This is a genomic window from Ottowia beijingensis, from assembly GCF_042680925.1.
GTDB lineage: Bacteria > Pseudomonadota > Gammaproteobacteria > Burkholderiales > Burkholderiaceae_C > Ottowia > Ottowia beijingensis.
This window is the reverse complement of record NZ_JBHUEP010000007.1, coordinates 105,697-213,318: the sequence shown is the minus strand read 5'-3', so window position 1 is coordinate 213,318 and position 107,622 is coordinate 105,697. Positions and strand designations below refer to the sequence as shown.

The window sequence follows — 107,622 nt, the reverse complement described above, 5'->3', positions numbered from 1 at the left end:
GCCTGCAGGTCAGGCGCGCCACGGGCTGCATGCCGGCCGTCTCGGCCAGCAGGCCCAGCTCCTCCAGGTCATGGTCGAAGTTGGGCGCGCCAAGATCCACCCCCACGAGGACTGCGGCGGTACGTTCGGGGGCGGCGGGGTTGGGCAACGTGGGAATGAAGGTCGATCCAGCGGGCGTTGTTTGCTACACGATCAGTAGCTGCTCACGCCAGCTGGATGCCGACTACAGCTTATTTGGCTTCGGGTTCCGGCGCGTCGGAGCCGGTGGAGAAATTCACCGCGCGGCCAGGCACGATGGTGGAGATGGCATGTTTGTAGACCATCTGCGTGACCGTGTTGCGCAGCAGCACGACGTACTGGTCGAAGGATTCGATCTGGCCCTGGAGCTTGATGCCGTTGACCAGGTAGATGGACACCGGGATGTGCTCACGGCGCAGGGTGTTCAGGAACGGGTCTTGTAGGAGTTGCCCTTTGTTGCTCACGATATTCTCCGTGTTCGGTGAATGTTGGAAGGGGATGGAACTTAACACATGGGGGTGGCGCGCCCCATGTCAAGGTCACGAAAAGGGCCGATAAGGGCCGCTTTGGCGAATCCGGCCTATACACGAGGCCGGCGGGAAGGCCTTACGACTCCTTGTCGGCGTAAGGGTTCCGCGCCGTCTTCATTTCCACCCGCAGCGGCGTGCCGGTCAGCTCGAACGCCTTGCGGAAGCGCCCTTCCAGATAGCGCTTGTAGGCGTCGGTCACGCCCTCCAGCGAGTTGCCATGCACCACGATGACCGGCGGGTTCATGCCGCCCTGGTGCGCGTAGCGCAATTTGGGCCGGTACATGCCGGTGCGCTTGGGTGCCTGGAACTGCACCGCCTCCTGCAGCAGGCGGGTGAGCTGGGGCGTCGGCATCTTGCGCATGGCCGCCTGGTGCGCCTTGGCGATCGAGCCCCACAGCGGGCCCAGCCCTTGGCGCTTGATGGCCGAGATGAAGTGCAGCTCGGCAAACTTCAGGAAGGCCAGGCGCGATTCGATGGAACGCTGCACCAGCTCGCGCTGGTAGGCGTCCACCGCGTCCCACTTGTTCACCGCCAGCACCACGGCGCGGCCGGCGTCGAGGATGAAGCCGGCGATGTGCGCGTCCTGCTCGGTCACGCCCTGCGTGGCGTCCAGCAGCAGCAGCACGACGTTGGCCGATTCGATGGCCTGCAGCGTCTTGACGACGGAGAACTTCTCGATCGCCTCGAACACCTTGCCCTTGCGGCGCAGACCGGCGGTGTCGATCAACTCGAATTTCTTGCCGGCGCGCTCGAACGGCACGCTGATGGCGTCGCGCGTGGTGCCGGGCATGTCGAACGCGACCAGGCGCTCCTCGCCCAGCCAGGTGTTGATGAGGGTGGACTTGCCCACGTTGGGCCGCCCCGCCACGGCCAGGCGGATGGGCGCGTCAGGATCGGGCTCGGCGTCTTCCTCGGGCTCGGGCAGGTCCAGTGCGTCCAGCGCGGCCTCGAGCATGCTGCGCACGCCCTGGCCGTGCGCAGCCGACACCGGCAGCACCTCGCCCAGGCCCAGCTCGTAGAACTCGGCCAGCTGCGCGCCCTCGCGCATGCCCTCGGCCTTGTTGGCCACCAGCAGACAGGGCTTGCCCAGGCGCCGCAGGTAATCGGCGATGTCGTGGTCCTGCGCCGACAGGCCGGCACGCGCGTCGACCACGAAGATGACCACGTCCGCCTCGGCCACGGCCTGGCGGGTCTGCTTGGCCATCTCCTTGAAGATGCCGGACTCGGCCGTGGGCTCGAAGCCGCCGGTGTCGATGACGATGTATTCGCGCTTGCCCAGGTGGCCCTGGCCGTAGTGGCGGTCGCGCGTCAGCCCGGCAAAGTCGGCCACGATGGCATCGCGGCTCTTGGTCAGCCGGTTGAACAGCGTGGATTTGCCCACGTTGGGGCGGCCCACCAGGGCGATAACGGGTTTCATGGCGACGGTTCGCGAGGGGGAGGCAGGCGCCGCGCGGCGGTCGGGTCAGACCGGCCTGCGCCAATGGCGTTGAAGCTGCAATAGTACGGGCTCGGCGGCCATCACAGGTACGCCGGATTTGCTTCAACAAAATGATAGCTGCTTGCGCTTGTTACAAGCCGATTTCAGGCACTTTCATACCTGAAATCCTTGTATACCAAGCGCAAGCAGCTATTTTTATTGAATCAAAGTCACTCAGGCACGAAGCCGTACACGCCACCGCTGCGCGTGACCACCACCAGCGTGTTGCCCGCCACCACCGGCGTGGCGGCGATGCCCGAGCCATCGGTGGCCAGGCGGTTCAGCGGGCTGCCGTCCTCGCGCGACAGCATGTGCACCAGGCCGGTGCTGTCGCCCACGATGACGGAGCGGCCCAGCACCAGCGGGCCGGTGAGCTGGCGCCATTGCAGGGCATCGGTGGCCCAGGCGCGGTCGCCGGTTTCGGCGCGCCAGGCCAGCACGCGGCCGTCGGATTCGGTGCCGAACAGGCGCTGGCCGTCACCGGCCAGGCCAGTGGCACCACTGGCGGGCTTGGTCCACTTCAGGTTGCCGCTGGCGGTGTCGACGCAGCCCACGGCGGTCTGGAACGAGCGCGCACACAGCACGTCGCCGTCGCGGCTCACGCCGCCCACCAGATCGATCAGACGCTCCACGTCGTTGGTGCCGCGGGCCGAGGCCAGCGGGGCCTCCCAGCGCACTGTGCCGGTGTCGGGGTCGACGCCCACCAGCCGCCCCGCCATGCCCGCCACCAGCGTGTTGCCCACGGCCTGCAGCATGCCGGCCTGGCGCAGCACCAGCGGCTCGGCCGGGCGGTCCAGGTGCCACAGGCGCGCACCGTTGCGGCCATCGAAGGCGCTCAGCGAACGGTCGGCGCCCAGCACGAACACGCGGCCGCCGGCCACCAGCGGCGCGGTGTAGCTCTGCGTGGCCAGCTTGTGGCGCCATAGCTCGCGCCCGCCTTCCAGCGCCACCACGCGGTTGTCGCGCGTCACCACGGCGCTCACGCGGCCATCGCTGCCGACACCGGCCGACAGCGGCGCGCCGGCGCTGGCGCGCCCGGTTTCGCGGCCGCTGGCGGCATCCAGCGTGACGATGGTGCCGTCGGTGCCCGCCAGCGTGACCTGCTGGCCGAGCACGTTGACCTGCAGCGGAAAGCCCACGGCGGGCAGGCGCGCCGTCCAGGCCTGGCGCACGCCGACCAGCGCCGCATTGGGCGGCAGCTCGGCCGGCTTGGGCCGCGCGGAACCGCCGGCACAACCGGCCAGCACGGCGGCGGCACACAGGCTCAGGCCCCAGGCGGCCCAGCGGCGGCGGGCGGGTGCGGCCGTCATGACGCGGCTCCGGCCTTGGCGCCGGCATCGGGGTCGATGCCCAGCGCGTTCAGCTTCATGCCGACCAGGCGGCGGTAGTCGCCGCTTTCGGCCGTCAGGCCCTGGTAGGCCTTGCCGAACTCGGCGGCAGCCTGCTCGCGCTGGCCCTGCAGCAGCAGCACGTCGCCACGGCGGTCGGCCACCAGCGCGGTGTATGGCGCCGGAAAGCTGCCGGACAGCGTCTTCAGCGCGTCGTCGTAGGCTTTCTCGCCGATCTGCACCGAGGCCAGGCGCAGCCGTGCCACGGCGCGCAGGCCGTCGTTGGGTGCCTTGTCGGCCACCGCTGCCAGCGCGGCCTTGGCCTCGGCCGGCTTGCCTTTCTCGGCCAGCACCTTGGCGCTCAGCAGGCCGGCGTGCGCGGCGTAGGTGGTGCCGCCGTACTTGTCCTTCATGTCGGCCAGGGCGCGCTCCACGCGCGCCACGTCGCCCGCCTGCGCGGCGCGGTCGACCTCGTCGTACAGCACCGAGGCCAGGCCCGCCTGGCGGCGCTCCCAGTACTGCCAGCCGTTCCAGGCGGCGTAGGCGCCCAGCACGGCGATGAGCACCCAGGTGATCAGGTTGCCCCACTGGTTCCAGAAGTGTTTGAGCGCGTCGAGCTGTTCCTGCTCTTCAAGGTCGAGATGCGTGGCCATGCGTGGTGAATTCCGTAACTTCGTGCTTAATCGGTCGATTTTAGGATGTCAGACCAGAGCGCCGGCTCGGCCAGCGATTGGCGCGTCTGCGCCCCGGCGCCGTCGCGCAGCGCCTTCACCGTCACCTGCCCCTCGGCCAGTTCGTCGGCGCCGAAGATCAGGGCAAAGCGCGCCCCCGAGGCGTCGGCCTTCTTGAACTGGCTCTTCATGCTGCCCATGCCCTCGCCCCCTTGCCCGGATGCGGCGTGCATCTGCACCGCCACGCCCAGCGCGCGCAGCTGGTGCAGGCAGCGCATCACCTGCGGCAGCGCGGCGGCGTCGGGGATGACGGCGTAGGCATCGGGCACCGGGTCGAGCGTGTGCACGCCCTCCTCCTTCAGCAGTTCCAGCACGCGCTCCACGCCCAGCGCCCAGCCCACGGCCGGCGCCGGCTTGCCGCCGATCTGCTCGATCAGGTAGTCATACCGCCCACCGCCGCAGATGGTGCCCTGCGCACCCAGGCTGTCGGTGATGAACTCGAACACCGTGAGGTTGTAGTAGTCGAGGCCCCGCACCAGCCGCGGGTTGATGCGCCATTCGACGCCGTTGGCCGCCAGGATGGCCTGCACGGCGGCGAAGTGCGCGCGCGACTTTTCGCCCAGGTGGTCGATCAGCTTGGGCGCGCCTTCCACCAGCGCCTGCATGGCGGGGTTCTTGGTGTCCAGGATGCGCAGCGGGTTGCTGTGCAGGCGGCGCTTGGCGTCCTCGTCCAGCTGGTCTGCGTGCGCCTCGAAGTAGGCGATCAGCGCCGCGCGGTGCTCGCGCCGCTCGTCGGGCTGGCCGAGGCTGTTCAGCTCCAGCCGCCAGTTCTGGATGCCCAGCTCGCGCCACAGCGCCACGGCCAGCAGGATCAGCTCGGCATCCACCTCGGGCCCGCCGAAGCCCAGCGCCTCGGCGCCCACCTGGTGAAACTGGCGGTAGCGCCCGCGCTGCGGCCGCTCGCGCCGGAACATGGGACCCATGTAGTACAGGCGCTTGCCGCCGTCGTACAGCAGGTTGTGTTCAGCCACCGCACGCACCACGCCGGCGGTCGACTCGGGCCGCAGGCTCAGGTGCTCGGCATGGCCATGCTGGTCGGCGCGGTCCTGGAAGGAATACATCTCCTTTTCCACCACATCCGTCACCTCGCCCAGCCCGCGCGTGAACAGCTGCGTGTGCTCCATGATCGGCGTGCGGATGTTGCGGTAGGCGTGCGCGGCCATCACGCGGCGCACCACCTCTTCCAGCCATTCCCAGCGCGCCGATTCGGGCGGCAGGATGTCGTTCATGCCCTTGATGGCGTTGATTTGCTTGGACATTTTTGTTGAGATATCTGTTCTTTGATGATGGACAGGATTCAAACCGCCGGACGCAGAGGACGCAAAGGTTTCGCAGAAGTCGCGAAGGAAAACCAAAAAAACATCTTTTGGGTATTTTTTTTTGCGTCCTCTGCGTGGTTTCTGCGTCCTCTGCGTATGGATGTTCGGCAGTTCAGCCAATCACACCCCAAAGCGCTGTTCGATGTAGCGCTCGACGATGGCGTGGAACTCCTGCGCGATGTGCTCGCCGCGCAGCGTCATGGCCTTCTGCCCGTCGATGAACACGGGCGCAGCCGGCGCCTCGCCGGTGCCGGGCAGGCTGATGCCGATGTCGGCGTGCTTGCTCTCGCCCGGGCCGTTGACGATGCAGCCCATCACGGCCACCTTCAGGCCCTCGACGCCCGGGTACTTGCTGCGCCACACCGGCATCTGCGCGCGCAGGTGGTCGTCGATCTGCTTGGCCAGTTCCTGGAAGGTAGTGCTGGTGGTGCGCCCGCAGCCGGGGCAGGCGGTGACGCTGGGCACGAACACGCGCAGGCCGAGCGCCTGCAGGATTTCGGAGGCGACCACCACCTCCTGCGTGCGCGGCTCGCCGGGCTGCGGCGTGAGGCTGACGCGGATGGTGTCGCCGATGCCCTCCTGCAGCAGGATGGACAGCGCGGCAGCCGAGGCCACCGTGCCCTTGGTGCCCATGCCGGCCTCGGTCAGGCCCAGGTGCAGCGGATAGTCGCAGCGGCGCGCCAGTTCGCGGTACACCGCGATCAGGTCCTGCACGCCGCTGACCTTGCAGCTCAGGATCACCTGCTCCGGCGCCATGCCCAGTTCCACCGCCTGTTCGGCCGAGCCGATGGCGGACTGGATCAGCGCCTCGTACATCACCTGGCGCGCCTCCCACGGCTGGGCGCGCTGCGCGTTCTCGTCCATCAGGCCGGCCAGCAGGTCCTGGTCCAGGCTGCCCCAGTTGACGCCGATGCGCACCGGCTTGTCCCACTTCAGGGCGGCCTCGATCATCTGGCCGAACTGCACGTCCTTCTTGGCGCCCTTGCCCACGTTGCCGGGGTTGATGCGGTACTTCGACAGCGCCTGCGCGCAACCCGGAAATTCGGTCAGCAGCCGGTGGCCGTTGTAGTGGAAGTCTCCGATCAGCGGCACGTCGACGCCCATGCGGTCGAGCTGCTCGCGGATGTAGGGCACCTGCGCCGCCGCTTCGGGCGTGTTGACGGTGATGCGCACCATCTCCGAGCCGGCAATGGCGAGTTCCTTGCACTGGATGGCGGTGCCGATGGCATCCACCGTGTCGGTGTTGGTCATCGACTGCACGCGCACCGGCGCATCACCACCCACGGTGACCACGCGCGAGCCCCACACCACGCGACCCTGGCGCGAGCGGCGCGCGGCGGGCGCAGCGACAGCGATGGGCTCTTGAACTTCAGGCTTCATCGGTTTCTCCGAAACAGCACACCCGCACCCTGTTGACTCAGGGCTGCGCAGCAAGCCCTTTCAAACGGCCGCGGAGCAGGCCATGCGCGAACGCCGACGCCGGGGTCCCCCCGGCGTCCAGCGTTGTCCCCCCCAGGGGGAAGGCGCCGCAGGCGACTCAGGGGGAGCGTCATTTGATCTGGAAGCGGGAAACGGTGGTCTTGCTCAGGCTGCGGTGGTCGAACGGCTCGCCGCGCACGGTCACGTCCACTGCGTCCTTGCGTCCGATGGTGACGGACAGGGGCACCTCGCCGCTCAGGCCCAGGGCTTCGCCGGCGGCCAGCGCACGGTTGATGAGCTGCTTGCCCGCCGCATCGCGCACCGTCAGCCAGGTCTCGGCCTTGGCGGCGAAATGGATCAGGTCGTCACCCACGGCCGTGGCAGCGGCTGCTGCCGAAGCCGGCGCTGCCGGCGCGGGCTGCGGCACCACCTGCTCGGCCGATGCGGCGCCGGCCGGCATCTCGGCCGGGGCCAGCGGTTCGGCCGGCGGCGCGACCGCCGGCTCGACGCTCTCGCGCACCGTGCCGTCGCCCGCGGGCACCGTGGCCGGCGGCGCACCCAGCTGGATCGGCAGCGTGGGCAGAAAGTACAGCGCCGCCGCGCCCAGCAGCAAACCCACCACCGCGATGAGCAGGGGCTTGGAGAAGGTGCTGGCCAGCACGGGCGCCGGCCGGTCGCCGGTGCGGCGGAAGGGCTGGTTCAGGCTCTGCCCAGCGGGGCGCAGGCCGGGCGCGGACACGGGCATGCGCTCGAGCACCGGCGCCGGGTCGGTGCCGAAGGCTCGGCAGATGGCCGAGGCCAGGCCGCGGGCGAAGGTCACGTCGGGCAGCAGGTCGAGCCGGTCGTTCTCCAGCGCTTCAAGCTTCTGCGGCGACACCTTCATGGCGCTGGCCAGCAGCATCGGGTCGACACCCGCCGATTCGCGCAGCTGGCGCAGCATCTGGCCGGCCGATGCCGGCGGCACGGCACCGTCGGCAGGCGCCAGCGGTGCGGGCTGCGTGCCGGGCGCGGCCACCGTGCTGTCGTGAAACCCGGAGGTGCGCTCACTCATCGAAAGCCCCCCGTTCATAGGACAGCAGCTCGCGCGATTGCGGGAAGCGGCGGCGCAGCTGCGAGGCCAACTGCTCCATGGCCTGGCGGTTGTTCATGCGGCGCTCCACCTTGATGCCCAGCCACAGCGATTCGGCGTTGGCCAGGTCGGAGTTGTTCAGGCGGCGAATGTAGAACTGCGCGCGGTTGTAGTCGCCGCGGTTGTACAGCAGCTGCGACAGGTTGAACGCCGTCACGGGGTTGCCGGCGTCCAGCTCGTAGGAGTGCATCAGTGTCTTCTCGGCGCCGGCGGTGTCGCCGGCACGCGCCTGGCACACGCCCTGCGCCATCAGGGTCTTGGCGCGGTCCTGGTAGGTGGGCACGGCGACGGCGCGCTGGAAGGCCTGCGTGGCGTCGTCGTAGCGCCCGGCCTGGCAGTGCAGCCAGCCCAGGTTGTGCATGGCGTTACCGTCGCGCGGGTTGAGGGCGATGGCGCGCTGGAAGTTGGAGATGGCCAGCGCGTTGTCGCCCAGCGCCATGTAGATCAGCCCGCCCAGGTTGTAGGCGTCGGGGTAGTTCGGGTCGGCCTGCAGGGCGCGCTTCTGCTCGTCCAGCGCCACCATGTGCTGGCCGTTCTCGTAATAGCCCGCCGCCAGCGCCAGGCGCGTGCGGGCGCGCTTGCGGGCGTCGGATTCGTCGGAGGCGGTCTGCAACTCGGGCGGGATGTCGCCGCCGGGCTGCGTGGCGCAGCCGCCCGCCAGCGCCGCCAGGCCGGCCCAGGCCAGGGCCAGCAGCCAGCGACGGGACGGCATGGCCGGGCGGAATGGATGAATGTTCATGGAACAACCTTTCTCTGCGCCGCCGTGGCCGGCGGGGTCGGCACCTGGTGCAGCACGATGGTGCGCTGTCTGGCGATGCGGTCCTGCACGCGGGTGCGGTCCTGCACGTCGCCGGCCAGCTGGCCGCAGGCGGCGTCGATGTCGTCGCCGCGCGTCTTGCGCACGGTGGTGACGATGCCCGCATCGTTCAGCAGCTTGCCGAAGGCCAGCACGCGCGCCATCGGCGAGCGCGTGAGGCCCGATTGCGGGAACGGGTTGAAGGGAATCAGGTTGAACTTGGCGCGCAGGCCGTCGGCGCCGTGCCGGCGCATCAGGGCGATCAGCGCCTGGGCGTGCTCGGGCTGGTCGTTGACGCCGTCGAGCATGCAGTATTCAAAGGTGATGAAGTCGCGCGGCGCCGCGGCCAAGTAGGCGGTGCAGGTGCGCAGCAGTTCATCGATGGGGTATTTGCGGTTGAGCGGCACCAGGTGGCTGCGCAACTCGTCGGTGGGTGCGTGCAGCGACACCGCCAGCGCCACCGGACAGTCGCGCGCCAGGCGCTCGATCATCGGCACCACGCCCGAGGTGGACACCGTGACGCGGCGGCGCGACAGGCCGTAGCCATGGTCGTCCAGCATGGTGCGCAGCGCGGGCACCAGGCGATCATAATTTTGTAGCGGCTCGCCCATGCCCATCATCACCACGTTGGAGATGACACGCTCTTCGGTCTTCAGGTGCCGGCGCAGGAAGTGCTCGGCAAACCACAGCTGCGCCACGATCTCGGCCGTGGTCAGGTTGCGGCTGAAGCCCTGGTGGCCGGTGGAGCAGAAGCGGCAGCCCACCGCGCAGCCCGCTTGCGATGACACGCACAGCGTGCCGCGATCATCCTCTGGAATGAACACGCCTTCGATGGCGTTGCCACCACCGACGTCGAACAGCCACTTGATGGTGCCGTCGGCCGATTCGTGCTGGCTGATGACGGGCAGCGCGGTGACCTGCGCCTTGCCGGCCAGCTTCTCGCGCAGCGACTTGGCCAGATCGCTCATCTGGCTGAAATCGGCCACGCCGCGCTGGTGAATCCAGCGGAACAGCTGGGTGGCGCGAAAGCGCTTTTCACCCAGCGTTTCGCAATAGGCGGCCAGGCCTTCCAGGTCGAAGTCGAGCAGGTTGACGGGGGTCGTCATGCTGCGTCAGGCCGCCTTTCGATGGCCTTATCGGCTGTAGATGGCCAAGCCGGGGAAGAAGAACGCCACTTCGACAGCGGCCGTCTCGGGCGCGTCGGAGCCGTGCACGGCGTTGGCGTCGATGCTGTCGGCGAAGTCGGCGCGGATGGTGCCCTTGTCGGCCTTCTTGGGGTCGGTGGCGCCCATCAGCTCGCGGTTCTTGGCGATGGCGCCCTCGCCTTCCAGCACCTGGATCATCACCGGGCCGGAGACCATGAAGTCCACCAAGTCCTTGAAGAAGGGACGCTCCTTGTGCACGGCGTAGAACTGCTCGGCCTCGCGCTGCGACAGGTGCTGCATGCGGGCAGCGATGACCTTCAGGCCGGCGGCCTCGAAACGGGCGTAGATCTGGCCGATGACGTTCTTGGCGACGGCGTCGGGCTTGATGATGGAAAGGGTGCGTTCGGTAGCCATGTTGAGGATGTTTTCCTGTGGTTTCGGGAATCGGTGTTTGCCCGCCTGGGCAAAGCCCTTCATTCTAACCAGCGGGCCGTGACGACGCCGCGGCCGGGGCGGGTTGCACTGCACGGCGGCGGGGCCATGAACGGCGCCTGAGCCAGGGTTGGCCGCACCCCGCCATCATCAATAACCATAGCTGCTTGCGCTGGTTATAAAACGATTTCAGATAGAAAACTATCTGAAATCGTTTCAATACGTGCGCAAGCAGCTATCAAAACCATACTAACCGCGCCGCCCGCCACCGCCACGCCGGCCACCGCCACCACCGCCCGGCTTGCCCCGGCCCTGCGCGCGCTGGCGCTGAAAGCTGTCGGCACCGATGTAGCCCTGCGAGGTTTTCAGCGGATCGGGCTGGTTGCCACCACCGGCACCGCCGCCCTGCCCGCCGCCACCGCTGCGGCGGCGCGGGCCGCCGGCAAAGGGGCGCGGCGCATCGTCCTGCGGGCGGCCGCCGGCGACGTTGGGGCGCGGGCCGCTGCCCCGGCCGCGGTCGCTGCGGGCGCGGCGCGGCTGATCCTGCGGCTTTGGACGCGGCTCGGGCGCGCCGCGGATGACGCGCTCGGGCGTGCCCGAGGCCTCGCCCAGCGCGCGGATGTCGCGCTCGCCCAGTTCCATCCACATGCCGCGGCGCAGGCCGCGTGGCAGCATCATGGCGCCGTAGCGGATGCGGATCAGCCGGCTGACGGCGTGGCCCACCGATTCGATCATGCGGCGCACCTCGCGGTTGCGCCCTTCGCTGATGGTCACGCGGTACCACTGGTTGGCGCCTTCGCCGGTGCCCTCTTCCTTGATCGAGCCGAACTGCGCCATGCCGTCGTCCAGCGGCACGCCGTCCAGCAGGCGCTGCTTTTCTTCATCGCTCAAGGCGCCCAGCACGCGCACGGCGTATTCGCGCTCCAGGCCGAAGCGCGGGTGCATCAGCCGGTTGGCCAGCTCGCCCGAGTTGGTGAACAGCAGCAGGCCCTCGGTGTTCAGGTCGAGCCGGCCGACGTTCTGCCACTTGCCCTGCCCCGGCTGCAGGCGCGGCAGCTTGCGGAACACGGTGGGGCGGTTCTGCGGGTCGTCGTGCGTCACCACCTCGCCCACCGGCTTGTGGTAGGCCAGCACGCGCGCCGGCGGCGGGGCGATGCGCAGCTTGACCGGCCGGCCGTTGATCTTGACCGTGTCGCCGAACTGGATGCGCTGGCCGATGTGCGCCGGCTGGTTGTTGACGCTGATGCGGCCTTCCAGGATCAGCTGCTCCATCTCCAGCCGCGAGCCCAGGCCGGCCTGCGCCAGCACCTTGTGCAGCTTCGGCTGCTCGGGCTGCGGCAGCAGCACGCGCTTCGGAAGAGCGGCGGGTGCGTCGGCCTCGGCGTCGAAGCGGCCAGAGACGACGTCGTCGAACGCGACGGGTTGCTCGGGGGCTTCGGGGCGGGCGGGCTTCTCAGTCGGCTGGGCAGCGGCTTCAACGGGTGATGAGGCATCGGCAGCGCTGACGGCACTCTCGGGCGTTTCTGCAGGCGTTGCCTCCGACACAGGCGCGGCCTCGACGGGTGGCGCGGCTGTCACTTCTTCAGCCACCTCGGGCGACGACGCTGGAGCTTCGTTTTCAGTAGCGCCCGGCGCTTGATCCACGGGCGCTGGAGCCACTTTTTTCCTAGAACGCGTCGTCTTCGGATTGATCGCTTCCGGCTCAGCGGCAGGCGCTTCAGTTGCTTCGTTTTCAATAGTTTCCGGCGCTTGATCCACGGGCGCTGGAGCCATTTTTTTCTTCGCCCGTGCAGGACGGGGCGTGGGTGCTGCGTCAGGCGCCGGCGGGGTCAACTCGTTCGGCTCGTCGGGATTCATGGCTGCTCTTCGTCGGTGGAAGGAGGGGCGTCGTCGGACGGCGTTTCGGGGTGGTCGGCGGGAGTGGGCAGATCGTCAGGCGACGGCAGATCGGTGTCGACCTCGGGCATGGCATCGGCTGCGGTGTGGGCATCCGGTTCAGGTGCGGGCTCTGGCTCGCGCTCCAGCTCCGGCGGCGCGTCCAGGCCATCGGCCACGGGGGGCGCTTCGACAGCGGTCACTGCTTCGCCGTCGGGCAGCACCGGCCCGGCCGCGAACTCCGGTTCATCTGGCACGCCATCCGTGAACACCGTCTCGGCGGCGTGGGCGGCGTGGGCTGCGAGGGCAGCTTCGGCGACCACGGGTTCCGCTGTTTCGGCCGCTTCGGGCGCCTGCGCCATCTCAGCATCCGCATCGGCAGCAGGCGACTCGGCGCCCACGTCTGCGGCCGCCTCGCCCTCAACCCCCAGCGCGTCGAACATGCTGGCCGCCTGCTCGCTGGGCGATTCCAGCATCGGCAACTGGTCCAGCGATTCCAGCCCCAGATCGTCCAGGAACTGGCGCGTGGTGGCGTAAAGGCCGGGCCGGCCCACGGTCTCGCGGTGGCCGATCACCTCGACCCAGCCGCGGTCCTCCAGCTGCTTGATGAGCTGCGAGTTGACGGTGACGCCGCGGATGTCCTCGATGTCGCCGCGCGTCACCGGCTGGCGGTAGGCGATGATGGCCAGCGTCTCCAACGTGGCGCGGGTGTACTTGGGCGGTTTCTCGGGGTGCAGGCGGTCGAGGTATTCGCGCATCTCGGGCCGGCTCTGAAAGCGCCAGCCGCTGGCCACCTGCACCAGCTCGACGCCGCGCTGCGCCCAGTCGTCCTGCAGCTCCAGCAGCAGGTTCTTCAGGGTGTCGGGGCCGACCTGGTCGTCGAACAGCACGCGGAACTCGCGCAGCGGCATGGGCTGCTGCGCGCAGATCAGGGCGGTTTCAAGGATGCGCTTGGCGTCCACTGAATTCACGGTGACGGGCTCTGTGTGGGGGCACGCGGGTGTGTCGCGTGCGGGTTCAGGATGGCGTGGAAGGCGGGCCGCTCACGCGGCGTCGGCAGCGAAACGGCGCGGCGCCGAACGGTGCGATTCGTATCGCCGTGGCGCCAGTCACGTGGCTGTGTCGTCTGCGGGCATTGTAAGGCCGCAGGCCGCCAGCGCCGCCGCCAGGTCAGCCGGCAGCGGCGCGCTGAAATCAAGCGCCTGGCCGGTGATGGGGTGCGCGAACGCCAGCCGCCGCGCATGCAGCGCCTGCCGCGCCAGCCCCGCCGCGGGCGCGCCGCCGTACAGCGCATCGGCCACCAGCGGATGGCCCAGGTGGGCCAGGTGCACGCGGATCTGGTGCGTGCGGCCCGTGCGCAGCAGGCAGCGCAGCAGGCAGAACGGCTCCGCGTTCTGCAGCAGCGTGAACAGCGTCTGCGCCGGCTTGCCGGCGTTCCGCTCCAGGTCGACCACGGCCATGCGCAGGCGGTTGCGCGGGTCGCGGCCGATGGGCGCGTCGACTTCGCGCTGCGCCGGGCCACTCCACGGCCGGTGCGCCAGCGCCAGGTATTCGCGCCGCACCTCGCGCGCGGCGATGCGCGCCACCAGCGCGTCCATGGCCGGGCGCGAGCGGGCGACGACCATCAGCCCGCTGGTGTCCTTGTCCAGGCGGTGCACGATGCCGGCGCGCGGCAGCTGCCGGGCCTTGTCGTCGCGCGCCAACAGGCCGTTGAGCAGCGTGCCGCTCCAGTGGCCCGGTGCTGGGTGCACCACCAGGCCGGCGGGCTTGTCGATGACGGCCAGGTGCTCGTCCTCGTACACCACGGCCAGCGGCATGGCCTGCGGCACGAAAGCCTGGCTCATGGGCGTGGGGCGCAGTTCGATAACAACCTGATCGGCCGCGCGCACCTTGTGGGCCGGTTTGGTGATGGCGCGGCCGTTGACCTGCGCTGCGCCGCCTTCGACCAACTGGCTCAGGTAGTTGCGCGAGAACTCGGGCACCAGCGCTGCCAGCGTGCGGTCCAGCCGGTCGCCATGGTGCGTGGCGGGCACCGCCAGCGTGCGCGATTCGGAGGCCGAGGCCTCGTCGGCGAGTTCGTCGTCCACCTCGGCCGCCCCGGCGCCGGGCCCCTTCGCCAGAGGGGGCGTCGATATAATGGACCGAGCTTGATTCAAGAGGTTTGCCACTGATGCAACGTGCCCGATTATCGGCTGCCAGCGCCGCAGTTCTGACACTGGCCGCGCTGCTGTCAGCCTGCTCCACCAAGCCCGTCGACAAGACCGCCGGCTGGAGCCCCAACCGCATCCACGCCGAAGCCAAGGACGAACTCAATTCCGGCGCCTGGGACAAGGCCATCCCGCTGTACGAGACGCTGGAAGGCCGCGCCGCCGGCACGCCGCTGGCGCAGCAGGCGCAGCTGGACAAGGCCTACGCGCAGTTCAAGGACGGCCAGAAGGCCGAGGCCATCGCCACGCTCGACCGCTTCATGCGCCTGCACCCAGCCAGCCCGGCGATTGACTACGCGCTGTACATGAAGGGCGTGATCAACTTCAACGACGAGCTGGGGCTATTCGCCTTCCTGTCGCGGCAGGACTTGTCCGAGCGCGACCAGAAGGCCGCCAAGGAAGCCTTCGAGTCGTTCAACGAACTGGTCACGCGCTTCCCCGATTCGCGCTACACGCCCGATGCCCGCGCGCGCATGCGCTACACCGTGAATGCGCTGGCGCAGTACGAGGTGCACGTGGCGCGCTACTACTACCAGCGCGGTGCCTACGTGGCCGCCGTCAACCGCGCGCAGCAGGCCATTGCCGACTACCGCGACGCGCCGGCGCTGGAAGAAGCGCTCTACATCCTGACCCAGGCCTACGACAAGCTGGGCATGAACGATCTGCGCGACGACAGCAAGCGCGTGCTGGACCAGAACTACCCCAACAGCGTGTACCTGACGCGCGGCTTCCGCGGACCGGACAAGCCGTGGTGGCAGATCTGGTGACAACCCCCTGAGCGGCTGACGCCGCTTCCCCCTTCTCTCGCTGCGCTGCGCTTCGCGGGAAGGGGGACACAGCCGGTGCGCGGCACAGGTCCGCGCACGGCTGTCGCTGGCGTGGCCTGCTCCGCGGCCGTTCGATTCCTTGTCTTTCGATCCTCGGCTGACGATGGCCTTGGCCTGCTGTGGGAGCGGGCTTGCCCGCGATGGGCGTTTGTGCAGGGCGATGCGCTGCATCGCGGCCAAGGCCGCTCCTACAAAGATAGCTGCTTGCGCTGGTCGTTCGGCGATTTCAATATCAAAGCATATTGAAATACCCAATCATCCAGCGCAAGCAGCTCCTTTTTCTGAAGCACCCTGCTCCACCAACGCCCGCAGCGCGGCATCGAAATCGGGCGCCGTTGCCAGGCGCCGCATCGGCGGCAGCGCGGCCAGCAGGCGGCGGCCGTAGCCCATCTGGGTCAGGCGGGTGTCGCAGATGACCAGCAGGCCGGTGTCGGTCTCGCGCCGGATCAGGCGGCCAGCGCCCTGCTTGAGGGCCACGGCCGCCTCGGGCACCGAATAGTCGGCAAAGGCGCTGCGGCCTTCGCTTTCGATGCGGCGGCAGCGTGCCTCGACCAGCGGGTCGCCCGGCGGCGGGAAGGGCAGCTTGTCGATGACCACCAGTTGCAGCGCCTCGCCCGGCATGTCGATGCCCTCCCAGAACGAGGCCGAAGCCACCAGCACACAGCCGGGCCGCCCGCCCGCGTTGCCGGCGCGAAAGCGGTCCATCAGCACGCGCTTGGGCAATTGGCCCTGCACCAGCACCTCAATGCCCGAGCCGGCGGGAAAGCGCTCCGCCAGCGCCTCGCCAATGCTGCGCAGCGCGCGCAGCGCGGTGGTCAGCACCATGGTGCGGCCGCCCAGGCGTGCCGCCGCGTCGCCCGCCAGGCGCGCCACGTCAGCGCTGTGCGCCGGGTCGTTGGGGCGCACGATGTGCGACGGCACGTACAGCGCGGCCTGGCGCGCGTAGTCGAAAGGGCTGCCGATGCGCAGCACCTCGGCCTGCTGCAGGCCGCAGGGCTCGGTGAACCAGCGCAGGCGCTCGTCGTCGCCCAGCGTGGCCGAGACGAACACCCAGGCGCGCGGGCGGCCTTCGGCATCGGGCGCGGGCAGCAGGCGCGTGCGCACCGTCTCGGCAATGTCGAGCGGCGACTCGACCAGGCGCAGCGACTGGCTCACGTCGGCCCAGCGCACCAGCGCCACGTCGCACGGCGCCGCGAAACGCTGCACACGCGCAGCCAGCGCCAGCGCGCGCTCGTGCAGGCGCACGAAGTCGGGGGCCAGCTCGCTCACGGTGTCGAGCGCGGCGGCGGCGGCCTGCAGCGCCGTGTGCAGTCGCGCCAGGCTGGCCTGCCATTCGCCCGGCTCCACGCCATCAGGCGCCTCGCCCGTCCAGCGCAGGCGGCTGGCGCCGCGCACCTGTCCGGCGGCCATGCGCAGCTGGCGCGCGGCCATCTCCGCGCCGCTGGCCAGCTGTGTCCAGTCGCACAGGCCGCGCGCCTGCTGCAGGCCGGCGCCCAGCAGATCGCGGGCGAAGTCCAGCAGCTGCCCGGTGGCCAATTGCTGCCCGAGGAACTGGATGCCGGTCTCGTTGAGCGAATGCGCCTCGTCGAACACCACCACGCGCACCGTGGGCAGCAGCTCGGCCATGCCGGATTCGCGGATCGCCAGGTCAGCGAAGAACAGGTGGTGGTTGATGACCACCAGGTCGGCCGCCAGCGCCTCGCGCCGCGCCAGGTTGACGTGGCAGGCGCGGAACCTGGGGCACTCAGCGCCCAGGCAGTTCTCGCGCGTGCTGGTGACCAGCGGGATGACGGGCGAGCGCTCGTCCAACCCCGGCAATTCGGCCAGATCGCCCGTGCGCGTGGTCTTCGACCATCGCTCCACTTTCGATAGCGCGTGGCGCAGGTGCGGTGCCGAGCCGGCAACGCTTTCGCCCGCAAACTCCAGCCGGTGCAGGCACAGGTAGCTGGCGCGCCCCTTGAGCAGCGCGGTGCGCACCGGCACGCCCAGCGCGCGCGCCAGGCGCGGCAGGTCGCGCCCGAACAGCTGGTCCTGCAGCGTCTTGGTGGCGGTGGACAGCAGCACGCGCTCGCCCGACAGCAGGGCCGGCACCAGGTAGGCGAAGGTCTTGCCGACGCCGGTGGCGGCCTCGGCCACCAGCACGCCGCCCTGCTCAATGGTGCGCGCCACGGCCTCGGCCAGCCGCATCTGCCCATCGCGCGCCACGAAGCCCTCGGCCGCCTGTGCCAGCGGGCCGTGGTCGGCAAAAGTGGATTGCACCGCCTGCTGCAGGGGCGTGCTCATGCGGGCTCTTTGGGGTCGAGCGCCGCCTCGAGCCGCGCGATGACATCGCGCAGGGCCAGGCGGCGCTTCTTCAGGCGCTGCAGCATCAGCTGGTCGACGGGCGATTGCGCGCTCAGGCGGTCGATCGAGGCGTCGAGATCGGCGTGCTCGATGCGCAGTTCGATCAGCTGGCGTTCAGGGGAATGCAGGTTGGCCGTCACTGGAAAGCTACAAAAACGGAAGTCGCTCGGACTTCGTTCAATAATACGGCCTTGACGACCACGCATGGCCGCCAGGCCCCAAGAGAACATGGACAAAGGCTATCGACTCAGCGCCGCCACCGGCCTGCACAAGGGAGACCGCGAATACCAGCAGGACCAGGTGGGCCTGTTCGCCCACCCGCGCATCGCCGGCTGCGTGATGGGCGTGGTAGCCGACGGCATGGGCGGGCGCACCGGCGGGCGCAAGGCATCCGACCAGGTTCTGCTGACCTCGCGCCAGCTGTTCGAGCGCTTTGCGCCCGAGAACGAAGACCCGGCATCGCTGCTGCGCCAGGTGGGCGAAGAGGCGCACCTGGTGATCAAGCTCACCGCCATCGCCGCCGAGCAGGAACCGCACAGCACCATGGCGGCCTTCCTCATCAACCCCGGCGGCGAATGCCACTGGGTGCACACGGGCGATTCGCGCCTGTACCACTTCCGCGGGCCCACGCTGGTGCGCCGCACCAAGGACCAGTCGTACGTGCAGGCGCTGGTGGACCAGGGCGAGATGAGCGAGGAAGAGGCCTCGGTGCATCCCAAGTCGAACGTGCTGCTGAGCTGCCTGGGCACCGAGGACGAGCCGCGGCTGGACGCCCACTTCATCCCGCAGCTGCAGATCGGCGATGCGCTGCTGGCCTGCACCGACGGGCTGTGGCACTACTTCACCACCGAGGAGCTGGGCTCGGTGCTGAACTCGCTGCCGCCGCGCGAGGCCAGCGAGTTTCTGGTCGACAAGGCGCGCACGCGCGCCATGGGCGGGGGCGACAACCTGTCGCTGGCCATCGTGAAGGTGGAGCCGCTGACCGACAACAAGCCGGTGGTCGGCTCGGCCTTCGCGCCGCTGCGCTGAAGGCTGCGGGCGCGCCGAACGCCCGCACTGCCTCAAGAAAAAGCCGCCTCAAGGGGCGGCTTTTTGCTGCTTCTGCTCCAGCTGGCGCAGGCGCTCGGCGGTGCGGCGCTGGCGCTCCATCTCGTTGAGCAGCAACTCTTCCTGGCGCAGCTGGTCCATGGCGGTGCGGCGTTCGACACGCGCCTTGCGCACGCAGTCGTTGACGGCAAAGCGGCGCCAGCAGGCCAGTTCGGCATCGTGAAAGCGCTGCTGCGCCGCGCTGCGGGCGCTGGCGATGCGGCTGCGCTCGCCTTGCAGCCAGGGCGCGAAGTCCTTGTCGGCCAGGTGGGCGGGCATGGCCACGGTGACCGGCGCGGGTACGGCTGCCGACTCGGGCGCCGCATCGGTGGCGCCGCGCGAGGCGCAGCCGGCGACGCCCGCCACAACGAGCACGGCAAGCAGGTGAATGGCGCGGTTCATGTGATCTGAGTATCCACGGTGCGGTGCTCCAGCGCCAGGTACTCGGCCGACTGCATTTCGTTGAGGCGCGAGACGGTGCGCGGAAACTCGTGCGCCAGCGGACCTTCGGTGTACAGCAGCTCGGGCGCCACGGCGGCCGAGAGGATGAACTTGCATCGGCGGTCGTACAGCACGTCCACCAGCCAGGTGAAGCGCCGCGCCTCGCTGGCCATGCGCACCGGCATGTGCGGCACGCCCGACAGCAGCACGGTGTGGAACTGGCTGGCGATCTCCAGGTAGTCGTTCTGCGAGCGCGGGCCGCCGCACAGCTTGCGGAAGTCGAACCACACCACGCCGCCGGCACGGCGCCGCGCGGTGATCTGGCGCGCCTCGATGTGCAGCACCGGGTCGTCGTCGCGCGCGTTGGCGGCCAGACGGTTGAAGGCGTCGTCCATGGCCGCATCGGCGGCGGGGCCGAGCGGGGTGTGATAAAGCTCGACCTGCTCCAGCGTGCGGCGGCGGTAGTCGGTGCCGTTGTCGACATTGACCACCTCCATGCGCGCGTTCAGCAGCGCTATGGCGGGCAGGATGCGGTCGCGGTGCAGGCCGCCGGGGTACAGGTCGTCGGGCTGGAAGTTGCTGGTGGTGACGAAGCCCACGCCGTTGTCGAACAGCGCCACCAGCAGGCGGTGCAGGATCATGGCGTCGGTGATGTCGGCGACGTGGAACTCGTCGAAACAGATCAGCTTGAACTTGGCCGCCATGCGCCTGCCCAGCTCGTCCAGCGGGTTCACGGTGCCCTGCAGCGCGGCCAGCTCGCGGTGCACCTCGCGCATGAACTCGTGAAAGTGCAGCCGCGTCTTGCGCTTGATCGGCACGGCGTTGAAGAAGCAATCCATCAGAAAGCTCTTGCCGCGGCCGACGCCGCCGTACATGTACACGCCCTTCGGGATGTCGGGGTGGTTGAAGAGCTTCTTCAGGCGGTTGGAGCGCCTGTCCTTGTACGCCGCCCACTCGTCGGCGCAGCGCTGCAGCGCATCGACGGCGCGCAGCTGCGCCGGGTCGCTTTGAAAGCCCCGCGCCTTCAGCTCGGCCTCGTAGGCGTCACGCACAGTGTTCATGCTTTGTCGCTCGCTCCGCGGCTCCATCCGTCTTCAGCCCGCCCCGCCCTGCCGCCGCCGCGCCGCGGGCATGAAAGCGTTGGGGCAACGAAAAAAAGGGGGGGGTAACTTCTTGAATTTTTTCAGTATCAAAAAACGGCTTTCTCGCCCAAGCAGCGGGCGCAAGCAGCTCTTTTTTTCATACCTCAAAATGGCGCCAAATGGCTATCGCCTGTTCTGGCGCCACGCGGCCGCCGGCCGGTCAGAAGTTGAGGGTGCGCTTGTCCACCGCCAGCGCGGCTTCCTTCACCGACTCGCTCAAGCTGGGGTGCGCGTGGCAGATGCGCGCGATGTCCTCGCTGCTGGCGCGGAAGGCCATGGCCACGCAGGCTTCGGCAATCAACTCAGATGCCATCGGGCCGACGATGTGCACACCCAGAATCTCGTCCGTCGCCGCATCGGCCAGGAACTTGACCATGCCCGTGGTGTCGCCCAGCGCGCGTGCGCGGCCGTTGGCCATGAAGGGGAAGGTGCCGGCCTTGTACTTCACGCCCTCGGCTTTCAGCTGCTGCTCGGTCTTGCCGACCCAGGCGATCTCGGGGCTGGTGTAGATGACCCACGGCACCAGGTTGAAATCGACGTGCCCGTGCTGGCCGGCGATGCGCTCGGCCACGGCCACGCCCTCTTCCTCGGCCTTGTGCGCCAGCATGGGGCCACGCACCACGTCGCCCACCGCCCACACGCCGGGCAGGTTGGTCTTGCAGTCGTCGTCGACCACGATGGCGCCGCGCTCGTCCAGCTTCAAACCCACGGCCTCGGGGTTCAGGCCGTTGGTGTTGGGCACACGGCCGACGGAGACGATGAGCTTGTCGACTTCCAGCGTCTGCGCCTCGCCCTTGGCGTTGGTGTAGGCCACGCTGACGCCCTTCTTGCCGGTCTTGACCTCGCCCACCTTCACGCCCAGTTCGATCTTCAGGCCCTGCTTGTCGAGCGCCTTCTTGGCCTCCTTGGCGATCTGCTCATCGACCGCACCCAGGAAGGTCGGCAGGCCTTCGAGCACCGTCACGTCGGCGCCCACGCGGCGCCACACGCTGCCCATCTCCAGGCCGATCACGCCGGAGCCGATCACGCCCAGCTTCTTGGGCACGGCACCGATGCGCAGGGCGCCGTCGTTGCTGAGGATGGTCTCTTCGTCGAAGGCCACGCCCGGCAGCGGGCGCGCGTCGGAGCCGGTGGCGACGATGACCTGCTTGGCCGTCAGCGTCTCGGGCTTGTCGCCGGCGACAGCGATCTCGTAGCCGCCATCAACGGCTTTCACGAACGAGCCACGGCCGTGGAAGAACGTGACCTTGTTCTTCTTGAACAGGTACAGGATGCCGTCGTTGTTCTGCTTCACGACCGCGTCCTTGCGGCCAATCATCTTGGCCACGTCCATCTTCAGGTTACTCAAGCTGATGCCATGCTCGCCAAAGTGCTTGCCGGCGTGCTCGTAATGCTCCGAAGATTGCAGCAGCGCCTTGGACGGGATGCAGCCCACGTTGGTGCAGGTGCCGCCGGGCGCGGGCTTGCCATCGGCGGTTTTCCACTCGTCGATGCAGGCCACATTCATGCCCAGCTGGGCGGCGCGAATGGCGCCGATGTAGCCGCCGGGGCCAGCGCCGATGACGATGACGTCGAATTGTTTGTTGCTCATGATGAATCTTCTCGAACCGGGCGAAGCCGCCCACAAGAACACGGCCCGATCAAGGGCCGTGTCGTTTTCCGCTTAAATATCGAACAGCAGGCGCGCCGGATCTTCCAGCGCCTCCTTCATCGCCACCAGGCCCAGCACGGCCTCGCGGCCGTCGATGATGCGGTGGTCGTAGGACATGGCGAGGTAGTTCATCGGGCGCACCACGACCTGGCCGTTCTCGACCACGGCACGATCCTTGGTGGCGTGCACGCCCAGGATGGCCGACTGCGGCGGGTTGATGATGGGGGTGGACATCATCGAGCCGAACACGCCGCCGTTGCTGATGGAGAAGGTGCCGCCGGTCATCTCCTCGATACCCAGCTTGCCGTCGCGCGCCTTGGCGCCGAACTCGGCGATCTTTTTCTCGATGTCGGCAAAGCTCATCTGGTCGGCGTTGCGCAGGATCGGCACCACCAGGCCGCGGGGCGAGCCGACGGCGATGCCGATGTCGAAGTAGCCGTGGTAGACGATGTCGTTGCCGTCCACGCTGGCGTTCAGCACCGGGTACTTCTTGAGCGCATGCACGGCGGCCTTCACGAAGAAGCTCATGAAGCCGATCTTGACGCCGTGCTCCTTCTCGAACTTCTCCTGGAAGCGCTTGCGCATGTCCATCACCGGCTGCATGTTCACCTCGTTGAACGTGGTGAGGATGGCGTTGGTGGATTGCGATTGCAACAGGCGCTCGGCCACGCGGGCGCGCAGGCGCGTCATGGGCACGCGCTGCTCGGGGCGGTCGCCCAGGTCGGGCGTGGCCGGGCCGGCCACCTGGGGCAGCGCCTTGGACGGCACGCCGGTGGGGATGGCGGCGGGCGCCTTGGCCCCACCGCCAGCCACGGCGGCCAGCACGTCGCCCTTGGTCACGCGGCCGTCCTTGCCGGTGCCGGGCACGCTGCCGGCGGCCAGCTGGTTGTCGGCCATCAGCTTGGCGGCGGCGGGCATGGCGATGCCGGCCTTGCTGCCACCCGCGGCGGCGGGTGCAGCCGCGGGGGCCGCTGCGGGTGCGGCGGCAGCGGCTGGCGCTGCAGCCGGCGCGGGCGCGGCGGCGCCGGCCACGGCTTCGGTGTCGATGCGGGCCAGCAGCTGGTCGGCCACCACGGTGGCGCCGTCGGCCTCGACGATCTCGGTCAGCACGCCGGCGGCGGGCGCGGGCACTTCGAGCACGACCTTGTCGGTCTCGACCTCGATCAGGATTTCATCGACGGCGACGGCCTCGCCCGACTTCTTCTTCCACTGCAGCAGCGTGGCCTCGGCCACGGATTCGGACAGTTGGGGGACTTTGACTTCAACGATAGCCATTTGAATTCTTCCAGTGGTGTGTGATGCAGTTCAACGACAGGGTTTGAGAATTAAAAACGGCTGCAGCGCCCGTCCGTCGGGCGCTGGCAGCTCTTATTTTTGAAGCGCAAAGCCCTTGAGGCGGCCAAACGCGGCGTCGATCAGCGCCTTCTGCTGGTCCTGGTGCAGGTGCGCGTAGCCCACGGCGGGCGATGCCGAGGCGGCACGGCCGGCGTAGCCCAGCTTCTGGCCCGCGGCCATGTTCTCGTGGATGTAGTGCTGCACGAAGAACCAGGCGCCCTGGTTCTGCGGCTCGTCCTGGCACCACACGACTTCGGTGGCATTGGGGTACTTCTTGAGTTCGGCCGCGAACGCCTTGTGCGGGAACGGATAGAGCTGCTCGACGCGCAGGATGGCGACGTCGTCCATGCCCTTTTCCTCGCGCCGCTTGGCCAGGTCGTAATACACCTTGCCGGAACAGGCGATGACGCGCTTGACCTTGTCGGCCTTGAGGCTGCCCTGGTCGCCGATGACGGTCTGGAAGCCGCCCTTGGTGAACTCGGACAGGGGCGAGGTGGCGTCCTTGTTGCGCAGCAGGCTCTTGGGCGTCATGATGATCAGCGGCTTGCGCAGCGGGCGGATCATCTGGCGGCGCAGCACGTGGAAGATCTGGCTGGCCGTGGTGGGCTGCACCACCTGCATGTTGGTGTCGGCCGAGAGCTGCATGAAGCGCTCGAGCCGCGCGGAGGAGTGCTCCGGCCCCTGGCCTTCGTAGCCGTGCGGCAGCATCAGCGTGATGCCGTTGATGCGGCCCCACTTGACCTCGCCCGAGGCGATGAACTGGTCGATGAGCACCTGGGCGCCGTTGGCGAAGTCGCCGAACTGCGCTTCCCAGATCACCAGCGTGTTGGGGTCGTTGGAGGCGTAGCCATATTCGAAGCCCAGCACCGCCTCTTCCGACAGGATGGAGTCGATGACGGTGAACGGCGCCTGGTTGTCGGCCACGTGCTCCAGCGGCACGTAGGTGCCCACGTCCCACTTCTCGCGCTTCTGGTCGTGCAGCACGGCGTGGCGGTGCACGAAGGTGCCGCGGCCGCAGTCCTCGCCCGACAGGCGCACCGGGTAGCCGCTGGCGACCAACGAGGCAAAGGCCATGTGCTCGCCCATGCCCCAGTCGACGTTGATGTCGCCGCGGCCCATGGCGGCACGGTCTTCCAGCACCTTGCGCACCAGGGTGTGCACCGTGAAGCCCTCGGGCACGGTGGTGATGCGCTCGGCCAGGCGCTTCCATTCGGCCAGGGGGATGGCGGTTTCGGCCGCGTCGGTCCACTTCTGGTTGAGGAAGGGCGACCAGTCGACCGCGTACTTGCTCTTGAAGTTGGTCAGCACCGGATCCACGGTGTGCTTGCCGGCGTCCATGGCGGCGCGGTAGGTGGCCACCATCTCGTCCGGGCCTTCGGGCGTGAGCACGCCCTGGGTCACCAGCTTGTCGGCATACAGCTTGCGGGTGCCGGGGTGCTTGCCGATCTTGGCGTACATCAGCGGCTGCGTCAGCATCGGCGTGTCCTGCTCGTTGTGGCCGAGCTTGCGGAAGCACACGATGTCGACCACCACGTCCTGGTTGAAGTCCTGGCGGTACTGCAGCGCCAGTTGCGTGGCCAGCACCACCGCCTCGGGATCGTCGCCGTTCACGTGCAGTACCGGCGCCTCGATCATCTTGACGACGTCGGTGCAGTACAGCGTCGAGCGCGTGTCGCGCGGGTCGCTGGTGGTGAAACCGATCTGGTTGTTGATGACGATGTGCACCGTGCCGCCGGTGTAGTAGCCGCGCGTCTGCGCCAGCGCCAGCGTCTCCATCACCACGCCCTGGCCGGCAAAGGCGGCGTCACCGTGCACCAGCACCGGCAGCACGCTGTCGCCCTCGGCGTCGCCGCGGCGGTCCTGGCGGGCGCGCACGCTGCCCTCGACCACCGGGTTGACGATCTCGAGGTGCGAGGGGTTGAAGGCCAGCGACAGGTGCACCGGGCCACCGGGCGTGCTGACGTCGGAGCTGAAGCCCTGGTGGTACTTCACGTCACCGGCGGGCAGGTCTTCGGGCGCCGTGTGGTCGAACTCGGCGAACAGCATCGCCGGCATCTTGCCCAGCGTGTTGACCAGCACGTTCAGGCGCCCGCGGTGCGCCATGCCGATCACGATTTCCTGCACGCCCTGCTTGCCGGCCTGGTTGACCAGCTCGTCCATGGCGACGATGAAGCTTTCGCCGCCTTCCAGCGAGAAGCGCTTCTGGCCGACGTACTTGGTGTGCAGGAAGCGCTCCAGACCCTCGGCGGCGGTCAGGCGCTCCAGCACGTGGATCTTCTGCTCGGCGCCCAGCTGCGGGTTGGTGCGCGCGCTCTCCAGCTTCTGCTGCCACCAGCGCTTCTGGCCCTGGTCGGTGATGTACATGAACTCGGCGCCGATGGTGCCGCAGTAGGTTTCGCGCAGCGCGTTCAGCAGATCGCGCAGCGACATGGTGTCCTTGCCGAAGAAGGTGTTGCTGGTGTTGAACACCGTCTCCATGTCGGCATCGGTGAAGCCGTAGAAGGACGGCTCCAGCTCGGGGATGGGCGGGCGCTCGGCGCGCTTGAGCGGGTCCAGATCGGCCCAGCGGGCGCCGACGTTGCGGTAGGCGGCGATCAGCTGCTGGACGGCGGTGCGCTTGCGGCCAAGTTCGGAATCGGCGCCGGACGCCTGCACCACCTGCGTGCCGCCGGCCTTGGCGCGCTCGGCAAAGGCGTTGATGACGGGCAGGTGCGGCACGTCCTTGGCGTTGCTGCCATCGACGGCGGGCACGTGCTGCAGGGCATCGAAATACTCGCGCCACGAATCGGGCACGCTGCCGGGATTGGCGAGGTAGTTTTCGTACATCTCCTCGACATACGGCGCGTTGCCGCCGAAGAGATAGGTGTTGCCCTGGTAGGTTTGATAGACGGATTTCGTCTCGCTCATTGCTTCGCTGACCTTTCACCCCCCTTAAGGAGGCTCAAGCTGGTGGAAAAACCTTCCGCGTCACGGCTGAACCGGTTGGCGGACGCGACTGGCTGGGAAGGGCCGGGATACTTCGCAAAAATCGATTGTGCCACCGAAGCCTGACGCTGGCGTGACCGGGGCCGCCGCCGCGGCGCAAGACCACGCCCGCGTCAGGGTGAAGCGGTCAGGCCTTGCCGCCGACCATGTCCTTGATCTGCTGCAGCGCGGTCGGGTCTTCCATGGTGGTCAGGTCGCCGGGGTCGCGCCCCTCGCACACGGCCTGCACGGCGCGGCGCAGCAGTTTGCCGGATCGGGTCTTGGGCAAGGTGTGCACGAAGCGCACGCGCGCCGGTCGCGCCACGGCGCCCAGCGAGCCATCGACGAGCTTCATCACCTCGCCCTCCAGCTTGAGCAGCGCGGCCTCGTCGCCCAGGATGCTGGCATCCTTCAGCACGGCAAAGGCCATCGCCACCTGCCCCTTCAGCTGGTCGGCAACGCCCACCACCGCCACCTCGGCAATGTTGGGATGGCTGGCCACGGCCTCCTCGATCTCGCGCGTGCCCAGGCGGTGGCCGGCCACGTTGATCACGTCGTCGGTGCGGCCGAGGATGAAGTAGTAACCATCCTCGTCGCGGATGCCCCAGTCGAAGGTGCTGTAGACCAGCTTGTTGGGCACGCTGGACCAGTAGGTGTTGAGAAAGCGCGCGTCGTCGCGCCACACGGTCTGCATGCAGCCGGGCGGCAGCGGGCCTTCGATGGCGACCACACCCTTCTGGTTGGCGCCGGTCAGCTCGGCGCCGGTCTGGTCGTCGAGCAGCTTGACGTTGTAGCCGTACACCGCCTTGCCGGGCGAGCCGAACTTGGTCGGCGTGGGCTCGACGCCGTTGCACACCGTCAGGATCGGCCAGCCGGTCTCGGTCTGCCAGTAGTTGTCGATGATGGGCTTGTTCAGCGCGCCGCTGATCCACTGCGCGGTCGGCTCGTCCAGCGGCTCGCCGGCCAGGAACAGGGTGCGCAGGCTGGACAGGTCGTACTTGCTGAGCAGCGCCGGATCCTGCTTCTTGAGCACGCGCACCGCCGTCGGCGCGCTGAACATCACGGTGACCTTGTACTTCTCGACCAGCTGCCACCAGATGCCGCCATCGGGCCGCGTGGGCAGGCCCTCGTACATGATGGTGGCCATGCCGCCGATCAGCGGGCCGTAGATGATGTAGCTGTGGCCCACCACCCAGCCGATGTCGCTGGTGGAGAAATAGGTTTCGCCCGGCCGGCCGTCGTAGATGTGCTTCATCGACGCGGCCAGCGCCACGGCGTAGCCGCCGGTGTCGCGCTGCACGCCCTTGGGCTTGCCGGTGGTGCCGCTGGTGTACAGCGTGTAGCTGGGGTGCGTGGCGTCGACCCACTCGCAGGGCACCTGCGTATTCAGGTGCTTGTCGCGCTCGGCTGCCCACAGGCGGTCGCGCCCGGCTTCCAGGGTCATGGGCACCAAGCCGCGATCGACCAGCAGCACCGCACCCGGCTTGTGCTTCGACAGGCGGATGGCCTCGTCCAGCAGCGGCTTGTAGGGCACGGCCTTGCCGCCGCGCGAACCGGCGTCGGCGCTGACGATGACCTTGGGCTCGGCGTCCTCGATGCGGGTGGCGAGCGAGCCCGACGCGAAGCCGCCGAACACCACCGAATGCAGCGCCCCGATGCGCACGCAGGCCAGCATGGCAAAGGCGGCCTCGGCGATCATGGGCATGTAGATCAGCACCCGGTCGCCCTTGCCCACACCGAGGTCCTTCAGCACCGCCGCCATGCGCTGCACCTCGGCGTGCAGTTCGCGGAAGGTGTAGACCTTTTCCTGGTCGGTCTCGGTGGAGACGAAGATCAGCGCCGGTTGTTCGGCGCGGTCCTTCAGGTGCCGATCGACCGCGTTGTGGCACAGGTTGGTGGTGCCGCCCACGAACCATTTGGCGAACGGCGGCTTGCTGTAGTCGCAGATGGTCTGCGGCGGGGTCTGCCAGTCGATCAGCCGGGCCTGTTCGGCCCAGAAAGCGTCGCGGTCGTCGATGGAACGACGGTAAAAGTCGGCGTAGCTGCTCATGCTTGTCTCCTCGGTCCTTCTTGTCTGCAAGCCGACACGGAACGCCCGCTTGCCACCGATTTCTGAATTCTTAATTATCGGCGCACTGCACTTGCGGAAAGCTGACTTCGCCCTTGACCGCGCGCCTTGACAGGAAATGGGCCCCGGCACGCTGCGGCCGGGGGGCGCAACTGGTCAGCGCGCGCTGCGGTTCAGGCGGCGGGCATTGGCCACCGCACGGCGGCGCACCGGCGTGATGCCGCGGTGCGTCACGTCCAGCATCGAGGCCAGCACGCGCTGCTGCGCGCTGGTCGACAGGTGCTGGAGCGTGGGCGGGTTCATCCAGCCGCCCAGCGCCACCTTCCACCAGGTCTGCATCCACCACAGCGCGAACTGCTGCTGCGCGGCGAAGGTCTGCCGCGACATGGCCATCCACGACTCGTGAAAGGCAGCCACCTTCTCGGCCCCCATCAGGTAGAACTCCTGCTGGTCGCGGCCGTTGGGCACCACGCCCGCGGTCATCATGCGGCCCACGCGGTGCGCGACGACCTGCGGCACGGCCGCCACCATCTGCGCGGTATCACGACTCAGGCGCCGTTGCTTGGCTGTCACCATGGTTTGAACTCCAGTCAACCGACACCCACTGCGGCGACATCGCCCAGCCTTCACAGTGAAAGCTGCTTGCGCAGAAAACAAAGAGTCTGGAGGCGAAAAAGCGCTCCAGACTCTTTCATGGCGTCAGGCGCCTAGTGTATCCATCACCAGTAGCCCAGCACACGCCACCAGGTGGTGCCCACCACCAGCCAGATGACGATGAGCACCACGCTCATCACGGCACCGGTCTTCCACCATTCGCCCAGCGTGGCGTAGCCCGAGCCGAAGATGACCGGCGAGGTGCCCGTGGCGTAGTGCGTCAGCGTCATCATGATGTTCGAGGCCGCCGCCATCATGAGCGCGAACGGGAAGGCCGGCGCACCCAGCGCCAGGCCGGCGCCGTAGAACGCGGCGAACATGGCCGTGATGTGCGCCGTGGTGCTGGCGAAAGCGTAGTGCGCGTACAGGTAGGCCAGCATCAGCAGCGCACTCGCCTGCATCCAGCCCAGGCCCAGGCTGCCGATGCCGGTCTCGATGCTCTTGGCGAACCAGGTGATCAGGCCCAGCTTGTTGAGGAAGGTGGCCATCATCACCAGCGCGCCGAACCAGACGATGGTGTCCCAGGCGCTCTTTTCCTTGATCACGTCGTCCCAGGTCAGCACGCCGGTGATCAGGCACAGCGCCAGGCCGATGAAGGCGGTGGTGGTGGCGTCCACCGCCCAGCCGGCGCCCAGCAGCATGGCCGGGATGCCGGCCCACAGCACCAGCAGGATGGCGAACACGCCCAGCATGATCATCTCGCCGCGCGTGATGGGCCCCAGCTGCTGCAGCCGCTCGCGCGCGAACTGCGCGGCGTTGGGCGTGCTCTTGATCTCGGGCGGATACAGCATGTAGACGATCAGCGGCATCACCGCCAGCGCCACCAGCCCCGGCAGCAGCATGGCCAGCGCCCAGGTGCCCCAGCTGAGCTGGATCTGCGCGCCGGTCACGTCGGCGATCAGCTTCACCACCAGCGGGTTGGGCGCCGTGGCGGTGATGAACATGGCTGAGGTGATCGGGTTGGCGTGGTAGTTGGTCAGCGCCAGGTAGCGGCCGATGCGGCCCTGCGTGCCCTTCTCGGGGTCCGAGTCGTAGCTGCCCGCGATGGCGCGCATGATGGGGTGGATGATGCCGCCGCCGCGCGCCGTGTTGCTGGGCGTGACAGGCGCCAGGATCAACTCCGACAGCGCCAGCGAATAGGCGATGCCGATGGTCTTCTTGCCCCACACGGCGATGAACAGGTAGCCGATGCGCGCGCCCAGGCCCGTCTTGATGATGCCGCGCGAGATCATGATCGACACGCCGATCAGCCAGATGAGCGAGTTCGAGAAGCTGCTCAGTGCATCGGCAATGGCGCCCGACGGCTTGTCGTTGGTGACGCCGGTGACGGCCACCAGCGCCACGGCGATCATCGACAGCGCGCCAATGGGCATGGCCTTGCCGATGATGGCGGCGATGGTGCCCACGAACAGCGCCAGCAGGTGCCAGGCATTGGGCGTCACGCCCTCGGGCACGGGGATGACGAACCAGATCAGCAGCGCGATCGCAACGGCGATGGCGGCGGGTAGCGGCTTGAAGCCCATGCACTCTCCTTTCGTTGAACCTTCAGGCATGTGACGCGCACCGCATGACACTTGCATGACAGCGCGCACGGTTCATCGTGGCACGCCGCCACAGCGGCAGGATTGACGCGCATCAAGACTCGCATGGGCGCGCGGGCCGGCGCGGCCAGGCCGCAACAACCGCTGCATTGCAGCCGACGGGCGCTGGCATGGTGGGCACATGCCGCTGTGCAAAAGCGCTGGCAACTACATTATTGATAGCTTCCAGCGCTTGATACAAGGGCGCTGCAGGCCTTTTTTATCTGAAATCGGGGCATTACAGACTGTTGCAGCGCAGCGGGGAATAGCCGCTAGCCTGAACGCGTTGTCCTTGCAAGAAGTCGAACCTGTGGCGCTGGCCAAAGGTTCGGCCTCTGGACTGCGGCGCGGCATGGCGTGGCCTGCGGCGGTCCGGCATGTCGCCAAGGAATCCCCCAGACGAACACGCTTTCATGGAGAGATGAAGATGAAGATGAACCTGAAACCACTGCATCGCCAGCTCACACTGGCCGCCATCGCTGCCCTGGCCCTCGGCGCCGGCGTGGCCCACGCCGACGAGGTGGTGTGCAACGGCCGCATCGACGCCGTGTCGATCGACGGCGACGTGAAGGTGCCCAGCAACGTGGCCTGCACACTGGCCGGCACGCGGGTGGACGGCAACGTGAAGGTCGAGTCCGGCGCCTCGCTGGCCACGCAGAACGCGCGCATCGGCGGCAACGTGCAGGCCGAGAACCACCGCCAGGTCAACCTGGCCGGCGGCGCGGTGGGCGGCAGCGTGCAGCTCAAGCAGGGCGGCGGCGCCAACATCGCCAGCGTGTCCGTCAAGGGCGACATCCAGCTGTTCGAGAACCGCGGCGCGCAGACGGTGCGCAACAACCGGGTCGACGGCAACCTGCAGTGCAAGTCGAACAGCCCCGCGCCCACCGGCGGTGGCAACATCGTGCAGGGCAACAAGGAAGACCAGTGCGCGCGACTGTAATGCGCCACGCCAAGCTTTCAGTTTGATAGCTTCCGGCGCCCTCCCCATGGGCGCTGAAGGCCGATAACACCATCAAAACACGGACCGGGCGGGCAACGCCCTGGTCCGCGTGGCCGTTGTGGCGGCGGGGTCGGGCTGCAGATCAAAGCGCAGGAAAACTATGGTTTCGATAGCTGCTGGCGCACAATGGACGGGCGCTGCAGCCTTGTTTTTCCTGAAACGCCATGACCGACATCGACGCCTTCTTCGCCCGCTACGAACAGGGCGCCAACAGTTTCGACCCCGATCTGGTGGCCGCGCAGTTCACCGACCCCTTCATGGGCGGCGACCCGAACGGCGTGATGAGCGCGCGCAACGACGAAGCCTTCCGCCAGAGCATCCCGCAGCGCCAGGCCTTCATGCAGGGCATCGGCTTTCGCTTCGCCAGGGTGCTGCATGTCGCCGCCACGCCGCTGGACGCGCACTACACCATGGCCAAGGTGCACTGGCACCTGCGCTTCGAGAAAACGTCGGGTGCGCCGCAGGACTTCCGCTTCCACATCACCTACTTCCTGTTCGACCCCGACAGTGGCACCGGGCCGAAGGTGGCGTTCTACATCTCGCACGAGGACGAGCAGCAAGTGATGCGCGAGGCGGGGTTGTTGCCCGACGCGCCCACGGACGGCCACCCGGTCGCCGTAGCCTGAATGAAAAAATACTCCCAGTACATCTATCTGCTACCGCCCATCCAGTAGGCGCAAAACAAACATACTCCCCACCAAGGAAGCAACCCTGCTGGCGCATGCGCATGAAAAAAGCCACCTCGCGGTGGCTTTCTTCATGGTGCGGTGAACCCGATCAACCGAAGTTCTTGGCCGCGAAGTCCCAGTTGACCAGCTTGTCGAAGAAGGTCTCGACGAACTTCTGGCGCGCGTTGCGGTAGTCGATGTAATAGGCGTGCTCCCACACGTCCACCGTCAGCACCGGGGTGTCGCCGGTGGTCAGCGGGGTGCCGGCGGCGCCCATGTTGACGATGTCGACGCTGCCGTCGGCCTTCTTGACCAGCCAGGTCCAGCCGCTGCCGAAGTTGCCCACGGCGCTGGTGACGAAGGCTTTCTTGAAGTCGGCATGGCTGCCCCACTTCTTCTTGATCGCGTCGGCCAGCGCGCCGCTGGGCTCGCCGCCGCCCTGCGGCTTCATGCAGTTCCAGAAGAAGGTGTGGTTCCAGATCTGCGCGGCCTGGTTGTAGATGCCGCCGCTGGATTTCTTGACGACGTCTTCGAGTTCCATGGCCTCGAACTCGGTGCCCTTCTGCAGCTCGTTCAGCTTGTCGACGTAGGCCTTGTGGTGCTTGCCGTGGTGGTATTCCAGCGTTTCCTTGCTGTAGTCGGGGGCCAGCGCGTCAATGGCGTAAGGCAGGGGAGGCAGGGTGCGTTCCATGTCGGTTGTCCTTTTTGATCGTGGGGGTTGAACGTGACAGGCAGCCATGATAGGCCGCCCGGCGCCGAGGCATTGTAGGAACTCAGCCCGAACGCCGCCCGAGCACCCTCAGATCAACCTTGCCGTCGGCCAGGGTGGCGGCCAACGGCTGGCCGGGCGTGGTCTGCGCGGCGCGGGTGACGGGGTGGCCGGCCTCGTCCTGCAGCCAGGCGTAGCCGCGCTCCAGCACGCGCTGCGGGTCGAGCGCGGCCAGGCGCAGCGCGGCGCGCTCCAGGCGCTGCTGGGCGGCCTCCTGCTGGCGCGCCAGCGCGGCGGGCAGGCGCTCGGCCAGGCGCTGCAGGCGCACGCGCTCGGCCGCCAGCGCGGGCGGCACGGCGCGCGGCAGGCGGTCGGCCCAGCGGGCGAGCTGGGTGCGCTCGCGCTCCAGCCGCAGCGCCAGGGCGTGGCGCAGGCGCTGCTCGGCACGGCCCAGCCGCAGGTGCTCGGCCGCCACGGCCTGCGACGGCCGGCCCAGGCGGCTGGCCAGCCAGTCGATGCGCTGCGCCTCGGCATCGAGCCGGCGGCGCAGGGCGCGGTCGATGCGCTCCTGCAGCGTGTCGATGCTGCCCAACCACTGCTCGCGCGGCGCACTGGCCAGCTCGGCGGCGGCCGTGGGCGTGGGCGCGCGCAGGTCGGCCACGAAGTCGGCGATGGTGAAGTCGGTCTCGTGTCCCACCCCGCTGATGACCGGCACCGGGCTGGCGCCGATGGTGCGGGCGAGCTGCTCGTCGTTGAAGGCCCACAAATCCTCGATGGAGCCGCCGCCGCGCACCAGCAGGATGAGGTCGATGGGCGGCGGAGAGTTTTGCGCCAAATCGGCCTCCAGCGCCCGTCCGTCCTGCGCAAGCAGATACAAATTCTGTAGCGCCTGGCACAGCTCGGCCGGCGCCCCGGCCCCCTGCACCGCCGCCGGCGCCAGCAGCACCGGGATGTGCGGCACGCGCCGCGCCAGCGCATGCAGCACGTCGCGCAGCGCCGCCGCGCCCAGCGAGGTGACCATGCCGATGCCGCGCGGCATGGCCGGCAGCGGGCGCTTGGCCGCCGCATCGAACAGGCCTTCGGCCTCCAGCTTCGCCTTCAGCCGCAGGAACTGCTCGAACAGCGCGCCCTGCCCCGCGCGCTGCATGGATTCGACCACCAGCTGCAGGTCGCCGCGCGGCTCGTACACCGTCAGGCGGCCGCGCACTTCCACCTCGTCGCCCTCGCGCGGGCTGAAGGCCAGCAGGCCGGCCGCGCGGCGGAACATGGCGCAGCGCAACTGGCCGCTGTCGTCCTTCAGTGAAAAGTAGCAATGCCCGCTGGCCGCGCGCGTGAAGCCCGAAACCTCGCCGCGCACCGCGACGGGGTTGAATCGCGCCTCCAGCGCGTCCGCCAAGGCACGCGTCAGCGCCCCAACTGGCCAGATGCGCGGCGCCGTTGCTGGCTTGGGCAGGTCGAATCCAGTGTTCATGCGGGTTGCAAGGCCATTTGCGGCGTCTGGGGGCGGCCAGTACTCCACAGCAGGGCGCCAGCGGGGGCCGCGCGCGCCAGAACATCCGCAAACGCTGATGAATTGGTGCAAGTGCTTGTCATGCCTTGATTTTTTGCTGCCCGCTGCGTCATCAATCTGTCAAGAACCGCGCCAGTGCGTGCTTGCGGCGGGATGACGGGGGCATTCTTCACAAAGTTATCCACAGAATCTGTGCACCGGCGCGGGTCATGGTGCCATGGCGGCGATCCGTGCGCTTGTGCACGTTTGCCGGCGCGCGTGCAGCCCGGTGGCCGAGGCGGCGCGGGGGTACGCCATAATCGCGCGCATCCTTTTTGCGGGCGCCCGGCCCAGCCGGTGTGTGCCGCGCCGCACGAGAGAAAACCCTTGCTTTCCATCATACAAGCCGCCGGCTGGCCCATCTGGCCGCTCATCCTGTGCTCCATCCTGGCACTGGCCTTCATCATTGAGCGCTTCATCAAGCTCAAGACCAGCCGCGTGCTGGGCAGCAACCTGGTGGACGAGGCCATCGGCGTGTCGCGTGATTCGGTGCCGGCGCCCGACACCGTGAACCAGCTCGAACAGCACTCGGCCCTGGGCCAGGTGCTGGCCGCCGGCTGGCGCGCCATCAACAACAACCCGCGCTGCACCCCGACCGAGATGCGCGCCGCCATGGAGGCCGCGGGCCGCTCGGCCACGCACCGGCTGGAGCGCTACCTGCCGGCGCTGGCCACCATCGCCAGTGCCGCGCCGCTGCTGGGCCTGCTGGGCACGGTGATCGGCATGATCGAGATCTTCGGCTCGCAGGCGCCCGCCGCCGGCAGCGCCGTGGGCGGCGGCAACCCGGCGCAGCTGGCGCACGGCATTTCCATCGCGCTCTACAACACCGCCTTCGGCCTGATCGTGGCGATTCCGGCGCTGATCTTCTGGCGCTACTTCCGCGCCCGGGTCGACGGCTACATCCTCGAGCTGGAACTGGCCGCCGAGCGCTTCGCGCGCCACCTGGAGCCGCTGTGCCCCGGCCGCGCGCCGGCCGACGGAGCGCGCAAGTGAAATTCCGCCCCCACCCGCCCGAGGAGCCGGAGATCAACCTGATCCCGTTCATCGACGTGCTGCTGGTGATCCTGATCTTCCTGATGCTGACGACGACGTACAGCAAGTTCACCGAACTGCAGGTGACCCTGCCCGTGGCCCACGCCGACGCCTCGCGCGACCGGCCCAAGGAGATCGTGGTGGCCGTGGCCTCCGACGGCCGCTACGCCGTGAACAAGGAGCCGCTGGCCGGCAACAGCGTGGAGGCCGTGGCCAATGCCCTGCGCGCCGTGGCCGCCCAGGACAGCATCCTGATCATCAGCGCCGACGCCGCCGCGCCGGTGCAGGCCGCCGTCACCGTGATGGACGCCGCGCGCCGCGTGGGTTTGACGCAGATCACCTTCGCCGCCAGAACCGGGGCATCCCCCTGAGCGCCTGACGGCGCCTCCCCCCTTCTCTCGCTGCGCGGGAAATGGGGGGACGCACCCGGCGGGCGGGCCAGGCCCTTCCGCAGTGCCCTGACATGGTCTTGCTCCGCGGCCTTTTGATGTCACAAGGGTTGCGCCCTGCCCGGAAACCCCCTCTCCCTCTGGGAGAGGGCTGTGGTGAGGGCCAACCCAGCGAAAAAGATAGCTGCCCGCGCAAGCCCCACGGGCGCTAGAAGCCGATTTCACCCACAACCCACAAGCACCACAGCACGCCCAGGCCGGCTACCGCGCGCCGCGCCTGGCCGATGACACAATGGGCTGACCCGGCGCGGCGATGAAAGGCCGTCCGGCCATGCAAGCGCCTGCTGCTCGTCGTTCCGCCATTCCCGATGTCTCGCATCCCGCTCGAACACCGCCTGCGCGCCGCCTGGCAACGGCGCGGGCCGCTGGCCGTGGTGCTGTGGCCGCTGTCGCGGCTGTACGGCGCGCTGGCGGCACGCGAACGCGCGGCTTACAGCAGCGGCGCGCGGACGGTCACCCGCCTGCCGGTGCCCGTGGTGGTGGTCGGCAACGTGGTCGCCGGCGGCGCGGGCAAGACGCCGACCACGCTGGCCATCGTCGACCACCTGAAGGCGCGCGGCTGGCGGCCGGGCATCGTCTCGCGCGGGCACGGGCGCGCCGGCGACGACTGCCGCGAAGTCATGCCCGACAGCGACCCGCGCGCCGTGGGCGACGAGCCGCTGCTGCTGCGCCGCCGCGCTGGCGTGCCGGTGGCCGTGGCGCCGCGCCGCGCCGAGGCGGGCCAGGCCCTGCTGGCGGCGCACCCCGGCTGCGACATCCTGGTCTGCGACGACGGACTGCAGCACGGGGCGTTGGCGCGCGACGTGGAAGTGTGCGTGTTCGACGCGCGCGGCACGGGCAACGGCTGGCTGCTGCCCGCCGGCCCGCTGCGCGAACCTTGGCCGCGCGCGGTGGATCTGGTGCTGTTCACCGAAACGCCATCAGCACATGGGGGAGCGGGCCAGCCCGCTCCCACAAGCGCTGGTCAGCACCCGCCCACCTTCACCGCCACCCGCCGCCTGGCCGACGACGCATTGCGCGCCGACGGCAGCCGCGTGCCGCTGGCCGAATTGCAAGGCCAGCCGCTCAGCGCCGTGGCCGGCATCGCCCGGCCCGAGGCCTTCTTCGCCATGCTGCGCGCCGCAGGCCTGACACTGGCGCGCACGCAGGCCCTGCCCGATCACTACGATTTCAATAGCTGGCAGCGCCCGCCAGACAAGCGTGAAACCCTGATTTGCACCGAAAAAGATGCGCTGAAGCTGTGGCGCCACGACCCCGCCGCGCTGGCCGTGCCGCTGGTGCTGGACGTACCGGCCGCCTTCTTCACCGCGCTGGACGGCCGCCTGGCGGCGCAGGGCTATCATCCGCGGCACACCACCGCGCCCGCGCCGCGCACGCCATGATTTCGCACATCGACCACATCGTCCTCACGGTTGCCGACATCGAGCGCTCGGTCGCGTTCTACGTTCGCGTGCTGGGCATGCAGGCCGTCAGCTTCGGCAACGGTCGCCGCGCGCTGCAGTTCGGCCAGCAGAAGATCAACCTGCAGACCCTGGGCATGGAGCCGCGCAACCACGCCGCCGTGGGCGCGGGCGATGTGTGCCTGATCACCGACTGGCCCACCGCGCGCGTGCTGGCCCGCCTGGCGGCCGAGGGCGTGCCGGTGCTCGAGGGCCCGGTGACGAAATCCGGCGCCCAGGGCCCGATCGAATCGGTGTATTTCAACGACCCCGACGGCCACCTGATCGAGGTCAGCCGCTACCCTGATTGAAAAGAGTCAACCGCATGGACACCAAGCTGCTCGAACTGCTCGTCTGCCCCGTCACCAAGGGCCCGCTCGACCTCGACCGCGAGAAGCAGGAGCTGATCTCGCGCTCGGCCCGCCTGGCCTACCCCATCCGCGACGGCATCCCGATCATGCTGGAGGGCGAAGCGCGCGCCGTGCCGGCCGAGGAGATCGAGGCCATGCCGCCGCGCACCCCGGTGCTGGGGTAAACACGCGCCCCGCGGTGCTTGTAGCACTGCCTCCCGGCCATTAGCATCGCGCCCGGAGACAACCCACACAGGAGCACCGCGCGATGAAGCCGATCAACGCCACCCGCTGGCTGACCGCAGGCGCCATGGCCACCACCCTTGTTCTCAGCGCCTGCGGGGGCAGCAGCGATGCCCCCGAAACCCGCGACACCGCCTACGGCAAGGTCCAGGGTGTGGACGACGGCGCGAAGTCGGGCACGTACTACTGGAAGGGCATCCCGTTCGCCCAGGCGCCCGCCGGCGCGCTGCGCTGGAAGGCGCCCGTGGCGCCCACGGCCTGGAAGGACACGCTGCAGGCCACGCAGTTCGGTGCCTCGTGCATCCAGAACCCGCGCATGTACAGCCCGGGCAACGCCAACACCTTCGACGCCAGCGTGGGCGACAACATTCTCAGCGGCCACACGCCCGGCAGCGAGGACTGCCTGTCGCTCAACATCTGGCGCCCGGCCACCAACGAGAAGAACCTGCCGGTCATCGTGTTCATCTACGGCGGCAGCAACATCACCGGCTACAGTGGCGACCCGCTGTACGACGGCGCGGCGCTGGCGAAGAAGGCCAACGCCGTGGTGGTGTCGGCCAACTACCGGCTGGGGCAACTGGGCTTCTTCCGCCACCCGGCGCTGCGCGACACCGCCGTCGACCCGACGCTGACGCCCGAAGACCAGTCCGGCAACTTCGCCGTGCTCGACATCATCGCCGCGCTGAAGTTCGTGCAGGGCAACATCGAACACTTCGGCGGCAACAAGGCCAACGTCACGCTGTCGGGCCAGTCGGCCGGCGCCATCAACGTGCTGGCCGTGCTGACCACGCCGGGCAACCGCGCGGCCGGCCTGTTCCACCGGCTGGCGCCCCTGTCGGGCGGCATCTCGGTGGCCACCAGCCCGGGCTTTCCGCAGCCGGCCAACAACCTGCAGGGCAACAACGGCACCATCCCGGCGCTGAACCCCGTGGCCACCTACGAAGCGCTGTCGAACATGCTGCTGATGAAGCTGCTGATCGACGACGGCACCGCCGCCGACGTGGCCGGCGCCACCGCCTGGGTGCAGTCGCATTCCAACGCCGAGATCGCCGCCTACCTGCGTGGCAAGCCCGCCAGCACCATCCTGAAGGTGGGCCTGAAGACCGTGGGCGGCCTGCCCAACACCACGGCGTCCGGCCCCATCCCTGAAGGCACCGTGGTGCCCACCGACCCGATTGCCGCCATCCTGGCCGGCGATTACGTCAAGGTGCCCGTCATGTCGGGCATGACGAACCACGAAGGCAAGCTGCTGTCGTCCTTCCTGCCGCTGGTCGGCCACCCGGTGGGCATCAAGCTGCCGGATGCGCAGCTGTTCCCCATCCTGTTCGACGCGGGCAAGGCCAAGGCCGCCACCTTCCACGACATCGTGAACCCCGCCTATGCCGACGGCGCGGCCTATGACGTGGCCATTGCCGACCTGGACGCCAAGTTCTTCGTCGCCCTGCGCGACAACTTCATGGACGCGCTGGCCACGCAGACGCCCAACCAGCTGTGGAGCTACCGCTTCGACTGGAAGCAGGAGCCCGCGCCCTGGAATGACGTCTACGGCGCGGCCCACGCGTTCGACCTGGCCTTCCTGTTCGGCAATTTCGGCCCGTCGCTGTATTCGAACGTGATCGTCAGCGACGCCAACAAGGCCGGCCGACTGGCCCTGTCGGACGCCATGATGTCCACCCTGGCCGCCTTCGCGCGTAGCGGCAACCCCAACACCGGCGCATTGGGCGCGAACTGGCCCAACTGGCCGAATGTGCTGCTGTTCGACGCCACGCTGGCAGCCAAGCAGATCAGCGTGCAGTAAACCCCTTCATCGCCTGGCCCGGCCCGCGGGCCCACCAGCGATGCAAGACAATGGCCGCGTTCCGCGCTGGAGCGCGGCCATTTCTCTGCGCTCGCCATGCCCTTCACCGTCCTCATCCCCGCCCGCCTCGCCTCCACCCGTCTGCCCAATAAGCCGCTGGCCGACATCGGCGGCAAGCCGATGATCGTGCGCGTGGCCGAGCGGGCCGAATGCTCCGGCGCGGCGCAGGTGGTGGTGGCCGCCGACGCACCCGAGATCCTGAGCGCCTGCGCCGCCCACGGCGTGCGCGCCGTGCCGACCCGCGCCGACCACCCCAGTGGCAGCGACCGCCTGGCCGAGGCCTGCGCCCTGCTGGGCCTGCATGGCGACGACGTGGTGGTGAACGTGCAGGGCGACGAGCCGCTGATCGACCCGGCACTCATCGACGCCGTTGCGGGTTTGTTGAAGAAACAGCCGCTGGCGCAGATGGGCACTGCGGCGCACGCTATCGAAACCGTAGAAGACTTCACCAACCCCAACGTGGTGAAGGTGATCACCGACGCGCGGGGCCTGGCCCTCACCTTCAGCCGCGCGCCGCTGCCCTGGTGGCGCGACGGCTTCGCGCAGGGCATCACGCAGTTGCCGACGGCACCCGCGCCGCTGCGCCACATCGGCCTTTACAGCTACCGCGCCGCCTTCCTGCGCGCCTTCCCGTCGATGCCGCCCGCGCCGCTGGAGCAGTGCGAGGCGCTGGAGCAACTGCGCGCCCTGTGGCATGGCCACCGCATTGCCGTGCACTTCACGCCCCACGCGCCCGGCGCCGGCGTGGACACGCCCGAGGACCTGGCACGGGTGCGCGCGCTGTTCGACGCCACGCACGGTTGATGCGCCCGCGGCCGGCAGTCACTTCAATTTCAATAGCTGCTGGCGCCTGTCAAACCTTGATTTCAATGTCTTTTCTCTTGAATTCAAGCTACAGCCTGCGCAACCCACTATCAAAACAAAAGCAACCAACCCGCGCCGTGCGCTGTAAGCCAGTCTCAAGCGGCTGCGTGCTATTCTCGCCAGCGACCGCGCACCGGCCCTGCTGCCGATGCCGCCACCACGCATAAACGAGGAGCAAGATGAGACTCATTCTTCTGGGCGCCCCCGGCGCCGGCAAGGGCACGCAAGCGGCCTTCATCTGCCAGAAATACGGCATCCCGCAAATCTCCACCGGCGACATGCTGCGCGCCGCCGTCAAGGCCGGCACGCCGCTGGGCCTGCAGGCCAAGAGCGTGATGGAATCCGGCGGCCTGGTGAGCGACGACCTCATCATCAACCTGGTGAAGGAGCGCATTGCCCAACCCGATTGCGCCAACGGCTTCCTGTTCGACGGCTTTCCGCGCACCATCCCGCAGGCCGAGGCGATGAAGGACGCCGGCGTCAAGCTCGACTACGTGCTCGAGATCGACGTGCCCTTCGACGCCATCATCGAGCGCATGAGCGGCCGCCGCAGCCACCCGGCCAGCGGCCGCACCTACCACGTCAAGTTCAACCCGCCCAAGGTCGAAGGCAAGGACGACGTGACCGGCGAGCCGCTGGTGCAGCGCGACGACGACAAGGAAGACACGGTGCGCAAGCGCCTGGACGTGTACAGCCAGCAGACCCGCCCGCTGGTCGACTACTACGGCAACTGGGCCAAGGCCGACCCGGCCAACGCACCCAAGTACCGCGCCATCAGCGGCACCGGCACGGTCGAGGACATCACGGCGCGCGCACTGGCGGCACTGGCCAGCTGAGCCCGCGCTGCCTTCCCCCCGCCCAGGGCCTTCGTTCTCGAAGGCCCTTTTTCATGCGCCGGTGCCTGGCGACGATGGGGCTTGCATTGCGCGCCAAACTGGTTAAAAATACAGTTACTGGATATCAACACAGTCATTCCATCCTGCCGCGCAAGAGGTCGCCCATGTCCGACACACCCAAGCTCACCGCCCGCCAGCAGCAGATCCTGCAACTGGTGCAGCACGCCATCGCCCGCACCGGCGCACCGCCCACGCGGGCCGAGATCGCGGCGCAGCTCGGCTTCAAATCCGCCAACGCGGCCGAGGAGCACCTGCAGGCCCTGGCGCGCAAGGGCGTGATCGAGCTGGTCAGCGGCACCTCGCGCGGCATCCGCCTGAAGGGCGCCGGCCGCACCGGCGTGCGCGGCGACAGCTTCAGCCTGCCGCTGCCCGGCATGGCGCAGCTGGCGCTGCCGCTGGTGGGCCGCGTGGCCGCCGGCTCGCCCATCCTGGCGCAAGAGCACGTCGACCAGACCTACCACATCGAGCCCGGCCTGTTCCCCCAGCGGCCCGACTATCTGCTGCGCGTGCGCGGCATGTCGATGCGCGATGCCGGCATCATGGACGGCGACCTGCTGGCCGTGCAGGCCACGCGCGATGCGCGCAACGGCCAGATCGTGGTGGCCCGCTTGGGCGACGACGTCACCGTCAAGCGCTTTCACCGCCACAAGAACCAGATCGAACTGGACGCCGAGAACCCCGACTACCCCACCATCGTCGTGCAGCCCGGCGAGCCGTTCGAGATCGAGGGCCTGGCCGTAGGCCTGATCCGCAACAGCATGCTGATGTAGCGCCTTTGCCCGGTGCCGCCGCAGGTGGCGGGCGTGCAGACGAGGCAGCGGCGCTTTGGCCGCTTCCATCGTCCACACCCTGCGGCAGCGCCATCAGATGGGTGCCAGCGTGCCCCATCCGTCAATCCTGCCTGTGTCCAACCTCGCTTTCCCTGAAAGGTTTTACATGGGAACCAACGTCATCCACCTGGCCGACTGGGCCGTGCCCAGCTATCGCCGCCACCGCGGTGCTGCCACGCAAGGCAGCACGCCGCCCGACAGCGCCTGGAGCGCCATGGCGCGCCGCCGCGTGGCACAACGGCGCGCCGCCGAGCAGGCCGCCGGCCAGCGCACGTTGGCGCTGGTGCCTGCAGCCGAAACAGCCGGCGCCCCCGCCACCGGCACGCCGGCGGTGCGCGTCACCCACCTCGTGGATGCGCGGCAGCCGGCGGGCGACAGCGGGCGCCTGCGCATCTCGGGCCGGCTGATCGACGTCTGCGCCGAGCTGGAGCGTCTGGCCGCCGCCGAGGCGCAGGCCGCCCTGCCCCGCCGCGCCTGAGCCTGCCGCGCACCGCCGCCGGCGCCCGGCGCGGGCGGCATGGCCAGCCCACGCCAGCCGCCACACGGCCGCTGGCCCCGCACACCGCCCGCGACCGTGTACGCGTACGCCCATGCGCGCGTGTACCCGTGCGCCCATGCGCCCGGCCGCCGCCGCGGCCAAAGGCACAATGCGGGCATGAACATCGTGATCCTCGACGACTATCAGGACGCCGTGCGCAAGCTGGCCTGCGCGTCCAAGCTGGAACAGTACCCGGCCAAGGTGTACACCAACACCGTCAAGGGCCTGGGCCAGCTGTCGGTGCGCCTGCGCGATGCCGAGGTGATCGTGCTGATCCGCGAGCGCACGCAGCTCACGCGCCAGCTGATCGAGAAGCTGCCCAGGCTGAAGATGATCTCGCAGACCGGCCGCGTCGGCGCGCACGTCGACGTCGCCGCCTGCACCGAACGCGGCATTGTCGTGGCCGAAGGCGTCACCTCGCCGGTGGCGCCGGCTGAGTTGACCTGGGCGCTCATCATGGCGGCCACGCGCCGCCTGCCGCAGTACATCGGCAACCTCAAGCACGGGGCGTGGCAGCAGTCGGGGCTGAAGGCGGCGTCGATGCCGCCCAACTTCGGGCTCGGGCAGGTGCTGCGCGGGCGCGTGCTGGGCATCTGGGGTTATGGCCGCATCGGCCAGATCGTCGCCAGCTACGGCCGCGCCTTCGGCATGCAGGTGCTGGTGTGGGGCTCGGCCGATTCGATGGCCCGCGCGCGCACCGACGGCCACGCCACGGCGCACAGCCAGGCCGACTTCTTCGCCTATGCCGACGTGCTGTCGCTGCACCTGCGCCTGTCGGACACCACGCGCGGCATCGTGCGGCTGGAGGACCTGAGCCGCATGAAGCCCACCGCGCTGCTGGTCAACACTTCGCGCGCCGAGCTGATCGAGCCCGACGCGCTGGTCAGCGCGCTCAACCGCGGCCGCCCCGGCATGGGCGCGGTGGACGTGTTCGAGGCCGAGCCCATCCTGCAGGGCCAGGCCCTGCTGCGGCTGGAGAACTGCATCTGCACGCCGCACATCGGCTATGTGGAGCAGGATAACTACGAGATGCTCTTCGGCGCCGCGTTCGACAACGTCATCAACTTCCTGCGCGGCACGCCGACGAACATCGTCAACCCGGGGGCGTTGCAGGTGAGGAGATGAGGGCATCCCCCTGAGCGGCGAACGCCGCTTCCCCCTTCTCTCTTCGGGAAGGGGGACAGCGCCAGCGGCCGGCGCATGTCCGTCCGCGGCGTTCGCTGGCATGGCCTGCTCCGCGGCCTTCTGGCTGGCTTGCCCGCGATGCGGCATCTCGTCGCCACCCACGCCTGATCGCGGGCCAGCCCGCGCCCACACGGCGGATGCGATCCACGCGACATCCGGGACTTGCTGGCGATCAAGCATTCCTGAAAGCAAATCCGCATGAAAGCGCGCGCCTTCACGCAATCCAGGCGATAGCCATTTGGCGCCATGCTTCAGTTCGAATATGAGAGCTTCTTGCGCCTGATAAGCAAGCGCCAAAGCCATTTTTCATGGTGAAGAATATTTCCAAGGTCCCCCCTTTCTGCTGACGCGGCTTCAAAAGCGCCAGCCACCGCGCCCGCCGGCCGGTCCCGTGCGCGTCCTGGCCGGGCGCCCTGCTCCCCCATAATGCGGCGCATGAGCACCACCACACCTCGCTTTCAGACGATCGGCATCGTCGGCACCGGCGCCATGGGCCGGGGCATTGCCCAGATTGCCGCACAGGCCGGCAGCACCGTGCTGCTGTTCGACACCCAGCCCGATGCCGTGACCAAGGCGCGCGACGCCGTGAGCACGCAGTGGGACAAGCTGGTCGAGAAAGGCCGCATCGGCGCCGACGCCGCCAGCGCCCAGAAGGCCCGCCTGAAGCCCGCCGCCGCCCTGGCCGACCTGGCCGGCTGCGACCTGATCGTCGAGGCCATCGTCGAAAACCTCGACGTCAAGAAAAAGCTGTTCGCCGAGTTGGAAGGCATCGTGCAGCCCACGGCGGTGCTGGCCACCAACACCTCGTCGCTGTCGGTCACGGCGATCGCCGCGGCGCTGAAGCGGCCACAGCAGTTCGCGGGCTTTCACTTCTTCAACCCGGTGCCGCTGATGAAGGTGGTCGAGGTCATCGCCGGCCTCAAGACCGATCCCGCGGTGTGCCAGGCGCTGGCCGAGTACGCGCGCCAGATGGGCCACACCCCCGTGCAGGCCGAAGACACGCCCGGCTTCATCGTCAACCACGCCGGCCGCGGCTACGGCACCGAGGCGCTGCGCATCGTCAGCGAAGGCGTGGCCGATTTCGCCACCATCGACCGCATCCTGAAGGACCAGGTCGGCTTCAAGCTCGGCCCCTTCGAGCTGATGGATTTGACGGCGCTGGACGTGTCGCACCCGGTGATGGAATCCATCTACCGCCAGTACTACGACGAGCCGCGCTACCGCCCCAGCGTCATCACCGCGCAGCGCCTGGCCGGCGGCGTGGTGGGCAAGAAGGTGGGCGACGGCTTCTACAAATACGAAGGCGGCGCCGCGCAGATCGCGCCCGTGCCGCCCGTGCCGCAGGTCGATGACCTGCCGCCGGTGTGGGTCAGCACCCGCGCCGCGCGCCGTGCCGAGCTGTACCAGTTGCTGAAGGACCTGGGCGCCAAGATCGAGACCGGGCAGTCGCCCTCGCCGCAGGCGTTGACGCTGGTGGCGCCGCTGGGCTTCGACGTGACCACCGTCGCCGTGGTCGAGCGGCTGGACCCGGCCCGCACCGTCGGCATCGACATGCTGGTGGACGACGCCGCCACCAAGCGCCGCGTGCTGGCCACCAACCCCGCCACGCGCAGCGACATGCGCGATGCCGCGCACGCGCTGTTCGCGCGCGATGGCAAGGCCGTCAGCGTGATCCGCGACTCGGGCGGCTTCGTCACCCAGCGCGTGGTGGCCACCATCGTGAACATCGCCGCCGACATGTGCCAGCAGCGCGTGTGCACGCCGAAGGATCTAGAAACCGCCGTGACGCTGGGCCTGGGCTACCCGCTGGGCCCACTGGCCATGGGCGACAAGTTTGGCCCCGCCAACGTGCTGGAAGTGCTGTTCAACATGCAGACCGTGTACGGCGATCCGCGCTACCGCCCCAGCCCCTGGCTGCGGCGCCGCGGCGCCATCGGGCTGAGCCTGATGCATGAAGAATCGTGATGTCCACCCCCCTGTGTCGCCTGCGGCGCCTTCCCCCCTCTGCTGCGCGAGGGGGGACAACGCCAGTGGCCGGCACAGGTCCGTCCACGGCGTTCGCTGGCATGACCCGCGGGCCACGCAAAACGCTGCGGCCCCAAGGAGAATGCCGCTGAGTCGCTGCTGAACATAGGTTTTTAGCTATCTATAAAATAGCAAATGGAGACAACCATGACCACCACCCCAACACCCGACGCCAAGCCCCAAGGCGTCATTGCCAACCAGGAAGCCCTGCTGCAGACCGAGATCGACCGCGTGGTGCTGGAGCAATCCGGCCACAGCGCCGAAGAGCTGCAGAAACTGGCCGAGCTGGAACAACTGCCGCCGCTCAGCGACGACGAACTGGCGCGCCAGGCCGAGGCCGCCCCCGGCGCCGACGGCGACCCGTCCACCCCCGAATAGCCCTCTGCCGCACGACACCATGGCCGCCGAACTGCGCAGCACCGTCGAGGGTCGCACCATGGTGCTGACCATCAGCAACCCCGAGCACCGCAACGCGCTCGGCCCCGAGATGTACGCCGCCGGCGTCGAGGCGCTGAACATCGCCGAGACCAACCCCGACGTGCGCTGCGTGGTGCTGACCGGCGAGGGCGAGACCTTCTGCGCCGGCGGCAACCTGCAGCGCCTGCAGGCCAACCGCCAGAAACCGCCCGAAGTGCAGGCGCAAAGCATCGAGCAGCTGCACAGCTGGGTCGAGGCCATCCGCACCTTCCCCAAGCCCGTCATCGCCGCCGTTGAAGGCCCGGCGGCCGGCGCGGGCTTCTCGCTGGCGCTGGCCTGCGACCTGATCGTGGCCGCGCGCAACGCCGTGTTCGTCATGGCCTACAGCAGCGTCGCCCTGTCGCCCGACGGCGGCGGCAGCTGGAGCCTGGCGCAGGCGCTGCCGCGCCAGCTGGTGAACGAGTTGCTGATGAGCGGCGAGCGCATCGGTGCACAGCGCCTGCACGAGCTGGGCGTGGTGAACCGCCTGTGCGATGCCGGCCAGGCGCTGGGCACGGCGCTGGAATGGTCCGAAAAACTCGCGGCCCGCGCCCCCAACGTGATGACCAGCATCAAGGAGCTGGTGAGCGAAGCCGGCGCCCACGACCTGAGCACGCACCTGGCCGCCGAGCGCGACCACTTCGTGAAGAACCTGCACCACCCCAACGGCGGCATCGGCATTGCCGCTTTCCTGAACAAGCAGGTGCCGCGCTATGAATAGATGAGCCCGGCGCATCGCGCCTGGCGCTTCATCGCGCGGGTGCCTGCCCCAGCAGGCTGGTGGAAAGCTGCAAGCCATCTGCCCTGGCGGTTGCGGCGCTTGCCCCATGCGCAGCCACCCTCACCCCCGCCCTCTCCCGCCAGCGGGAGAGGGAGCAAGAAAGCCGCCGCGCGAAGCAGCGGCGCTGACCAACCGAAGGCCGAGCGCAGCGATGGCCCGAGTGGACTTCCCCTCCCCTCTGGCCGTGCCGAGAAGCGCAGGGCGTGGGGCGGGCGCGGCAGCGCAGCATGCCGCGCTTCGTGCTCTGACTCGCTGCGGTTGTTTGAGCGGCGTGAGCGCAGCGAACAAAGCGAGTTCCGCAGCGCCGCCCCGCGACCGAGCATCGCAGGTTGCCCGCAGCGAAGCGGAGGGACACGGCCAGTGGGGTCGCCTTTTCTTTGGTTACTTTCTTTTGGCGAGACAAAAGAAAGTGACTGCGCCGCCGGGCGCAATCCCGGCCAGCAGCGCATCCAACCCCATCGCCATCATCGCCCAGCGAAAAACGCAACGCAGCGCCCCACGCTGAAATCCCCCCGCCCCGCCACCACCCCCCGTCCCCCGGGCGACAATGCGAAGGTGTATCAGTCACCCATAAGACAGCCCATGGACGACCCCATTCTTACCATGGAGGAACGTACAGCGATCAACCAAGGCCGCTGGTTCTCCTCCCTCTCACCCTCGCTTCGTCACGACATCCTTCGATGCGCCCACGTCAAACGCTACCAGGACGGCGACCTCATCTGCAGCCGGGGCGACCCGGCCGAGCAATGGATCGCCTGTGCCAGGGGCTCGGTGCGGGTGTGCTCCACCACGCTGACGGGCAAGCAGATCACGCTGACCTACGTGGAGCCGGGCATCTGGTTCGGCGACGTGGCCATGTTCGACGGCGACCGGCGCACGCACGATGCCTATGCGCATGGCGCCACCACCACGGTGGGCGTGTCGCGCGCGGACTTCCAGAAAATCCTGGCCCTGCACCCCGAGCTGTACGAGGCCCTGCTGAAGCTGCACGCGCGCCGCATCCGCCTGCTGTTCGGCCAGGTGGAAGACCTGAACACGCTGCCGCTGCGCGCGCGCCTGGCCAAGCAGCTGGGCCATCTGCTGCGCAGCTACGGCACGCCGGTGCCGGGCACCGAGCACGAAATGCGCATCACCCTGCAGCTGGCGCAGGAAGAACTGGCGCAGCTGCTGGGCGCCTCGCGCCAGCGCGTGAACCAGGAGCTGAAGACGATGGAGCGCGAGGACATCATCCGCATCGAGCCCGGCGGCCTGGTGGTGCGCAACGGCGCCGCGCTGCGCCGCATCAGCGAGGCTGAAGACTAGACATCGACACAACCCATGAGCAACGCAGAACAATTCACCGGCACCCGCGCCGTCTCCGAAGCGCACGCCTTCGACACCGCCGCGCTGTCGGCCTGGCTGGCCCAGCACCTGCCGGGCTTCGAAGGCCCGTTGAGCGTGGAGATGTTCAAGGGCGGCCAGTCGAACCCCACCTACAAGCTCGTCACGCCCGGGCAAAGCTACGTGATGCGCGCCAAGCCTGGCCCGGTCGCCAAGCTGCTGCCCTCGGCCCACGCCATCGAGCGCGAGTTCGCCGTGATGCGCGGCCTGCACTCTACCTCCGTGCCGGTGGCGAAGATGTACGCGCTGTGCGAGGACGAATCCGTCATCGGCCGTGCCTTCTACGTGATGGAGTTCGTGGCCGGCCGCGTGCTGTGGGACCAGTCGCTGCCCGGCATGACCAACGCGCAGCGCGCCGACATCTACGACGAGATGAACCGCGTCATCGCGGCGCTGCACAAGGTGGATTACAAGGCGCGCGGGCTGGAGGGCTACGGCAAGCCCGGCAACTATTTCGAGCGCCAGATCGGCCGCTGGAGCAAGCAGTACCTGGCCAGCGTCACCCAGCCCATCCCCGAGATGGACAGGCTGATCGAATGGCTGCCCGCCCACATGCCGGCCAGCGCACGCGATGAGAGCCTGACCAGCATCGTGCACGGTGATTACCGCATGGACAACCTGATGTTCCACCCCACCGAGCCGCGCGTGCTGGCCGTGCTGGACTGGGAACTGTCCACCCTGGGCCACCCGCTGGCCGACTTCAGCTACCACTGCATGTCGTGGCACATCCCGCAGGGCGCGTTCCGCGGCATCGGCGGCGTCGACATTGCCAGCCTCGGCATCCCGAGCGAGCAGGACTACATCCGCCGCTATTGCGAGCGCACCGGCTTCACCACGCCCGAGCAACTGGCGCCCGACTGGAACTTCTACCTCGCCTACAACATGTTCCGCATCGCCGCCATCCTGCAAGGCATTGCCAAGCGCGTGGAGGCCGGCACCGCCAGCAGCGCGCAGGCCAGGGCCAGCGGCGCCGGCGCGCGCCCCATGGCCGAGCTGGCCTGGGGATTCGCTCAAAAATCATAGCGCCTTGCGCTTGTATGACGCCGGCCGCAGCCGTTTTTAATCTCAAACCACAAGGACCAGAGACATGGATTTCGAATACAGCCCCAAGGTCAAGGAGATGCAGGCCAAGCTGCTGGCCTTCATGGACGAGCACGTCTACCCGAACGAGAACACCTACTACGACGAGGTGGCCACCAACCGCGCCAAGGGCAACGCCTGGGTGCCCACCAAGATCATCGAGGAACTGAAGCCCAAGGCCCGCGCCGCCGGCCTGTGGAACCTGTTCCTGCCCAAATCGCCGCGCGCGCCCGAGGGCCTGAGCAACCTCGAATACGCGCCGCTGTGCGAGATCATGGGCCGCGTGCCCTGGGCGCCCGAGGTGTTCAACTGCTCGGCGCCCGACACCGGCAACATGGAGACCATCGAGCGCTACGGTACCGAGGCCAACAAGGACGAATGGCTGGAGCCGCTGCTCAAGGGCGAGATCCGCTCGGCCTTCCTGATGACCGAGCCGGCCGTGGCCTCGTCCGACGCTACCAACATCGAATGCTCGATGCGCCGCGAGGGCGATGAATACGTCATCAACGGCCGCAAGTGGTGGTCGTCGGGCGCGGGCGACCCACGCTGCGCCGTCTACATCGTGATGGGCAAGACCGACCCCGAGGCGCCGCGCCATTCGCAGCAGTCGATGATCCTGGTGCCGTCCAACGCAAAGGGCGTCAAGGTGCACCGCCCGCTCACCGTGTTCGGCTGGGACGACGCGCCGCACGGCCACATGGAAGTGGAGCTGAAAGACGTGCGCGTGCCCGTCGGCAACCTGCTGATGGGCGAGGGCAAGGGCTTCGCCATTGCCCAGGGCCGTTTGGGCCCGGGCCGCATCCACCACTGCATGCGCAGCATCGGCGCCGCCGAGCGCGCGCTGGAGCTGATGTGCCAGCGCCTGAACGACCGCACCGCGTTCGGCCGCCGCATCTCCGAGCAGGGCGTGTGGCGCGAGCGCATTGCCGAGTCGCGCTGCATGATCGAGCAGGCCCGCCTGCTGACGCTGAAGGCCGCCTACATGATGGACACCGTGGGCAACAAGGTGGCGCAGGCCGAGATCGCCATGATCAAGATCGTGGCGCCCAACGTCTCCACCCGCGTCATCGACTGGGCAATCCAGGCCCACGGCGGCGGCGGCGTCAGCCAGGACTTCCCGCTGGCCTACAGCTACGCCCACCAGCGCACCCTGCGCCTGGCCGACGGCCCCGACGAAGTGCACCGCAACGCGCTGGCCAAGCTGGAACTGGCCAAGCACATGGCCGGCGCCAAGGAAGTGGAAATGCCCATCACGCGCGGCAGCTGATGCCCCGCGGGCCCGCCCCGCACCAAGCAGCGCGCCCGCCCGCGCCACACAGGCGGCCATCGCCCCGATGGCCGCCTTTTTTTTGGCTCGGCACGCTGGTCGGAGGCGGCCAAAACAAGCGATAGCCAATTGGCGCCACTTTGAAGTATCAATTCAAGAGCTGCTTGCGCCCGATATACAGGCGCTGATGGCTTTTTTATGGTCAAGAATATTTGACAAGTCCCCCCCTGTTTTGATGCACCCCGCATGGCCCTGCCCGCGGCATCCCCGGCCCGCCGACCGCACAATGCACGCTTGCAACCCAGAAAACCACGGAGCCCGCCTGTGATCGACCTCTATTCCTGGCCCACGCCCAACGGCCACAAGGTGCACATCATGCTGGAGGAATGCGCCCTGCCCTACCGCGTGCACCCCATCAACATTGGCAAGGGCGACCAGTTCACGCCCGACTTCCTGGCCATCAGCCCCAACAACAAGATCCCCGCCCTCGTCGACAGCGAAGGCCCCGACGGCCAGCCGATGTCGGTCTTCGAATCGGGCGCCATCCTGCTCTACCTGGCCGAGAAGACCGGCCGCTTCATGCCCGCCGACACGCGCGGCCGCTACGAGGTGCTGCAATGGCTCATGTTCCAGATGGGCGGCGTCGGCCCCATGCTGGGCCAGGCGCACCACTTCCGCATCTACGCGCCCGAGAAGATCGACTACGGCATCAACCGCTACACCAACGAGGCCCGGCGCCTGTACGGCGTGATGGACAAGCGCATCCAGCACACGGGCGCCTACATTGCCGGCGCCGACTACACCCTCGCCGACATCGCCATCTTCCCCTGGCTGCGCAGCTGGGAGAGCCAGGGCATCGACTGGGCCGACTACCCCGCGCTCAAGGCCTGGTTCGACCGCATCGGCGAGCGCCCCGCCGTGCAGCGCGGCGTGCAGGTGCTGGCCGAGCTGCGCCAGCCCGTGCGCACCGACGCGGAAAAGGAAGTGCTGTTTGGCCAGACGCAGTACCAGCGCCGCTGAAAACCCGCGCCGCCCGATGTAGAATCCGCGTTTCGTCGGAGCGTAGCGCAGCCTGGTAGCGCATCTGCTTTGGGAGCAGAGGGTCGCGAGTTCGAATCCCGCCGCTCCGACCATTTCGTACACAATGAAGGCCCGCATCGTCGGGCCTTCATTCTTTCTGCCCGTAGCTCAACTGGATAGAGCAGCTGCCTTCTAAGCAGCAGGTCGGGGGTTCGAGTCCCTCCGGGCAGGCCAAAACAGACCTCCATACAGTCTCACAACCTCTCAAAACCCGCACGTTTCCTAGCGTTGCGGGTTTTTTGTTGTCTCAGGCCATTTCACTGCGTACCATGAGATACCGTCAAAAAAACGGTATCTCTGACGGTATCTCTGAAGTACCGCACCCGAGATACCGTTAGCAGGGGAAGCAATGGCACTCACAGACACATTCGTTAGACAGGTGAAGCACACCGGCAAAGCCAGCGGGGACAAGCACGCCGATGGCGGGGGCATGTACCTGCTGGTCAAGGCCAGCGGCAGGTACTGGCGGATGGACTACACCCACGCCAATAAACGCAAGACACTTGCATTAGGCGTGTACCCCGAAGTCTCTTTGGCGAAGGCCCGCAAGCGCCGCGAAGAAGCCCGCGAACTCCTGGCCGAAGGACTCGACCCCAGCGCGGCCAAGAAGGCCGAGAAGCTGGCAACCCGCGTAGCCGCAGCCAACACTTTCGAAGCCGTGGCCCGCGAGTTCCACGCCACCCAGGCCAGCGGCTGGAGCCCCCGCTATGCAGCGCGGTGGATCGAGCGCATGGAGAAAGACCTGTTCCCGTACATCGGCAAGCTTACGTTGCCCGCCATCACCGCTCCCGTGCTGCTGGACGCACTGCGCAAGGTAGAGAAGCGCGGCGCCAACGAAACCGCCCACACACTGCGCCAGACCGCCGGGCAGGTGTTCCGCTACGGTGTCCAGACGGGGCGCTGCGAACGCAGCCCCGTTACCGACCTGCACGGCGCCTTAAAGCCCGTGGTAGTCAAGCACATGGCTGCGGTGCTGGAGCCAGCCAAGGCGGGCGAGCTGCTGCGGGCCATTGACGGCTACACCGGCCAGCCCATGACCAAGGCGGCGCTGGCGCTATCTGCCCTGCTCTTTCAGCGCCCCGGCAACATCAGGCAGATGGAATGGGCGTGGATTGACTTTGACACAGCCCTGCTGACCATCCCATCCCAGGACATGAAGCGGCGACTGGCGCAGAAGCTCAACGGCAGGCCGCACTTTGTGCCCCTGGCCCCGCAGGCCATCGCCATCTTGAAAGAGCTTCAGCCCCTCACCGGCCATGGCCGCTACGTGTTCCCCAGCCTGCGCACGGGCGAGCGGGCCATGAGTGACAACACCATCAATGCAGCCCTGCGGCGCATGGGCTTTGCCTCCGACGAGATGAGCGCCCACGGGTTCCGGGCCATGGCGCGCACGCTGATGATTGAGCGGATCCCCGGCATATCCGCCGACGTGATCGAAGCCCAACTGGCGCACGGTAAATCTGGACCGCTGGGGGCTGCGTATGACCGCGCCGAATTCATGGAACAGCGGCGCAGGATGATGAGCGATTGGGCAGACTACCTGGACAAACTGCGGATGGGCGCAGAAGTGATTCAATTCAAGAAAGCGTAAGAAGCAGGGGTCTATCACCATCCCCTGGGGGGCCTGCTCCACTCCTCCACAACCACCATGCCATCGGGCAGGATCGTTGTTTTTCTGGTACCTGGGGGCTCCGAGCGGCGTGGCTCCTGACCCGGCCACGACTCGGGCACATACAGCGCGCGGCCCACGCGCAACACACGCCCCTCTTTGATCAAAGTTCTTAAGCGGTCATCCACTGTCGTCTCCGGCAGGGATATCGAACGCAGCAATTCGACCCGCGAAACTTTCACACGCCTACCGCCTCGCGTGTGCAATCGCACAAGCGCATCCAGAACCATGAGGCTTGTTGCGCCATGCGGAGCACGTCTTTTGGCAGGCTTTTCCATGATGCAAATCTCAGAAGCTAAATTGCACGTAACTCGTTGACATAAATATTATTTCATCTCAAATGTAACCACTAAATCTCAGAAGTATCCCCCCAGTCCGGTTTGGCTCTGATGGCTTGAACTTGCACATTTGATTTGCGCGCACTTTCAAGCCATCGCACCGCTTGCAGCCACTGGCCATGGCTGTTCGCTGTGCATCATCGGAGTCACAGAGATGCCCTGCCAACCTACGCCACAAACGGCCCGTAAACAGCAAACGAAAGCCGCTATACCCCCGGCAAAGCTGGAACAGAACACCGCACAAATCCCGAACTTTGACGACTTGCCGGATACCGCCTGGATTCGGCAGTCTGGGCTGGTGCGAGACCCGAAGCACCCGACCCGCCCCACGCCACTGCCGTTCAGCCCAGCTACTTTTTGGCGGCTGATTGCAAGCCATAAATTTCCGCAACCCACCAAGTTGTCCGCGGGAGTGACGGCTTGGAGGGTGGGAGAAGTGCGTGCATGGCTCAACGAACAGGCCCATTCGGCTTGAAAGGGGTGGTCATGCACACAACCCCTTCCAAAAAGAAAATTACCGCCAACGACGCCCTTGACTACACCGGCCTGATCGGCCCAGTTGCATGCCATTTTTGGGGCGACCCGAACGAGCAGCTTTCCAAGCCCAGCGAGCTGCGCTTCGGCAGTCACGGCAGCAAATCCGTTGACCTGGAGAAAAACCTGTTCTTCGACCACGAAGCCGATGAGGGAGGCGGCGTCATCAAGCTGGTGCAGTACGGTACCGGCATCAAAGAACGCGGCGCGGCGCATCAGTGGCTGCTCCAAAACGGATTCATCGGCAATGACCGCGCCAGCACTCCAGCCGGGCGCGAAGTCATGCAAGTCATGAAGTCATGCCCGGCGCCAGCCAAGAGTGCGCCTGCGCCCAAGGCCAGCAAAGCCCCGACCAAGATCGTAAGCACCTACGACTACCGCAATGAACAGGGCGAACTGCTGATGCAGGTCGTTCGCATGGAGCCCAAGACATTCCGTCAGCGTCGCCCCGATGGCGAGCGCTGGAGCTGGAGCGTCAAGGACGTGCGCGTTGTGCCCTACCGCCTGCCTGAGCTGGCGGCAGCGCCCGATGCGGTGGTGTACCTGGTGGAAGGAGAAAAGGACGCAGACCGCCTTGCATCCCTGGGCCTGGTGGCAACCTGCAATGCAGGTGGCGCTGGCAAGTGGCGCAAGGAGCATTCCGAGTTCCTGCGCGGCCGCCATGTGGTCGTCCTGCCCGACAACGATGATGCAGGCCGTGAGCACGCAAGGAAGGCCGTCAAGGCACTGCGCGGCATCGCAACCGATGTTCGCGTCGTAGAACTGCCCGACCTGCCGGAAAAGGGAGATGTGTCGGATTGGCTGGACGCGGGCGGCAGTGTCGCGGCCCTGGAGGACATGCTGAAAGAAGCACCTGCAGCGAACGCTGAACCCGGCGAGGACGAGCCCGAGAAGAAGCCTTCTCAGACTGACCTGCTGGTCAAGTTCGTTCGCGAGCGCTTCGACCTGCTGCACGACAAAAACGGAGACACCTACGCCAGCGACCGCCACACCGGCGAAGTGCGCCGCATGGGTGCACGCCAGTTTCGTGACCGCGTGACAGCAGGTTTCTTCGCACAAATGGAAATTGCAGTGCGCGACCAATCCTGGCGCGAGGCGCTGGGCACGCTGCAGGCCCTTGCCCGGTTTGAGGGCGATCCGCAGGATGTTTACATCCGCGTTGCAGGCTGCGATGGGCGCTACTGGATTGACTTGTGCCATGCAGGCAATAGCCATGCTGTGGAGCTGACCAAAACCGGCTGGAGGGTCGTAGAACGTCCCCCGGTGTTGTTCGTGCGTGGCGAGTCCATGCAGCCCCTCCCCATGCCTGTGGGCGGCGGCAGCATCGCGCCCTTGTGGGGAATCGCCAACGTCCCCGAGCAGCAACGTCTGCTGGTGCTGGCCTGGCTGGTGGACTCACTGCGCCCTGACACACCCTTCCCCGGCCTGGAGCTGGTGGGCGAACAAGGCAGCGGCAAGAGCACCACCGCTGAAGCCCTGCGCCGCCTGATCGACCCCAACGGCTGCAACCTGCGCGGCGCACCCAAGACCGTGGAGGATATCTTTGTGGCGGCCGGGCAGAACCATGCTGTCTGCTACGAGAACGTCAGTCATCTTGCAGGCCCCATGCAAGATGCGCTGGCGATTCTGAGCACCGGCGGCGGCTTCGCCAAACGACAGCTTTTCACCGACTCGGAGGAGCACGTCATCAGCGTGCGCCGCCCCTGGATGGTGAACGGCATCAGCATCAGCGTGACCCAGCAAGACCTGGTGGATCGCGTCATCAGCGTGGAATGCCCGGTGATCGACACGCGCCAGTCAAGCAGTCAGCAGTGGCAAGCATTCGACCGTGCGCTGCCCGGCATGCTGGGCGCACTGTTCGACCTGGCGGCGGGTGCGCTGCGCGAGCTGCCCAACGTGGGCCTTCCCCGTGAAGATCGCCCGCGCCTGGTGGAGTACGTTCTGTTGGGTATGGCGCTGGCCAAGGCATCAGGCAAGCACCCGAACGAGTTCCTCCAGCAGTTCCAGACAACCCGAGCCGAGACGGTGGCCCGCACCCTCGATGCGAGCCCCGTAGCGTCTGCGGTGCTGGAGTTCATCGAAGCCAACCCCTACGGCATCGAGGCGAGCGTGAAGGACATTCTGACGCGCCTGGAACACTACAAACCTGCGGGTGCTGAAGCCTGGCCGCGTACACCGAAAGGCCTGGGCGATGCGCTGCGACGTGCGTCACCAGCACTGCGCCAGCTGGGCGTAGAGTGCAAAAGTCTTGGCAACATCGGCGGCAAGGTGAAGTGGGCCATCAAAGGCAAACTGGCGACTCCATGTCATGCAAGTCATGAAGTCATCGTTCCGTCTGGTGTCGGGCATGACATTAAGACTTCCATGACTTCGAGTCCGGCTGGGACATTGGCGACGGAGGTGCTATGACGCCAGAAACCATTCTTGCCGACCTACTGGCGTCGGGCATAGAACCCAGCGTGACACCCGACCAAACCGGCATCGTGGTGCCCGCCGGAAAGCTATCGCCATCACAGCGCGCTGCCGTGCTGACCCACAAGCCAGACCTGATCGCGTATTTGCTGGAATCGAGCCGCATCACGGTGCAGCTACTGGAAGTCGCCATGCGCCGCTGCGACCAGTTCAACGACGGCGAGAAGGCCCGCCAGGACATGCGAGAGCAAGTGCTGGAGACACCACCTCACCTGCGACAGGAACTGCTTGAGCACTTCTTGGGCAAGCTGACCCAAGCACCCATCGCATCCCTGAAAGAACAACGGGAGAACAACCATGACTGAAAAAAAGAAGCCGCCCCAGGGCCACGGCTGGAAACCGGGTCAGTCCGGCAACCCCAAGGGTCGCCCAAAGGGTTCGGGTGACGTGGCACAGATCCGTTCGGCTATCGCCGCCCGTGTGCCCGACCTGCTGGAAGCCATGATGCAGCGCGCGCTCGACGGTGATGTGGGCGCCGCCCGCCTGTTGTTGGAACGCACGGTCGCGCCGCTCAAAGCGACTGACATGGCCCAGCCCCTCAACCTGCCCAATGGCACGCTGACCGAGCAAGGCCGTGCCGTGATGGCGGCCGTGTCTGCTGGCGAACTGGCGCCAAGCCAGGGTGCCGCCCTGATGGGTGCTCTCGGTGCGCTGGCCCGCGTTGCCGAGGTGGATGAACTTGCAGTCCGCGTGGCGGCACTGGAGAGGCACCATGTCAGCAAGTCTTGAGAAGCGCATCAAGGTGCTGGAGGTAACCGCGGCGCCGGTGGTGCCACCGCGCATTCGGATCACCTTTGTCAGCCCAGTGCGTGGCGCGGTCAGCATGAGGCTCTGGAATGGCAGCATGGTCGAGCGTCAGGGCAACGAAACCGAAGCACAGTTCCTGGCGCGCGTGGAACAACTGGAGCCAAACCATGCCCCGTCTTGAAACGCGTGTGGCCAAGATGGAGAAGGCCGCCGCTCCTGTGGACCTCAAGGCCATGAGAGACGACGAGCTGATCACCCATGCGGGCAAGTTCCCCATGTTCTCCAGCGAGATGTATGCAGCGATTGTTACCCTGGTGTTGCGTCGCCCGAGTGCGTTTCCCGTTGTGTACGACGACCCTGACTACGAATCGACAGACTATTAGGAGTGATACATGGCATCCATCAAAACCCGTGTTGCGGGCCTGGAGCAGGCAAACAGAGCAACAGTCCAACGCCAACTGACCGACGCAGAGCGCGCGGTGCGTATGACCCATATCCTCAACCATCCCGAGTCTTCGCCCGTGTATGTGCCATTGCGGAGGTTTCTGAAAAGGGCTTTGGGCCGTGATGTCCTGCTATAACCTCCCTCTTATCGAGATCAGATGGGACGGGGCGAATGACCAATGAACAACAACAGCTGACGACGCTGTTGCTCAACCTGCTGCCAGCAGACCACACCACCGTAGGCAACAGCACGCTGCTGGAGCGATTTTTGGCCGCCGCCCAAGCCGAAGGCCACAAACCGCCCGCCACAGAAGACGACTTCAAAACGGCGCGCGAAGCGCTGGTCGCGGCAGGCCTGGCAGTCAAAGGTAAAGGGCGCGGCGGCGCCACCGCCCGGGCCACCGGCGCGCAGCGGCCCGACTTTGCGCTGGGCGCCCCCACCCCACCAGCCCCCGCCCCTGCTGCCACGCCCAAGCCCCCCAAAGCCGCCAAAGCCAAACCCACACCGGCGCAGCCCGACACCGGCGACGCCCAGGTGCTGGCCTACCGCCACCCCGACCGGCGCAAGAACAACCCCGAAGTGGGCCTGGTGAACGCTGAAAGCGACCCCGAGCAACCCAAAACCCGCTGGGCCTACGACCCGCACCTAGACCCTGCACTCCAATTTGACAGCGCCCGTGCCCAGGCCGATGCGCTGATTGCCGATGCCTTGGCCGGTAACGACCCCGCTGCCATGCGCCATGCGTTGCAAACCTTGCAGCGCATGGGCGCGCCCTATTTGCAATGGACGGGCAAGGCCGAGCGCACCAGCTTTGAAGTGGACACCGTGAGCCTGCACGTACACGAGCGCATCGACGCCATGAGCATTTTGAGCAGCGTCGGCAAGCGCCAAAACGCTAGCAATTTAGTAGCTGCTAGCGTAGGTGGGACGGGCGCTAGAGGCCAAAAACACCCAAATTTTTTTCAGCCAGGGCTGTTTGAAGCGCCGTTTGAAAGCGTGCCCCTGCGCGCAGCGCTGGATTTCTACAAGCACGACCGCGGCTGGGCCAACCGGCTGGTGGCGGGTGACAGCCTGCTGGTGATGAACAGCCTGGTTAATAAGGAAGGCATGGCCGGGCAGGTGCAGATGATTTACATCGACCCGCCTTATGGGATTAAGTACGGCAGCAACTTCCAGCCCTTTGTGGGCAAGCGCGATGTGAAAGACCGGGCCGACGCGGATTTAACGCAAGAGCCCGAAATGATCAAAGCCTTCCGCGATACCTGGGAGCTGGGCATTCACTCGTATTTGACGTATTTGCGTGATCGGTTGTTATTGGCGCGGGAGTTGCTGAGTGATTCGGGCAGTGTGTTTGTGCAGATTTCGGATGAGAACTTGCACCATACCAAAGAAATACTGGATGAAGTATTTGGTGTCACAAACTCAGTCAGTGTTATAACGGTGCGAAAAACAGGTGCTGTTAGTAGCCCAGATGCACGGTTAAATTCGCTAGCAACCATTGGAGATTTTATTCTATGGTATGCCAAAAATAAAAAAGAAATTAAATATAAACAATTATTTTTGGATAAATTTGATAATGGCTCTGCAGAATCTCAATATCGTCTTCAAGATGAAGTCGGTGCATATCAATCAGTGACTATTGAGTCAAATGGATATGCTGATAAATTTCATTATCCAGTTTTTATTGGTGGACGTGAATTTAGGCCAGCATCAACAAGACATTGGAGTACTACTGAAAATGGAATTTACCGCGCAGAGAAGGCTGGTCGGGTTTTAGTTACACCAGGAAAATTGAGGTTTAAAAAATATCTTGAAGATTTTCCTGTTTCCCCTATTGCAAATATCTGGACAGACATGATGGGAGCGGGTGGTTTGATTTATGTCGTTCAAACAAACGAAAAAATAATCGAACGCTGCATGCTCATGACCACCGACCCCGGTGATCTGGTCCTCGACCCCACCTGCGGTTCCGGCACCACGGCCTACGTCGCCGAGAAATGGGGCCGCCGCTGGATCACCTGCGACACCTCGCGCGTGGCCATCACGCTGGCCAAGCAGCGGCTGATGACGGCCAGCTTTGACTACTTTGCGCTGCGCTACCCGCATGAGGGGCTGCGCGGCGGCTTCATCTACAAGACGGTGCCGCACGTCACGCTCAAAAGCATTGCCAACAATGCCGAGATCGACGCGATTTATGAGCGCATGCACCCGGCCATCGCATCGGCGCTGGCGGCGCTGAATGCGGCGCTCAAGACGCATGCACCGGCCACGCCTTACCCGGTGACCGAGGGCGCACGCAAAGGCCAGAAGCTGGTGCTGGGCCTGCAGGGGCAGGATTTGCAGGAATGGGAGGTGCCGTTCGACCTGCCCGCCGACTGGGCGGCCGAGTTGCAGGCGCCGCTGGCCCAGTTCCACACCGCCCGGCAAAAAATGCAGGCCGAAATGGACCGCAGCATTGCCGCCCATGCCGACAGCGAAACCCTGTACGACCAGCCCGAGCGCGACAAGGCCAAGCTGCGCGTGTGCGGCCCGTTCACGGTGGAGGCCGTGCCCTTCCCCACCGTGCTATCACTTGAGGAGCTGCCTGCGCAAGCGGGGCAAGCGCCAGGGCCCGATTTGGCCGATATGAGCATTGCCCGCAGCGGCCACACCAGCCGCCAGCACGCCTGGCGCGACGAGCTGCTGAAAACCGGCATTCGCGGCAAGGGTGGGCAGATGCTGCGCTTTGCCGAACTGGAGGTGTTGCCCGGCACCACCAGCGTGCACGCCAGCGGCAGCCTGGACACGGGCGAGCGTGTGGTGGTGAGCTTTGGCCCCGAGCACGGCGCGCTGGAGCAGCGCCAGGTGGAGCGTGCGTTGAACGAGGCGGGCGAACTGTTCCCGCGCCCCAAGATGATCGTGTTTTGCGCCTTCGCCTTCGACCCCGAGGCGGCCAAAGACATCGACGCCCTCAAAGGCATCACCGCGCTGAAGGCGCAGATGAACACCGACCTGCTGACCGAAGACCTGAAGAAGGCGCGCAGCAGCAACCAGAGCTTCTGGCTCATGGGCCAGCCCGATGTGCTGCTGACCGCCTTGCCCGATGGCCTGTGGCAGGTGGAGGTGAACGGCTTTGACTACTTCGACACCGCCAAGGGCGAGCTGGTGTCGGGCGGCAAGGGCAAGATTGCGGCCTGGCAGCTCGACACCGACTACGACGGGCGCAGCCTGTTCCCGCACCAGGTGTTCTTCCCCATGGCGGGCAAGGACGAGGGCTGGATGAAGCTGAAGAAGGACATCCGCGCCGAGCTGGATGCGGACTTGCTGCAGGCGTTTACCGGCACCGTGTCGCTGCCCTTTGCAGCCGGTGACAACCGCATGGTGGCCGTGAAAATTGTGGACGACCGGGGCATTGAGTCGCTGAAGGTGATGCGGCTGGATGCAAGCACACAAGGAGGCCAGTGATGGCAGTTCGTAAAAGCAACCGCCTGAGCCTGCAACAGGTGGGGCCGATCAAGGCGGCCGATGTAATGTTTGGCGACCTCACGGTCATCGTCGGCCCGCAGGCCACGGGCAAGAGCATTTTTTTGCAGACGCTCAAGCTGGTGCTGGACCGGGACCACATCCACGACACCTTCCGGCACCACAGCGTGTCCTTCAACGGCGACAGCGGCGCCTTTCTGGGCGGCTACTACGGCAAGGGCATGGCCGCAGCGTGGAACAAAGACGGCTCTCAACTGCGCTGGAACGGCAAGCAGGCCACGTTGCCTGACCTGGCCAGGCCCAGCAAGGGCAAACAGCGCCAGGAAAAGCTGTTCTTCATTCCCGCCCAGCGGGTAATGAGCCTGACGCGAGGCATGACGCAGAACTTTGGCCAGTTCGACTATGGCGACCCGTACACCCTGCGTTATTTCAGCGATACGGTGCATGACCTGCTGCAAAACGAGTTTGGCGCCAAGGGGGAGCTGTTTCCGCAACCCAACCGGCTGAACGACACGCTGCGTAAGCCCATCACGCAGCACCTGTACGGCACGGCCAAGCTGGCGGTGGACTCCAAGGATTTCACCAAGCGCCTGGTGCTCAATGTGCCGGGGCACAAGGAAGGTCTGCCCTACACCGCCTGGTCGGCGGGGCAACGGGAGTTCACGCCGCTTTTGCTGGGCTTGTACTGGCTGTGCCCTGCTGGCGGCACGTCCCGGCGCGATGAGATTGAATGGGTGGTGATCGAGGAGCCCGAAATGGGCCTGCACCCGCAAGGTATCGAGGCGGTACTTTTGCTGGTACTAGAGCTGATGAAGCGGGGCTACAAGGTGGTGCTATCCACCCACTCGCCGGTGGTTCTGGATCTGGTGTGGGCCTTGCAGGAATTCAAACAGCTGGGCGGCACGGAGTCGGATGTGCGCAGACTATTGAACCTGCGCGCTGGTGGCTATGCTAACGAGCTGGGCAAAGCCGTGCTGAAGAAGGACTTGCGCGTGTATTTCTTCAGTCGGGACAACGAGGTGAAAGACATTTCCCGTCTGAGCCCCTTGTCTGACGAAACCGCTGAGGCCGAATGGGGCGGACTGGTGGGTTTTGCCAGCCGCACAGGGCAAGTTATTGCCGATGTGGTGAATCGCACAGAAAGCCAGCCCAAGGCCAAGCGCCGCAACAAGGCTGCGAAGGTGGAGGCCCCCGCGCAATGAGCACCAAGAAGCAGGGAGGAAACCGAAAAGCACCCGCAGCGCCTGCGCTGTCCGCTTTTGAGAAGGCCGCAACGGCGGCCGGGCTGACTGCGGCACCAGGCAAGTCAGCCGTAGAAAACCGTTACCGCGGCAGCGTCGAGGGCAAGACTGCCGATACACGGTTCACGGGTAGCCTGGATATGGACGCGGCTTTCAAGCAGATCGAACCTGAGGCGAACCGTTGGGACTTCGGCATTGGGATGCGCAAGCCCGGAAAACAAGAGTTTGCGGTATGGGTGGAGCCTCACTCGGCGTCCAGCCTGGGTGAGGTCAAGACCATTTTGGCCAAGCTCGACTGGTTGCAGGGAAAACTGGATCAACCGGAATTTCGGCAACTCAAAGCACTGACCGATGCCTGCGCCGCGCAAGGACATCGACGGTTCCATTGGATGGCAACCGCCCGTGTGGGGATTCGCCCTGGAAGCAGGGAGGCCAACATGCTGGCGGCGCGCGGCATGAACCCGCCATCAACCCGGGTGGTGATCTGATGGCTGCGCCCACCTCTCTGATCATCAACAGCGCGTTTACCGAGCCGCAGCAGCATTGGGCCGAGAACGCTGACCGCACCCTGCGGCTGGAACCTGCACGCCGCCCGGCCGGTTACGAAATCATCGACACGCGCGAGAACACGCGGCGGCAGGTGCCCATTCCGCTGGTGGACACCATCCGCGACCGGGTGCGCCAGTGGCGGCTGGACGGCTGGCCGGGCACCACGGCCATCACGCTGGGGCTGCTGCAGCACTGGTGGGATCCAGACAAGGTGTCGCGCCGGCAATGGCCGTTCTACTTTTGCCAGCTCGAAGCCATCGAGACGCTGATCTGGCACCTGGAGGCGCTGCCCGAATACCGCCAGGGCATCCACATCCAGGGCGACGGCGGTGAGTTCGAGCGGCTGTGCAACAAGATGGCCACCGGCAGCGGCAAGACCACGGTGATGGCCATGATCATCACCTGGCAGGTGCTGAACGCGCTGACCTACCCCAAGTCGCCGCGCAAGTATTCGAGCGCTGTTTTTCTGGTGGCACCGGGCCTGACGGTGAAGTCGCGCCTGCAGGTGCTGATGCCCGGGCATGAAAACAATTACTACGACCAGTTTGAACTGTGCCCGTCCGAGGCGCTGCGGCAAAAGCTCAACCGCGCTGACATCCTGATTGAAAACTGGCACACCCTGATGCCGCTGAAAGAGCAAGAGCGCTCGGTGGTGAAGAAGGGCAAGGAGAGCGACGAGGCCTACACGCGGCGCGTGCTGGGCCCGCTGGCCAACGCCAAGAACCTGGTGGTAATCAACGACGAGGCGCACCATGCCTACCGCAAGCCCGCCGACATCAAGGTGAGCAAGGCCGATGCCGAGGCGTTTGGCATTGACCTGGACGAGGCCACCCGCTGGGTGGAGGGGCTGGACCGCATCCACAAAACCCGGCGTATTGCCCGTTGCTTTGACCTGTCGGCCACGCCGTTTGCCCCCACAGGCCGCACCAACACCGAAGCGGGTTTGTTCAGCTGGGTGGTGTCGGACTTTGGTCTGAACGATGCCATCGAGGCCGGGCTGGTGAAAACGCCCCGCGTGGTGGTGCGCGACGACGCCCTGCCCAACGCGCAAACACTGCGCCCCAAGCTCTACCACCTGTACCGCGAGCCGGAGGTGGCCGAAGACCTGAACCGCAAGGCCGAAGCCCACGAGCCCCTGCCCGCGCTGGTGCAACAGGCCTACACCTTGCTGGGCGCCGACTGGCGCGCCACGGCGGCCGACTGGGCAGCGCAGGGGCACCTGTCGCCCCCGGTGATGCTGACGGTGTGCAACCGCACCGAGACGGCAGCACGGGTGGAGCATTACTTCACCAAGGGTCACGCGCAGTGGACGGAGCTGCACGATGCCCATCGCACGCTGCGGGTGGACTCGAAAGTGCTGGAAAAGGCCGAGGTGGGCGAGGCAGCGTCAGCGGACAAGGACTACGACGCCCGTCTGCGCGCCATTGTGCAGGCCGCGCGCATTGAGCCGCAGAGCAAAGAGCGTTGGCAGGCCGGCAGCACCAAGAAGGAAGAAGTGCTGCGCGAGCTGGTGGACACGGTGGGCAAGCCGGGCCAGATCGGGCAAGACCTGCAGAACGTGGTGTCGGTGGCGATGTTGTCAGAGGGCTGGGACGCCAAGACCGTGACGCACATCATGGGCCTGCGCGCCTTCACCAGCCAGCTGCTGTGCGAGCAGGTGATTGGCCGGGGCCTGCGCCGCGTGGCCTACGACATCGACCCGGAAACGGGCCTGTACGCGCCCGAGTTTGTGAACGTGTTTGGCGTGCCGCTGTCCGTGGCCATGCCGCCCGGTGGCGACGGGCCGCCACCCCCGCCGCCCAAGCCCAGCGTGCAGATCAAAGCCCTGCCCGAGCGGCAGGTGCGCGAGATCAAATGGCCCAACATCCTGCGCGTGGACCAGGTGGTGCGCCCGCAGCTGGTGGTGGAGTGGAGCAAGGTGCCGCCGCTGACGATTGACCCCGCGAAGGTGGCACTGCATGCAGACATTGCCCCCGCACTGGGCGGCGCAGCCGACTGGAGCCAAATCGTCACCATCGACCTGGAGCAATTGCCCGAGGAGTTCCGGCTGCAAAGGCTGGTGTTCAAGGCCGCGCAGAAGGCGTTTGAGCAGCTGCAGCACCAGTTCAAAGGACAGCGGGAATACCTGCTGTTCCAGCTGGTGCGGCTGGTGGAGGCGTTTTTGGCATCCAGCAAGATCGACATACCGTCGCTGTTCCACCAAGACCCGCTGCGCCAGCGGATTTTGTTCTCGATGCACATGGATGCCATCGTCCAACACCTGATGGCCCATGTGATCGAGCAGAACACCTTGCGGCTGGAGGCCGTGTTTGATGGCGAGCGCCCCGTGGGCAGCACCCGCGACATGCGCACCTGGTACACCACGCGCGTGGCCGAGCCCACGCAGCGCAGCCAGATCAGCCACATCGTCGTGGACAGCGGCTGGGAGAAATACGCCGCTAACGTGGCCGAGACTCACCCGGATGTGGCCGCCTGGGCAAAGAACGACCACCTGGGCTTTCACATCCTGTATTTGTGGAATGGCACCAAACGCAAGTACATCCCTGATTTTTTGGTCCGCTTCAAATCTGGCAAGACCTTGGTGCTGGAAATCAAGGGCGAGGATTCACCCCAGGACCAGGCCAAGCGGCGCGCCATGGATCAGTGGGTGCAGGCCGTGAATGCGCAAGGCGGCCTGGGCATATGGGCGTGGGATGTGGTGGTGGGCAGCATGGCTGCCATGCAAGACGTAATGGCTAAGCATGCCTCGCAAGCCGGTATTGATGACGCCCGCCACTCAGACAATCTAACCTCCGAAACGGTGTAACCATGTCGATGCCTGACGGCCGCCTGAGCTGCACCGCGTGTGACTACCGTGGTTTCATGGTGTTTCGACGAATCACGCTGGCCTATCACTTTGCGGACGGCACCACGGTCGATGCACCTCGCGATATTCGATGGTGCAGCGATTGCGGCAACCCCCGTGATACGGAGAGTAGTCAACCAGCACTTGAGCCCCTGCAGGCCGAACTGGACGCGCTCAAGGCTTCCTCTGCTACCCCGCGCTATCAGGTCAAGCGATGGTTCTCCAGGCTATTCGGTCTTGGCGCTGATGATCTTCAGAAACGAGCAGATGAACTGCGTGGGCAGATAAGGCTGGCTAAGGCGCGCGGGGACGAATGCCGCTGCCTGACCTGCGCAGGTGTTCACACCTTTCCATTGACCTTTGATGAAAACGGCGTGTGCACCGGATTTCAGCACGACTGCGGCGGACATCTGAAGCTGGACCCCCCCGATATGGATGCGCCGCGCTTCAACTACGGGCGAGAGACCATTCACCTGGATGAGGCAGGCAAGCGCATTCAGTGAGGCGAGTAAGCAGCTGACCTCTGCAGGCCGCGAGTTGCCGGGCCTTTTAAGAGCGCGATGCAGAGCGCAGTATCACTAAATCCGCAGTCGCAATGGGGGAGTCATGCAGCAAATGGATCTACTCGAATACGAGACAGCCAGGGCTCTTCTCGATCAGTTGTTGGCTGATTCACGGCTGTATCGAACGGGCAAAGACTACCGCGCGCTGCTCGATTTTGTGATTCGGCTGCGCAACTTTGCGCCGTTCAATGCAATGCTTCTGCAGGTGCAAAAGCCAGGGCTGATGTACGCAGCATCGCGTCTGGATTGGCTGGAGCGGTTCAACCGCACAGTGAAGGACGGAGCGCGGCCACTGCTGATTCTGTGGCCGTTTGGCCCTGTGGCCCTGGTCTATGACGTGGCCGATACCCTGGGCGACCCCCTGCCTGACGGTGTTTCGGCATTTGCCGCCCACGGTGCAGTGGACTCCGCCACCTTGGCAGGCTACGCCTCAAAAATGGCCAAAAAGCACATCGTATGGAATGAGGTGGATGCAGGCGACGGCAAGGCGGGATCGATCAAGGTGGCTCTGCGAGCGACGAAGCCTGAGCTGCCCACCAGATATCAAATGTCCGTGAATCGCAACCATGGCCCCAACGTGCAGTTCGCCACGGTGGCACACGAGCTAGGCCACCTGTTTCTTGGACATTTGGGGAAGGACAAGTACCTGAACATCCCGGAGCGCCCGCCACTCCAGCATTCGCAAAGGGAGCTGGAGGCAGAGTCTCTCTCCTACATCGTCTGCGCCCGAAACGGCGTGCTCAGCCAATCAGCAAGCTATCTATCCATGCATGTCAAAAGCGACACCACCGTCGATCAGATTGACCTGTACCAGGTCATGCGCGCTGCCGGACAAGTAGAGGCGCTGCTAGGGCTGACTGCTCACACCAAGTACGAGCGGCCTCAAAAAGCTGTGCGTTGAGGCGTCTTATTGTTCTCGGAGCCTAGTGGCCATTCCAATCCGACAGACCATTGCAAGTCAGCTCGTATCCAAGTGACTCATCCACACCACAACGAGGCGGATTGGAAAATAACGGTACTTTTGACGGTACTTTTATAAATCGAAAATATAAAAGCAAGCATTCATGCGGGTCTTAAAACACTATTTGAACTCCTCCGGGCAGGCCACCACCCCGTCCGCACCGCTACGCCCTGCGCCACTCGCCGAATATTTCAGTTTGGTGACAGTCATGTGATGCGATAGCGGCAAACCAGCGGATGGGCTAGCATCGCAGTCAAGTTCGGTTACAGGTGCCGTTGTTCAGCCGCCTGATGGCCACCGATTCGGTCGATGCGGTCCCGGCGCCCTGCGTAGGGCGCGGCGGGCGCCTCGCATCTCTCCCGCACAATTCAATCCCAGAAGGACCACGCCTCCCATGCGAGCCATCAAAGAAGCCCGTAAATACATCGAGCGCAAGCCAGACGACGAGAGCGCCAAAACGCTGTCACGCCTAGTGCTGGCGCTGGAGTCGGAGATCGACTTCCCGATCACCGACCTGTACAAGCTGGACATGGCGCGCTTCAAGCTGGCGCTGGACATCCTGGACGAATGGCGCCTGGATCGCCACTACGCCAGCAAGGCACGCCTGTTCGATGTGTCGATGCAGATGGCCGTGCTGGGCCGGCCCAAGGCCGAAGCCGATCAAGCGGCCGGCTCCGACAAGAACGGCAAGCAGGACAAAGAGAAAGACAAGGACAAGAGCAAAGGCCACAAGGACAAGTGAGCCTGGCGGGCGTGCGCGGCATCGCCACGCCCCGGCCGATCAGCGCTGGTGCCCAGGGCGGCGCGCACGCAGGCGCAGGTCAGGCCCCACGCGCACGATCTCCGTCCACTCCAGCGCCAGGGCCTGCTCCACTGCAGTGAACGGCCCCAGGGCGGCGATGCCGGCGCCCTCGCCCAGCAGCCGGGGCGCCTGATACAGCAGCAGTTCATCCACCAGGCCCTCGCGCAGCAGCGAGCCATTGAGCTTGTGCCCGGCCTCGACGTGCACCTCGTTCACTTCGCGCGCGGCCAGATCACGGAGCATGGCCGCCAGGTCCACCTTGCCATGCGGGTTGGGCAGTGCCACCACTTGTGCCCCACGTTCGCGCAGCGGCGCCGCGCGCGACGTGTCAGCATCTGACGTGTAGATGAGCACCTCGCGCTGGGCCGCACCCCACAGCCGGGCGCCGGGTGGTGTTTCCAGCCGGCTGTCGACGATCACCAGGCGCGGCTGGCGCAGCACGTCCGGCAGGCGCACGTTCAGTTGCGGGTGGTCTTCCAGCACCGTGCCGATGCCGGTGAGCACGGCACAGGCCCGTGCACGCCACGCGTGGCCGTCGGCGCGTGCGGCTGGCGAGGTGATCCACCGGCTGCGCCCGTTGGGCAAGGCGGTGCGCCCGTCCAGCGAACTGGCCGCCTTCAGCCGCACCCAGGGCGTGCCGCGGGCCATGCGGCTGAAGAAGCCGATGTTGAGTTCGCGCGACGCCTCTGCCCCCGGCCCCACCAGCACCTCGACGCCAGCCGCCTTCAGCCTGGCCAGGCCCTGCCCGGCCACGCGTGGATTGGGGTCTTCGATGGACGCCACGACGCGCGCGATGCCCGCCGCCACCAGCGCATCGAAACACGGGCCGGTGCGCCCCTGGTGCGCACACGGCTCCAGTGTCACGTAGGCGGTGGCGCCCTGCACCGGCAGCCCGCGCGCTGCCGCGTCGCGCAGGGCCATGATCTCGGCATGTGCCTGCCCCACAGGCTGCGTGTGGCCCTGGCCGAGCACCTCGCCATCACGACCCACGATCACGCAGCCGACGGCCGGATTGGGTGGACAGATGAGCCGCGCCTGCTCGGCCAGTGCGAGCGCGGTGCGCATGTGAAGGTCGTGGTCGAGCGCACGCATGGCGGAAAGGAACGAGGCAGGCTCAATGAACTGGAGCCGTGGATTCTATTGAGAATGCCGTAGTACATGACACGCTGCCGGCCCTCACCCCAGCCCTCTCCCAGAGGGAGAGGGAGCTTTCTTTGACGCGGCACGCGCTGCCATGCTTTTAGAAAACGTCAATACGGCGCCCTGCTGCGCGGCCCGCGCCACCACGCGGGCAGCCCCATCCAGAACGGCCGCGTCAGAGCTTGCCGGCGGCAGCCGCTTCGGCGCGGGGCGACGAATCGACCAGTTCCTCGATCACCAGGGTGCGGTAGTAATAAGCCAGCACGGCCCCGCTGGCGGCCAGCGCGGCGCTCAAGGCCTCGGTATCGGCGCGGCCAACCTCGATCAGCAAACCCGCCTTGCCGCCACGCGCCAGTTCGACGAAGCGCAGCATGAACTGGTCTTCGCGCCCTACCGACGGTGCGCCGCCGACATCGGCCGCACGTTTGGCAAAGGTCTGCTGGATGGCGCCGGGCTCGGCCAGTTGGACGGCGCCGACGTCGGGCACCTCGGCCATGCGCGTGGCGGCGGCCTGGGCGGCCGCCGCATCGGCGAACATGGCGAACACATGGTCCGTGGGGTAATAAGCGCCCGCGACGGTGAAATGCTTGGGATCAGCGGTGAATGCGGTCATGAAGGGCTCTCCTCGACAAAATGGTCGTTCCATTGTTGGCGCCGTGCCCCGCGCGGCGTGTAGGAAAGCGGCGCGCATCCGGCGCGGATGACGGCGCCGCCCGGCCCGTGGTTCGCCCCGTGTCACGCGGTCGAGGGCGATGATGATGAACCCATGGCGGTGCCTGTCGACGCTATAAAAATAGAAGCTTTCAGCGCAATACCAGAAAGCGCTGCAGGCCAAAAAAGCTTCAAATCTGGATCAATGAGGCCGCGGCGCCTGCCCTCTCGTCCACCAGGTGCGTGCGCGCCTGCGCCGCCACTTCGGCGGCCGGCAGCGGTTTGCGCTTATGGTCGCTCCAGACCTGGCGCCACAGGCGCGCACCGCGGCGGCCATGGTGCAGGCCCAGCATGTGCCGCGCGATGGCCGGCCAGGGCGTGCCGTTGTCGACCGCCTCGCGCGCCATGTAGTCCACCATCGCGGCCTCCACCTCGTCGGGCGACAGCGCATGCGGTTCACCGCCCAGAAAACGCTCGTCCCACGCGGTCATCATCCACGGGTGGTGGTAGGCCTCGCGGCCCAGCATCACGCCGTCGACATGCTGCAGGTGCTCGGCGATCTGCGCGTCGGTGGTCACGCCGCCGTTGAGCGCGATGATCAGGCGCGGAAAGTCGCGCTTGAGCTGGTACACCAGTTCATAGCGCAGCGGCGGAATCTCGCGGTTTTCCTTCGGCGACAAGCCCTTGAGCCAGGCGTTGCGCGCGTGCACGATGAACACGCGGCAGCCGGCATCGGCCACGGTGCCCACGAAGTCGCGCACGAAGGCGTAACTCTCTTCCCTGTCGATCCCGATGCGGTGCTTCACCGTCACGGGCACGTCGACCACGTCCACCATCGCCTTCACGCAATCGGCCACCAGCTGCGGCTCGGCCATCAGGCAGGCACCGAAGGCGCCGCGCTGTACGCGCTCGCTGGGGCAGCCGCAGTTCAGGTTGATCTCGTCGTAACCCCACTGCTGGCCCAGCCGCGCAGCGTGGGCCAGCCGGTCGGGCTCGCTGCCGCCCAGTTGCAGGGCGATCGGGTGCTCTTCAGGGTTGAAGCGCAGGTGCCGCTCGGTGCCGCCGTGGATGGCCGCCCCCGCGTTCACCATCTCGGTGTACAGCCGGGTCCGCTGCGTCAGCTGCCGGTGGAAAAAACGGCAATGGCGGTCGGTCCAATCGAGCATCGGGGCCACGGATAGGCGCCACGGCGAGAGCGGCGGATCGGCGGGGGCGTGCGGGGGCTGGATCACGCACGGATTATCCCTGCCGATAGCGCGTGGTCCGCCCTCTTGCGCAGCCGTGGCGGCAGCCCATCAGGGTTTGTCGCCGCCGTCCGAGCCGCCCTGCTGCCCCAGCACCTCCGCCTGCTCGTCCAGCACGCCCTTGACCCACAGGCGCTGCACCAGCGTCATGACAGCCACAGCCAGCGGCACCGCCAGGATGATGCCGATGAGGCCGAACAGCGTGCCGAACACCACGATGGAGAACAGGCCGATGAACGGCGGCAGCTTGACCGCGCGCCGCTGCACGAAGGGCATCAGCGCATAGCTTTCGATCTGCTGCGCCACCACCACGGCGCCCAGCGTCCACGGCAGGGTCTGCATGTCGATGGTGGAGGCGATGACCAGTGCCGGCAACGCGCCCAGGATGGGGCCGATGAAAGGCACGAAGTCGGCCAGCGCGGCGATCAGCGCCAGCGCCGCCGCCGAGGGCAACCCCAGCCACGCATAGGCGGCCCACATCATCAGGCCCATGGACAGCATCACCACGCCCTGGCCGATCAGCCACAGCCGCAGGGCGTTGCCGGTGTCGTGCATGGCGCGCAGAACGGTGACGCGGCGCGCCGGCGGCAGCAGCCGGTCCACACCGTGAACGTGCATGCGCGGGTTGGCCGCCAGGTAGATGCCGCCCACCAGCACGATGACAGGTCGGTCAGCACGCTGACGAAGGTGGAGCCGTAGCCCAGGGCGTGGCCGAGCGTGGTGCCACTGGTCGAGCGCTCCACAACGCTGCGCACGGCGTCGGCCGACAGGTCCCACTCGAAGCCCAGCCTGTCACCCAGGTTGCTGACGGCGCCGGGCAGAAGGTCGACCACATCGGCGAGCTGGCAGTACAGCTGCTGCGCAAACAGCACGCCGAAACCCACCATGCCCGCCAGCAGCGCCAACACGGCCACGGCCATGGCGGCGGCGCGCGGCAGCCGCGTCACGCGTTCCACGCCGTCGGCCAGCGCGGTGAGCAGCACGGCCACCAGCACCGACGCGAACACCAGCATCAGCACATGCGCGAGCTGATAGGCGGCCAGGCCCGCCATGACCACGCCCAGCACCATGAACAGGCGCTTCACGAAGTGCCCGTCGGCGAACGAAGGTGGTGGCGGCGCTGGCGGCATACGACTGCACGGTAACCCGCGCCCGGCCACACGCGGGTCGGACAGCACCGCTTCGCCTCGTGCGCGTGGGCGCCTGCACGACGCCTGAACCCGGTCACTGGCACCACGCGCACACAAAAAACCCCGCCGAGGCGGGGTCTCGTGGTCAACCGTGGAATCGGTCGATCAGCCCATGTGCAGGCCGCCGTTGCACGAGAAGTTGGCACCGGTGGTGAAGCCGGCGTCATCGCCCGCCAGCCAGGCGACGATGGAGCCGATTTCTTCCGGCCTGCCCAGGCGCTTGACCGGGATGGTGGCGACGATCTTCTCCAGCACGTCGGGGCGAATGGCCTTGACCATGTCGGTGCCGATGTAGCCGGGGCTGACGGTGTTCACCGTAACGCCCTTGTTGGCCAGTTCCTGCGCCAGCGCCATGGCAAAGCCGTGCATGCCGGCCTTGGCGGCGGAGTAGTTGGTCTGGCCGGCCTGGCCTTTCTCGCCGTTGACCGAGCTGATCTGGATCACGCGGCCGAAGCCACGCTCGACCATGTCCGGGATGACCTGCTTGGTCACGTTGAACATGGAGTTGAGGTTGGTGTCGATCACCGCGTCCCAGTCCTCGCGCGTCATCTTCAGGAACATGCGGTCGCGCGTGATGCCGGCGTTGTTGACCAGCACGTCGATGGGGCCGTGCTCGGCCTTGGCCTTGGCGAAGGCGTCGGCGGTGGATTGCCAGTCGGCCACGTTGCCCACGCTGGCGTGGAACTCGTAGCCCTGCGCCTTCTGCTCGTCCAGCCACTTCTGGTAGTCGCGCGTGGGGCCGCAGCCGGCGATGACGGTGAAGCCTTCCTTGGCCAGGCGCTGGCAGATGGCGGTGCCGATGCCGCCCATGCCGCCGGTGACGTACGCTACTCGCTTGCTCATGTGTGTCTCCTCTTGAAACGCTTGAAACTCTGAAATTGATAGCTGTCAGCGCTGATTGGGCGGCGACAGCTGGCTAATTTACTTCAAATCCATCGAACCCGGCCGGCCTGCATGCAAGGGTTTGCGCGCATGCCGGCGGGGCCGGTCAGCGCGTGATCAGACGCGCTCCAGCGCCATGGCCACGCCCATGCCGCCGCCGATGCACAGACCGGCCAGGCCCTTCCTGGCGCCGCTGCGCTGCATCTCGTGCAGCAGCGTGACCAGGATGCGGCAGCCAGAAGCGCCGATGGGGTGGCCGATGGCGATGGCACCGCCGTTGACGTTGACCTTGGCCGGATCGGCACCCAGCAGCTTGTTGACGGCGCAGGCCTGCGCGGCGAAGGCTTCGTTCAGCTCGAACAGGTCGACGTCGCCCACGGCCCAGCCGGCGCGCTTGAGCGCTTTCTGCGATGCCGGCACGGGGCCCAGGCCCATGGTGGCGGGATCGAGCCCGCTGGTGGCGTAGCTGGCAATGCGCGCCAGCGGCGTGAGGCCCAGCGCGGCGGCCTTCTTGGCCGACATGACGACCACGGCGGCGGCGCCATCGTTGATGCCCGAGGCGTTGCCCGCCGTCACGCTGCCCGCCTTGTCGAAGGCGGGGCGCAGGCCGGCCAGGGCTTCGGCGTTGGTCTTGGTGTTGATGTACTCGTCGGTGTCGAACACCACCGGGTCGCCCTTGCGCTGCGGGATGCTGACCGGGACGATCTCGTCCTTGAACTTGCCGGCGGCCTGCGCAGCAGCGGCCTTCTTCTGGCTGTTCAGCGCCAGCTCGTCCTGCATGTCGCGCGTGATGCCTTCCTGCTTGGCCACGTTCTCGGCGGTGATGCCCATGTGGTACTGGTTGTACACGTCCCACAGGCCGTCGACGATCATGGTGTCGGCCATCTTCCAGTCGCCCATGCGCTGGCCGTCGCGGCTGCCCAGCAGCACGTGGGGCGATGCGCTCATGTTCTCCTGGCCGCCGGCCACCACGATCTCGCTGTCGCCGGTGGCGACGGCCTGCGCGGCCAGCATCACTGCCTTCAGGCCCGAGCCGCACACGGCGTTGATGGTGAGCGCCGGCGTTTCCTTGGCGATGCCGGCCTTCATCAGCGCCTGGCGCGCCGGGTTCTGGCCCACGCCAGCGGCCAGCACCTGGCCCATGATGACTTCGCCCACTTGGTCGAGGCCGACCTTGGCGCGCTCCAGCGCGGCCTTGATGGCGATGCTGCCCAGCTCGGTGGCGGGCACCTTGGCCAGCGAGCCGCCGAACTTGCCGACGCCCGTGCGTGCGGCGGAAACGATGACGATGTCTTCCATCTGCTTACTCTCCTGTTTGCTATCAAATAACGAGCTGCTTGCGCTTGCCGTGAGCCGATTTCAGTTCGTTTTATCTTGAAATCGTTGCAGGACAAGCGCAAGCCACTATCAATTCAGAAGCGGATGCGATCCGGCTTCTTCACGCCTTGGCCTTGACGTAGCGCCCCGGCGCCGGCTCGATGGCCGGGTACTGCTTGCCGTTGCCATAGGCCTTGGGTGCGGCAATCTGCTTGCCGGCGTGGCCTTTCAGCCAGCCGGCCCAGTCGTCCCACCAGCTGCCGGGTGTTTCGGTGGCGCCGGCGATCCACTCGTCGACGCTCTTGGGGAACTTGCCGTCGTCGCGCACCCAGTGGCTGCGCTTCTTGGCGGCGGGCGGGTTGATGACGCCGGCGATGTGGCCCGAGGCGCCCATCATGAAGCGCTTCTTGCCCGGCAGCACCTGCGTGCTGGCGTAGGCGCCGCCGATGGGCACGATGTGGTCCTCGCGCGAGCCGTAGATGTAGACCGGCAGGTCGAGCTTGCGCAGATCGATCTTCTCGCCGCACACCGTGACCTTGCCGGGTTGGACGAGGTTGTTCTCGAGGTAGGTGTTGCGCAGGTACCAGGCGTAGAACGGGCCCGGCAGGTTGGTGGAATCGCTGTTCCAGTACAGCAGGTCGAACGGCGGCGGCGTCTCGCCCTTCAGGTAGTTGCCGACGACGTAGTTCCACACCAGGTCGTTGGGGCGCAGGAAGCTGAACGTGCTGGCCAGGTCCTGCCCTTTCAGCATGCCGCCCTGCCCCATCTGCATCTCGCGGTAGCGCACCATGGCCTCGTCGATGAAGACGTCGAGGATGCCGGTGTCGCTGAAGTCGACCAGCGTGGTCAGCAGCGTGAGGGCCGACACGGGCTTTTCGCCGCGCGCGGCCAGCACGGCCAGCGCGGTGGTGAGGATGGTGCCGCCGACGCAGAAGCCGAGGGCGTTGATCTGCCCACCCTTCTTGTCCTGGCCGGTGATCTCCTGCACGCGGTGGATGGCCTCGATGGCGGCGTGCTCGATGTAGTCGTCCCAGGTTTTCTTCTCCATCGACGCATCGGGGTTGCGCCAGCTGACGACGAAGGTGCGGTGGCCCTGGCTGACGGCGTAGCGGATGAAGGAGTTCTCGGGCTGCAGGTCGAGGATGTAGAACTTGTTGATGCAAGGCGGCACCAGCAGAAACGGCTTTTCGTGCACCTTGTCGGTGAGCGGCTTGTATTCGATGAGCTGAAAGAACTCGTTCTCGAACACCACCGCGCCTTCGGTGGTGGCGACGTTCTTGCCGACCTCGAACAGGCTCTCGTCGGTCATCGACATGTGGCCCTGCTTGGCATCCTGCAGCATGTTGGCCACGCCTTTGGCCAGGCTGGCGCCGTGGGTTTCGATGGCTTTTTGCTGCGCGTCGGCGTTGAAGGCGAGGAAGTTGCTGGGCGAGGCGGCGGCCATCCACTGCTCGACGGCGAAGCGGATGCGGTTCTTGGTCTTGGAGTCGCCCTCGGCGGCCTCGGCCATCGCCATCAGCGTGCGCGAGTTGAGCAGGTACACCGCGGCGGCAAACGAGGCCAGTGGGTTCTGCGCCCAGGCATCGCCCTTGAAGCGGCGGTCCTTCAAGCTCGGGTTGGCCTGCAGGCTCTGATTCCACAGTTCGGTGGCATCGCGCACGTAGTTCTGCTGCAGTTCCATCAGCTTCTCGGGCGTGAACTTGATCTGCGGCACGTCGATGGGCGGCACGGCCTGGCCGGCGGCGTTGCCCAGATCCATGTTCTGGAACTGCTGAAAGGCCTTCAGCCAGGTTTCGGCAAAGCCCTGGCCCATGGGGTTGCCGATCATCGCCTGCGGGAAGTTGCCCGCCATTTGCTGCCACAGGTTGCTGGCCTGGTTCATGCTGTCTCCTTTGTTGTGCTTGCCGATGCGGTCATGGCCTGACGGTGCGCGGCGCCAATACCCAGTATGCGCGCCGCACGTGACACCGCCCTGACACAGCCCCAATATACGCCGAGTCGCACCGGCCGACGGCGCAGGCGGGCAAGGCCGCAGGGGGCGCCGGGGCTTGGGCGGGCTGGCAACACATCAGGCCAGCCAGATGCAGGCGGCCATGCGGCCGGAGCCGCCCAGCGCAACCTGGTCGCGCCGGTACGAGAAGCAGCGCGCGGCCTGCCGCACGGTGCACCAGGCATCGCTGCCGTCGTTGCCGTACACGCGCGCCACGCCCAGCGCCGCCAGCCGGCGCCGCGCCAGCGCGGGCAGGTCGGCCAGGTATTTGCCCGCCGGCTGGGCGGCGAAGCACGCGGCGGCCCCGGCATCGGTGGCGACGAAGGCGGCACGCACCTCGGGGCCGACCTCGAAAGCCTGCGGGCCGATGCAGGGACCGAGCCATGCGATCAGCTCGATTGCTTCTTTATTGATAGCATCCTGCGCTTGATGCACGGGCGCCAGCGCCCGAAAAGACTGCAAAGTCTGCTCCAGCACGCCACCGGCCAGGCCGCGCCAGCCGGCATGCGCGGCGGCCACGGCGCTGCCTTGCGTGTCGGTGATCAGCACCGGCAGGCAGTCGGCCACCATCACGGTGCAGGCCAGGCCGGGCTGGTGGCACACGGCGGCGTCGGCGGTGGCGCCATCGGGCGTGGCGGCGTGCAGGCACAGCACGGCTGTGCCGTGCACCTGGTTCATGAACACCGGGCGCGCGCCCTGCAGGCCCTGGCGCAGCCGCGCGCGGTTGGCAGCCACGGCCTCGGGGGCGTCGCCCACGTGGTCACCCAGGTTGAAGAACTGGCGCGGCGCGGCCGATGCGCCATCGCCCGCTGCCACGCCGCGGGTGGTGAACAGCGCGCGCACGTTCGGCGGCGCCGGCCAGTCGGGGGTGAACCAGGGGTCGGGCGATGCAGGCATCAGACTGTCCTCATGCGCCGCCGGCCCTCACCCCTGCCCTCTCTCAGAGGGAGAGGGAGATTCTTTGTCACGGCGGGCGCCGCCTTCCAACGTGCGTCACCCTTCCCGCAAAGAGAAGGGGGAAGCGGCGTTCGCCGCGCAGGGGGATGCCCCTTATTCCGCATCGGGGCAGGCGGAGGGCTGCGCCTTCTGGAAGGCATTGAGTTGCATGCAGGCGTCGAACACGGCCATGGTGCGCGGCAGGCCGCTCAGGTCGCAGTCGAAGCGCTGGGCGTTGAAGATCTGCGGCACCAGGCAGCAATCGGCCAGCGTGGGCGTGTCGCCGTGGCTGTAGGTGCCGGGGCGCTCGGCCAGGCGCGCCTCGTACGACTGCAGGCCCAGGCGCACCCAGTGCTTGTACCAGTCGTTCTTCGCGTCGTCACTCGCCTTCAGGTCGTTGACGAGGTACTTCAACACGCGCAGGTTGTTCAGCGGGTGGATCTCGCAGGCCACGATCTGCGACAGCGCGCGCACGCGGGCGCGGCCGGCGGCGTCGGCGGGCAGCAGCGCGGGTTGCGGGTGGGTTTCGTCGAGGTATTCGATGATGGCCATCGACTGCGTCAGGCGCTGGCCGTCGTCCAGCTCCATCAGGGGCACCAGCCCTTCGGCGGTGAGGGCGGCAAACTCGGGCTGCTTCTGCTCGCCCTTGGCCAGGTGCACGGGCACGTAGTCGTAGGCCAAGCCCTTCAGGTTGAGCGCGATGCGCACGCGGAACGAGGCGGAGGAGCGGAAGTAGTTGTAGAGCTTCATGCCGCCGATTATGGCGTTGGCCCGTGGCGCCCGCCGCGCCGGCACGCATGCGGCAAGCAGCGGTCTGGCCGGGCGGCGCTACCGGGATGCAATGGCACAGGCAACATATACTCCCCATGCACCTAGCCGCCAGCGCCCGCCAAACGGGCGCTGCACAGGCATACTCCCCATAAACAACAAAGCACGCCAAGCCTGCAAGCCTGGCGTGCTTGTTCACTGGAAGGCAGGGGCGCACAGGGCGCCCCGCCCGCTCAGCGTGCCGGTGCGCCGACCGGCGTGTTGTAGGTCGGCACCGGGGCCGGCGCCGGCGCGGTGGCCACGTTGGCGCGCTCGGCCAGGAAGATCTCGACGCGGCGGTTCTGCGCGCGGCCGTCGGCGGTGGCGTTGCTGGCCACGGGCTCGCGCGAGCCACGGCCTTCGGTGCGGATGATGCGCGAGTCGGCACCGCGCGACACCAGGTAGTCGCGCACGCTGTTGGCGCGCTGCACCGACAGCGGGTCGTTGATGGCGTCGCTGCCGGTCGAATCGGCGTGGCCGACGATGAACACCTCTGTACCGGGCTGCTGGCCCAGGCCGTTGGCGAACTGGTCCAGGATCGGACGCAGGTTGGGCTGGATGTCGGCGCGGCCGGTGGCGAACGAGATGTCGTTGGGGATGTGCAGCTTGAGCTGGTTGTCCGGCGTCTGCGTGACCTGCACGCCGGTGCCGGCGGTGGCCTGCTGCATCTGCTGGCGCTTGTTCTCCATGTACTTCGACCAGGCGTATCCGCCCAGCGCGCCCACGCCTGCACCGACGGCGGCGCCGCGCCCATCGCCGATCAGGCCGCCCGCAGCGGCACCCACGCCGGCACCGATGCCGGTGTTGCGCTGGGTTTCGGTCATGTTGGCGCAGCCGGTCATCACGACGGCGGCGGCCGTGGCGGCGAGGATCAGGCCGCGGCCCGAGGTAACGATGGTCTTCATGCGAGTTTCCTTTCTTGATGCGGGCGAATCCGCGTGCGGCGGATCCGGATACGGCGGCGCGTGAATCGGCGGTTGACCCGCATTCCCTGCCACGGCTAAGGATTTAACGAGACCGCCCCGCGCACGGTTGTAGGACGCGGCCTCATGACGCAGTCAGGTGGCCAGGCCGCGCGGGTGATGCGTGACCAATTTGCGCAACAGCGCCGTCAGTTGCGCCTGCTCCTGCGCGCTCAGCGGCGCCAGCATGCGCTGCTGCACGGTTTCAACGACGGGCTTCAGCGCGGCGGCGGCCTGCTCGCCCTCGGCGGTCAGCCACAGCAGCTTGCGCCGCCGGTCGGCCTGGTCGGGCTGGCGGCGCAGCCAGCCCCTGCGCTCCAGCCGGCCGATGACCGAGCCGATGGTGGCCGCATCGAACGCCACGCGCTGGGCCAGCGTGATCTGGTCGATGCCGGACTGCTCCAGCAGCGCATTGAGAATCGCGAACTGCACCGGGGTGACCGTGTGCGCCCCCACCTCCTCGGCGAAGACGGCGACGGAAATCTGGTGCGCACGCCGGATCAGGTGACCCGGCGCCTGTTCGAACTCGAAGCGGTTGGACATGGTGGCCCAGTGTAGCCACCAGCGCCCCGGCTACACTGCCGCAACGATGCATCGCCACACCATCCAGCATTGCCGCAGCTGCGGCACGGCCGTCGAATACCGCGTGCCCGACGATGGCGACACGCGCGAGCGCGCGGTGTGCCCGGCGTGCGGCACCATCCACTACGTGAACCCGCTGCTGGTGGTGGGCACCGTGCCCTACTTGGGCGACCGGGTGCTGCTGTGCAAGCGCGCCATCGAGCCGCGCCACGGCAAGTGGACGCTGCCGGCCGGCTTCATGGAAATGGGCGAGACCATGGTGCAGGGCGCCGCGCGCGAGACTGCCGAGGAAGCTGGCGCCGAGGTGGAGATGGGCGCCTTCTTCAGCGCCATGAGCATCCCGCGCGTCGGCCAAGTGCATGTGTTCTATCTGGCCCGGCTGCTGAGCGACCGGTTCGACCCGGGCCAGGAGTCGCTGGAAGCGCGCCTGTTCGCCGAGGACGAGGTGCCGTGGGACGAACTGGCCTTTACCACCGTGCGCGAAACCCTGAAGTGCTTCTTTGCCGACCACCGGCGCGGCCAGTACGGCGTGCACGACGTCGACATTGCCTGACGCCACCCCATGAACCACCCGCGGCCGGCACTGGCGCTGCTGCAACCGGGCGAGCCGTTTCCGCCGCTGTCGCAGGCCTGGCCCGAAGGCTCGCCGGCGCCGGGGCTGATCGCCGCCGGCGGCGCGCTGGACGTGCCCACGCTGGTGGCGGCGTACACCAACACCATCTTTCCCTGGTTCAGCGAGGGCGAGCCGATCCTGTGGTGGAGCCCCGACCCGCGCATGGTGCTGCAGGTGCAGCAGTTCCGGCTGCACCGCTCGCTGCGCAAGGCAATCCAGCGCTTTCGCACCGATGCCGCGTGCGAGATCCGCGTGGACACGGCGTTCGATGCCGTCATCGATGCCTGCGCCGGCGCCTGGCGGCGTGGCCAGTCGGGCACCTGGATCGGCCCCGAGATGCGCGCCGCCTACGCCGCGCTGCACCGCGCCGGGCACGCACACAGCGTGGAGACCTGGATCGACGGGCGGCTGTGCGCCGGCCTGTACTGCGTCGGCGTCGGTCGCGCGGTGTTCGGCGAATCGATGTTCACCGACGTTCCCGATGGCTCGAAGATCGCGCTGGCGGCCCTGGTCGCGCTGTGCCGCCGGCACGGGCTGCCGCTGATCGACTGCCAGCAGAACACGGCGCACCTGGCCTTCATGGGCGCCGCCGAAATGCCCCGCGCCGACTTCGCCGCCGCGGTGCAGGCACTGGTGCCCCAGCCTGCACCGGCCTGGCATTTCGAGCCCGTATACTGGAACGCATTGATGCCTCCCAGCCCCGCTGACCGGTGACGCACCTCAAGGATCTTCCGCTCCAGGCTCTGCAGTTCTACGCCACGGCACCCTACCCGTGCAGCTACCTGCCGGGCCGGCTGGCGCGCTCGCAGGTGGCCACGCCCAGCCACCTGATCAACAACGACGCGTATTCCGACCTGGTGCTGGGCGGCTTTCGGCGCAGCGGCATGTTCACCTACCGCCCCTATTGCGACGGCTGCAGCGCCTGCGTGCCGGTGCGGGTGCTGGCGCAGCAGTTCCAGCCCGACCGCAGCCAGCGCCGCGCCCGCGCGCGGCACGCCCGGCTGCAGGTGCGCGTGCTCAAGCTGGGCTACGTGCCCGAGCACTACCAGCTCTACCTGCGCTACCAGTCCGGCCGCCACACCGGCGGCGGCATGGACCACGACAGCGTGGACCAGTACACCCAGTTCCTGCTGCAGAGCAACGTCAACTCGCGGCTGGTGGAGTTTCGCGAGCCAGGCTTGGACGGCGCGCCGGGACGCCTGCGCATCGTGTCCATCGTCGACGTGCTGAACGACGGGCTCTCGGCCGTCTATACCTTCTATGAGCCCGATGCGCGCGCCAGCTACGGCACCTACAGTATCCTGTGGCAGATCGAGCAGGCCCAGGCGCTGAACCTGCCCTATGTGTACCTGGGCTACTGGATCGAGGGCAGCGGCAAGATGGCCTACAAGGCGCGCTTTCAGCCGCTGGAGCGGCTGGAGCAGGGCCAGTGGCGGCGCGCCACCGGCGCCTCGGCACTGCTGGCGCCCACCGCCTGAGCCGCGCGGAGCCCTCGCATGCGCCGATCCCGCCCCGACACCCACCAGACGCCGACCATCCAGGTGATCGAGCGCATGTTCGCGCTGATCGACGTGCTGGCGTCGCGCCAGGAGCCGATGTCGCTCAAGGAGATCAGCGAGCAGACCGGCCTGCACCCGTCCACCACGCACCGCATCCTGAACGACCTGACCATCGGCCGTTTCGTCGACCGGCCCGAGGCCGGCAGCTACCGGCTGGGCATGCGCCTGCTGGAGCTGGGCAATCTGGTGAAGGCGCGGCTGTCGGTGCGCGATGCCGCGCTGGCGCCCATGCGCGAGCTGCACCGCCTGATCCAGCAGCCGGTGAACCTGAGCGTGCGCCAGGGCGACGAGATCGTCTACATCGAGCGCGCCTACAGCGAGCGCTCCGGCATGCAGGTGGTGCGCGCCATCGGTGGCCATGCGCCGCTGCACCTCACGTCCACCGGCAAGCTGTTCCTGGCCGCCGACGAGCTGCAGCGCGTGCGCGCCTACGCCACGCGCACCGGGCTGGCCGGGCACACGCGCAACAGCATCACGCAGTTGCCGGTGCTGGAACGCGAACTGATCTCGGCCCGCCAGTCGGGCGTGGCCCACGACAACGAAGAGCTGGAGCTGGGCGTGCGCTGCATGGCCGCCGGCATCTACGACGACCAGGGCAAGCTGGTGGCGGGCCTGTCGATTTCGGCCCCCGCGGACCGGCTGGACGACGCCTGGCTCGGCAAGCTCAAGCAGACGGCGCAGCAGATCTCGATCGCCCTCGGCCACGACGAGCGCGCCTGAGGGCGCCCGCCTTCATTTTTTGGATGATATTGGACTGAAAACTGCGCCCATCAAGCGCCAAAAGCTATTAATAAAATAGCGACTAGCAACTCAACCAGCGTAGGCATTGCCGGCGGCGGTGGTGAGTGGGCGCTGCTCCTCCACCCAGCGGCGCACGCGCTCGGCGTCGGCCAGGCGGCTGTACTTGCCGCTGGAATCCAGGAACACCATGATCAGCTTGCGGCCCGCCACCTGCGCCTGCATCACCAGGCACTGGCCGGCCTCGGAGATGTAGCCGGTCTTCTGCAACCCGATGCGCCAGTCGGGGCTGTGCACCAGGCGGTTGGTGTTGTTGTACTGCAGCACGCGGCTGCCCACGGCCACCTCGTAACCGTGCGAGGTGGACAACTGGCGCAGCAGCGGATCCTGCGACGCGGTGTTCACCAGCGTGGCCAGGTCGAACGCGCTGGAGCGGTTGCCACTGGACAGGCCCGTGGGCTCCACGTAGCGCGTGTCCTTCATGCCCAGCATGATGGCGCGCGCGTTCATCAGGCCGACGAAGCGCTGCAGGCCACCCGGAAAGGTGCGGCCCAGCGCGTGCGCGGCGCGGTTCTCGCTCGACATCAGGGCCAGGTGCATCAGCTCGCCGCGCGTCAGCGTGGTGCCGACGGCCAGGCGCGAGCGGCTGCCCTTCTCGGTGTCGATGTCTTCCTCGGTGATGGTGATCATCTCGTCCAGCGGCAGGCGCGCGTCGGACACGATCAGCCCGGTCATCAGCTTGGTGAGCGAGGCGATGGGCAGCACGGCGTGGTCGTTCTTGCTGAACAGCACCTCGTGCGAATCCTGGTCCATCACCAGCGCCACGCTGGATTTCAGCTCCAGCGGGTCGTCCACCGCCCGCAGGCCGGCCATCTGGCCGAACGACAGGCGCGCCGGGCGCACCTCTTGCGGCGCATGGGCCGCCACCGGGCGCAGCGACAGGCGGGTTTCCTGGGCGGCCACGCGGGTGACCCGCTCTTCGGCGCGATTGTTCTTGGCCGCCAAGGTGCGCTGCACGCGCTCCTTGCCGCGCGCCACCTGCTGCTTGCCGCCCTGGCGCTGGGCCACGTTGCGTTGGCCGGATTTCTGCCCGCGCGGGCCCGCCTTGGCGGTCGTTGCCTCGGCCTTGCCGCCCTTGCCTTTGGCCGCCGCTTGGCGCGCCGGCGCTTCCTTCTTGCCGCGTGCGTCGGCCTTGGTCGTTTTTTGGGCTGCAGCCTTGGGCGCCGCCGCCGCCGCCGACTTGGCCTTGGCGGATGCGCGGGTTTCGGCGGCTTTGGCCGGTTTCTTGGCCGGCGCGGCCGTGGCCGGCACCAGCACGGCGAGGCTCAGCACCAGACCTGCAGAAGCCAGGCCCACCCCACGCCACCAAGGCGCCAACCGTTGTCTGAGCGCACCACGCATCGCTTTTCCCCAAACCAGAACCACCAATGGCGAGCAAGTGTACTGAAACAGAAAAAGGGATGCAATATCATTGACTTGCATCCCTTTCCTAAGGCACTGTGTTAAATAACAGTGGCAATATCAGCCTTGTGCCGCCACACGGTCAGATTTGTCGTGTAACTTGTTGAGGGCACTCAGATATGCCTTCGCAGACGCGACGATGATGTCGGGGTCGGCCCCCACACCATTGACCACCCGGCCCGAGCTTTGCAGCCGCACCGTGACCTCGCCCTGGCTCTCGGTCGAACCGCTGATGGCGTTGACCGAATACAGCACCATTTCGGCCCCGCTTTGCACGTGCGACTCGATGGCTTTCAACGATGCATCCACCGGGCCGTTGCCCTGTGACTGCCCGCGCACCTCGTCGCCGCCCACGGTGAACACGATCTCGGCCTGCGGCATCTCGCCGGTTTCGCTGTGCTGCGCCAGCGAGATGAAACCGTAGTGCTCCTTCTCGGCGGTCACGCTCTCGTCGCCCACCAGTGCCAGGATGTCTTCGTCGAAGATCTCGCTCTTGCGGTCGGCCAGTTCCTTGAACTTGGCGAACGCGGCCATGATCTCGCCCTCGGATTCGAGCATCACGCCCAGTTCCTGCAGGCGCTGCTTGAAGGCGTTGCGGCCGCTGAGCTTGCCCAGCACGATCTTGTTGGCGCTCCAGCCCACGTCTTCGGCGCGCATGATCTCGTAGGTGTCGCGCGCCTTCAGCACGCCGTCCTGGTGGATGCCGCTGGCGTGCGCGAAGGCGTTGGCGCCCACCACGGCCTTGTTGGGCTGCACCACGAAGCCGGTGACCGAGCTGACCATCTTGCTGGCCGGCACGATCTGCGAGGTGTCGATGCCCACTTCCAGGCCGAAGTAGTCCTTGCGCGTCTTCACCGCCATCACGATTTCTTCGAGCGAGCAGTTGCCGGCGCGCTCGCCCAGGCCGTTGATGGTGCACTCCACCTGCCGCGCGCCGCCCACCTTCACGCCGGCCAGGCTGTTGGCCACGGCCATGCCCAGGTCGTTGTGGCAGTGCACCGACCAGATGGCCTGGTCGCTGTTGGGCACTTTCTCGCGCAGGGTCTTGATGAAGTTGCCGTACAGCTCGGGGATGGCGTAGCCCACGGTGTCGGGGATGTTGATGGTGGTGGCGCCCTCCTTGATCACGGCCTCGCAGATGCGGGCCAGGAAGTCGATGTCGCTGCGGTAGCCGTCCTCGGCGCTGAACTCGATGTCGCCCATCAGGTTGCGCGCGAAGCGCACGGCCAGCTTGGCCTGCTCGAACACCTCGTCGGGCGTCATGCGCAGCTTCTTCTCCATGTGCAGCGGGCTGGTGGCGATGAAGGTGTGGATGCGGCCGCGGTTGGCGCCCTTCAGCGCCTCGGCGGCGCGGGCGATGTCGCGGTCGTTGGCGCGCGAGAGCGAGCACACCGTCGAATCCTTGATCGCCTCGGCGATGGCCTTGACGCACTCGAAGTCGCCGTTCGACGATGCCGCGAAGCCGGCCTCGATCACGTCCACCTTCAGGCGCTCGAGCTGGCGCGCAATGCGCAGCTTCTCGTCGCGCGTCATGCTGGCGCCGGGCGACTGCTCGCCGTCGCGCAAGGTGGTGTCGAAGATGATGAGCTTGTCGGTCATGGGGTTCTCCAGATAAACGATGAGGTGAGGACCTGCGAGCGAAAAACGTTCAAGAACAAAAAAGGCCCGCTGCAGGTGCAAACGGGCCTTTACAGGAAAAAGTCGCGCGCGCTACTGATCCCGCCCGTTCGGCGTTGCCAGTAGTAGAGCCAGCGACTTGTTCATAGGGGAAGAAATGTAGCACAGGAAATGCCGCGGGCGCACGTTGGTGGTTTCACCAGCGGCGCTTCAGTCCTCGTGCAGCCCGCGCTCGTCGGGCTCGTCGGTCGAGGTGCTGACGATGCTGGCGTGCTGCCCCTTGGCGCGCCGCCACGCGTAGATGACGTAGCCCGACAGCGCATAGCCCACGAACAGCACGAACAGCATGGTGGCCGGCTCGATGCTGATCACCGCGAACAGCAGCGCCACCAGCACCAGCACCACGAAGGGCACGCTGCGCCGGCCGCCGAAATCCTTGAAGCTGTAGTACGGAATGTTGGTGACCATCGTCAGGCCGGCGAACAGGGTGACGGCAAAGGTGGTCCACGCCAGGTCGGCGCGGGCAATCGGCTCGCCGCCGAACACCGACATCAGCGCGCGGAACAGCGGCACCTCGCGGTGCGCGATCAGCATGGCGCTGGTCAGCCAGATGAAGCCCGCCACCAGCGCGGCCGCGGCCGGCGAGGGCAGGCCCTGGAAAAAGCGCTTGTCGACCACCGAGGTGTTGACGTTGAAGCGCGCCAGCCGCAGCGCCGCGCAGGCGCAGTAGACGAAGGCGGCGATCCAGCCCCAGCGGCCCAGCGGGCGCAGCGCCCATTCATACGCCAGCAGCGCGGGCGCGGCGCCGAAGCTGACCATGTCGGCCAGCGAGTCCATCTGCTCGCCGAAGGCGCTTTGCGTGCCGGTCATGCGCGCCACGCGACCGTCCAGGCTGTCGAGCACCATGGCGGCGAAGATGCCGGTGGTGGCCAGGTCGAAGCGCCCGTTCATCGCCATCACGATGCCGTAGAAACCGCCGAACAGCGCGGCCAGCGTGAACAGGTTGGGCAGCACGTAGATGCCCTTGCGACGGCGGCGCACGACGGGCGCCGGCTCGTCGGCACCGGAGGGCTGGGAACGCTGTGGATCAGTCATCAAATCGGGTTTTGCGCCCGCCAGTCAAGCACGAGCAGCTACAAATAAATGAGTATCGACCGGCACTTCCAGCCGGCATCACCTCAGTGTAACGAATCGCTTTAACGACGAAGGCCACGCGAGCGTGGCCTTCGTCCGCATCACTGCAGTGATCGGTTCAGCGATCAGTTGCGGGTCTGGTCGACCAGCTTGTTCTTGGCGATCCAGGGCATCATGGCGCGCAGCTTGCCACCCACCACTTCGATGCTGTGGTCGGCCGTGTTGCGGCGGCGGGCCGTCATGCTGGGGTAGTTCAGGCGGCCTTCCTGGATGAACATCTTGGCGTATTCGCCGTTCTGGATGCGCTTGAGCGCGTGGCGCATGGCGGCGCGCGACTGCTCGTTGATCACCTCGGGGCCGGTCACGTACTCGCCGTACTCGGCGTTGTTGCTGATCGAGTAGTTCATGTTGGCGATGCCGCCCTCGTAGATCAGGTCGACGATCAGCTTCAGCTCGTGCAGGCACTCGAAGTAGGCCATCTCGGGCGCGTAGCCGGCCTCGACCAGCGTCTCGTAGCCCATCTTGATCAGCTCGACAGCGCCGCCGCACAGCACGGCCTGTTCGCCGAACAGGTCGGTCTCGGTCTCTTCCTTGAAGTTGGTCTCGATGATGCCGGCCTTGCCGCCGCCGTTGGCCATGGCGTAGCTCAGCGCCAGGTCACGCGCCTTGCCGCTCTTGTCCTGGTGCACCGCCACCAGGTGGGGCACGCCGCCGCCCTGGGTGTAGGTGTTGCGCACGGTATGGCCGGGCGCCTTGGGCGCGACCATCCACACGTCGAGGTCGTCGCGCGGCACGACCTGGTTGTAGTGCACGTTGAAGCCGTGGGCGAAGGCGAGCGAGGCGCCCTTCTTGATGTTCGGCGCCACGTTGTTGGTGTAGACCTCGGCGATCTGCTCGTCGGGCAGCAGGATCATCACCACGTCGGCGGCCTTCACGGCGTCGTTGACTTCCATCACCGTCAGGCCGGCCTTCTCGACCTTGGGCCAGCTGGCGCCGCCCTTGCGCAGGCCTACCACGACCTTGACGCCCGAGTCGTTCAGGTTCTGCGCGTGCGCATGGCCCTGCGAGCCGTAGCCGATGATGGCGACGGTCTTCCCCTTGATCAGGCTCAGGTCGCAGTCTTTGTCGTAGAAAACTTTCACGTGGTTTCTCCTTAGGTCACTTGATTGCTATATAAACATGAGCTTACAGCGCCCGTCAGGTGGGCGCTGCAGCCTCAAATCCTCAACAGTCGCTCGCCGCGCCCGATGCCGCTGGCGCCGGTGCGCACGGTTTCCAGGATGGCCGACTTGTCGATGGCGTTCAGGAAGGCGTCGTGCTTGGTCTGGTCGCCCGTCAACTCGATGGTGTAGCTCTTGTCGGTCACGTCGATGATGTGGCCGCGGAAGATGTCGACCATGCGCTTCATCTCCTCGCGCTCCTTGCCGACGGCGCGCACCTTCACCATCATGTGCTCGCGCTCGATGTAGGCGCCTTCGGTCAGGTCGACCACCTTCACCACCTCGATCAGGCGGTTCAGGTGCTTGGTGATCTGCTCGATCACCTCGTCGGAGCCGCGCGTCTGGATCGTCATGCGCGAGAGGCTTTCGTCCTCGGTCGGCGCGACGATGAGCGATTCGATGTTGTAGCCACGGGCCGAGAACAGCCCCACCACGCGGGACAGCGCGCCCGCTTCGTTTTCGATCAGAACGGCAATGATGTGTTTCATGGGATTCCTCTTCTCGCCGCCCTCCCCCGCAGCCGGTAAGCGGCGGGCTTGGCGGGCAATAGATTCGTCTGGGGAAATCTGATTGATATTAAAAATATAGCTGCTTGCGCCCGTAAGCAAAGGATTTCATACTATTTTCTCTTGAAACCCTTGCTGGACAAGCGCAACCAACTATGAATTAATGAGCGCCCGGCATGCATGCGCCAGCCGGATGCGCCATCGCTTCAAAGGTCTTCCACCCCCAGCAGCATCTCGGTGATGCCCTTGCCAGCCTGCACCATGGGGAAGACGTTTTCCGTCGGGTCGGTGCGGAAGTCCATGAACACGGTGCGGTCCTTGAGCTTGCGCGCCTCGCGCAGCGCCGGCTCCACGTCCTGCGGCCGCTCGATCAGCATGCCGACGTGGCCATAGGCCTCGGCCAGCTTCACGAAGTTGGGCAGCGCGTCCATGTAGCTGTGGCTGTAGCGGCCGGAGTATTCGATCTCCTGCCACTGGCGCACCATGCCCAGGTAGCGGTTGTTCAGCGCCAGAATCTTGATCGGCGTGTTGTACTGCAGGCAGGTGGACAGCTCCTGGATGCACATCTGCACCGAACCCTCGCCCGTCACGCAATACACCTCGCTCTCGGGTTTGGCCAGCTTGATGCCCATGGCGTAGGGAATGCCCACGCCCATGGTGCCCAGGCCGCCGGAGTTGATCCAGCGGCGCGGCTCGTTGAACTTGTAGAACTGCGCTGCCCACATCTGGTGCTGGCCGACGTCGGACGTGACGTAGGCATCGGCGTCCTTGGTCATATCCCACAGCGTCTCGATGACCTTCTGCGGCTTGATGACGTCGGTGTTGGCGCGGTCGTACTTCAGGCAGTCGCGGCTGCGCCAGCCCTCAATGGTCTTCCACCAGTCGGCCAGCGCGGCCTCATCGGGCTTGCTGCCGGCTTCGCGGATCATGCCGATCATCTCGGTCAGCACGTCTTTCACGTCGCCGACGATGGGCACGTCGACCTTCACGCGCTTGGAGATGCTGGACGGGTCGATGTCGATGTGGATGATCTTGCGCTCGTTCTGCGCGAAGTGCTTGGGGTTGCCGATCACGCGGTCGTCGAAGCGGGCGCCCACGGCCAGCAGCACGTCGCAGTTCTGCATGGCGTTGTTGGCTTCCCAGGTGCCGTGCATGCCCAGCATGCCGACAAAGCGCCGGTCGGTGGCCGGGAAGGCGCCCAGGCCCATCAGCGTGTTGGTGACCGGGTAGTTGAGCAGATCGACCAGGGCGCGCAGTTCGTCCGTCGCATTGGCCAGCAGCACGCCGCCGCCGGTGTAGATGTAGGGGCGCTTGGCGCTCATCAGCAGCTGCAGCGCCTTGCGGATCTGGCCGCTGTGGCCCTTGCGCACCGGGTTGTACGAGCGCATTTCCACGCTCTCGGGGTAGCCCTTGTAGGGCACCTTGTTGAACGACACGTCCTTCGGCACGTCCACCACCACCGGGCCGGGGCGGCCCGAGCGCGCGATGTGGAAGGCCTTCTTCATCACCTCGGCCATGTCGTGCGCGTCCTTGACCAGGAAGTTGTGCTTGACGATGGGGCGCGTGATGCCCACGGTGTCGCATTCCTGGAAGGCGTCCTGCCCGATGGCGGTGGTGGAGACCTGGCCGGTGATGACCACCAGCGGAATCGAATCCATGTAGGCGGTGGCGATGCCGGTGATGGCGTTGGTGACGCCGGGGCCGGAGGTGACCAGCGCCACGCCCACGTCACCCGTGGCGCGCGCAAAGCCGTCGGCGGCGTGCACGGCGGCCTGCTCGTGGCGCACCAGCACGTGCTGGATGGTGTCCTGCCTGTAGAACGCGTCGTAGATGTGCAGCGCTGCGCCGCCGGGGTAGCCCCAGACGAATTTCACGCCCTCGGCCTGCAGGGCCTTGACGAGGATTTCAGCACCACGGAGTTCGGAGGAGTCGCTGCCGGCGGATGCGGCGGCGGCCGATTTGAGTTCGGCTTTGGAGATTTCCATTTTTGATCAACCTTTCGAGAATTTCTCTGACGAAATACCTTGGGTGCCCCTTGCCAGCCCTTGTGAGGCCGCTTCAGGACTTGAGGCCATGCGCCATGGGCCGGGACTGCTTTCCCGCCGGACGATGACCCGTTTGCCTTTTTTGACTGCAATGCGGATTATCGCACTGCAACATGGCCAGCGCCAGCGCCAGCCGCGAATCTGTGGCGGCCGGGTGCCATAATCGCGGCCAGAAAGAGGGATGGGCGCCGCCGAAGGCGCGTCCACCACGCCGCAGTCACTGCGCCACCGCCGCCCTGTCGTTCGACGTCCTTGGCCACCGAACAAGAACTCTCCGATTTCCTCAAAAGCGTCGAGAAGCGGGCGTTCAAGCGCACCGTCTACCACGTGCGCGACGAGGATGCAGCACTCGACATCGTGCAGGACAGCATGATGAAGCTGGCCGAGCACTACGGCGACAAGCCGCCGGCCGAGCTGCCGCTGCTGTTCCAGCGCATCCTGTCCAACAGCACGCTGGACTGGTTCCGCCGCCAGAAGACACGCAACGCCCTGTTCTCGAACATGAGCGACTTCGAGTCGCCCGACGGCGATGGGGATTTCGACCTGCTGGAAGCCTTTGCCGGCGCCTCGGATTCGCAGCAGATCGAAAGCGCCGAGGATTCGACGCGCCGCGCCGAGATCCTGCGGGAGATCGAGTTACAGATACAGGCCCTTCCCAACCGTCAACGCGAGGCGTTTCTGATGCGTTACTGGGAGGAAATGGATGTTGCCGAAACGGCGGCTGCCATGGGGTGCTCGGAAGGCAGTGTCAAGACGCACTGCTCGCGTGCGGTCCAGGCGCTGGCCAAGGCACTGCGAGCCAGGGGAATCCTGCCATGAACACCAACTACAGCCAACAGCACACCGATACCCTGCACAACCGTTTCGGCTTGCGCGTGGCCGCGCGCCTTTCGGCCGGTGCCGAGGCGCTGCCGCACGACATCGGCGAGCGCCTGCGTGCGGCGCGCGAACAGGCGCTGGCGCGGCGCAGGCAGCCGGTGGCGCTGGTGCGCCAGCGTGCCGCCAGCGCCGTGTCGCGCAGCGGCGACACCGCCACGCTCGGCCTGGGCGACGACGGCCTGGGCTTCTGGGGCCGCCTGGCCTCGGGCATGCTGGTGCTGGTCGTGGCGGCCGGCCTCGTCACCATCAACCTGGTGCAGGACGACGACCGCACCGCCGAAGTGGCCGAACTGGACGCCGCCCTGCTGACCGACGACCTGCCGCCCGAGGCGTACGCCGATCCGGGCTTTCTGCAATACCTGAAGTCCAGCAAGGGAGCACAGGGCAGCGTCACCCGTTAAGCTGTGGCCATCGCCCCTTCGCCACGCCCATGCGCCCCATCCTGCCGGTCCTGCTCGTCGCTCTCAGCACCCTGATGCTGACTTCGGCGTGGGCGCAGGCCCCGGCTGAAGCCACCCTGACTGCCCAGGCCGGCAGCATGATCGCCTGGCGCAGCCTGACCTCGGAGCAGCAGGCCGCGCTGCAGCCGCTCAGCAAGCTCTGGCCCACCATGGGGGCCGACCAGCAACGCAAATGGGTGGCGCTGGTCGACAACTTCAACCGCATGTCGCCCGACGAGCGCGCCACGCTGCAAAGCCGCATGACCGAATGGGCCAACCTGACCCCGGCGCAGCGCACGCAGGCGCGGCTCAATTTCGGCGAGGTGCGCCGCGTGCCCGCCGACGAAAGGCGCGCCAAATGGGAGGAATACCAGGCCCTGCCGGTCGAGGAGCGCGAGCGCCTGGCCAACGACCGGCCCAAGCCGCCCGCCGGTGCCGCACCCGCGCTGCGGCCGGCGCCGGCCGATCGCCTGCTGCGCCCCACGCGCCCGCCCGTGCCGGTGGCCACGCCTACCGGGCCGGCACCTGCCACCACGGCGCAGCCGGCGCCGCCCGTGAATCGCCATACACTTCTGCCCCAGCCGCCCGCATCGGCGCCCGAGCCGCAGCGCTGAACCGCCGACAGGCGGCCGGCATCCTGCCCGCCGCCCCAGAAGTCTCCTGTCGCATGAATTCATCCGCCGCTCCGGCCTCCCCCACCATGCCTGCCCTGCCCGCCTCGCTGCGCGCGCCCTCGCTGCGCCGCCGCATGGCCTGCTGGCTGTACGAGGGCACGCTGATGTTCGGCGTGGTGGTGCTGCCGGGCCTGGTCTTCGGCATCCTGACCAACACGCGCCACGCGTTGGACAACCGCCATGCGCTGCAGTTGCTGCTGTTCGCCGTGCTGGCGCTGTACTTCGGCTATTTCTGGGTCAAGGGCCAGACGCTGCCGATGAAGACCTGGCACATCCGCGTCGTCGACCGGCAGGGCCAGCCGCTGCGCTGGCCGCGCGCGCTGCTCCGGTATCTGCTGGCCTGGGTGTGGTTTCTGCCCCCGCTGGCCGCCATGGCGCCGTTCAAGCTGTCGGGCGGCGAGGTGACGGTGCTGATGGGGGGCTGGATCGTGGTGTGGGCGCTGCTGAGCCGCTTTCAGCGCGGGCAGCAGTTCTGGCACGACGTGTGGGCCGGCACCCGGCTGATCGACGTGCAGCCCGACCTGTCGCGCCGCCGCGTGTGAGCGCAAGCGCCGCCGCCCCCACATCCGTCATGCCCGTGCCCGACAATCGCCGCATGAATCCGCCCTCGCCACCGACCGCCTCCACCGCGCCGGACCCCGTCAACCCGCAGAAGGCACGCACCGGCCTGTCGCGCGTGTGGCACGCCACGGGCTACTCCATCGAGGGGCTGCGCGCCGGCTGGGGCGAGACCGCCTTCCGGCAGGAGGCCATTGCCGCCTTCGTGCTGCTGCCGGCGGCGTTCTGGATCGGCCGCAGCTGGATGGAGACGGCGCTGCTGGCCGGCTCGGTGCTGTTCGTGATGATCGTCGAGCTGCTCAACACCGGCATCGAGACCGCCATCGACCGCATCGGCCCGGAATGGCACGATTTGTCCAAGCGCGCCAAGGACATGGGCTCTGCCGCCGTGCTGCTCAGCCTGGTGCTGGCGGGCGGCATCTGGCTGTCGGCGCTCTACACGCATTTTTTCGCCTGATGAACGCTCCTGCCTTTTCGATCTGCGTCTACTGCGGCTCGCGCCCCGGTGTTGACGAGCGCTTCGCGCACACCGCCGCCGAGGTCGGCCACTGGATCGGCGCGCGCGGCGGCCAGCTGGTGTATGGCGGCGGCCGCAGCGGGCTCATGGGCGTGGTGGCCGATGCCACGCTGGCCGCGGGCGGCCGTGTCGTCGGCGTGATTCCGCGCACGCTGGTGGAGCGCGAGCATGCGCACCGTGGCTGCACCGAGCTGCACGTGGTCGAGACCATGCACGAGCGCAAGCGCATCATGGCCGAGCGCGCCGACGCCTTCCTGGCGCTGCCGGGCGGCATCGGCACCTTCGAGGAATTCTTCGAGACCTGGACCTGGCGCCAGCTCGGTTACCACAACAAGCCGCTCGGCCTGCTGAATCAGCACGGCTACTACGAGGCCATGCTGCGCTTCATCGACCACTGCGTGGCCAGCGGCTTCATGGATGGCAGCCAGATGCAACTGATGAACGCCGACGACGACTGGCAGCGCCTGCTGGAAACACTGGTGGAGTCGGCCGGGTTCCCGCTGCCGACGCAGGTGCACGCCATCTGAGGCGGCCACGAAAAAGCCGCGCGGCCTGAACGGCACACGCGGCTTCGGCGGTCAGGGCTCGGCGAGCGAACCCGGCAACCGTACGACTTACCAGCGGTACTTGTTGCTGCTTTCCCAGTTGCTCACCTGCTTCTCGGCTTCGTCACGGGCGATGCCGTAGCGCTCCTGCATCTTGCCGACCATCTGGTCGCGCTTGCCGGCAATCACGTCCAGATCGTCGTCCGTCAGCTTGCCCCACTGCTCTTTCACTTTGCCCTTGAACTGCTTCCAGTTGCCGGCGATGGTGTCTTCGTTCATGGTGAATCTCCTGTGATGTTTCACAAACGCCCTTCATGGGGTCATGAAGTAGTGTTGAAGCGTTTGCGATGGGTTCATCGTATGAAGAGATCGGCGCGCGCGCAGTAGGTGCCGGCGGCGCCTGTGCGTCAGTTCAGAACTACTCTGATGTGTGTCGTGCGACATAGTCGCCACACGACGGGCCAGCACCGCAGGCCTCAGTCCTCGGGCAGAAACAGCGCCTGCAGATCGCTCAGGAAATCGAAGCCGCGCGCGGTGGGCCGCAGCACCGCACCATCCTGTTCCAGCCAGCCGCTCTGCTCTGCTTTTTGCAGCGCTTCGCGCACGCTGCTGGGCGGCAGGCCGGTTCTGTCGAAGTAATCCTGCAGCGTGAAGCCATCCTTCAGCCGCAGCGCGTTCAGCATGTATTCGAACGGCAGCTCGCGCCGGGCCACCTCGTGCGCCTGCGCCACGGCGTCGCCGGCCAGGGCGCGCTCCATGTACAGCTCGGGCTGGCGGTGCCGCACCTGCCGCACGATGCGGTGCGGAAAGCTCAGCTTGCCGTGCGCGCCCGCGCCGATGCCCAGGTAGTCGCCGAACTGCCAGTAGTTCTGGTTGTGCACGCAGCGGTGGCCGGCGCGCGCGTAGGCCGAGACTTCGTAGCGCTCCAGCCCGGCCTGCGCCGTGGCTTCGGTGATGTGGTCGAGCATGTCCCACGCCACGTCCTCGTCCGGCACGCGCGGCGGAAACTTGGCGAACACCGTGTTCGGCTCGATCGTCAGGTGGTAGACCGACAGGTGCGGCGGGTTGAAGGCCAGCGCCGTGGCCAGATCGTGCTGCAGATCGGCCAGCGACTGGCCGGGCAGCGCGTACATCAGGTCGAGGTTGAAGGTGTCGAAGGCGCGCGCGGCCTCTTCCACCGCGGCGCGGGCCTGCGCGCCGTCGTGCACGCGGCCGATGGCCTGCAGGTGCCGGTCGTTGAAGCTCTGCACGCCGATCGACAGGCGCGTGACGCCGGCGGCGCGAAAGGCGGCGAAGCGCTCGCGCTCGAAGGTGCCCGGGTTGGCCTCCAGCGTGATCTCGCAGGCCGGCTCCAGCGGCAGGCGGGCGCGCACGCCGGCGATCAGGCGGTCGATCTGCGCCGGCTCGAACAGGCTGGGCGTGCCGCCGCCGATGAACACGCTGTAGATGGGGCGGCCCCAGATGAGCGGCAGGCCGGCTTCCAGATCGGCCATCAGCGCATCGACGTAGCGCGCCTGCTGCGCGGCGGCGTCGGTGCCCTCGCGCCGCTCGTGCGAGTTGAAATCGCAGTAGGGGCACTTGCGGATGCACCACGGCAGGTGCACGTACAGCGACAGCGGCGGCAGCGCTGGCAGTTGCAGCGTGCCGGGACGCAAGTAGTGCGAGACGTCGTTCATCGGCGAGGGGCGCAACAGTTCACTTCAATAATCAGAGCTGCTTGCGCACGCTGCATAAGGATTTCATTTAGAAACATATCTGAAATCCTTGACTGGCAGGCGCAAGCAGCTATGAATATTGAATCCTCCGTTACGCCAGCCAGTGCGCACGCATCAACTCCACCATGCGCGCTGCGGCGCGGCCGCGGTGGCTGTGGGCGTTCTTCATGGCGGGCGGCAGCTCGGCAAAGGTCTGGCCGAACTCAGAGATGAACATCACCGGATCGAAGCCGAAGCCGCCCGTGCCGCGCCGCTCGCGCGTGATCTCGCCCACCACGCGGCCGACGGCGATCAGCGGCTCGGGGTCGTCGGCACTGCGCAGCGCCACCAGCGTGCTGACCATGGCGGCGCGGCGGTTGTCGACATCGCGCATCTGCTCTAGCAGCGCACGCACGTTGTTGTCGTCGCTCTTTTCGTAGCCGAACTGCGTGGCGTAGAAGGCCGTGTCGACGCCCGGCAGGCCGCCGAAGGCATCGACGCACAGGCCGGCGTCGTCGGCCAGCGCGGGCAGGCCGCTCATCAAGGATGCGTGGCGCGCCTTGGCCAGCGCGTTCTCGACGAAAGTGCGGAACGGCTCCTCAGCCTCGCCGATGCCCAGGTCGGCCTGGCGCACCAGATCCATGCCCAGCGGTGCCAGCATGGCCTGCAGCTCGGCCAGCTTGCCGGCGTTGTTGGATGCCAGAACGATTTTCATGCCAAATCAGGCTGCAGCGCTTTTCAGACAAGCGCAAGCAGCTCTTGTTTTTGCAGTGCCTTGGACTGCATCGCGATCAGCTCGCCAATGCCCTTTTCGGCCAGGCGCAGCAGCTGATCCATCTCGGCACGCGAGAAGGCCACGCCCTCGGCCGTGCCCTGCACCTCGACGTAATGGCCGGCGCCGGTCATCACCACGTTCATGTCGGTGTCGCACGACGAGTCCTGTGCGTAGTCCAGATCGAGCACGGGCGTGCCGCCGACGATGCCCACCGAGATGGCCGCCACCGGGTGCAGGATGGGCGATTCGCTGATCGCGCCGCGCGCCAGCAGCCAGCTCACCGCGTCGTGCGCGGCCACGTAGGCGCCGGTGATGGCGGCGGTGCGCGTGCCACCGTCGGCCTGGATCACGTCGCAGTCGAGGTGGATGGTGCGCTCGCCCAGCTTGGCCAGGTCGAACACGGCGCGCAGGCTGCGGCCGATGAGGCGCTGGATCTCCTGCGTGCGGCCGCTCTGCTTGCCGCGCGCGGCCTCGCGGTCGCCGCGCGTGTGCGTGGCACGCGGCAGCATGCCGTATTCGGCCGTCACCCAGCCCTCGCCACTGCCGCGCTTGTGCGGCGGCACGCGCTCCTCGACGGAAGCGGTGCACAGCACCTTGGTCTGCCCGAACTCGATCAGCACCGAGCCTTCGGCATGCACGGTGTAGCCGCGCGTGATGGTGACGGGGCGCAGCGCATCGGGCGCGCGGTCGGTACGGGTGGAAGCGATGGAGTCAGTGGTCATGTTCGTGTCGAATTCAAAAGGCCGCGGAGCAGGCCATGCCAGGATCGCCGTGGACGGACCTGCGCCGGCCACTGGCGATGTCCCCCCTCGCGCAGCAGAGGGGGGAAGCGGCGTCAGCCGCTTCAGGGGGGTGTGATTTTTTTCGTTCTCTGGATCGCCTCATTGATCTCGGCGATCGAGCGCTCGATGGCCTCTTCGTCCATCTCGTCCATCAGCGGGTCCAGCCCGGCCTGGATGGTGGAGGCGAACACATCGTCGCTCATCAGCTCGGTCTCGGTGAAGCCGCTGTGCTGGAAGCCCGAATCGGCCGGCGTCTCCCATTCGAAGGCCAGCACCGTGACGTTGTCGGAATGCTCGCCGGCGGCCTGCAGCGCCATCTCCACCACCGCCGGTACGGCATCGGCCACGGGGCTGGCAGACAGCACGCTGACGATCTGCTCGTCCGTCAGGCTGCCCCACAGGCCGTCGGAGCACAGCAGCACCTTGTCGCCCTCGGCCAGGCGCAGCGGGCCGGCGACGTCGAACATGGGCCGCACCGTGGAGCCCAGGCAAGTGAACAGCACGTTGCGGTTGATGCCCTCCAGCGAGGCACCGGCCTTGGCCTGCGCCTCGCTGTACGAATGGTCGCGCGTGCGCGTGAGCAGCGCACCGTCGCGCACCACGTACAGGCGCGAATCGCCACAGTGCACCCAGTGCAGCTCGCCCGACTGCACCAGCCCGGCCACCAGCGTGGTGCGCGGCGTGTCGAGCAAGCCGCGTTCGCTGGCGTAGCGGATGATCTGGTGGTGGGCCGCCATCAGCCCCGTGGCCAGAAAGGTGGATGGCGTGGGCAGCTTGGGCTTGGCCTGGCGCTGGAAGGTGGCCGACATGGACTGCAGGGCAATCTGCGCTGCCACCTCGCCGTCCGGGTGCCCGCCCATGCCGTCGGCCAGCACGAACAGGCCGGCGTCGCGGGTGTAGCAGTAACCCATGCGGTCTTCGTTCTTCTCACGGCCGCCCAAGCGGCTGAGCTGAAATACCGAGAATTTCATTGAAACTGGGATGGAATGGCCGGGGGCTCGCCGTCACGACGGGCGGGTGCGGCGCGGCTGATGGGGGATCGCGTCAACTCTTGCCGAAGCGCGTGGCGCGCTTGAGGTTCTTCTTGGTGTCGGTCACCATGTTGTCGAACTGCAGGCGCACCTTCTCGCCCACGCTGAGTTTGGTGTACTGGCGCTCGCCCTCGCGGCTCAGCTCCTTCTGCAGCGCGAACACCGACTGCGGGCGCGACAGCGGATCGAGCGACATGCACCACTCGACCACCTCGATCAGGTTGTCGGAATACACGCCGCGCATGCGCGTGAGCGACAGCGCCAGGCGGTCTTTTTCGAGCCGCTGCGGCGCATCGTTGGGCGGGTAGCCCTGCATGCACGAATAGATGCAGGCGCCAATGGCGTAGATGTCGGTCCACGGGCCCATGGTGGAGTCGCGGCGGTACATCTCGGGCGCGGCAAAGCCGGGCGTGTACATGGGGCGGGTGAAGTTGCCTTCCTTGTTCAGCACCTCGCGCGCGGCGCCGAAGTCGATCATCACCGCCTTGTTGTCGTCGGTGATGAAGATGTTGGCCGGCTTCAGGTCCAGGTGCAGCATCTTGTGCTGGTGCACGATGCGCAGCCCGCGCAGGATCTCGTCGAACAGCGAGCGGATGGTGGACTCGCGGAACACCTTCTGCTTCTTCAGGTCGCGCGCGGTGACGATGAAGTCCTGCAGGGTCGCGCCCTCCAGGTAGTTCATCACCATGTACACGGTTTCGTTCTGGCGGAAGAAGTTCAGCACGCTCACCACCGAGGGGTGGGAGATCTGCGCCAGCGAACGGCCTTCCTCGAAGAAGCTTTTCAGGCCCAGGCGGTACAGCGACAGCTTCTCGGGCGCCACGTGCGGCACCAGTTCGCCCTGGTCGCGCACCGTCAGCGCCGAGGGCAGGTATTCCTTGATGGCGACCTGCTGGCCTTCCTTGTCGACCGCCAGATAGACCACGCCGAAACCGCCGGCCGAGATGCGACGCACCACGCGATACCCGCCGATCACCGTGTCGGCCGGCAGGGGTGCGGGTTTCTGCTTTGACATAATTTGTGCTGTCTGTCGGCCCGGCCAAAACGGCTGCGTCCCGATCAGACAAGGCCATGATAAAGACCGTTTCGCACCGGGAAAAGTAACATGTCAGTTTACAGTATGACCGGTTATGCCAGCGGTCAGCAGACCGCCCACGGCAGCACCGAAGACGCCCCGGCGTGGAAGAATGCGCAGCCCCGCGTGGGCTTGGAACTGCGCTCGGTCAACAGCCGTTTTCTGGACCTCGGCTTTCGCCTGTCGGACGAATTGCGCCAGCACGAGCCCGCGTTGCGCGAGTTGCTGGGCCAGCGCCTGAAACGCGGCAAGGTCGAGCTGCGCGCCTACCTGCAAGGCCGCGACGCCGGCACCCTGGCCGACCCACCCCCGCGAGTGCTGCAGCGCCTGGCCTCGGTGCAGGACCAGGTGCGCGTGTGGCTGCCGGATGCCGCGCCGCTGTCGGTGGCCGACGCGCTGCGCGCGGCCAGCAGCGCCGAACCGGCCGACGACGAAGGCACCGCCAAGGCGCTGATGGAACTGGCGCAGACCGTGCTGGACGATTTCGTCGCCGCGCGTGCGCGCGAAGGTGCGCGCCTGGCCAAGCTGATCCGCGAGCGCGTGGCACAGCTGCGCGAACTGGCGCGCGCCGCCGAGCCGCTGGTGCCGCAGGCGGTGCAGGCGCAGAAAGAGCGCTTCATCGCGCGCTGGCACGAGGCGCTGGCCAGCGGCGACGGCCAGGTCGGCCCCGAGGCCGCGCAGGAGCGCGCCCTGGCCGAGGCCACGGCCTTCGCCATCCGCATCGACGTGGCCGAGGAACTGGGCCGGCTGGCGGCGCACCTCGATGAGATCGAGGCCGTGCTGAAGAAAGGCGGCGAGGTCGGCAAGCGGCTGGACTTCCTGATCCAGGAACTGCACCGCGAGGCGAACACGCTGGGCAGCAAATCCGCCGCGCTGGAGCTGACGCGCGTCTCGGTCGACATGAAGGTGCTGATCGAGCAGATGCGCGAGCAGGTGCAGAACATCGAGTGAGCGGTCAGCCTCGTTGAAAACGAGGGGAGTATGTGTTTGCAGCGACCATATGGCGGGCGCTGGCGGCTGACATATCAGGGAGTATCTATCCCCATCGGCCTGTGGGAGCGGCCTTGGCCGCGATGGCGGCGCCGCGCCCTCATCCACCGCTGCATCGCGGGCAAGCCCGCTTCCACACACAGCGCGCAAGCCTGCGCCAACAAAATCAAAGGGAGTATATGTTTCAAGCGCCCAGTGAGCGGGCGCTAGCGTCTGTCACAGCAGGGAGTATCTAACGCCATCACCCTGTGGGAGCAGCCTTGGCCGCGATGGCAGCGCCCGCGCCTGCCCCAGTCACCCGCCACGGCCAACAGCGCCGCCCAACACCCCTCAGCGCGGCAACAACCCCGCCGCCGCCGCCGTGCCCTGCACGCTGCGCGCGAACTGCGCGTAGCCCTTGGCATTGGCGTGCACCTGGTCGGAACGCAGCTCGGCCTGCGCCAGCACCTCGCCCCAGCCTTCGCGCTGCAGCGGAATGTTCAGGTCCTTCGCGACCTCGGCGTACAGCGCGTGGTCGGTCATCTGGCCCAGCGCGGCGGCCACGGTGGCGCGCGGCACGGCCACCAGCAACACCTGCGCACCTGATTCGAGCGCCAGCTTGCAGGCCGCATGCACGTTGGCGCGCGTGTCGCTCTCGGGCAGCTTGCGCAGGAAGTCGTTGCCGCCGATGCTGACGATGACCAGCTTCGGGCGGTGCTCGGCCAGCAGCGCCGGCAGCCGCGCCAGCGCCTGCGCGCTGGTGTCGCCCGGCACGCCGGCGTTGACGACGTTCCAGCCCGTCAGTTCGGCCAGCACCGTGGGGTAGCTGGCCTCGGCCGAGGCGCCGGTGCCGTAGGTCAGCGAATCGCCCAGCGCCAGCACGGTGCTGCCGGCCGGCACGGGCTGCGCCTTGCCCTGGCTGCGGCCGCAGCCCGCCAGCGCGGTGCCCAGCAGCGCCGCCGCGCCCAGCGCCAGCGTGCGCGCCGCAAAGCCGCGCCGGGTGGTCTGCCCTGCCGCGCTCACACCGATTCGGCGCCGGCCAGCACCGCGCGGGCGCCGGTGCCCAGGCGCTCGGGCGAGGTGTATTCGCGCCGGTAGTCCTCGAACGGCACCTGGTCGCTGGCCTCGATGCGCTTCTGCTCGGCCACCGAGGCGGCGGCCAGCTGGTCGAAGCGCGCCTTCAGATCGGCGCTGTACGGCAGCGCCAGCAGCCGGGCGCGGGTGTCCAGCGAACGCGCGCTGACGAAGGCCGAGAAGCTGTCGGCATGCTCGGCGCGCATGGCGCTCAGCACGCGGGCCGAGGGCAGCGTGTGCGGCGCGGCCAGCGCCGCGCGGGCGGCGGCCAGGGCGTCGGCGTAGGCACGGCCGCCATCCTGTGCGTCCATGGCGGCGGCCACGGGTTCCAACTGCCCCACGATGTCGGCCGCCCAGTCGGCCAGGGTCACGGGCTGGCCCAGGCGCTGCAGCAGCAGGCCGGGCTCGCGCCCGCGCGCGGCCGTGAGATGCTGGTTGTTCTTCACCGCCGCGATCTCGTCCGGCGAATCGGGTGGGCTGTCTTCCAGCAGGCAGTGCAGCAGGAACAGGTCGAGAAAGCGCGCCGTGTCGGCGTTGAGGCCGATGGGCTCGAACGGGTCCAGGTCCATCAGCCGCACTTCGACGTATTCGACACCGCGCTCGCGCAGCGCGTGCAGCGGGCGCTCGCCGGGGCGGATGACGCGCTTGGGCCGGATGGTGCCGTAGAACTCGTTCTCGATCTGCAGCAGCGTGGTGGCCAGCTGGTTGTAGTCGCCGCCGGGGTTCTGGATGCCCACCGCCTCATAGGCCGGGTACGGCTTGGTCAAGGCTTCTTCCAGCGAGGCGGCGTAGCTCTCCAGGCTGTTGTAGCTCACGGCCAGCTGGGCCTGCGCATCGCTCTGGTAGCCCAGGCGCCCCATGCGCAGTGAGGTGGCGTGCGGCAGCCCCATGGTGTTGGCGCCCATGGGCTGCAGTTCGTGGTCGCGCCCGGCGACGAAGCACGAACACACCGCCGGCGAGGCGCCGAACAGGTACAGCAGCACCACCGCGTTGCGGCGGAAGTTGCGGATCAGCGCGAAGTAGTTGTCGTTGCTCAAACCCGGCAGCGACCAGTTGTAGTGGATACCCGAGATGGTCTGCATGCGCCGGCCGTAGCGGTGGCCCAGCCCCATGCGGTACACGCTCTTGGCGCGGCCGACGTTGCTGCTGCCGTAGCGGCCCAGCGGAATGGTTTCGTCGGTCGGCAGGCCGCAGGGCATGCTGCTGACCCACAGCATCTCGTCGCCCAGCGCGGCCAGCCCCTGGTAGACCACCTGGTGGATCTGCGACAGCTCGGCCAGCGCGGCATCGACGTTGCCATGCACGCCCGTCACCAGTTCGAGCTGCGATTCGCTGAAATCGGTGGTGATGTGCGGGTGCGTCAGCGGCGAGCCCAGCGCGGCCGGGTGCGGCGTCAGCGCCAGCGTGCCGCCGGGCTGCGCGCGCAGGCTTTCCTTCTCGATGCCGCGGCGGATGCCACGCAGACGCTCGGGCGTCAGCGTGGCCAGCCGGTCGCTCAGCGTGCTCATGTTCTTGTTCCGTTCTTTCAGGCGGGGTGGCGAAGTTAGCACAGGCGCACAAGTCCCGCCTGACGCCGGGTCAGCGGCGCGCGGCCAGCGCCTGCCCCACCTCGTTGCGGCCCTGCTCGCCGCCGACCTGCGGCACGGTTTCGCCGCTGCGGTCGCGCACCTGCTCCAGCGCGGCCGCCAGGCGCTCGGGCGTGTCGGGGGTCAGGCCCAGGTGCACGCCCTTGGTCAAGGTGACGTGCGCGGCCTCGTAGGTGCCGGCGCCGGCGGCAAAGATCATGCGGCTGGGCGCCTGCTCGCTCACCGCCACCAGCATGGCGGGCACCACGGCCTCGGGCTTCAGGGCCTCCAGCACTTCGGGCGGCAGCAGGCCTTCGGTCATGCGGGTGGCGGCGGTGGGCGCCAGGCAGTTGACGCGGATGTCGCTCTTGGCGCCTTCGATGCTCAATGTCTGCATCAGGCCCACCAGCGCCATCTTGGCGGCGCCGTAGTTGCTCTGGCCGAAGTTGCCGTACAGGCCGCTGGACGAGGTGGTCAGCACGATGCGGCCGTATTTCTGCTCGACCATGTGCGGCCAGGCGGCCTTGCACAGGTGCACGCCACCCATCAGGTGCACGTCCACCACCAGGCGGAAATCGGCCAGCTCCATCTTGCCGAAGCTCTTGTCGCGCAGGATGCCGGCGTTGTGCACCAGGATGTCGACGCGGCCCCAGGTGTCGATGGCCTGCTGCACCATGGCCTGCACGGCGTCGAAATCGGTCACCGAGGCGCCGTTGGCCATCGCCTCGCCGCCCTTGGCCTTGATCTCGTCGACCACCTTCTGCGCCGCGCTGGCGGAGCCGCCGCTGCCATCCACCGCGCCGCCCAGGTCGTTGACCACCACCTTGGCGCCGCGCTCGGCCAGCGCCAGCGCATGCAGGCGCCCCAGCCCGCCGCCGGCGCCGGTGACGATGGCCACGCGGCCGGTGAAATCGATCTTGTCCATGTGTGTTGCTCCTTGGCTTGCCTTTGACTGGCGCCGACTGTAATTCACCGCCGCCGCGCCCCCTGTAGCGCAGCCGACAAACGCCGCCCCGGCTTGGCGCCAAAATGCCGCCCATGGAACTCAACCACGACATCATCGACACCCCGCCGCGCGACTCGGCCAGCGTGGTGATGCTGCGCGACAGCGCCGACGGGCTGCAGGTGCTGCTGATGCGCCGCCACACCGATTCGGCCGTGCTGGGCGGCGCCTACGTCTTCCCCGGCGGCAAGGTGGATGCAGCCGACAGCGCGCCCGAGATGCTGGCCCTGCTCGACCGCCCCATGGCCGAGCTGCACGCCCGCGTGGCCGAACCGGCGCTGACGCCCGAGCAGGCCGCCGCCTTCTACGTGGCCGCCGCGCGCGAGGCGGCCGAGGAATCGGGCCTGCTGTATCTGCAGGTTGGCGCCGCCGAGATCGCCGAGCACAGCGCCGCCACCTGCGAGCGCCTGCGCGCCGGCGAATCCTTCGCCGCCCTGCTGGCCGAGCACGGCGCGCGGCTCGACACCGACGCCCTCGCTCCCTGGGTGCGCTGGATCACGCCGCGCCGGCCCTCGGTGATGAACAAGCGTTTCGACACGCGCTTCTTCCTTGCCGCCGTGCCGCCCGCGCAGGAGGCCAGGCACGACGACTTCGAGGTGACCGAGGCGCGCTGGCTCACGCCCAGGCAGGCGCTGCAGCAATACCGCGCGCACGAGATCGACATGGCCCCGCCGCAAATCGTCAGCCTGCTGCACCTGATGCAGTACCGCGACGTGGCCCACGCCATGGCCGACGCGCGCAGCCGCACGCCGCCGCTGATCGAGCCCCAGCCCGCCGACACCGCCGAGACCCGCGTGCTGTGCTACCCGGGCGACGAAGCCCATTCGGTACCCGCCCGTGCCCTGCCAGAGCCCGTGCCCACGCGCGTGGTGTGGCGCAACAAGCGCTTCGAGCCGCCGCAGGGCTTTGGCCCTTATCTGGATTGAACTCAACAACCACCGGCTAAAGCCGGTGGGTTGACTGCCAGGCACTGAAAGTGCCCACCCACGCGTCGACTTCACAACGCGTCCTGTAGTCAAGGCTCTGCCCTGAAGTTGTCATTTGGGTTCGGCTCAAAGTGATGCTCCAGCTACCAAAAGCCTCGCGCGTCTGGCGTACCAACTCTTTAACCCTCAGTCCAATCTCCCCACGAAGCACCCTGTAGTGGGACTTCGTGACCCACACAAAGTGATATTCGATCTGGTAGACCGTGTGGCCGCCGCATCTGTAGTGCATCCCAACATCATCGAGCTAAAGCTGACCGGCTTAAAGCCGGTGGTTTCAACCTTGTGATGGAAAATGAAGCCCGCGAAGCTCGCCCATCGCCACCCCTTTGTGGTAGCGGGCTTGCCCGCGATAGGACTTCACGCGCCGTCGATGCGCCCCATCGCGGGCAAGCCCGCTCCCACACCCACTCCACACCCCGCCGCTGTGCGCCGCCCCTGACATGGAAATCCCCGACTTCACCCCCACCGACATCGTCACCGATGAACTGGCGCTGCTGAACCGGCTGGTGCCGCTGCACGAGCAACGCATCATCGAAATCGGCTGCGGCGCCGCCTACCTGTCGCGCAAGCTGCTCACCGCCTACCCCGCCTGCACCGTCACCGGGCTGGAGGTGGATGAAGCGCAGCACGCCAAGAACCTGGCCGCGCCACCCGTGCCGGGCCTCACTTTCATCGCCGCCGGCGCGCAGGCCATCCCGTTCGACGACGCGGCCTTCGACCTGGCGATCATGCTCAAGTCGCTGCACCACGTGCCGCTGGACGGGATGGACCAGGGCCTGGCCGAGGCGCGCCGAGTGCTCAAGCCCGGCGGCCACCTGTACGTGTCCGAGCCGGTGTTCACCGGCCCCATGAACGAGATCGTGCGCCTGTTCAACGATGAGCAGGCGGTGCGCCACGCCGCCTACCAGGCCGTGCAGCGCGCCGTGGCCAGCGGTGGCTGGCGCGCCGTGGTGGAGCACCACTTCAACGTGCCCGTGCGTTACGCCGACTTCGAGGATTTCGAGCGCCGCATGACCGACGTGACCTACGCCGACCGCCGCTTCAGCCCCGCCATGCGCGAGCGCGTGCGCGAACGCTTCGAGGCGCTCAAGCCACCGCCGGGCGAGCCCTTCATCCGCCCCATGCGCGTCAATTTGCTTCAAAAAACATAGCTTCCTGCGCTTGCTGGACAAGCACCAGAGGCCAAAAACACTTGAAAAACACCGGAGACACCATGCACCCCATCACCCGCCGCCAGGCCCTGGGCGACCTGCTGCGCCGCACCGCCATCCGCCTGCCGAACAAGCTGGCCATCCATTGCGGCGACACGCGCTGGACCTATGCCGAGTTCGACGCCCTCGTCACCCGCCTGGCCGCCGGACTGGCGCAGCGCGGCATCGCCCATGGCGACAAGGTGGCCGTGCTGGCGCGCAACTCGCACGGCTTTGCCGCCATGCGCTTTGCGCTGGCGCGGCTGGGCGCGGTGCTGGTGCCCATCAACTTCATGCTGAAGGCCGACGAGGTGGCCTACATCCTGCGCCACGCCGGCGCCCGCACGCTGGCCACCGACAGCGGCCTGGCCGAGCTGGCGCGCGCCGCGGCCAAGCTGGACACGCATGTGCAGGACTTCATCTGGCTGCCCAGCGAAGACCCGAGCGAGCCGGTGGAAGGCATGGCC

General features: G+C 67.1%; 102 protein-coding genes, 2 tRNA genes and 2 pseudogenes (1 of these 106 only partly in view). 52 read left to right on the top strand and 54 right to left on the bottom strand.

The annotated features are described in order from the left end of the window. The 14 genes and pseudogenes from ACFSCU_RS10415 to ACFSCU_RS10350 form a co-directional block, all read right to left on the bottom strand. A pseudogene (locus ACFSCU_RS10415) lies at positions 1–148 on the bottom strand (GTPase HflX); the annotation flags it as partial. An 82-nt stretch (positions 149–230) separates the two neighbouring features. Then, positions 231–482 (bottom strand): RNA chaperone Hfq, encoded by a 252-nt coding sequence (hfq, locus tag ACFSCU_RS10410; protein ID WP_308645876.1) that lies wholly within the window; start codon positions 480–482, stop codon positions 231–233. Between the two features lie 142 nt (positions 483–624). Beyond that, positions 625–1,965, bottom strand: a complete 1,341-nt coding sequence (der, locus tag ACFSCU_RS10405) for a ribosome biogenesis GTPase Der (protein ID WP_180551175.1) — start codon at positions 1,963–1,965, stop codon at positions 625–627. Between the two features lie 230 nt (positions 1,966–2,195). Continuing rightward, positions 2,196–3,335: an outer membrane protein assembly factor BamB gene (bamB, locus tag ACFSCU_RS10400; RefSeq protein WP_180551174.1), complete on the bottom strand. Its 1,140-nt coding sequence runs from the start codon at positions 3,333–3,335 to the stop codon at positions 2,196–2,198. Continuing rightward, on the bottom strand, positions 3,332–4,006 hold the full coding sequence (locus ACFSCU_RS10395) for a YfgM family protein (RefSeq protein ID WP_180551173.1): 675 nt from the start codon (positions 4,004–4,006) through the stop codon (positions 3,332–3,334). Before ACFSCU_RS10395 ends, bamB begins: the two co-directional genes overlap by 4 nt. 26 nt (positions 4,007–4,032) lie before the next feature. Beyond that, on the bottom strand, positions 4,033–5,343 hold the full coding sequence (hisS, locus tag ACFSCU_RS10390; protein WP_377560624.1) for a histidine--tRNA ligase: 1,311 nt from the start codon (positions 5,341–5,343) through the stop codon (positions 4,033–4,035). Between the two features lie 180 nt (positions 5,344–5,523). Then, complete coding sequence (gene ispG, locus ACFSCU_RS10385) at positions 5,524–6,783, bottom strand: flavodoxin-dependent (E)-4-hydroxy-3-methylbut-2-enyl-diphosphate synthase (protein WP_180551172.1); 1,260 nt, start codon at positions 6,781–6,783, stop codon at positions 5,524–5,526. Between the two features lie 169 nt (positions 6,784–6,952). After that, positions 6,953–7,873, bottom strand: a complete 921-nt coding sequence (locus tag ACFSCU_RS10380; RefSeq protein WP_333707829.1) for a helix-turn-helix domain-containing protein — start codon at positions 7,871–7,873, stop codon at positions 6,953–6,955. Next, a complete protein-coding gene (gene pilW, locus ACFSCU_RS10375) occupies positions 7,866–8,690 on the bottom strand; it encodes a type IV pilus biogenesis/stability protein PilW (protein ID WP_377560623.1) in 825 nt (274 codons plus the stop codon). The genes ACFSCU_RS10380 and pilW overlap by 8 nt, the downstream gene beginning before the upstream one ends. After that, positions 8,687–9,853: a dual-specificity RNA methyltransferase RlmN gene (rlmN, locus tag ACFSCU_RS10370; protein ID WP_377560621.1), complete on the bottom strand. Its 1,167-nt coding sequence runs from the start codon at positions 9,851–9,853 to the stop codon at positions 8,687–8,689. Before rlmN ends, pilW begins: the two co-directional genes overlap by 4 nt. 27 nt (positions 9,854–9,880) lie before the next feature. Continuing rightward, the gene (gene ndk / locus ACFSCU_RS10365; protein ID WP_180551170.1) at positions 9,881–10,306 is read right to left on the bottom strand and encodes a nucleoside-diphosphate kinase; all 426 of its coding nucleotides are present in this window, start codon (positions 10,304–10,306) and stop codon (positions 9,881–9,883) included. Between the two features lie 267 nt (positions 10,307–10,573). Continuing rightward, entirely contained in the window at positions 10,574–12,181 is a 1,608-nt protein-coding gene (locus ACFSCU_RS10360; protein ID WP_377560620.1) for a pseudouridine synthase, read from the bottom strand. Further along, on the bottom strand, positions 12,178–13,170 hold the full coding sequence (scpB, locus tag ACFSCU_RS10355; protein ID WP_377560619.1) for an SMC-Scp complex subunit ScpB: 993 nt from the start codon (positions 13,168–13,170) through the stop codon (positions 12,178–12,180). The genes ACFSCU_RS10360 and scpB overlap by 4 nt, the downstream gene beginning before the upstream one ends. Positions 13,171–13,308: 138 nt before the next feature. Further along, positions 13,309–14,319 (bottom strand): RluA family pseudouridine synthase, encoded by a 1,011-nt coding sequence (locus ACFSCU_RS10350; RefSeq protein WP_373368347.1) that lies wholly within the window; start codon positions 14,317–14,319, stop codon positions 13,309–13,311. A gap of 50 nt (positions 14,320–14,369) precedes the next feature. Here ACFSCU_RS10350 and ACFSCU_RS10345 point away from each other — a divergent pair, with 50 nt between their 5' ends. After that, entirely contained in the window at positions 14,370–15,173 is an 804-nt protein-coding gene (locus tag ACFSCU_RS10345; RefSeq protein WP_180551167.1) for an outer membrane protein assembly factor BamD, read from the top strand. Between the two features lie 315 nt (positions 15,174–15,488). Here ACFSCU_RS10345 and ACFSCU_RS10340 read toward each other — a convergent pair whose 3' ends face one another. Together ACFSCU_RS10340 and ACFSCU_RS10335 are read right to left on the bottom strand one after the other, a co-directional pair. Continuing rightward, positions 15,489–17,516, bottom strand: a complete 2,028-nt coding sequence (locus tag ACFSCU_RS10340) for an ATP-dependent DNA helicase (protein ID WP_377560617.1) — start codon at positions 17,514–17,516, stop codon at positions 15,489–15,491. Further along, the gene (locus ACFSCU_RS10335; RefSeq protein WP_180551166.1) at positions 17,513–17,716 is read right to left on the bottom strand and encodes a YdcH family protein; all 204 of its coding nucleotides are present in this window, start codon (positions 17,714–17,716) and stop codon (positions 17,513–17,515) included. Before ACFSCU_RS10335 ends, ACFSCU_RS10340 begins: the two co-directional genes overlap by 4 nt. An 88-nt stretch (positions 17,717–17,804) precedes the next feature. On the opposite strand from ACFSCU_RS10335, the gene ACFSCU_RS10330 reads away from it, so the two are divergent. After that, positions 17,805–18,605 (top strand): PP2C family protein-serine/threonine phosphatase, encoded by an 801-nt coding sequence (locus ACFSCU_RS10330; RefSeq protein ID WP_333707144.1) that lies wholly within the window; start codon positions 17,805–17,807, stop codon positions 18,603–18,605. A 48-nt stretch (positions 18,606–18,653) separates the two neighbouring features. Here ACFSCU_RS10330 and ACFSCU_RS10325 read toward each other — a convergent pair whose 3' ends face one another. The 8 genes from ACFSCU_RS10325 to ACFSCU_RS10290 all read right to left on the bottom strand — a co-directional run bounded on the left by ACFSCU_RS10325 (position 18,654) and on the right by ACFSCU_RS10290 (position 30,440). After that, complete coding sequence (locus tag ACFSCU_RS10325) at positions 18,654–19,064, bottom strand: hypothetical protein (RefSeq protein ID WP_180551164.1); 411 nt, start codon at positions 19,062–19,064, stop codon at positions 18,654–18,656. Next, on the bottom strand, positions 19,061–20,164 hold the full coding sequence (gene zapE / locus ACFSCU_RS10320) for a cell division protein ZapE (protein ID WP_180551163.1): 1,104 nt from the start codon (positions 20,162–20,164) through the stop codon (positions 19,061–19,063). Before zapE ends, ACFSCU_RS10325 begins: the two co-directional genes overlap by 4 nt. Positions 20,165–20,405: 241 nt before the next feature. Then, positions 20,406–21,836 (bottom strand): dihydrolipoyl dehydrogenase, encoded by a 1,431-nt coding sequence (gene lpdA, locus ACFSCU_RS10315; RefSeq protein WP_377560616.1) that lies wholly within the window; start codon positions 21,834–21,836, stop codon positions 20,406–20,408. 72 nt (positions 21,837–21,908) lie between these two features. After that, the gene (odhB, locus tag ACFSCU_RS10310) at positions 21,909–23,171 is read right to left on the bottom strand and encodes a 2-oxoglutarate dehydrogenase complex dihydrolipoyllysine-residue succinyltransferase (protein WP_180551162.1); all 1,263 of its coding nucleotides are present in this window, start codon (positions 23,169–23,171) and stop codon (positions 21,909–21,911) included. Between the two features lie 93 nt (positions 23,172–23,264). Continuing rightward, on the bottom strand, positions 23,265–26,138 hold the full coding sequence (locus tag ACFSCU_RS10305) for a 2-oxoglutarate dehydrogenase E1 component (protein ID WP_377560615.1): 2,874 nt from the start codon (positions 26,136–26,138) through the stop codon (positions 23,265–23,267). A gap of 205 nt (positions 26,139–26,343) precedes the next feature. Next, positions 26,344–28,305, bottom strand: coding sequence for a propionate--CoA ligase (locus tag ACFSCU_RS10300; RefSeq protein ID WP_180551843.1), 1,962 nt, complete (start codon positions 28,303–28,305; stop codon positions 26,344–26,346). A 114-nt stretch (positions 28,306–28,419) separates the two neighbouring features. Continuing rightward, positions 28,420–28,839 carry a polyhydroxyalkanoate granule-associated phasin gene (locus ACFSCU_RS10295; RefSeq protein ID WP_257645844.1) on the bottom strand — a complete coding sequence of 140 codons (420 nt, stop codon included), beginning with the start codon at positions 28,837–28,839 and terminating at the stop codon, positions 28,420–28,422. 143 nt (positions 28,840–28,982) lie between these two features. After that, positions 28,983–30,440 carry a DASS family sodium-coupled anion symporter gene (locus ACFSCU_RS10290; protein WP_180551161.1) on the bottom strand — a complete coding sequence of 486 codons (1,458 nt, stop codon included), beginning with the start codon at positions 30,438–30,440 and terminating at the stop codon, positions 28,983–28,985. Between the two features lie 490 nt (positions 30,441–30,930). Here ACFSCU_RS10290 and ACFSCU_RS10285 point away from each other — a divergent pair, with 490 nt between their 5' ends. Then, complete coding sequence (locus tag ACFSCU_RS10285; RefSeq protein ID WP_180551841.1) at positions 30,931–31,437, top strand: hypothetical protein; 507 nt, start codon at positions 30,931–30,933, stop codon at positions 31,435–31,437. A 224-nt stretch (positions 31,438–31,661) separates the two neighbouring features. Further along, positions 31,662–32,123: a hypothetical protein gene (locus ACFSCU_RS10280; protein WP_180551160.1), complete on the top strand. Its 462-nt coding sequence runs from the start codon at positions 31,662–31,664 to the stop codon at positions 32,121–32,123. Between the two features lie 151 nt (positions 32,124–32,274). Here ACFSCU_RS10280 and ACFSCU_RS10275 read toward each other — a convergent pair whose 3' ends face one another. Together ACFSCU_RS10275 and xseA are read right to left on the bottom strand one after the other, a co-directional pair. Next, positions 32,275–32,856: a superoxide dismutase gene (locus tag ACFSCU_RS10275; RefSeq protein WP_333707130.1), complete on the bottom strand. Its 582-nt coding sequence runs from the start codon at positions 32,854–32,856 to the stop codon at positions 32,275–32,277. Between the two features lie 82 nt (positions 32,857–32,938). Beyond that, entirely contained in the window at positions 32,939–34,345 is a 1,407-nt protein-coding gene (gene xseA, locus ACFSCU_RS10270; RefSeq protein ID WP_377560613.1) for an exodeoxyribonuclease VII large subunit, read from the bottom strand. A 405-nt stretch (positions 34,346–34,750) separates the two neighbouring features. On the opposite strand from xseA, the gene ACFSCU_RS10265 reads away from it, so the two are divergent. From ACFSCU_RS10265 to ACFSCU_RS10100, 34 genes are all read left to right on the top strand, one after another. Beyond that, positions 34,751–35,416, top strand: a complete 666-nt coding sequence (locus tag ACFSCU_RS10265; RefSeq protein ID WP_180551159.1) for a MotA/TolQ/ExbB proton channel family protein — start codon at positions 34,751–34,753, stop codon at positions 35,414–35,416. Next, a complete protein-coding gene (locus tag ACFSCU_RS10260) occupies positions 35,413–35,826 on the top strand; it encodes an ExbD/TolR family protein (RefSeq protein ID WP_333708077.1) in 414 nt (137 codons plus the stop codon). The genes ACFSCU_RS10265 and ACFSCU_RS10260 overlap by 4 nt, the downstream gene beginning before the upstream one ends. 386 nt (positions 35,827–36,212) lie before the next feature. After that, a complete protein-coding gene (gene lpxK / locus ACFSCU_RS10255) occupies positions 36,213–37,286 on the top strand; it encodes a tetraacyldisaccharide 4'-kinase (RefSeq protein WP_377560612.1) in 1,074 nt (357 codons plus the stop codon). Continuing rightward, complete coding sequence (locus ACFSCU_RS10250; protein WP_180551157.1) at positions 37,283–37,654, top strand: VOC family protein; 372 nt, start codon at positions 37,283–37,285, stop codon at positions 37,652–37,654. Before lpxK ends, ACFSCU_RS10250 begins: the two co-directional genes overlap by 4 nt. Before the next feature lie 14 nt (positions 37,655–37,668). After that, positions 37,669–37,878 carry a Trm112 family protein gene (locus ACFSCU_RS10245; RefSeq protein ID WP_180551156.1) on the top strand — a complete coding sequence of 70 codons (210 nt, stop codon included), beginning with the start codon at positions 37,669–37,671 and terminating at the stop codon, positions 37,876–37,878. Between the two features lie 83 nt (positions 37,879–37,961). After that, on the top strand, positions 37,962–39,734 hold the full coding sequence (locus ACFSCU_RS10240; protein WP_180551155.1) for a carboxylesterase/lipase family protein: 1,773 nt from the start codon (positions 37,962–37,964) through the stop codon (positions 39,732–39,734). A 96-nt stretch (positions 39,735–39,830) separates the two neighbouring features. After that, positions 39,831–40,598, top strand: coding sequence for a 3-deoxy-manno-octulosonate cytidylyltransferase (gene kdsB / locus ACFSCU_RS10235; RefSeq protein ID WP_180551154.1), 768 nt, complete (start codon positions 39,831–39,833; stop codon positions 40,596–40,598). 239 nt (positions 40,599–40,837) lie between these two features. Continuing rightward, positions 40,838–41,494, top strand: a complete 657-nt coding sequence (gene adk, locus ACFSCU_RS10230; RefSeq protein ID WP_180551153.1) for an adenylate kinase — start codon at positions 40,838–40,840, stop codon at positions 41,492–41,494. 164 nt (positions 41,495–41,658) lie between these two features. Beyond that, the gene (gene lexA / locus ACFSCU_RS10225) at positions 41,659–42,324 is read left to right on the top strand and encodes a transcriptional repressor LexA (protein WP_180551152.1); all 666 of its coding nucleotides are present in this window, start codon (positions 41,659–41,661) and stop codon (positions 42,322–42,324) included. A gap of 166 nt (positions 42,325–42,490) precedes the next feature. Further along, complete coding sequence (locus ACFSCU_RS10220; protein ID WP_180551151.1) at positions 42,491–42,862, top strand: hypothetical protein; 372 nt, start codon at positions 42,491–42,493, stop codon at positions 42,860–42,862. A 177-nt stretch (positions 42,863–43,039) separates the two neighbouring features. Continuing rightward, a complete protein-coding gene (locus ACFSCU_RS10215) occupies positions 43,040–44,047 on the top strand; it encodes a D-2-hydroxyacid dehydrogenase family protein (RefSeq protein ID WP_180551150.1) in 1,008 nt (335 codons plus the stop codon). 495 nt (positions 44,048–44,542) lie between these two features. Then, positions 44,543–46,072 (top strand): 3-hydroxyacyl-CoA dehydrogenase, encoded by a 1,530-nt coding sequence (locus tag ACFSCU_RS10210; RefSeq protein ID WP_377560611.1) that lies wholly within the window; start codon positions 44,543–44,545, stop codon positions 46,070–46,072. 207 nt (positions 46,073–46,279) lie between these two features. Then, positions 46,280–46,510, top strand: coding sequence for a hypothetical protein (locus ACFSCU_RS10205; RefSeq protein WP_180551149.1), 231 nt, complete (start codon positions 46,280–46,282; stop codon positions 46,508–46,510). A 19-nt stretch (positions 46,511–46,529) separates the two neighbouring features. Continuing rightward, positions 46,530–47,309, top strand: a complete 780-nt coding sequence (locus tag ACFSCU_RS10200; RefSeq protein WP_377560610.1) for an oxepin-CoA hydrolase, alternative type — start codon at positions 46,530–46,532, stop codon at positions 47,307–47,309. Between the two features lie 642 nt (positions 47,310–47,951). Beyond that, a complete protein-coding gene (locus ACFSCU_RS10195; RefSeq protein ID WP_377560609.1) occupies positions 47,952–48,671 on the top strand; it encodes a Crp/Fnr family transcriptional regulator in 720 nt (239 codons plus the stop codon). 15 nt (positions 48,672–48,686) lie between these two features. Beyond that, positions 48,687–49,772, top strand: a complete 1,086-nt coding sequence (locus tag ACFSCU_RS10190; protein WP_180551148.1) for a phosphotransferase — start codon at positions 48,687–48,689, stop codon at positions 49,770–49,772. 64 nt (positions 49,773–49,836) lie between these two features. After that, the gene (locus ACFSCU_RS10185; RefSeq protein ID WP_377560608.1) at positions 49,837–51,096 is read left to right on the top strand and encodes an acyl-CoA dehydrogenase family protein; all 1,260 of its coding nucleotides are present in this window, start codon (positions 49,837–49,839) and stop codon (positions 51,094–51,096) included. Positions 51,097–51,420: 324 nt separating this feature from the next. Next, positions 51,421–52,116 carry a glutathione S-transferase N-terminal domain-containing protein gene (locus ACFSCU_RS10180; RefSeq protein WP_377560606.1) on the top strand — a complete coding sequence of 232 codons (696 nt, stop codon included), beginning with the start codon at positions 51,421–51,423 and terminating at the stop codon, positions 52,114–52,116. Positions 52,117–52,152: 36 nt separating this feature from the next. Next, positions 52,153–52,229: transfer RNA gene (locus ACFSCU_RS10175), tRNA-Pro, on the top strand. 44 nt (positions 52,230–52,273) lie between these two features. After that, a tRNA-Arg gene (locus ACFSCU_RS10170) sits at positions 52,274–52,350 on the top strand. 175 nt (positions 52,351–52,525) lie between these two features. Then, positions 52,526–53,767: a tyrosine-type recombinase/integrase gene (locus ACFSCU_RS10165; protein WP_377560605.1), complete on the top strand. Its 1,242-nt coding sequence runs from the start codon at positions 52,526–52,528 to the stop codon at positions 53,765–53,767. 570 nt (positions 53,768–54,337) lie between these two features. Beyond that, positions 54,338–54,658 carry a helix-turn-helix transcriptional regulator gene (locus ACFSCU_RS10160; protein ID WP_180551146.1) on the top strand — a complete coding sequence of 107 codons (321 nt, stop codon included), beginning with the start codon at positions 54,338–54,340 and terminating at the stop codon, positions 54,656–54,658. Next, positions 54,628–57,126, top strand: a complete 2,499-nt coding sequence (locus ACFSCU_RS10155) for a toprim domain-containing protein (protein WP_377560603.1) — start codon at positions 54,628–54,630, stop codon at positions 57,124–57,126. Before ACFSCU_RS10160 ends, ACFSCU_RS10155 begins: the two co-directional genes overlap by 31 nt. Further along, complete coding sequence (locus tag ACFSCU_RS10150) at positions 57,123–57,494, top strand: hypothetical protein (protein WP_180551142.1); 372 nt, start codon at positions 57,123–57,125, stop codon at positions 57,492–57,494. Before ACFSCU_RS10155 ends, ACFSCU_RS10150 begins: the two co-directional genes overlap by 4 nt. Then, positions 57,487–57,918, top strand: coding sequence for a DUF5681 domain-containing protein (locus ACFSCU_RS10145; RefSeq protein WP_377560602.1), 432 nt, complete (start codon positions 57,487–57,489; stop codon positions 57,916–57,918). Before ACFSCU_RS10150 ends, ACFSCU_RS10145 begins: the two co-directional genes overlap by 8 nt. Beyond that, on the top strand, positions 57,902–58,117 hold the full coding sequence (locus ACFSCU_RS10140) for a hypothetical protein (RefSeq protein ID WP_066784906.1): 216 nt from the start codon (positions 57,902–57,904) through the stop codon (positions 58,115–58,117). Before ACFSCU_RS10145 ends, ACFSCU_RS10140 begins: the two co-directional genes overlap by 17 nt. Further along, a complete protein-coding gene (locus ACFSCU_RS10135; protein WP_180551140.1) occupies positions 58,104–58,319 on the top strand; it encodes a hypothetical protein in 216 nt (71 codons plus the stop codon). The genes ACFSCU_RS10140 and ACFSCU_RS10135 overlap by 14 nt, the downstream gene beginning before the upstream one ends. Positions 58,320–58,552: 233 nt before the next feature. Beyond that, a complete protein-coding gene (locus tag ACFSCU_RS10130; RefSeq protein WP_377560600.1) occupies positions 58,553–61,825 on the top strand; it encodes a site-specific DNA-methyltransferase in 3,273 nt (1,090 codons plus the stop codon). Further along, positions 61,825–63,045 carry an AAA family ATPase gene (locus ACFSCU_RS10125; RefSeq protein WP_377560599.1) on the top strand — a complete coding sequence of 407 codons (1,221 nt, stop codon included), beginning with the start codon at positions 61,825–61,827 and terminating at the stop codon, positions 63,043–63,045. The genes ACFSCU_RS10130 and ACFSCU_RS10125 overlap by 1 nt, the downstream gene beginning before the upstream one ends. After that, entirely contained in the window at positions 63,042–63,572 is a 531-nt protein-coding gene (locus ACFSCU_RS10120; protein ID WP_377560598.1) for a hypothetical protein, read from the top strand. Before ACFSCU_RS10125 ends, ACFSCU_RS10120 begins: the two co-directional genes overlap by 4 nt. Continuing rightward, positions 63,572–66,439, top strand: a complete 2,868-nt coding sequence (locus tag ACFSCU_RS10115; protein ID WP_377560597.1) for a BPTD_3080 family restriction endonuclease — start codon at positions 63,572–63,574, stop codon at positions 66,437–66,439. The genes ACFSCU_RS10120 and ACFSCU_RS10115 overlap by 1 nt, the downstream gene beginning before the upstream one ends. Before the next feature lie 2 nt (positions 66,440–66,441). Further along, positions 66,442–66,981, top strand: coding sequence for a hypothetical protein (locus ACFSCU_RS10110; protein WP_377560595.1), 540 nt, complete (start codon positions 66,442–66,444; stop codon positions 66,979–66,981). A gap of 112 nt (positions 66,982–67,093) precedes the next feature. Next, positions 67,094–67,942 carry an ImmA/IrrE family metallo-endopeptidase gene (locus ACFSCU_RS10105; RefSeq protein ID WP_180551137.1) on the top strand — a complete coding sequence of 283 codons (849 nt, stop codon included), beginning with the start codon at positions 67,094–67,096 and terminating at the stop codon, positions 67,940–67,942. Positions 67,943–68,396: 454 nt separating this feature from the next. Beyond that, positions 68,397–68,744 (top strand): hypothetical protein, encoded by a 348-nt coding sequence (locus tag ACFSCU_RS10100; RefSeq protein WP_257645833.1) that lies wholly within the window; start codon positions 68,397–68,399, stop codon positions 68,742–68,744. Positions 68,745–68,783: 39 nt separating this feature from the next. Here ACFSCU_RS10100 and ribD read toward each other — a convergent pair whose 3' ends face one another. The 12 genes from ribD to ACFSCU_RS10040 all read right to left on the bottom strand — a co-directional run bounded on the left by ribD (position 68,784) and on the right by ACFSCU_RS10040 (position 80,466). Then, positions 68,784–69,869 (bottom strand): bifunctional diaminohydroxyphosphoribosylaminopyrimidine deaminase/5-amino-6-(5-phosphoribosylamino)uracil reductase RibD, encoded by a 1,086-nt coding sequence (gene ribD / locus ACFSCU_RS10095; protein ID WP_180551136.1) that lies wholly within the window; start codon positions 69,867–69,869, stop codon positions 68,784–68,786. 250 nt (positions 69,870–70,119) lie between these two features. Further along, complete coding sequence (locus ACFSCU_RS10090; protein WP_180551135.1) at positions 70,120–70,557, bottom strand: hypothetical protein; 438 nt, start codon at positions 70,555–70,557, stop codon at positions 70,120–70,122. Positions 70,558–70,786: 229 nt separating this feature from the next. After that, complete coding sequence (gene dusA / locus ACFSCU_RS10085; RefSeq protein WP_377560593.1) at positions 70,787–71,761, bottom strand: tRNA dihydrouridine(20/20a) synthase DusA; 975 nt, start codon at positions 71,759–71,761, stop codon at positions 70,787–70,789. A gap of 129 nt (positions 71,762–71,890) precedes the next feature. After that, positions 71,891–72,457, bottom strand: coding sequence for an AI-2E family transporter (locus ACFSCU_RS10080; RefSeq protein ID WP_257645831.1), 567 nt, complete (start codon positions 72,455–72,457; stop codon positions 71,891–71,893). Further along, a complete protein-coding gene (locus tag ACFSCU_RS10075; protein ID WP_377560592.1) occupies positions 72,358–72,924 on the bottom strand; it encodes an AI-2E family transporter in 567 nt (188 codons plus the stop codon). Before ACFSCU_RS10075 ends, ACFSCU_RS10080 begins: the two co-directional genes overlap by 100 nt. Positions 72,925–73,134: 210 nt before the next feature. Further along, positions 73,135–73,872, bottom strand: a complete 738-nt coding sequence (gene phbB / locus ACFSCU_RS10070) for an acetoacetyl-CoA reductase (protein ID WP_180551133.1) — start codon at positions 73,870–73,872, stop codon at positions 73,135–73,137. 156 nt (positions 73,873–74,028) lie between these two features. Continuing rightward, complete coding sequence (locus tag ACFSCU_RS10065) at positions 74,029–75,210, bottom strand: acetyl-CoA C-acetyltransferase (RefSeq protein ID WP_180551132.1); 1,182 nt, start codon at positions 75,208–75,210, stop codon at positions 74,029–74,031. 139 nt (positions 75,211–75,349) lie between these two features. Then, positions 75,350–77,056 (bottom strand): class I poly(R)-hydroxyalkanoic acid synthase, encoded by a 1,707-nt coding sequence (gene phaC, locus ACFSCU_RS10060; RefSeq protein WP_377560915.1) that lies wholly within the window; start codon positions 77,054–77,056, stop codon positions 75,350–75,352. A gap of 240 nt (positions 77,057–77,296) precedes the next feature. Continuing rightward, positions 77,297–78,115, bottom strand: coding sequence for a peptidoglycan editing factor PgeF (gene pgeF / locus ACFSCU_RS10055; protein ID WP_180551131.1), 819 nt, complete (start codon positions 78,113–78,115; stop codon positions 77,297–77,299). 153 nt (positions 78,116–78,268) lie between these two features. After that, a complete protein-coding gene (gene maiA, locus ACFSCU_RS10050; RefSeq protein WP_180551130.1) occupies positions 78,269–78,904 on the bottom strand; it encodes a maleylacetoacetate isomerase in 636 nt (211 codons plus the stop codon). 251 nt (positions 78,905–79,155) lie between these two features. After that, positions 79,156–79,866 carry a YiaD family glycine zipper/OmpA-like lipoprotein gene (locus tag ACFSCU_RS10045; RefSeq protein WP_180551129.1) on the bottom strand — a complete coding sequence of 237 codons (711 nt, stop codon included), beginning with the start codon at positions 79,864–79,866 and terminating at the stop codon, positions 79,156–79,158. Between the two features lie 153 nt (positions 79,867–80,019). Next, entirely contained in the window at positions 80,020–80,466 is a 447-nt protein-coding gene (locus ACFSCU_RS10040) for a MarR family winged helix-turn-helix transcriptional regulator (protein ID WP_333705548.1), read from the bottom strand. Positions 80,467–80,512: 46 nt separating this feature from the next. Between ACFSCU_RS10040 and ACFSCU_RS10035 the strand changes: the two genes are divergently transcribed. From ACFSCU_RS10035 to ACFSCU_RS10020, 4 genes are read left to right on the top strand one after another with little or no spacing between them, the layout of a single operon-like run. After that, complete coding sequence (locus ACFSCU_RS10035) at positions 80,513–81,058, top strand: NUDIX hydrolase (protein WP_180551128.1); 546 nt, start codon at positions 80,513–80,515, stop codon at positions 81,056–81,058. Positions 81,059–81,067: 9 nt separating this feature from the next. Beyond that, a complete protein-coding gene (gene aat, locus ACFSCU_RS10030; RefSeq protein ID WP_180551127.1) occupies positions 81,068–81,832 on the top strand; it encodes a leucyl/phenylalanyl-tRNA--protein transferase in 765 nt (254 codons plus the stop codon). After that, positions 81,829–82,596, top strand: coding sequence for an arginyltransferase (locus tag ACFSCU_RS10025; protein ID WP_333705544.1), 768 nt, complete (start codon positions 81,829–81,831; stop codon positions 82,594–82,596). The genes aat and ACFSCU_RS10025 overlap by 4 nt, the downstream gene beginning before the upstream one ends. An 18-nt stretch (positions 82,597–82,614) precedes the next feature. Then, positions 82,615–83,397 (top strand): IclR family transcriptional regulator, encoded by a 783-nt coding sequence (locus tag ACFSCU_RS10020; protein WP_180551126.1) that lies wholly within the window; start codon positions 82,615–82,617, stop codon positions 83,395–83,397. A gap of 90 nt (positions 83,398–83,487) precedes the next feature. Here ACFSCU_RS10020 and ACFSCU_RS10015 read toward each other — a convergent pair whose 3' ends face one another. The 6 genes from ACFSCU_RS10015 to ACFSCU_RS09990 all read right to left on the bottom strand — a co-directional run bounded on the left by ACFSCU_RS10015 (position 83,488) and on the right by ACFSCU_RS09990 (position 91,338). Next, positions 83,488–84,816 (bottom strand): serine hydrolase, encoded by a 1,329-nt coding sequence (locus tag ACFSCU_RS10015; protein ID WP_377560589.1) that lies wholly within the window; start codon positions 84,814–84,816, stop codon positions 83,488–83,490. Between the two features lie 120 nt (positions 84,817–84,936). Beyond that, the gene (locus tag ACFSCU_RS10010) at positions 84,937–86,475 is read right to left on the bottom strand and encodes a 2-isopropylmalate synthase (protein WP_180551125.1); all 1,539 of its coding nucleotides are present in this window, start codon (positions 86,473–86,475) and stop codon (positions 84,937–84,939) included. Between the two features lie 228 nt (positions 86,476–86,703). Further along, on the bottom strand, positions 86,704–87,588 hold the full coding sequence (gene pssA, locus ACFSCU_RS10005) for a CDP-diacylglycerol--serine O-phosphatidyltransferase (RefSeq protein WP_333705538.1): 885 nt from the start codon (positions 87,586–87,588) through the stop codon (positions 86,704–86,706). A 164-nt stretch (positions 87,589–87,752) separates the two neighbouring features. After that, entirely contained in the window at positions 87,753–88,769 is a 1,017-nt protein-coding gene (gene ilvC / locus ACFSCU_RS10000) for a ketol-acid reductoisomerase (protein ID WP_377560588.1), read from the bottom strand. A 74-nt stretch (positions 88,770–88,843) separates the two neighbouring features. Beyond that, the gene (gene ilvN, locus ACFSCU_RS09995) at positions 88,844–89,335 is read right to left on the bottom strand and encodes an acetolactate synthase small subunit (RefSeq protein WP_180551124.1); all 492 of its coding nucleotides are present in this window, start codon (positions 89,333–89,335) and stop codon (positions 88,844–88,846) included. A 224-nt stretch (positions 89,336–89,559) separates the two neighbouring features. Then, positions 89,560–91,338, bottom strand: coding sequence for an acetolactate synthase 3 catalytic subunit (locus tag ACFSCU_RS09990; RefSeq protein ID WP_180551123.1), 1,779 nt, complete (start codon positions 91,336–91,338; stop codon positions 89,560–89,562). A 312-nt stretch (positions 91,339–91,650) separates the two neighbouring features. Here ACFSCU_RS09990 and ACFSCU_RS09985 point away from each other — a divergent pair, with 312 nt between their 5' ends. The 6 genes from ACFSCU_RS09985 to ACFSCU_RS09960 all read left to right on the top strand — a co-directional run bounded on the left by ACFSCU_RS09985 (position 91,651) and on the right by ACFSCU_RS09960 (position 94,993). After that, the gene (locus ACFSCU_RS09985; RefSeq protein ID WP_180551122.1) at positions 91,651–92,217 is read left to right on the top strand and encodes an RNA polymerase sigma factor; all 567 of its coding nucleotides are present in this window, start codon (positions 91,651–91,653) and stop codon (positions 92,215–92,217) included. After that, complete coding sequence (locus ACFSCU_RS09980; RefSeq protein WP_180551121.1) at positions 92,214–92,678, top strand: DUF3619 family protein; 465 nt, start codon at positions 92,214–92,216, stop codon at positions 92,676–92,678. Before ACFSCU_RS09985 ends, ACFSCU_RS09980 begins: the two co-directional genes overlap by 4 nt. 29 nt (positions 92,679–92,707) lie before the next feature. Continuing rightward, positions 92,708–93,331, top strand: coding sequence for a DUF3106 domain-containing protein (locus tag ACFSCU_RS09975; protein ID WP_180551120.1), 624 nt, complete (start codon positions 92,708–92,710; stop codon positions 93,329–93,331). Between the two features lie 86 nt (positions 93,332–93,417). Further along, complete coding sequence (locus ACFSCU_RS09970) at positions 93,418–93,933, top strand: RDD family protein (protein WP_377560586.1); 516 nt, start codon at positions 93,418–93,420, stop codon at positions 93,931–93,933. 53 nt (positions 93,934–93,986) lie between these two features. Continuing rightward, positions 93,987–94,406, top strand: a complete 420-nt coding sequence (locus ACFSCU_RS09965; RefSeq protein WP_333705571.1) for a diacylglycerol kinase — start codon at positions 93,987–93,989, stop codon at positions 94,404–94,406. Further along, the gene (locus tag ACFSCU_RS09960; protein WP_180551119.1) at positions 94,406–94,993 is read left to right on the top strand and encodes an LOG family protein; all 588 of its coding nucleotides are present in this window, start codon (positions 94,406–94,408) and stop codon (positions 94,991–94,993) included. Before ACFSCU_RS09965 ends, ACFSCU_RS09960 begins: the two co-directional genes overlap by 1 nt. Before the next feature lie 87 nt (positions 94,994–95,080). Here ACFSCU_RS09960 and ACFSCU_RS09955 read toward each other — a convergent pair whose 3' ends face one another. The 6 genes from ACFSCU_RS09955 to ACFSCU_RS09930 form a co-directional block, all read right to left on the bottom strand. Beyond that, the gene (locus tag ACFSCU_RS09955) at positions 95,081–95,290 is read right to left on the bottom strand and encodes a CsbD family protein (protein ID WP_180551118.1); all 210 of its coding nucleotides are present in this window, start codon (positions 95,288–95,290) and stop codon (positions 95,081–95,083) included. Positions 95,291–95,487: 197 nt separating this feature from the next. Then, entirely contained in the window at positions 95,488–96,687 is a 1,200-nt protein-coding gene (gene hemW, locus ACFSCU_RS09950) for a radical SAM family heme chaperone HemW (RefSeq protein WP_377560585.1), read from the bottom strand. A gap of 130 nt (positions 96,688–96,817) precedes the next feature. Further along, positions 96,818–97,420 (bottom strand): RdgB/HAM1 family non-canonical purine NTP pyrophosphatase, encoded by a 603-nt coding sequence (gene rdgB / locus ACFSCU_RS09945; RefSeq protein ID WP_180551117.1) that lies wholly within the window; start codon positions 97,418–97,420, stop codon positions 96,818–96,820. A gap of 23 nt (positions 97,421–97,443) precedes the next feature. After that, positions 97,444–98,202 carry a ribonuclease PH gene (rph, locus tag ACFSCU_RS09940; protein ID WP_333705526.1) on the bottom strand — a complete coding sequence of 253 codons (759 nt, stop codon included), beginning with the start codon at positions 98,200–98,202 and terminating at the stop codon, positions 97,444–97,446. Between the two features lie 122 nt (positions 98,203–98,324). After that, on the bottom strand, positions 98,325–99,233 hold the full coding sequence (locus ACFSCU_RS09935) for a PP2C family protein-serine/threonine phosphatase (RefSeq protein WP_377560583.1): 909 nt from the start codon (positions 99,231–99,233) through the stop codon (positions 98,325–98,327). Positions 99,234–99,306: 73 nt separating this feature from the next. Continuing rightward, positions 99,307–100,308 carry a serine/threonine protein kinase gene (locus ACFSCU_RS09930; RefSeq protein ID WP_180551114.1) on the bottom strand — a complete coding sequence of 334 codons (1,002 nt, stop codon included), beginning with the start codon at positions 100,306–100,308 and terminating at the stop codon, positions 99,307–99,309. Positions 100,309–100,398: 90 nt separating this feature from the next. Between ACFSCU_RS09930 and ACFSCU_RS09925 the strand changes: the two genes are divergently transcribed. After that, on the top strand, positions 100,399–101,319 hold the full coding sequence (locus ACFSCU_RS09925) for a YicC/YloC family endoribonuclease (protein WP_377560582.1): 921 nt from the start codon (positions 100,399–100,401) through the stop codon (positions 101,317–101,319). Positions 101,320–101,688: 369 nt separating this feature from the next. Here the strand turns inward: ACFSCU_RS09925 and ACFSCU_RS09920 are convergent, their stop codons facing one another. From ACFSCU_RS09920 to ACFSCU_RS09910, 3 genes are all read right to left on the bottom strand, one after another. Continuing rightward, positions 101,689–102,360: a GDSL-type esterase/lipase family protein gene (locus tag ACFSCU_RS09920; RefSeq protein WP_180551113.1), complete on the bottom strand. Its 672-nt coding sequence runs from the start codon at positions 102,358–102,360 to the stop codon at positions 101,689–101,691. Next, positions 102,357–103,919, bottom strand: coding sequence for a glutamate--cysteine ligase (gshA, locus tag ACFSCU_RS09915; protein ID WP_377560581.1), 1,563 nt, complete (start codon positions 103,917–103,919; stop codon positions 102,357–102,359). The genes ACFSCU_RS09920 and gshA overlap by 4 nt, the downstream gene beginning before the upstream one ends. A gap of 70 nt (positions 103,920–103,989) precedes the next feature. After that, entirely contained in the window at positions 103,990–104,901 is a 912-nt protein-coding gene (locus tag ACFSCU_RS09910; protein WP_377560580.1) for an SDR family NAD(P)-dependent oxidoreductase, read from the bottom strand. Positions 104,902–105,014: 113 nt separating this feature from the next. On the opposite strand from ACFSCU_RS09910, the gene ACFSCU_RS09905 reads away from it, so the two are divergent. Further along, positions 105,015–105,905 carry an NUDIX hydrolase gene (locus ACFSCU_RS09905; protein WP_180551112.1) on the top strand — a complete coding sequence of 297 codons (891 nt, stop codon included), beginning with the start codon at positions 105,015–105,017 and terminating at the stop codon, positions 105,903–105,905. A gap of 148 nt (positions 105,906–106,053) precedes the next feature. On the opposite strand, the pseudogene ACFSCU_RS09900 reads toward ACFSCU_RS09905, so the two are convergent. Beyond that, a pseudogene (locus ACFSCU_RS09900) lies at positions 106,054–106,194 on the bottom strand (transposase); the annotation flags it as partial. Positions 106,195–106,405: 211 nt separating this feature from the next. Between ACFSCU_RS09900 and ACFSCU_RS09895 the strand changes: the two are divergent. Continuing rightward, positions 106,406–107,116 carry a class I SAM-dependent methyltransferase gene (locus ACFSCU_RS09895; RefSeq protein WP_377560579.1) on the top strand — a complete coding sequence of 237 codons (711 nt, stop codon included), beginning with the start codon at positions 106,406–106,408 and terminating at the stop codon, positions 107,114–107,116. Positions 107,117–107,178: 62 nt separating this feature from the next. Then, positions 107,179–107,622 carry the 5' portion of an acyl-CoA synthetase gene (locus tag ACFSCU_RS09890; RefSeq protein WP_180551111.1) on the top strand. 1,110 nt of this gene lie beyond the right edge of the window, so the window shows 444 of its 1,554 coding nt (coding positions 1–444); it begins with the start codon at positions 107,179–107,181; its stop codon lies beyond the right edge, outside the window.

What these genes read in the sequence shown, in the direction of transcription:
- lpxK (WP_377560612.1), top strand. Translation starts at nt 36,213, where the DNA reads ATGTCTCGCATCCCGCTCGAACACCGCCTGCGCGCCGCCTGGCAACGG.
- ACFSCU_RS10195 (WP_377560609.1), top strand. Translation starts at nt 47,952, where the DNA reads ATGGACGACCCCATTCTTACCATGGAGGAACGTACAGCGATCAACCAA.
- kdsB (WP_180551154.1), top strand. Translation starts at nt 39,831, where the DNA reads ATGCCCTTCACCGTCCTCATCCCCGCCCGCCTCGCCTCCACCCGTCTG.
- ACFSCU_RS10330 (WP_333707144.1), top strand. Translation starts at nt 17,805, where the DNA reads ATGGACAAAGGCTATCGACTCAGCGCCGCCACCGGCCTGCACAAGGGA.
- ACFSCU_RS10185 (WP_377560608.1), top strand. Translation starts at nt 49,837, where the DNA reads ATGGATTTCGAATACAGCCCCAAGGTCAAGGAGATGCAGGCCAAGCTG.
- dusA (WP_377560593.1), bottom strand. Translation starts at nt 71,761, where the DNA reads ATGCTCGATTGGACCGACCGCCATTGCCGTTTTTTCCACCGGCAGCTG.
- adk (WP_180551153.1), top strand. Translation starts at nt 40,838, where the DNA reads ATGAGACTCATTCTTCTGGGCGCCCCCGGCGCCGGCAAGGGCACGCAA.
- ACFSCU_RS10110 (WP_377560595.1), top strand. Translation starts at nt 66,442, where the DNA reads ATGTCGATGCCTGACGGCCGCCTGAGCTGCACCGCGTGTGACTACCGT.
- ACFSCU_RS10380 (WP_333707829.1), bottom strand. Translation starts at nt 7,873, where the DNA reads ATGAGTGAGCGCACCTCCGGGTTTCACGACAGCACGGTGGCCGCGCCC.
- aat (WP_180551127.1), top strand. Translation starts at nt 81,068, where the DNA reads ATGAACCACCCGCGGCCGGCACTGGCGCTGCTGCAACCGGGCGAGCCG.
- ACFSCU_RS10010 (WP_180551125.1), bottom strand. Translation starts at nt 86,475, where the DNA reads ATGACCGACAAGCTCATCATCTTCGACACCACCTTGCGCGACGGCGAG.
- ACFSCU_RS10205 (WP_180551149.1), top strand. Translation starts at nt 46,280, where the DNA reads ATGACCACCACCCCAACACCCGACGCCAAGCCCCAAGGCGTCATTGCC.
- xseA (WP_377560613.1), bottom strand. Translation starts at nt 34,345, where the DNA reads ATGAACACTGGATTCGACCTGCCCAAGCCAGCAACGGCGCCGCGCATC.
- ACFSCU_RS10100 (WP_257645833.1), top strand. Translation starts at nt 68,397, where the DNA reads ATGCGAGCCATCAAAGAAGCCCGTAAATACATCGAGCGCAAGCCAGAC.
- ACFSCU_RS10305 (WP_377560615.1), bottom strand. Translation starts at nt 26,138, where the DNA reads ATGAGCGAGACGAAATCCGTCTATCAAACCTACCAGGGCAACACCTAT.
- der (WP_180551175.1), bottom strand. Translation starts at nt 1,965, where the DNA reads ATGAAACCCGTTATCGCCCTGGTGGGCCGCCCCAACGTGGGCAAATCC.
- ACFSCU_RS10240 (WP_180551155.1), top strand. Translation starts at nt 37,962, where the DNA reads ATGAAGCCGATCAACGCCACCCGCTGGCTGACCGCAGGCGCCATGGCC.
- ACFSCU_RS09990 (WP_180551123.1), bottom strand. Translation starts at nt 91,338, where the DNA reads ATGGAAATCTCCAAAGCCGAACTCAAATCGGCCGCCGCCGCATCCGCC.
- ACFSCU_RS10275 (WP_333707130.1), bottom strand. Translation starts at nt 32,856, where the DNA reads ATGGAACGCACCCTGCCTCCCCTGCCTTACGCCATTGACGCGCTGGCC.
- ACFSCU_RS10395 (WP_180551173.1), bottom strand. Translation starts at nt 4,006, where the DNA reads ATGGCCACGCATCTCGACCTTGAAGAGCAGGAACAGCTCGACGCGCTC.
- ACFSCU_RS10360 (WP_377560620.1), bottom strand. Translation starts at nt 12,181, where the DNA reads ATGAATCCCGACGAGCCGAACGAGTTGACCCCGCCGGCGCCTGACGCA.
- hisS (WP_377560624.1), bottom strand. Translation starts at nt 5,343, where the DNA reads ATGTCCAAGCAAATCAACGCCATCAAGGGCATGAACGACATCCTGCCG.
- maiA (WP_180551130.1), bottom strand. Translation starts at nt 78,904, where the DNA reads ATGAAGCTCTACAACTACTTCCGCTCCTCCGCCTCGTTCCGCGTGCGC.
- ACFSCU_RS10090 (WP_180551135.1), bottom strand. Translation starts at nt 70,557, where the DNA reads ATGACCGCATTCACCGCTGATCCCAAGCATTTCACCGTCGCGGGCGCT.
- ACFSCU_RS10115 (WP_377560597.1), top strand. Translation starts at nt 63,572, where the DNA reads ATGGCTGCGCCCACCTCTCTGATCATCAACAGCGCGTTTACCGAGCCG.
- pgeF (WP_180551131.1), bottom strand. Translation starts at nt 78,115, where the DNA reads ATGCCTGCATCGCCCGACCCCTGGTTCACCCCCGACTGGCCGGCGCCG.
- ACFSCU_RS10280 (WP_180551160.1), top strand. Translation starts at nt 31,662, where the DNA reads ATGACCGACATCGACGCCTTCTTCGCCCGCTACGAACAGGGCGCCAAC.
- ACFSCU_RS09980 (WP_180551121.1), top strand. Translation starts at nt 92,214, where the DNA reads ATGAACACCAACTACAGCCAACAGCACACCGATACCCTGCACAACCGT.
- ACFSCU_RS10325 (WP_180551164.1), bottom strand. Translation starts at nt 19,064, where the DNA reads ATGAACCGCGCCATTCACCTGCTTGCCGTGCTCGTTGTGGCGGGCGTC.
- ACFSCU_RS10155 (WP_377560603.1), top strand. Translation starts at nt 54,628, where the DNA reads ATGGCTCAACGAACAGGCCCATTCGGCTTGAAAGGGGTGGTCATGCAC.
- ACFSCU_RS10035 (WP_180551128.1), top strand. Translation starts at nt 80,513, where the DNA reads ATGCATCGCCACACCATCCAGCATTGCCGCAGCTGCGGCACGGCCGTC.
- ACFSCU_RS09930 (WP_180551114.1), bottom strand. Translation starts at nt 100,308, where the DNA reads ATGTCAAAGCAGAAACCCGCACCCCTGCCGGCCGACACGGTGATCGGC.
- ACFSCU_RS10130 (WP_377560600.1), top strand. Translation starts at nt 58,553, where the DNA reads ATGACCAATGAACAACAACAGCTGACGACGCTGTTGCTCAACCTGCTG.
- ACFSCU_RS10165 (WP_377560605.1), top strand. Translation starts at nt 52,526, where the DNA reads ATGGCACTCACAGACACATTCGTTAGACAGGTGAAGCACACCGGCAAA.
- ACFSCU_RS10210 (WP_377560611.1), top strand. Translation starts at nt 44,543, where the DNA reads ATGAGCACCACCACACCTCGCTTTCAGACGATCGGCATCGTCGGCACC.
- zapE (WP_180551163.1), bottom strand. Translation starts at nt 20,164, where the DNA reads ATGAACACTGTGCGTGACGCCTACGAGGCCGAGCTGAAGGCGCGGGGC.
- ACFSCU_RS10015 (WP_377560589.1), bottom strand. Translation starts at nt 84,816, where the DNA reads ATGCGTGGTGCGCTCAGACAACGGTTGGCGCCTTGGTGGCGTGGGGTG.
- hemW (WP_377560585.1), bottom strand. Translation starts at nt 96,687, where the DNA reads ATGAACGACGTCTCGCACTACTTGCGTCCCGGCACGCTGCAACTGCCA.
- ACFSCU_RS09895 (WP_377560579.1), top strand. Translation starts at nt 106,406, where the DNA reads ATGGAAATCCCCGACTTCACCCCCACCGACATCGTCACCGATGAACTG.
- ACFSCU_RS09975 (WP_180551120.1), top strand. Translation starts at nt 92,708, where the DNA reads ATGCGCCCCATCCTGCCGGTCCTGCTCGTCGCTCTCAGCACCCTGATG.
- ACFSCU_RS10215 (WP_180551150.1), top strand. Translation starts at nt 43,040, where the DNA reads ATGAACATCGTGATCCTCGACGACTATCAGGACGCCGTGCGCAAGCTG.
- ACFSCU_RS09965 (WP_333705571.1), top strand. Translation starts at nt 93,987, where the DNA reads ATGAATCCGCCCTCGCCACCGACCGCCTCCACCGCGCCGGACCCCGTC.
- ACFSCU_RS10345 (WP_180551167.1), top strand. Translation starts at nt 14,370, where the DNA reads ATGCAACGTGCCCGATTATCGGCTGCCAGCGCCGCAGTTCTGACACTG.
- ACFSCU_RS10290 (WP_180551161.1), bottom strand. Translation starts at nt 30,440, where the DNA reads ATGGGCTTCAAGCCGCTACCCGCCGCCATCGCCGTTGCGATCGCGCTG.
- rlmN (WP_377560621.1), bottom strand. Translation starts at nt 9,853, where the DNA reads ATGACGACCCCCGTCAACCTGCTCGACTTCGACCTGGAAGGCCTGGCC.
- ACFSCU_RS10135 (WP_180551140.1), top strand. Translation starts at nt 58,104, where the DNA reads ATGCCCCGTCTTGAAACGCGTGTGGCCAAGATGGAGAAGGCCGCCGCT.
- ACFSCU_RS10120 (WP_377560598.1), top strand. Translation starts at nt 63,042, where the DNA reads ATGAGCACCAAGAAGCAGGGAGGAAACCGAAAAGCACCCGCAGCGCCT.
- ACFSCU_RS09970 (WP_377560586.1), top strand. Translation starts at nt 93,418, where the DNA reads ATGCCTGCCCTGCCCGCCTCGCTGCGCGCGCCCTCGCTGCGCCGCCGC.
- ACFSCU_RS10105 (WP_180551137.1), top strand. Translation starts at nt 67,094, where the DNA reads ATGGATCTACTCGAATACGAGACAGCCAGGGCTCTTCTCGATCAGTTG.
- ACFSCU_RS10285 (WP_180551841.1), top strand. Translation starts at nt 30,931, where the DNA reads ATGAACCTGAAACCACTGCATCGCCAGCTCACACTGGCCGCCATCGCT.
- ACFSCU_RS10020 (WP_180551126.1), top strand. Translation starts at nt 82,615, where the DNA reads ATGCGCCGATCCCGCCCCGACACCCACCAGACGCCGACCATCCAGGTG.
- ACFSCU_RS10220 (WP_180551151.1), top strand. Translation starts at nt 42,491, where the DNA reads ATGGGAACCAACGTCATCCACCTGGCCGACTGGGCCGTGCCCAGCTAT.
- ilvN (WP_180551124.1), bottom strand. Translation starts at nt 89,335, where the DNA reads ATGAAACACATCATTGCCGTTCTGATCGAAAACGAAGCGGGCGCGCTG.
- odhB (WP_180551162.1), bottom strand. Translation starts at nt 23,171, where the DNA reads ATGGCTATCGTTGAAGTCAAAGTCCCCCAACTGTCCGAATCCGTGGCC.
- rdgB (WP_180551117.1), bottom strand. Translation starts at nt 97,420, where the DNA reads ATGAAAATCGTTCTGGCATCCAACAACGCCGGCAAGCTGGCCGAGCTG.
- ACFSCU_RS10125 (WP_377560599.1), top strand. Translation starts at nt 61,825, where the DNA reads ATGGCAGTTCGTAAAAGCAACCGCCTGAGCCTGCAACAGGTGGGGCCG.
- ACFSCU_RS10045 (WP_180551129.1), bottom strand. Translation starts at nt 79,866, where the DNA reads ATGAAGACCATCGTTACCTCGGGCCGCGGCCTGATCCTCGCCGCCACG.
- gshA (WP_377560581.1), bottom strand. Translation starts at nt 103,919, where the DNA reads ATGAGCACGCTGAGCGACCGGCTGGCCACGCTGACGCCCGAGCGTCTG.
- ACFSCU_RS10340 (WP_377560617.1), bottom strand. Translation starts at nt 17,516, where the DNA reads ATGAGCACGCCCCTGCAGCAGGCGGTGCAATCCACTTTTGCCGACCAC.
- ACFSCU_RS10190 (WP_180551148.1), top strand. Translation starts at nt 48,687, where the DNA reads ATGAGCAACGCAGAACAATTCACCGGCACCCGCGCCGTCTCCGAAGCG.
- ACFSCU_RS10140 (WP_066784906.1), top strand. Translation starts at nt 57,902, where the DNA reads ATGTCAGCAAGTCTTGAGAAGCGCATCAAGGTGCTGGAGGTAACCGCG.
- phaC (WP_377560915.1), bottom strand. Translation starts at nt 77,056, where the DNA reads ATGATCGGCAACCCCATGGGCCAGGGCTTTGCCGAAACCTGGCTGAAG.
- ndk (WP_180551170.1), bottom strand. Translation starts at nt 10,306, where the DNA reads ATGGCTACCGAACGCACCCTTTCCATCATCAAGCCCGACGCCGTCGCC.
- lpdA (WP_377560616.1), bottom strand. Translation starts at nt 21,836, where the DNA reads ATGAGCAACAAACAATTCGACGTCATCGTCATCGGCGCTGGCCCCGGC.
- ACFSCU_RS09960 (WP_180551119.1), top strand. Translation starts at nt 94,406, where the DNA reads ATGAACGCTCCTGCCTTTTCGATCTGCGTCTACTGCGGCTCGCGCCCC.
- ACFSCU_RS09935 (WP_377560583.1), bottom strand. Translation starts at nt 99,233, where the DNA reads ATGAAATTCTCGGTATTTCAGCTCAGCCGCTTGGGCGGCCGTGAGAAG.
- ACFSCU_RS10250 (WP_180551157.1), top strand. Translation starts at nt 37,283, where the DNA reads ATGATTTCGCACATCGACCACATCGTCCTCACGGTTGCCGACATCGAG.
- ACFSCU_RS10295 (WP_257645844.1), bottom strand. Translation starts at nt 28,839, where the DNA reads ATGGTGACAGCCAAGCAACGGCGCCTGAGTCGTGATACCGCGCAGATG.
- ACFSCU_RS09905 (WP_180551112.1), top strand. Translation starts at nt 105,015, where the DNA reads ATGGAACTCAACCACGACATCATCGACACCCCGCCGCGCGACTCGGCC.
- ACFSCU_RS09955 (WP_180551118.1), bottom strand. Translation starts at nt 95,290, where the DNA reads ATGAACGAAGACACCATCGCCGGCAACTGGAAGCAGTTCAAGGGCAAA.
- ACFSCU_RS10160 (WP_180551146.1), top strand. Translation starts at nt 54,338, where the DNA reads ATGCCCTGCCAACCTACGCCACAAACGGCCCGTAAACAGCAAACGAAA.
- ACFSCU_RS10065 (WP_180551132.1), bottom strand. Translation starts at nt 75,210, where the DNA reads ATGGAAGACATCGTCATCGTTTCCGCCGCACGCACGGGCGTCGGCAAG.
- ACFSCU_RS10245 (WP_180551156.1), top strand. Translation starts at nt 37,669, where the DNA reads ATGGACACCAAGCTGCTCGAACTGCTCGTCTGCCCCGTCACCAAGGGC.
- ACFSCU_RS10040 (WP_333705548.1), bottom strand. Translation starts at nt 80,466, where the DNA reads ATGTCCAACCGCTTCGAGTTCGAACAGGCGCCGGGTCACCTGATCCGG.
- rph (WP_333705526.1), bottom strand. Translation starts at nt 98,202, where the DNA reads ATGACCACTGACTCCATCGCTTCCACCCGTACCGACCGCGCGCCCGAT.
- ACFSCU_RS10080 (WP_257645831.1), bottom strand. Translation starts at nt 72,457, where the DNA reads ATGCACGTTCACGGTGTGGACCGGCTGCTGCCGCCGGCGCGCCGCGTC.
- ACFSCU_RS10150 (WP_180551142.1), top strand. Translation starts at nt 57,123, where the DNA reads ATGACGCCAGAAACCATTCTTGCCGACCTACTGGCGTCGGGCATAGAA.
- ACFSCU_RS09925 (WP_377560582.1), top strand. Translation starts at nt 100,399, where the DNA reads ATGTCAGTTTACAGTATGACCGGTTATGCCAGCGGTCAGCAGACCGCC.
- bamB (WP_180551174.1), bottom strand. Translation starts at nt 3,335, where the DNA reads ATGACGGCCGCACCCGCCCGCCGCCGCTGGGCCGCCTGGGGCCTGAGC.
- pssA (WP_333705538.1), bottom strand. Translation starts at nt 87,588, where the DNA reads ATGACTGATCCACAGCGTTCCCAGCCCTCCGGTGCCGACGAGCCGGCG.
- pilW (WP_377560623.1), bottom strand. Translation starts at nt 8,690, where the DNA reads ATGAACATTCATCCATTCCGCCCGGCCATGCCGTCCCGTCGCTGGCTG.
- ribD (WP_180551136.1), bottom strand. Translation starts at nt 69,869, where the DNA reads ATGCGCACCGCGCTCGCACTGGCCGAGCAGGCGCGGCTCATCTGTCCA.
- ACFSCU_RS10145 (WP_377560602.1), top strand. Translation starts at nt 57,487, where the DNA reads ATGACTGAAAAAAAGAAGCCGCCCCAGGGCCACGGCTGGAAACCGGGT.
- ACFSCU_RS09910 (WP_377560580.1), bottom strand. Translation starts at nt 104,901, where the DNA reads ATGGACAAGATCGATTTCACCGGCCGCGTGGCCATCGTCACCGGCGCC.
- lexA (WP_180551152.1), top strand. Translation starts at nt 41,659, where the DNA reads ATGTCCGACACACCCAAGCTCACCGCCCGCCAGCAGCAGATCCTGCAA.
- phbB (WP_180551133.1), bottom strand. Translation starts at nt 73,872, where the DNA reads ATGAGCAAGCGAGTAGCGTACGTCACCGGCGGCATGGGCGGCATCGGC.
- ispG (WP_180551172.1), bottom strand. Translation starts at nt 6,783, where the DNA reads ATGAAGCCTGAAGTTCAAGAGCCCATCGCTGTCGCTGCGCCCGCCGCG.
- ACFSCU_RS10200 (WP_377560610.1), top strand. Translation starts at nt 46,530, where the DNA reads ATGGCCGCCGAACTGCGCAGCACCGTCGAGGGTCGCACCATGGTGCTG.